At 65.3% G+C, this 114,904-nt stretch carries 95 protein-coding genes, 2 tRNA genes, 3 rRNA genes and 2 pseudogenes (2 of these 102 cut by a window edge); 43 read left to right on the forward strand and 59 right to left on the reverse strand.

Annotated features, from left to right (window positions below):
* The 3 genes in view from BVG12_RS17735 to BVG12_RS17745 are tightly spaced (at most 10 nt apart) and all read right to left on the reverse strand, a layout consistent with a single transcriptional unit that may run on beyond the window.
* Positions 1-8, reverse strand: the 5' end (the start) of a protein-coding gene (locus tag BVG12_RS17735; protein ID WP_075793554.1) for a DUF6587 family protein. The gene continues 253 nt to the left of window position 1, outside the view; only the first 8 of its 261 coding nucleotides appear in the window; it begins with the start codon at positions 6-8; its stop codon lies beyond the left edge, outside the window.
* Positions 9-10: 2 nt separating this feature from the next.
* Entirely contained in the window at positions 11-1,903 is a 1,893-nt protein-coding gene (gene feoB / locus BVG12_RS17740) for a ferrous iron transporter B (RefSeq protein ID WP_075793555.1), read from the reverse strand.
* A gap of 10 nt (positions 1,904-1,913) precedes the next feature.
* Entirely contained in the window at positions 1,914-2,183 is a 270-nt protein-coding gene (locus BVG12_RS17745; protein WP_052170598.1) for a FeoA family protein, read from the reverse strand.
* 242 nt (positions 2,184-2,425) lie between these two features.
* Here BVG12_RS17745 and BVG12_RS17750 point away from each other — a divergent pair, with 242 nt between their 5' ends.
* The 3 genes from BVG12_RS17750 (at position 2,426) to bfr (ending at position 4,050) form a co-directional block, all read left to right on the forward strand.
* On the forward strand, positions 2,426-2,644 hold the full coding sequence (locus tag BVG12_RS17750; RefSeq protein WP_075793557.1) for a (2Fe-2S)-binding protein: 219 nt from the start codon (positions 2,426-2,428) through the stop codon (positions 2,642-2,644).
* 153 nt (positions 2,645-2,797) lie between these two features.
* Positions 2,798-3,478, forward strand: coding sequence for a PepSY-associated TM helix domain-containing protein (locus BVG12_RS17755; RefSeq protein ID WP_370662841.1), 681 nt, complete (start codon positions 2,798-2,800; stop codon positions 3,476-3,478).
* A gap of 101 nt (positions 3,479-3,579) precedes the next feature.
* Complete coding sequence (gene bfr / locus BVG12_RS17760) at positions 3,580-4,050, forward strand: bacterioferritin (protein ID WP_056438565.1); 471 nt, start codon at positions 3,580-3,582, stop codon at positions 4,048-4,050.
* A gap of 112 nt (positions 4,051-4,162) precedes the next feature.
* Here bfr and BVG12_RS17765 read toward each other — a convergent pair whose 3' ends face one another.
* Together BVG12_RS17765 and BVG12_RS17770 are read right to left on the reverse strand one after the other, a co-directional pair.
* Positions 4,163-5,086, reverse strand: a complete 924-nt coding sequence (locus tag BVG12_RS17765) for a PfkB family carbohydrate kinase (protein ID WP_229503644.1) — start codon at positions 5,084-5,086, stop codon at positions 4,163-4,165.
* A gap of 7 nt (positions 5,087-5,093) precedes the next feature.
* Positions 5,094-5,711, reverse strand: a complete 618-nt coding sequence (locus BVG12_RS17770) for a glutathione S-transferase family protein (RefSeq protein ID WP_075793559.1) — start codon at positions 5,709-5,711, stop codon at positions 5,094-5,096.
* A gap of 165 nt (positions 5,712-5,876) precedes the next feature.
* Here BVG12_RS17770 and purB point away from each other — a divergent pair.
* A pseudogene (gene purB / locus BVG12_RS17775) lies at positions 5,877-7,252 on the forward strand (adenylosuccinate lyase).
* A 159-nt stretch (positions 7,253-7,411) separates the two neighbouring features.
* Here purB and BVG12_RS17780 read toward each other — a convergent pair.
* Positions 7,412-9,364, reverse strand: a complete 1,953-nt coding sequence (locus BVG12_RS17780; RefSeq protein ID WP_083685183.1) for a TOL_0244 family TonB-dependent receptor — start codon at positions 9,362-9,364, stop codon at positions 7,412-7,414.
* Positions 9,365-9,657: 293 nt separating this feature from the next.
* Between BVG12_RS17780 and BVG12_RS17785 the strand changes: the two genes are divergently transcribed.
* Genes BVG12_RS17785 through BVG12_RS17795 form a run of 3 tightly spaced genes read left to right on the forward strand, consistent with a single transcriptional unit; the run spans position 9,658 to position 11,359 of the window.
* A complete protein-coding gene (locus BVG12_RS17785) occupies positions 9,658-10,194 on the forward strand; it encodes a cytochrome b (protein WP_075793560.1) in 537 nt (178 codons plus the stop codon).
* Between the two features lie 11 nt (positions 10,195-10,205).
* Complete coding sequence (locus tag BVG12_RS17790) at positions 10,206-10,760, forward strand: YceI family protein (protein WP_075793561.1); 555 nt, start codon at positions 10,206-10,208, stop codon at positions 10,758-10,760.
* A gap of 29 nt (positions 10,761-10,789) precedes the next feature.
* The gene (locus tag BVG12_RS17795; RefSeq protein ID WP_075793562.1) at positions 10,790-11,359 is read left to right on the forward strand and encodes a YceI family protein; all 570 of its coding nucleotides are present in this window, start codon (positions 10,790-10,792) and stop codon (positions 11,357-11,359) included.
* A 75-nt stretch (positions 11,360-11,434) separates the two neighbouring features.
* Here the strand turns inward: BVG12_RS17795 and BVG12_RS35185 are convergent, their stop codons facing one another.
* Positions 11,435-12,940: a hypothetical protein gene (locus tag BVG12_RS35185; RefSeq protein ID WP_229503645.1), complete on the reverse strand. Its 1,506-nt coding sequence runs from the start codon at positions 12,938-12,940 to the stop codon at positions 11,435-11,437.
* A gap of 273 nt (positions 12,941-13,213) precedes the next feature.
* On the opposite strand from BVG12_RS35185, the gene BVG12_RS17805 reads away from it, so the two are divergent.
* The 3 genes from BVG12_RS17805 to BVG12_RS17815 all read left to right on the forward strand — a co-directional run bounded on the left by BVG12_RS17805 (position 13,214) and on the right by BVG12_RS17815 (position 17,010).
* Positions 13,214-13,483 carry a GlsB/YeaQ/YmgE family stress response membrane protein gene (locus BVG12_RS17805; protein WP_036234577.1) on the forward strand — a complete coding sequence of 90 codons (270 nt, stop codon included), beginning with the start codon at positions 13,214-13,216 and terminating at the stop codon, positions 13,481-13,483.
* A 71-nt stretch (positions 13,484-13,554) separates the two neighbouring features.
* Positions 13,555-14,832 (forward strand): phospholipase D-like domain-containing protein, encoded by a 1,278-nt coding sequence (locus BVG12_RS17810; protein WP_075793563.1) that lies wholly within the window; start codon positions 13,555-13,557, stop codon positions 14,830-14,832.
* A gap of 18 nt (positions 14,833-14,850) precedes the next feature.
* Complete coding sequence (locus BVG12_RS17815; protein WP_075793564.1) at positions 14,851-17,010, forward strand: S46 family peptidase; 2,160 nt, start codon at positions 14,851-14,853, stop codon at positions 17,008-17,010.
* 11 nt (positions 17,011-17,021) lie between these two features.
* Here BVG12_RS17815 and BVG12_RS17820 read toward each other — a convergent pair whose 3' ends face one another.
* Positions 17,022-18,254 (reverse strand): pyridoxal-phosphate-dependent aminotransferase family protein, encoded by a 1,233-nt coding sequence (locus tag BVG12_RS17820; RefSeq protein WP_075793565.1) that lies wholly within the window; start codon positions 18,252-18,254, stop codon positions 17,022-17,024.
* Positions 18,255-18,416: 162 nt separating this feature from the next.
* Here BVG12_RS17820 and BVG12_RS17825 point away from each other — a divergent pair, with 162 nt between their 5' ends.
* Positions 18,417-19,511 carry an alpha/beta fold hydrolase gene (locus BVG12_RS17825; protein WP_075793566.1) on the forward strand — a complete coding sequence of 365 codons (1,095 nt, stop codon included), beginning with the start codon at positions 18,417-18,419 and terminating at the stop codon, positions 19,509-19,511.
* A gap of 160 nt (positions 19,512-19,671) precedes the next feature.
* Here the strand turns inward: BVG12_RS17825 and BVG12_RS17830 are convergent, their stop codons facing one another.
* Complete coding sequence (locus tag BVG12_RS17830; RefSeq protein ID WP_075793567.1) at positions 19,672-21,159, reverse strand: APC family permease; 1,488 nt, start codon at positions 21,157-21,159, stop codon at positions 19,672-19,674.
* Positions 21,160-21,751: 592 nt separating this feature from the next.
* On the opposite strand from BVG12_RS17830, the gene BVG12_RS34095 reads away from it, so the two are divergent.
* The 8 genes from BVG12_RS34095 (at position 21,752) to BVG12_RS17865 (ending at position 30,934) form a co-directional block, all read left to right on the forward strand.
* Complete coding sequence (locus BVG12_RS34095) at positions 21,752-22,093, forward strand: hypothetical protein (protein ID WP_156895666.1); 342 nt, start codon at positions 21,752-21,754, stop codon at positions 22,091-22,093.
* Positions 22,094-22,232: 139 nt separating this feature from the next.
* A complete protein-coding gene (locus tag BVG12_RS17835; RefSeq protein ID WP_075793568.1) occupies positions 22,233-23,174 on the forward strand; it encodes a GlxA family transcriptional regulator in 942 nt (313 codons plus the stop codon).
* A 151-nt stretch (positions 23,175-23,325) separates the two neighbouring features.
* A complete protein-coding gene (locus tag BVG12_RS17840) occupies positions 23,326-24,345 on the forward strand; it encodes an arginine N-succinyltransferase (protein WP_075793569.1) in 1,020 nt (339 codons plus the stop codon).
* Positions 24,346-24,352: 7 nt separating this feature from the next.
* Entirely contained in the window at positions 24,353-25,396 is a 1,044-nt protein-coding gene (gene astA / locus BVG12_RS17845) for an arginine N-succinyltransferase (protein WP_075793570.1), read from the forward strand.
* Positions 25,389-26,852: a succinylglutamate-semialdehyde dehydrogenase gene (gene astD / locus BVG12_RS17850; RefSeq protein ID WP_075793571.1), complete on the forward strand. Its 1,464-nt coding sequence runs from the start codon at positions 25,389-25,391 to the stop codon at positions 26,850-26,852. Before astA (BVG12_RS17845) ends, astD (BVG12_RS17850) begins: the two co-directional genes overlap by 8 nt.
* A gap of 15 nt (positions 26,853-26,867) precedes the next feature.
* Complete coding sequence (gene astB, locus BVG12_RS17855) at positions 26,868-28,214, forward strand: N-succinylarginine dihydrolase (RefSeq protein WP_075793572.1); 1,347 nt, start codon at positions 26,868-26,870, stop codon at positions 28,212-28,214.
* 138 nt (positions 28,215-28,352) lie between these two features.
* Entirely contained in the window at positions 28,353-30,755 is a 2,403-nt protein-coding gene (locus BVG12_RS17860) for a TonB-dependent receptor plug domain-containing protein (protein ID WP_075793573.1), read from the forward strand.
* Positions 30,755-30,934, forward strand: coding sequence for a hypothetical protein (locus BVG12_RS17865; RefSeq protein ID WP_075793574.1), 180 nt, complete (start codon positions 30,755-30,757; stop codon positions 30,932-30,934). Before BVG12_RS17860 ends, BVG12_RS17865 begins: the two co-directional genes overlap by 1 nt.
* Before the next feature lie 99 nt (positions 30,935-31,033).
* On the opposite strand, the gene BVG12_RS17870 is transcribed toward BVG12_RS17865, so the two are convergent.
* On the reverse strand, positions 31,034-32,521 hold the full coding sequence (locus BVG12_RS17870; protein ID WP_075793575.1) for an APC family permease: 1,488 nt from the start codon (positions 32,519-32,521) through the stop codon (positions 31,034-31,036).
* A gap of 211 nt (positions 32,522-32,732) precedes the next feature.
* On the opposite strand from BVG12_RS17870, the gene BVG12_RS17875 reads away from it, so the two are divergent.
* Both BVG12_RS17875 and BVG12_RS17880 read left to right on the forward strand, forming a co-directional pair.
* Positions 32,733-33,230: an RrF2 family transcriptional regulator gene (locus BVG12_RS17875; RefSeq protein ID WP_075793576.1), complete on the forward strand. Its 498-nt coding sequence runs from the start codon at positions 32,733-32,735 to the stop codon at positions 33,228-33,230.
* An 88-nt stretch (positions 33,231-33,318) separates the two neighbouring features.
* Positions 33,319-34,512, forward strand: a complete 1,194-nt coding sequence (locus tag BVG12_RS17880) for a globin domain-containing protein (protein WP_075793577.1) — start codon at positions 33,319-33,321, stop codon at positions 34,510-34,512.
* Between the two features lie 127 nt (positions 34,513-34,639).
* On the opposite strand, the gene BVG12_RS17885 is transcribed toward BVG12_RS17880, so the two are convergent.
* The 11 genes from BVG12_RS17885 to BVG12_RS17935 all read right to left on the reverse strand — a co-directional run bounded on the left by BVG12_RS17885 (position 34,640) and on the right by BVG12_RS17935 (position 51,264).
* The gene (locus BVG12_RS17885; protein ID WP_075793578.1) at positions 34,640-35,506 is read right to left on the reverse strand and encodes a head GIN domain-containing protein; all 867 of its coding nucleotides are present in this window, start codon (positions 35,504-35,506) and stop codon (positions 34,640-34,642) included.
* 119 nt (positions 35,507-35,625) lie between these two features.
* On the reverse strand, positions 35,626-36,741 hold the full coding sequence (locus tag BVG12_RS17890) for an NADH:flavin oxidoreductase/NADH oxidase (protein ID WP_075793579.1): 1,116 nt from the start codon (positions 36,739-36,741) through the stop codon (positions 35,626-35,628).
* Positions 36,742-36,890: 149 nt separating this feature from the next.
* Positions 36,891-37,883, reverse strand: a complete 993-nt coding sequence (locus tag BVG12_RS17895) for a succinylglutamate desuccinylase (protein WP_075793580.1) — start codon at positions 37,881-37,883, stop codon at positions 36,891-36,893.
* A 4-nt stretch (positions 37,884-37,887) separates the two neighbouring features.
* Positions 37,888-42,645 carry an NAD-glutamate dehydrogenase domain-containing protein gene (locus BVG12_RS17900; RefSeq protein WP_075793581.1) on the reverse strand — a complete coding sequence of 1,586 codons (4,758 nt, stop codon included), beginning with the start codon at positions 42,643-42,645 and terminating at the stop codon, positions 37,888-37,890.
* A gap of 231 nt (positions 42,646-42,876) precedes the next feature.
* The gene (astB, locus tag BVG12_RS17905) at positions 42,877-44,220 is read right to left on the reverse strand and encodes an N-succinylarginine dihydrolase (RefSeq protein WP_075793582.1); all 1,344 of its coding nucleotides are present in this window, start codon (positions 44,218-44,220) and stop codon (positions 42,877-42,879) included.
* A 1-nt stretch (position 44,221) separates the two neighbouring features.
* Entirely contained in the window at positions 44,222-45,688 is a 1,467-nt protein-coding gene (astD, locus tag BVG12_RS17910) for a succinylglutamate-semialdehyde dehydrogenase (protein WP_075793583.1), read from the reverse strand.
* Positions 45,681-46,712, reverse strand: coding sequence for an arginine N-succinyltransferase (astA, locus tag BVG12_RS17915; protein WP_075793584.1), 1,032 nt, complete (start codon positions 46,710-46,712; stop codon positions 45,681-45,683). Before astA (BVG12_RS17915) ends, astD (BVG12_RS17910) begins: the two co-directional genes overlap by 8 nt.
* A gap of 25 nt (positions 46,713-46,737) precedes the next feature.
* Positions 46,738-47,778 carry an arginine N-succinyltransferase gene (locus BVG12_RS17920; RefSeq protein WP_075793585.1) on the reverse strand — a complete coding sequence of 347 codons (1,041 nt, stop codon included), beginning with the start codon at positions 47,776-47,778 and terminating at the stop codon, positions 46,738-46,740.
* A 78-nt stretch (positions 47,779-47,856) separates the two neighbouring features.
* Positions 47,857-49,098 (reverse strand): acetylornithine/succinyldiaminopimelate transaminase, encoded by a 1,242-nt coding sequence (locus BVG12_RS17925; RefSeq protein WP_075793586.1) that lies wholly within the window; start codon positions 49,096-49,098, stop codon positions 47,857-47,859.
* A gap of 282 nt (positions 49,099-49,380) precedes the next feature.
* On the reverse strand, positions 49,381-50,319 hold the full coding sequence (locus BVG12_RS17930; protein WP_075793587.1) for a GlxA family transcriptional regulator: 939 nt from the start codon (positions 50,317-50,319) through the stop codon (positions 49,381-49,383).
* Positions 50,320-50,337: 18 nt separating this feature from the next.
* Positions 50,338-51,264: a DMT family transporter gene (locus tag BVG12_RS17935; RefSeq protein WP_075793588.1), complete on the reverse strand. Its 927-nt coding sequence runs from the start codon at positions 51,262-51,264 to the stop codon at positions 50,338-50,340.
* Positions 51,265-51,377: 113 nt separating this feature from the next.
* Here BVG12_RS17935 and BVG12_RS17940 point away from each other — a divergent pair, with 113 nt between their 5' ends.
* From BVG12_RS17940 to BVG12_RS17955, 4 genes are all read left to right on the forward strand, one after another.
* Positions 51,378-51,848 (forward strand): MarR family winged helix-turn-helix transcriptional regulator, encoded by a 471-nt coding sequence (locus tag BVG12_RS17940; protein WP_075793589.1) that lies wholly within the window; start codon positions 51,378-51,380, stop codon positions 51,846-51,848.
* Between the two features lies 1 nt (position 51,849).
* Entirely contained in the window at positions 51,850-52,131 is a 282-nt protein-coding gene (locus BVG12_RS17945; protein WP_075793590.1) for a hypothetical protein, read from the forward strand.
* 29 nt (positions 52,132-52,160) lie between these two features.
* Positions 52,161-52,997: an HDOD domain-containing protein gene (locus BVG12_RS17950; protein ID WP_075793591.1), complete on the forward strand. Its 837-nt coding sequence runs from the start codon at positions 52,161-52,163 to the stop codon at positions 52,995-52,997.
* 167 nt (positions 52,998-53,164) lie between these two features.
* A complete protein-coding gene (locus BVG12_RS17955; RefSeq protein WP_075793592.1) occupies positions 53,165-53,683 on the forward strand; it encodes a porin family protein in 519 nt (172 codons plus the stop codon).
* A gap of 472 nt (positions 53,684-54,155) precedes the next feature.
* Here the strand turns inward: BVG12_RS17955 and secF are convergent, their stop codons facing one another.
* The 5 genes from secF to queA all read right to left on the reverse strand — a co-directional run bounded on the left by secF (position 54,156) and on the right by queA (position 59,813).
* On the reverse strand, positions 54,156-55,178 hold the full coding sequence (gene secF, locus BVG12_RS17960) for a protein translocase subunit SecF (RefSeq protein ID WP_075793593.1): 1,023 nt from the start codon (positions 55,176-55,178) through the stop codon (positions 54,156-54,158).
* Between the two features lie 12 nt (positions 55,179-55,190).
* Positions 55,191-57,080: a protein translocase subunit SecD gene (gene secD / locus BVG12_RS17965; protein WP_075793594.1), complete on the reverse strand. Its 1,890-nt coding sequence runs from the start codon at positions 57,078-57,080 to the stop codon at positions 55,191-55,193.
* Between the two features lie 55 nt (positions 57,081-57,135).
* Positions 57,136-57,468 carry a preprotein translocase subunit YajC gene (gene yajC / locus BVG12_RS17970; protein WP_075793595.1) on the reverse strand — a complete coding sequence of 111 codons (333 nt, stop codon included), beginning with the start codon at positions 57,466-57,468 and terminating at the stop codon, positions 57,136-57,138.
* Between the two features lie 157 nt (positions 57,469-57,625).
* Complete coding sequence (tgt, locus tag BVG12_RS17975) at positions 57,626-58,765, reverse strand: tRNA guanosine(34) transglycosylase Tgt (RefSeq protein WP_075793596.1); 1,140 nt, start codon at positions 58,763-58,765, stop codon at positions 57,626-57,628.
* Positions 58,766-58,769: 4 nt separating this feature from the next.
* The gene (queA, locus tag BVG12_RS17980; RefSeq protein WP_075793597.1) at positions 58,770-59,813 is read right to left on the reverse strand and encodes a tRNA preQ1(34) S-adenosylmethionine ribosyltransferase-isomerase QueA; all 1,044 of its coding nucleotides are present in this window, start codon (positions 59,811-59,813) and stop codon (positions 58,770-58,772) included.
* Positions 59,814-59,967: 154 nt separating this feature from the next.
* On the opposite strand from queA, the gene recG reads away from it, so the two are divergent.
* Complete coding sequence (gene recG, locus BVG12_RS17985) at positions 59,968-62,052, forward strand: ATP-dependent DNA helicase RecG (RefSeq protein WP_075793598.1); 2,085 nt, start codon at positions 59,968-59,970, stop codon at positions 62,050-62,052.
* A 122-nt stretch (positions 62,053-62,174) separates the two neighbouring features.
* Here recG and BVG12_RS17990 read toward each other — a convergent pair whose 3' ends face one another.
* The 3 genes from BVG12_RS17990 to BVG12_RS18000 all read right to left on the reverse strand — a co-directional run bounded on the left by BVG12_RS17990 (position 62,175) and on the right by BVG12_RS18000 (position 63,574).
* Positions 62,175-62,435, reverse strand: a complete 261-nt coding sequence (locus BVG12_RS17990; RefSeq protein ID WP_075793599.1) for a hypothetical protein — start codon at positions 62,433-62,435, stop codon at positions 62,175-62,177.
* A gap of 42 nt (positions 62,436-62,477) precedes the next feature.
* Positions 62,478-62,768 (reverse strand): hypothetical protein, encoded by a 291-nt coding sequence (locus BVG12_RS35190; RefSeq protein WP_075793600.1) that lies wholly within the window; start codon positions 62,766-62,768, stop codon positions 62,478-62,480.
* Positions 62,769-62,893: 125 nt separating this feature from the next.
* Positions 62,894-63,574, reverse strand: a complete 681-nt coding sequence (locus BVG12_RS18000; RefSeq protein ID WP_075793601.1) for a DJ-1/PfpI family protein — start codon at positions 63,572-63,574, stop codon at positions 62,894-62,896.
* Positions 63,575-63,663: 89 nt separating this feature from the next.
* Between BVG12_RS18000 and BVG12_RS18005 the strand changes: the two genes are divergently transcribed.
* Positions 63,664-64,641, forward strand: a complete 978-nt coding sequence (locus tag BVG12_RS18005; protein ID WP_075796434.1) for a GlxA family transcriptional regulator — start codon at positions 63,664-63,666, stop codon at positions 64,639-64,641.
* Between the two features lie 44 nt (positions 64,642-64,685).
* Here BVG12_RS18005 and BVG12_RS18010 read toward each other — a convergent pair whose 3' ends face one another.
* The 7 genes from BVG12_RS18010 to pyrC form a co-directional block, all read right to left on the reverse strand.
* Positions 64,686-65,075 carry a hypothetical protein gene (locus tag BVG12_RS18010; protein ID WP_075793602.1) on the reverse strand — a complete coding sequence of 130 codons (390 nt, stop codon included), beginning with the start codon at positions 65,073-65,075 and terminating at the stop codon, positions 64,686-64,688.
* Positions 65,076-65,268: 193 nt separating this feature from the next.
* Positions 65,269-65,781, reverse strand: a complete 513-nt coding sequence (locus BVG12_RS33530) for a hypothetical protein (RefSeq protein ID WP_229503646.1) — start codon at positions 65,779-65,781, stop codon at positions 65,269-65,271.
* A gap of 191 nt (positions 65,782-65,972) precedes the next feature.
* The gene (locus BVG12_RS18020) at positions 65,973-66,347 is read right to left on the reverse strand and encodes a hypothetical protein (protein ID WP_075793604.1); all 375 of its coding nucleotides are present in this window, start codon (positions 66,345-66,347) and stop codon (positions 65,973-65,975) included.
* 150 nt (positions 66,348-66,497) lie between these two features.
* A complete protein-coding gene (locus BVG12_RS18025; RefSeq protein WP_075793605.1) occupies positions 66,498-66,872 on the reverse strand; it encodes a 50S ribosome-binding protein YggL in 375 nt (124 codons plus the stop codon).
* Positions 66,873-66,888: 16 nt separating this feature from the next.
* Entirely contained in the window at positions 66,889-67,887 is a 999-nt protein-coding gene (locus BVG12_RS18030; protein ID WP_075793606.1) for a Gfo/Idh/MocA family protein, read from the reverse strand.
* The gene (locus tag BVG12_RS18035; RefSeq protein ID WP_075793607.1) at positions 67,880-68,704 is read right to left on the reverse strand and encodes a DUF3025 domain-containing protein; all 825 of its coding nucleotides are present in this window, start codon (positions 68,702-68,704) and stop codon (positions 67,880-67,882) included. The genes BVG12_RS18030 and BVG12_RS18035 overlap by 8 nt, the downstream gene beginning before the upstream one ends.
* Before the next feature lie 4 nt (positions 68,705-68,708).
* Positions 68,709-69,758: a dihydroorotase gene (pyrC, locus tag BVG12_RS18040; RefSeq protein WP_075793608.1), complete on the reverse strand. Its 1,050-nt coding sequence runs from the start codon at positions 69,756-69,758 to the stop codon at positions 68,709-68,711.
* Positions 69,759-69,879: 121 nt separating this feature from the next.
* On the opposite strand from pyrC, the gene BVG12_RS18045 reads away from it, so the two are divergent.
* Positions 69,880-70,617 carry a sulfite exporter TauE/SafE family protein gene (locus BVG12_RS18045; RefSeq protein ID WP_075793609.1) on the forward strand — a complete coding sequence of 246 codons (738 nt, stop codon included), beginning with the start codon at positions 69,880-69,882 and terminating at the stop codon, positions 70,615-70,617.
* Positions 70,618-70,704: 87 nt separating this feature from the next.
* Here the strand turns inward: BVG12_RS18045 and BVG12_RS18050 are convergent, their stop codons facing one another.
* Entirely contained in the window at positions 70,705-71,430 is a 726-nt protein-coding gene (locus tag BVG12_RS18050) for an amino acid ABC transporter ATP-binding protein (RefSeq protein ID WP_075793610.1), read from the reverse strand.
* A gap of 185 nt (positions 71,431-71,615) precedes the next feature.
* Here BVG12_RS18050 and BVG12_RS18055 point away from each other — a divergent pair, with 185 nt between their 5' ends.
* The 4 genes from BVG12_RS18055 (at position 71,616) to BVG12_RS18070 (ending at position 76,461) form a co-directional block, all read left to right on the forward strand.
* A complete protein-coding gene (locus BVG12_RS18055) occupies positions 71,616-72,887 on the forward strand; it encodes a dicarboxylate/amino acid:cation symporter (RefSeq protein WP_075793611.1) in 1,272 nt (423 codons plus the stop codon).
* A 117-nt stretch (positions 72,888-73,004) separates the two neighbouring features.
* On the forward strand, positions 73,005-74,039 hold the full coding sequence (locus BVG12_RS18060) for a type II asparaginase (protein WP_307189127.1): 1,035 nt from the start codon (positions 73,005-73,007) through the stop codon (positions 74,037-74,039).
* A 316-nt stretch (positions 74,040-74,355) separates the two neighbouring features.
* Complete coding sequence (locus BVG12_RS18065; protein ID WP_370662846.1) at positions 74,356-75,213, forward strand: amidohydrolase family protein; 858 nt, start codon at positions 74,356-74,358, stop codon at positions 75,211-75,213.
* A 135-nt stretch (positions 75,214-75,348) separates the two neighbouring features.
* Positions 75,349-76,461, forward strand: coding sequence for a porin (locus BVG12_RS18070; protein WP_075793614.1), 1,113 nt, complete (start codon positions 75,349-75,351; stop codon positions 76,459-76,461).
* A gap of 203 nt (positions 76,462-76,664) precedes the next feature.
* Here BVG12_RS18070 and BVG12_RS18075 read toward each other — a convergent pair whose 3' ends face one another.
* The 5 genes from BVG12_RS18075 to BVG12_RS18095 all read right to left on the reverse strand — a co-directional run bounded on the left by BVG12_RS18075 (position 76,665) and on the right by BVG12_RS18095 (position 82,050).
* Positions 76,665-77,594, reverse strand: coding sequence for an SMP-30/gluconolactonase/LRE family protein (locus BVG12_RS18075; protein WP_075793615.1), 930 nt, complete (start codon positions 77,592-77,594; stop codon positions 76,665-76,667).
* 18 nt (positions 77,595-77,612) lie between these two features.
* On the reverse strand, positions 77,613-78,917 hold the full coding sequence (locus tag BVG12_RS18080; protein WP_075793616.1) for an MFS transporter: 1,305 nt from the start codon (positions 78,915-78,917) through the stop codon (positions 77,613-77,615).
* A 128-nt stretch (positions 78,918-79,045) separates the two neighbouring features.
* On the reverse strand, positions 79,046-80,371 hold the full coding sequence (locus tag BVG12_RS18085; RefSeq protein WP_075793617.1) for an MFS transporter: 1,326 nt from the start codon (positions 80,369-80,371) through the stop codon (positions 79,046-79,048).
* 60 nt (positions 80,372-80,431) lie between these two features.
* Positions 80,432-81,358 carry a hydroxyacid dehydrogenase gene (locus tag BVG12_RS18090; protein ID WP_075793618.1) on the reverse strand — a complete coding sequence of 309 codons (927 nt, stop codon included), beginning with the start codon at positions 81,356-81,358 and terminating at the stop codon, positions 80,432-80,434.
* Positions 81,355-82,050 (reverse strand): RraA family protein, encoded by a 696-nt coding sequence (locus tag BVG12_RS18095; protein WP_075793619.1) that lies wholly within the window; start codon positions 82,048-82,050, stop codon positions 81,355-81,357. The genes BVG12_RS18090 and BVG12_RS18095 overlap by 4 nt, the downstream gene beginning before the upstream one ends.
* Before the next feature lie 203 nt (positions 82,051-82,253).
* Between BVG12_RS18095 and BVG12_RS18100 the strand changes: the two genes are divergently transcribed.
* Positions 82,254-83,147 (forward strand): LysR family transcriptional regulator, encoded by an 894-nt coding sequence (locus BVG12_RS18100; RefSeq protein WP_075793620.1) that lies wholly within the window; start codon positions 82,254-82,256, stop codon positions 83,145-83,147.
* A gap of 6 nt (positions 83,148-83,153) precedes the next feature.
* Here BVG12_RS18100 and kdoO read toward each other — a convergent pair whose 3' ends face one another.
* Complete coding sequence (gene kdoO / locus BVG12_RS18105) at positions 83,154-84,026, reverse strand: Kdo hydroxylase KdoO (RefSeq protein WP_075793621.1); 873 nt, start codon at positions 84,024-84,026, stop codon at positions 83,154-83,156.
* Between the two features lie 11 nt (positions 84,027-84,037).
* Complete coding sequence (locus BVG12_RS18110) at positions 84,038-85,885, reverse strand: ABCB family ABC transporter ATP-binding protein/permease (RefSeq protein WP_075793622.1); 1,848 nt, start codon at positions 85,883-85,885, stop codon at positions 84,038-84,040.
* 61 nt (positions 85,886-85,946) lie between these two features.
* Between BVG12_RS18110 and BVG12_RS18115 the strand changes: the two genes are divergently transcribed.
* A complete protein-coding gene (locus BVG12_RS18115; protein WP_075793623.1) occupies positions 85,947-86,381 on the forward strand; it encodes an acyl-CoA thioesterase in 435 nt (144 codons plus the stop codon).
* Positions 86,382-86,391: 10 nt separating this feature from the next.
* Positions 86,392-87,960, forward strand: coding sequence for an alkaline phosphatase D family protein (locus BVG12_RS18120; protein ID WP_075793624.1), 1,569 nt, complete (start codon positions 86,392-86,394; stop codon positions 87,958-87,960).
* Between the two features lie 72 nt (positions 87,961-88,032).
* On the opposite strand, the gene BVG12_RS18125 is transcribed toward BVG12_RS18120, so the two are convergent.
* The 4 genes from BVG12_RS18125 to BVG12_RS18140 form a co-directional block, all read right to left on the reverse strand.
* Positions 88,033-89,712, reverse strand: a complete 1,680-nt coding sequence (locus BVG12_RS18125; protein ID WP_075793625.1) for a long-chain-fatty-acid--CoA ligase — start codon at positions 89,710-89,712, stop codon at positions 88,033-88,035.
* A 198-nt stretch (positions 89,713-89,910) separates the two neighbouring features.
* Entirely contained in the window at positions 89,911-91,593 is a 1,683-nt protein-coding gene (locus BVG12_RS18130; protein WP_075793626.1) for a long-chain-fatty-acid--CoA ligase, read from the reverse strand.
* A gap of 162 nt (positions 91,594-91,755) precedes the next feature.
* Positions 91,756-92,871, reverse strand: coding sequence for an aminopeptidase (locus BVG12_RS18135; protein ID WP_083685189.1), 1,116 nt, complete (start codon positions 92,869-92,871; stop codon positions 91,756-91,758).
* Between the two features lie 9 nt (positions 92,872-92,880).
* Positions 92,881-94,962, reverse strand: a complete 2,082-nt coding sequence (locus tag BVG12_RS18140) for a molybdopterin-containing oxidoreductase family protein (protein WP_075796435.1) — start codon at positions 94,960-94,962, stop codon at positions 92,881-92,883.
* A 124-nt stretch (positions 94,963-95,086) separates the two neighbouring features.
* Between BVG12_RS18140 and BVG12_RS18145 the strand changes: the two genes are divergently transcribed.
* Positions 95,087-96,283: a M20 aminoacylase family protein gene (locus BVG12_RS18145; RefSeq protein ID WP_075793627.1), complete on the forward strand. Its 1,197-nt coding sequence runs from the start codon at positions 95,087-95,089 to the stop codon at positions 96,281-96,283.
* Between the two features lie 31 nt (positions 96,284-96,314).
* Here the strand turns inward: BVG12_RS18145 and BVG12_RS18150 are convergent, their stop codons facing one another.
* The 6 genes from BVG12_RS18150 to BVG12_RS18175 form a co-directional block, all read right to left on the reverse strand.
* The gene (locus BVG12_RS18150; RefSeq protein WP_075793628.1) at positions 96,315-97,091 is read right to left on the reverse strand and encodes an ABC transporter ATP-binding protein; all 777 of its coding nucleotides are present in this window, start codon (positions 97,089-97,091) and stop codon (positions 96,315-96,317) included.
* Positions 97,081-97,863 (reverse strand): ABC transporter permease, encoded by a 783-nt coding sequence (locus BVG12_RS18155; protein WP_075793629.1) that lies wholly within the window; start codon positions 97,861-97,863, stop codon positions 97,081-97,083. Before BVG12_RS18155 ends, BVG12_RS18150 begins: the two co-directional genes overlap by 11 nt.
* Before the next feature lie 16 nt (positions 97,864-97,879).
* On the reverse strand, positions 97,880-98,314 hold the full coding sequence (locus tag BVG12_RS18160; RefSeq protein WP_075793630.1) for a cupredoxin domain-containing protein: 435 nt from the start codon (positions 98,312-98,314) through the stop codon (positions 97,880-97,882).
* Positions 98,311-98,877, reverse strand: coding sequence for an SCO family protein (locus tag BVG12_RS18165; protein ID WP_075793631.1), 567 nt, complete (start codon positions 98,875-98,877; stop codon positions 98,311-98,313). The genes BVG12_RS18160 and BVG12_RS18165 overlap by 4 nt, the downstream gene beginning before the upstream one ends.
* Complete coding sequence (locus BVG12_RS18170; RefSeq protein ID WP_075793632.1) at positions 98,874-99,914, reverse strand: ABC transporter substrate-binding protein; 1,041 nt, start codon at positions 99,912-99,914, stop codon at positions 98,874-98,876. Before BVG12_RS18170 ends, BVG12_RS18165 begins: the two co-directional genes overlap by 4 nt.
* Positions 99,915-100,067: 153 nt before the next feature.
* Positions 100,068-100,967, reverse strand: a complete 900-nt coding sequence (locus BVG12_RS18175; protein ID WP_075793633.1) for an NAD(P)-dependent oxidoreductase — start codon at positions 100,965-100,967, stop codon at positions 100,068-100,070.
* Between the two features lie 151 nt (positions 100,968-101,118).
* Here BVG12_RS18175 and BVG12_RS18180 point away from each other — a divergent pair, with 151 nt between their 5' ends.
* The 3 genes and pseudogenes from BVG12_RS18180 to BVG12_RS18190 all read left to right on the forward strand — a co-directional run.
* Complete coding sequence (locus BVG12_RS18180; protein ID WP_229503648.1) at positions 101,119-101,658, forward strand: acyloxyacyl hydrolase; 540 nt, start codon at positions 101,119-101,121, stop codon at positions 101,656-101,658.
* 90 nt (positions 101,659-101,748) lie between these two features.
* Positions 101,749-103,194, forward strand: coding sequence for a DHA2 family efflux MFS transporter permease subunit (locus BVG12_RS18185; protein ID WP_075793635.1), 1,446 nt, complete (start codon positions 101,749-101,751; stop codon positions 103,192-103,194).
* Between the two features lie 69 nt (positions 103,195-103,263).
* Positions 103,264-103,569 (forward strand): annotated as a pseudogene (locus BVG12_RS18190) (aldo/keto reductase); the annotation flags it as partial.
* Between the two features lie 119 nt (positions 103,570-103,688).
* Here the strand turns inward: BVG12_RS18190 and rrf are convergent.
* The 5 genes from rrf to BVG12_RS18215 all read right to left on the reverse strand — a co-directional run bounded on the left by rrf (position 103,689) and on the right by BVG12_RS18215 (position 108,809).
* Positions 103,689-103,801: ribosomal RNA gene (gene rrf, locus BVG12_RS18195) — 5S ribosomal RNA — on the reverse strand.
* A 123-nt stretch (positions 103,802-103,924) separates the two neighbouring features.
* Positions 103,925-106,801, reverse strand: a 23S ribosomal RNA gene (locus BVG12_RS18200).
* A gap of 219 nt (positions 106,802-107,020) precedes the next feature.
* A tRNA-Ala gene (locus BVG12_RS18205) sits at positions 107,021-107,096 on the reverse strand.
* A gap of 23 nt (positions 107,097-107,119) precedes the next feature.
* Positions 107,120-107,196 (reverse strand) — tRNA-Ile (locus BVG12_RS18210).
* 84 nt (positions 107,197-107,280) lie between these two features.
* Positions 107,281-108,809, reverse strand: a 16S ribosomal RNA gene (locus BVG12_RS18215).
* The 16S, 23S and 5S rRNA genes sit together here with 2 tRNA genes alongside, the layout of an rRNA operon.
* A gap of 484 nt (positions 108,810-109,293) precedes the next feature.
* Here BVG12_RS18215 and BVG12_RS18220 point away from each other — a divergent pair.
* The 4 genes in view from BVG12_RS18220 to BVG12_RS18235 are tightly spaced (at most 6 nt apart) and all read left to right on the forward strand, a layout consistent with a single transcriptional unit that may run on beyond the window.
* Complete coding sequence (locus tag BVG12_RS18220; protein WP_075793636.1) at positions 109,294-110,619, forward strand: SWIM zinc finger family protein; 1,326 nt, start codon at positions 109,294-109,296, stop codon at positions 110,617-110,619.
* A complete protein-coding gene (locus BVG12_RS18225; protein WP_075793637.1) occupies positions 110,616-112,196 on the forward strand; it encodes a DUF5691 domain-containing protein in 1,581 nt (526 codons plus the stop codon). The genes BVG12_RS18220 and BVG12_RS18225 overlap by 4 nt, the downstream gene beginning before the upstream one ends.
* A complete protein-coding gene (locus BVG12_RS18230) occupies positions 112,193-113,284 on the forward strand; it encodes an ATP-binding protein (protein ID WP_075793638.1) in 1,092 nt (363 codons plus the stop codon). Before BVG12_RS18225 ends, BVG12_RS18230 begins: the two co-directional genes overlap by 4 nt.
* Positions 113,285-113,290: 6 nt before the next feature.
* A protein-coding gene (locus BVG12_RS18235) for a DUF5682 family protein (protein WP_075793639.1) crosses the window boundary here: on the forward strand, positions 113,291-114,904 show its 5' portion. The gene runs 597 nt beyond the window's last position; only the first 1,614 of its 2,211 coding nucleotides appear in the window; the start codon lies at positions 113,291-113,293; its stop codon lies off the right edge, out of view.

Below are 114,904 nucleotides of genomic sequence, written 5' to 3' on the forward strand. Positions count from 1 at the left end.
TGGATCACGATCAGCTCCCCAGCACGGCCCGTGCGATGTGGAAGGTCAGGAACGAGGCCGTGTACGCGAGCGCGAACATATAGCCGGCCATCAGCAGCGCGTAGCGCACGCTGCCCGTCTCGCGACGCACGACGGACAGGGTCGACAGGCACTGCGGCGCGAACACGTACCAGGCCAGCAGCGACAGCGCCGTCGGCAGGGTCCACGAGGCGGCGATGATCGGGGTCAGCGAGCTGGCCACGTCGTCGCCCGTCGTCGACAGCGCGTACACCGTGCCGAGCGCGCCGACGGCCACTTCGCGCGCCGCCATGCCCGGCACGAGCGCGATGCAGATCTGCCAGCCGAAGCCGATCGGCTCGAACACGACGGCCAAGGCGCGGCCCAGCATGCCGGCGATGCTGTAGTAGATCGGCGGATGCGTCGCGCCTTCCGGTGCGCCCGGGAAGCTGGACAGGAACCAGACGAGGATCATCAAGGTGAGGATCACGGTGCCGACACGCGTGACGAAAATACGCGCGCGCTCCCACAGGCCCAGCACCAGGTTGTGCAGGTGCGGCCAGTGGTAGGCGGGCAGTTCCAGCATCAGCGGCTGGTGGCCCTTGGCGCCGACGGTGCGCTTGAAGAAGTACGCGACGCCCATCGCGCTGACGATGCCCGCCGCGTACAGCAGGAACAGCACGAGGCCTTGCAGGTTGATGCCGCCGCCCAGTTCGCGGTGCGGGATGAACGCGGCGATGACGAGCGCGTACACGGGCAGGCGCGCGGAACACGTCATCAAGGGCGCGATCATGATGGTCACAAGGCGGTCGCGCGGGTTCTGGATCGTGCGCGCGGCCATCACGCCCGGGATCGCGCAGGCGAACGACGACAGCAGCGGAATGAACGCCCGGCCGGACAGGCCCACGCCGCCCATCATGCGGTCGAGCAGGAACGCGGCGCGCGGCAGGTAGCCGCAATCCTCCAGCACGAGGATGAAGAAGAACAGGATCAGGATCTGCGGCAGGTACACGAGGACGCTGCCCGCGCCGCCGAACACGCCGTCGACGATCAGGCCGCGCAGCGGGCCGTCCGGCAGTGCGTTGCCGACCCAGTGGCCCAGCGCGTCGACGGCGTTCTTGATCAGGTCCATCGGCACGTTGGCCCAACTGAACACGGCCTGGAAAATCAGGAACATCGTGGCCGCCAGGATGACCGGGCCGATCACCGGATGCAGCACGACGTGGTCGATCTGCTCGCTCAGGTTGCCGGTGTCCTTGTCGAAGCTGACCGTCGCGTCGATGATGCGGCGCACTTCGCGCTGCGTCTCCTCGACGGGGACGGCGTCGATGGCGGACAGCGGGTTCGGTGTCACATGCGTATCGAACGGCATCACTTCCAGCGCCTTGAGCAGGCCCTTCTCGCCGCCGGCCTGCACGGCGACGGTCTCGATGACGGGCATGCCGAGTTCCTGCGCCAGGCGCGCCGTGTCGATCTCGATGCCGCGCTTTTTCGCGACGTCGACCATGTTCAGCGCCAGCACCATCGGCAGGCCGAGGCGCTTGATCTCCAGCACGAGGCGCAGGTTCAGGCGCAGGTTGGTGGCGTTGACGACGCAGACGACGGCATCCGGCGTCTGCTCGCCGGCGCGCAGGCCGGCGACGACGTCGCGCGTGATCGCTTCGTCGGGCGTATGGGCGTTCAGGCTGTAGGCGCCGGGCAGGTCGAGCACGCGCAGCGGACGGCCGCCCGGCAGCATGAAACTGCCTTCCTTGCGCTCGATGGTGACGCCGGCATAGTTCGCGACCTTCTGGCGCGCGCCGGTAAGGCGGTTGAACAGGGCGGTCTTGCCGCAGTTCGGATTACCCAGCAGGGCGATGAGCGGCGCTTTGGCGGCCGCCTGGACCTGCTGATCTACTGCTCCCATGTCGGTTCCGTCACTCCGGCTGGATCGAGACCAGCGCCGCCTCGAAACGGCGCAGGGCGAACGTCGACTGGCCGACCTTCACCGCCAGCGGACCGCCGGGCAGGCCGCGCTTGAGCATGCGGATGCGCTCGCCCGGCACGAAACCCAGTTCCATCAGGCGGCGCGACACGTCGATGCCGCCGTCGCGGCTGCCGACCGCGTTCGGCGCGAGGTGGATCACGGTGCCGCTCTGGCCGGCCTTGAGGCTGTCGAGCGTGGTCAGGGTGGGTGCAAGAGTCATGGTGTCGCTTCCCGGTGGTAGTGCGATGCTGTAACGGATGGGTACATCATAAACCTAAATGCGAATTATTTCTATTTGCGGTTTGTCTACTTCCGTTCTCTCAGCCTTCATTTAACGCAACAACGCAACAAAAACGCTTGCATTCGGGATTCAACTTGAGCAGAATACGAAGGGTAATGAGAATGATTCGCATTATAGACCAAACAACACTGGCCTGTGATGCACTTACCACGGAACCGTCCATGATCGTCTGCGTCTGCAATAACATTTCCGACCGCGAAATCCGCCAGGCGGTCGACCTCGGCCTGACCTCGATGGCCGACCTGTACAAAGAACTGGGCGTCGGCACCTGCTGCGGCAAATGCGTCAGCTATGCGCGCGAAGTGATGCACGAGCATCTGGAAAGCAAGACCACCGTCACCGAGCTGCGCCGCACGCCGCACGACGGTCTCGCCGCCTGATACGGGCGCCCCCTCCTCCCTACCGGCCGCCGCCGGCGGCGAGCACCGGCGGACAAGGCCTCGATGTTGCTACGCACAATCGGTGCGTGCCCCGTCCACACGCGGTCCGGTCTTGGTAATATGTGACTTCCGATGCGCCCAGATTTCACTCCTATGCCCGTAATCCCGTTCCGACCACCCAGAGCGCCCTTTACGGTCCAGCCTCCTCCCCAACCTTCGCGCCGCGCCATGATCGTCAAGTGGCTGCGCAAGACGCATGGCTGGATCGGCCTCTGGGGCGCAGTGCTCGGGCTGCTGTTCGGCAGCACCGGCATCCTCCTCAACCACCGGGCCGTGATGAAAATTCCCGCCGTCGAGGCGCAGGAGTCCACGGTCCAGGTTCCCCTGCCAAATCCGGCGCCGGCCAGTCCGCAGGCGCTGGCCGGCTGGCTCAAGCGTTCATTGCGATTGGAGCCGGAACCGGGACGCGTAAAAGCCGAGGCCGCGCGGCCCGTCGCGTGGGGCGACAAGGCCCTGATCCAGCCGGCGCGCTGGAGCGCCAGTTTTACTTCGCCATCGGGCAATGTCCAGGCCGAATATTGGGTCGGCAACAGCTATGTCACCGTCAAGCGCGCCGACAATAATGTCTTTGGCACCCTCGTCAACCTGCACAAGGGCGTGGGCATGAGCGCCGGGTGGATCCTGCTCGTGGACACGCTCGCGGGTTCCATCATCCTGCTGTCGCTGTCCGGCGTCGTGCTGTGGACGCTCACCAACCGGCGCCGCACGGTCGGCATCGTGATCGGGGCCGTGTCGCTGCTGGCGGCGGGCGGCCTGGCGCTGGCGGCGATCTGACGATGTGCGGCGGCCGGCTTCGGCATGCCGACATATGGCATGCCCGCCAGCCCCGTGGTTTGCTATGATGTCATGACGCTAACCGCACGCAAAGGCAATCCATGAAGGGCGATCCCAACATCATCCGGCTGCTCAACGCGCAGCTGACCAACGAGCTCACCGCCGTCAACCAGTACTTCCTGCATGCGCGCATGTACAGGCACTGGGGCTTCGAGAAGCTGGGCAAGAAGGAATACGACGAATCGATCGGCGAGATGAAGCACGCCGACCGCCTGATCGACCGCATCCTGATGCTGGACGGCCTGCCCAACCTGCAAGCCCTGCATAAGCTCTTGATCGGCGAATCGACGCAGGAAATGCTCGAATGCGACCTCAAGCTGGAACGCGCGGCCCAGGTCACGGTCAAGGAAGGCATCGCCGCCGCCGAGATCGCGCACGATTACGTGTCGCGCGACCTGCTGCTGGAGATTCTCGAAGACACCGAGGAACACATCGAGTGGTTGGAAACCCAGCTCGACCTCATCGTCAAGGTGGGCATCCAGAATTATCTGCAGAGCCAGATGGGCGAGTAGGTGGGCATTTGGGGCCCGGGGCCCCAAATGAAACGTGCGCGCGCGTATGACGTCAACACATCGCATACGTCACGCGTGGGCGGAGGCCGCCCACCCTACCGGTATCAGACGGCTAGCGCCAGCGCGCCACCCACTTGTCGTAGAAGCCGATATCGTTCGGCACGGCCCCCGTGACGGCGCAGATCGCGCCGGCGAACTCGTTGGCGCGAGAAAGCGCCAGTTCCAGCGGCCAGCCGCGCGCGCAGCCCAGCAGGAAGATGGCGGCGAAGGCGTCGCCGGCGCCCGTCGTGTCGATCACGAACGGCGGCACCGGATTGTCGCGCGTGGCGATATAGCTGCCGTCGGCGCCGAAGTACACGGAACCGCGGTGGGCCAGCGTCACGATCAGCGCTTCCAGCGAAAAACGGTCCATCAGCGCGCGGCAGGCCGCGTGCACTTCTTCCGTCGACAGTGCCGCATCGTTCGGGCCGATCTGGAAATACCACTGGAACAGCGCCTGCAACTCCTCTTCGTTGACCTTGACGACGTCGGCCGCCGTCAGCGATTTCGTGACGATGGCTTCGGTCGCGTGGCCGGGACGCAGGTTCAGGTCGAGGAAGCGTTTGGCCCGCGTGTTTTCCAGCACGGCCGCCAGCGCCAGGCGCGAGCGTTCCTCGCGCTGGACCAGCGTGCCGAAATACAGCAGGTCGTGATCGCCGCCGGCGACGCTCGCGGCGGCGCGTTGCGGGTCGATGAAATCGTAGGCCTGGCGCGGCAGCAGCGTGAAGCGCTGCGAACGTTCCGCGACGGCGCGGCCCGTCTCTTCCATCGGGTCGATCTGCAGGCCCGATTCCGGGATCACGAAGCGCTCGAACTCGGCCCGCACGGCCGCGCCGTTGCGGTCGTCGCCGATGCGCGTGATCATCAGGGGCGGGGCCATGAAGGCGGCCAGGTGGCGCGCCACGTTGAACGGGGCGCCGCCGACGGCATGCCCGGCCGGGGCCTCGTCGACGAGCACTTCGCCGAAGACGATGGTCGAGATGCGCGCCGTCATCATGCGGCGCTCACTTCGGCAGGAACGGCACGGTGTCCTTGAACGACGGGCGTTCGGACAGCTTGTCGAACAGGCGCGCCAGGTTCGGGTAGGTGTCGCGCCAGGCGATGTCCGGGAAGCGGAACGCCAGCCAGCCCAGCGTGCAGCCGACGGCGACGTCGGCCAGCGTGTAATGGATCCCCATGCAGAACGGTTGCTCGCCGAGGTTCTCGGACATCACTTTGATGCCGGCGTGCACCTTGCCCATCTGGCGGTCGAACCAGGCCTGGCTCTGCTGCTCGGCCGGACGCCACGTGCGTTCCAGGAACGCCAGCACGGCCGCATCCAGCACGCCGTCCGCCAGCGCTTCCCACACCTTGACGTTGGCGCGGTCGCGGCTGTTCGCGGGCAGCAGCTTGCACACGGGGGTCAGCGTGTCGAGGTATTCGGCGATCACGCGCGAATCGTACATCGTGCTGCCGTCTTCCATCACGAGGCAAGGGACTTTGCCGAGCGGGTTCGACGACGCGATGTTCGTTTCCGGTGCCCAGACGTTTTCCAGCTCGAACTGATAGTCGAGCTTTTTTTCTGCCAACACGACGCGCGCCTTGCGCACATAGGCACTGGTGACGGAACCGATGAGTTTCATAAATGCTCAGTAGAGGGGATTGGCAGACAGTATAACATCGGCCTTCCGCCCATCGAACGCCGGGGAACCGCCTGCAACGGTGGTCAAATGAGACTTGACAAAGCGATCCCGGCCAGGCTGCCGATGGTAGAATCTCGTTTTTGCACTCACCGCTTCCCTCCTCCCATGACCTCTACCGCCTCCTCGACCCTGTCGGCCCTGTCCCCCTGGACGGCCGCTACGCCGCCAAAACCGACAAACTGCGCCCTATCCTGTCGGAAGCCGGTTTCATGCACCATCGCGTGAAAGTGGAGATCGCCTGGCTGCAGGCGCTGTCGCAGGCCGGCTTCGCCGAACTGAAACCGTTCTCCGCCCAGGCGTCCGCATTGCTGGACAAGCTGGCCGCCGACTTCTCGGAGCTCGATGCCGCCCGCATCAAGGAAATCGAGGCCGTCACCAACCACGACGTGAAGGCCGTCGAGTACTGGCTGAAGGAACAAGTGAAGGACGTGCCGGAGCTGGTCGCGGCATCCGAATTCATCCACTTCGCATGCACGTCGGAAGACATCAACAATACGTCGCACGGCATGATGTTGAAGAGCGCCCGTGACGGCGTGCTGCTGCCGTCGCTTGCCGCCGTCATCGCCAAGCTGACCGAGATCGCCCACACGAACGCCGACCTGCCGATGCTGTCGCGCACGCACGGCCAGACCGCGAGCCCGACGACCCTCGGCAAGGAATTCGCCAACGTCGTCGCGCGCCTGCAGCGTGCGGTGAAACGCATCGCGGACGTGGAAATCCTCGGCAAGATGAACGGCGCCGTCGGCAACTACAACGCGCACCTGTCGGCCTACCCGGGCTTCGACTGGCCGGCATTCTCGAAGAACGTGATCGAACAGCGCCTGGGCCTGACGTTCAACCCGTACACCATCCAGATCGAGCCGCACGACTACATGGCGGAACTGTTCGACGCGATCGCGCGCACGAACACGATCCTGCTCGACCTGAACCGCGACATCTGGACCTACGTCTCGCTCGGCTACTTCAAGCAGAAGCTGAAGGCCGGCGAAATCGGTTCGTCGACGATGCCCCATAAAGTCAACCCGATCGACTTCGAGAACTCGGAAGGCAATCTGGGCCTGGCCAACGCCATGCTGCGCCACATGGCGGATAAACTGCCGGTCTCGCGCATGCAGCGCGACCTGACCGACTCCACGGTCCTGCGCAATATCGGCGTCGGCTTCGGCTACGCGCTGCTCGCGTACGACAGCTGCCTGCGCGGCCTGAACAAGCTGGAAGTGAACCCGCAGCGCCTCGAGCAGGACCTGGACGCGAACTGGGAAGTGCTGGCCGAGCCGGTGCAGACCGTGATGCGCCGCTACGGCATCGAGAACCCGTACGAGCAGCTGAAGGAACTCACGCGCGGCAAGGGCATCACCCGCGACGCGCTGCAGGAATTCATCGGCAAGCTGGCGATCCCGCAGGACGCCAAGGACCTGCTGCTGGCCATGACGCCGGCGAATTACACGGGTCTGGCGGCGCAGCTGGCGAAGGCGATCTGACGTCATTCCCCGCGAAAGCGGGAATAGTGCCCCCGGCACTATTCCCTCCCATACAGAGCATCAGGATTCGGTTAGCGGCGCGTATCGAAGCGCGTCAAGGATGCGGCTTCGGAGGTTCAGCATGGGTTCCCGCCTGCGCGGGAACGACGGTATATTTCCTCACCTCTGCCACGTCAACTTGACGCCCACCGTCCTGGGCACCTCGCTGCGCACGGACGCCATGCCGTATTCCGCATGACCGCCGTTCAGATTCGTCCCGATCACCGATAACTCCATCCCCTTTGCTACGCGCCAGCCGAAGCGGGCGTCGAGGGCCCAATAGGCCGGCACGGATGGGAATCCCAGCGCGCCGTTGCGGCGCACGGCCAGTTCCAGCTCGCGCTTCTCGTCGATCACGTGGCTGGAGCGCAGCTGCGCCGTGTAGGCCGGATCGCGGCCCGTGGTCATGCGGCTGGCCTGGTCGCGGCTGCCGGGCTTCAGCGCGAACGCCTCGTGCAACAAGGTGGCGCCCGCGGCGATGCGCCACGACTCGCTCATCTGCACATTGCCCCAGGCTTCGATGCCGCGCGCCGCGCCTTCCATCAGGTTGCCGAACACGACCGTCTTGCCGTCGGGCGTGACGTCCTGCGTGCGCAGGTGATCGTACAGGTCGCGGTAGGCCGTCACGGAATACGACACGCGCTGTCCCGCCTGCCCGCGGTAGCCCAGTTCGAACACGCGCGCGGTCTCGGACCGCACCCGGTTCCCGCCCGCCAGCAGGAAGGGCGGCGCGCCCGGCACGTAGGCGTCGACGTCGAGCCGCGCGGGCGCGCGCACGGTGCGCGACACGGCCGCCCAGAACGCGTGCGCCGGCGTGGCCCGCCAGGACAGGCGCACGTTCGGCAGGAATTCGACGCCCGTGTACGGATTGCGCTCCCAGCGCGCGCCGATGATGGCGCGCAGGTCGTCGTGCAAGGCCACCTCGTCCTGCGCGAACAGGCTGGCCCAGGCCTGCTTGTCACTGGCCGGCAGGAAGGCGACGAAGCGGCTGTTGTCGACGTGGTCCCAGTTGTAGCGGTATTCGCCGCCCCACACGATGCGATGGCGGCCCAGCGGCGCCAGTGCGTGCTGCAGCTGCAGGTCGGCGATGTCGACGGTGTCGGCGAACGCGGGCGGCACACGGCGGTAGCGGATGTCGTAATACGCCTGCGCGCTCACGCTGCCGCCGCCGTCCAGCACATGCTCCCAGCGCCCGGTGATGTTCGCGCCATGGAGCAGGATGTCGTCCACGCCCGCGCTCGCGCCCGGGGCCGGGACAACGCCCGGCGCCGGCTGGCCTTCGCGCCCGCGCCACGCGTTGGCGTTGACGCTGAACCGCTCGGGGCCGCGTTCCCAGTCGCCGCGCCAGCCCACCTGGCCCTGCGTCCAGTCGTCGTCGACGGGCCGCCCCGATGCCAGCTCGCCGTGCTCCAGCCTGAACGCCTTGCCGTAGGCGCGCCAATGGCCGCCCTCCATGGCGGCGCCGTGACGGAACGCGGCCTGCGCGCCGTTGTCGTCGGCGCGCAGAACCAATAGATCTCCCTGCGTGTCGCGCGCGCGGTGCGTCGTGATGTTGATGACGCCGTTGACGGCATTCACGCCCCACAGCGTGCCGCCCGGGCCGCTGATCACCTCGATCCGTTCCACGTCTTCCAGCATCACGTCCGGCTCGTCCCAGAACGTGCCGGAAAACAGCGGGGAGTACACGGAGCGGCCGTCGATCATCACCAGCAGCTTGTTGGCCGGGCTGTCGCTGGTGCCGTTCATGCCGCGCGCGGAAATGAAATAATTGGCGTTGCTGCTGCGCGCGACCTGCACATTGGGCGCCAGGTTCAGGGCCTCGGCGAGATTACGCACGCCCGAGCGGCGGATGTCCTCCGCCGTGATCACGTAGACGGATGCCGGCGCGTCCTGCAGGCGCTCGGGCCGGCGCGATACCGACGTGACGTCGATGTTCGCCAGCTCTTCGATCGACAGGTCGGCGAACTCGCCCCCGGGTCGCCGCGGCCCTTCGTCGGCGTGGACCGGCAGGGCCAGCAGCCCGGCGAACAGCCCGGCGAGCAGCGCGGGCGGGCGGGGAACCAGTGGGTGCATTGCGTTATCTTTTATAAATCCATTTTCTTAACATTTTACCTTCACGCATCCATGATTCCGCCGCGTGCACCGTTGAGACTGGCATATGCGCCACGGATTGTGCCATTTGTCGAACAAAGATATCCGTTTGGATAGCTTCCTCGCGATATTTGGAACAGGTAAAGTGTCCCTATTGCAAAATCACGCTTGGTCGCAAGTCGTGCTAGTGTGTTTAAAGAAATGCCGGCTGCTTAACCCAGCCGAACTTGGTAAGATTTGGTTCTAACTCGTACTAATTGATCGGAGACCCGTCCATGCAGCGCTACACCACGACCGCCATCGTGTTTCACTGGCTGATCGCCGCGCTGATCATCGGTGCGTTCACGCTGGGCCTGGTGATGACGGACATCCCCGGCATCTCGCCCACCAAGCTGAAATATTTTTCGTGGCATAAATGGGCCGGCGTGACCGTGCTGCTGCTCGCCACGCTGCGCCTGCTGTGGCGTCTGAAGCATCGTCCGCCGGAACTGCCCGACACGATGCCCGCATGGCAGCGCAGCGCCGCCCACGGCCTGCATCACCTGCTGTACGTGCTGATCTTCGCCGTGCCGCTGTCGGGCTATTTTTATACGCTGGCGGCCGGCTTCCCGGTCGTCTATTTCGGCCTGTTCCAACTGCCGGTGTTCATCGCCAAGAATCCGGCGCTGGCCGAAACGCTGAAGCCGATCCACTACTGGCTGAACATGATCATGGCCGGCCTCGTCGGCCTGCACGTGGCGGCCGCCCTGAAGCACCAGTTCATCGACCGCGACGGCACCCTCGGACGCATGCTGCCCGGCCGTTCCCATTGAAGGAGATAACCATGACATTCACCCGTGGCAGCCTGGCTGCCCTGCTGGCAGGCGTCGCGCTGGTCGCCAGCGCCGTACCCCTCAAGACGGACGTCGCGCACAGCAGCGTCTCGGCCGTGTTCAAGCAGATGAACGTGCCGGTCGAATCGAAGTTCAAGAGCTTCAACGCGCAGATCGACTACGACGCCGCGCACCCGGACAAGGCGACGGCGCGCGTCGACATCGACACCGCCAGCTTCGACATCGGCGAGGCGGAGTACAACAAGGAAGTCGCCGGCAAGGACTGGTTCAACTCGGCCAAATTCCCGAAGGCGACCTTCGTGTCGTCCGCGATCAAGCCGGCCGGCGCGGGCAAGCTCGCCGTCTCCGGCAAGCTGACCATCAAGGGCAAGACGCAGGACGTGACCTTCCCGGTCACGATCAAGCCGGAAGGCGGTAAACAGGTTTTCGAAGGGCAGCTGCCGATCAAACGGCTGGCCTTCAACATCGGCGAAGGCGAGTGGAAGGACACGAGCATGGTCGCCGACGAAGTCGTCATCAAATTCCGCGTCGCCGCGGGACAGTAATATCATTTATCGATAAAGGATCGTTTTACATGAAACTCAAGCACCTCGCCCTGCTCGCCGCCGTCTTCGCTTCCAGCGCCGCCTTCGCCGCCGACACCTACAAGGTCGACCCGGGCCACACCTATCCGAGCTTCGAGGCGGACCACTTCGGCGGCCTGTCGAACTGGCGCGGCAAGTTCGACAAGACCGAAGGCACCATCGTCGTGGATCGCGCGAACAAGACGGGCAACGTCGACATCACCATCGACGCCACGAGCCTGGACTTCGGCAACGCCAAGCTGAACGAGCACGCCAAGGGCCCGGAAATGTTCGACGTGGCCAAGTACCCGACCGCCACCTACAAGGGCAAGCTCGTGTTCAAGGGCGACGTGCCGACCTCCGTCGACGGCGAACTGACCCTGCACGGCGTGACCAAGCCGGTCACCCTGCACATCAACCAGTTCAAGTGCATCCAGCACCCGATGCTCAAGCGTGAAGTGTGCGGCGCCGACGCATCGGCCACCTTCAACCGTGCCGATTTCGGCGTGGATTACGGCGTCAAGATGGGCTTCAAGCCGGAAGTCAAACTGGCGATCCAGGTCGAAGCCGTCAAGCAGTAATCACCGGCAGCCAATAAAAAACCTCGCGGCCAGCACGGCCGCGAGGTTTTTTTACGCGCTTATTTCTGCGCCGAATCAGCGGCCGTCGCGATCCAGGTCACCCGGCACCGCACGCTCCACGCGGTCCCACGCGGCGCGGCTGGCGGCCTTGGCCTGCTCCCACGTCAGGCGCGAATTGCCCCTCACACGATCCCACTCGTCGGCCATGTGCGGCTCGGCCAGGTCGTAGCTCGGGAAGCGGCGCGCATTGTTGTAGCCCAGCGCATAGGCCGGCGCATAATCGTCATACGTGTAGCCCGTGGTGTAGTACGGCTGGGTCTGGTAGTTGGTGCGCCAGTAAGCGTCTTCCGCCGTCGGGTTGACGAGGTGACCGGCACCTTTACCGACCATGCCGCCGGCGATGCCGCCGATCGCGGCACCCGCGGCCATGCCCACCGGGCCGCCCACGGCGCCCAGCGCGGCACCGGCCGCCGCACCGCCACCCGCGCCGACGCCGCCGGCCAGGTTGTGCTCATGCAGCTCGTCGCCCGGTTTCGGGTTCACGACTTCGCCCGCGCCCTTGCCGGCCATGCCACCCGCGATACCGCCGATGGCGGCGCCCGCGACGGTGCCGATCGGACCGGCCGCGCTGCCGACGGCCGCACCGGTCAGCGCGCCCGCGCCGGCACCCGTGCCCTGTGCCAGATTGTGTTCATGCAGGCGGTCTTCCGAGTGCGGATTCACCACTTCGCCCGCGCCACGGCCCGCTGCGCCGCCGGCCAGGCCGCCGATTGCCGCACCTGCCAGCGCACCGACCGGACCTGCGACCGAACCCGCCGCCGCACCCATCGCGGCGCCGGCGCCGGCGCCCGTGCCTTTGGCCAGATAGTGTTCGCCCAGGTCGTCGCCCGGTTTCGGGTTGACGACTTCGCCCACGCCCTTGCCGGCCATGCCGCCGGCGATGCCGCCGATGGCAGCGCCCGCCGCCATGCCGACCGGACCGCCGACCGCGCCCAGTGCGGCGCCGGTGGCGGCGCCCGCGGCGGCGCCGATGCCGGTGCCGATCACGTGCGAGCCGCCGTTATCGACGAAGGTCTGGTTCAGGTAGGCGACGTCTTCATCGTTACGCGGCGTCACGCCCATCACGATGCCGCCGTTGTTGATGCCTTCTTCGTAGTGCTTGACGCGTTCTTCCGGAATGCCGGCACCGATCAGCGCGCCGATCAGGCCGCCGGTGATGCCGCCCGCGCCCGCGCCGGCCAGTGCAGCCGCCAGCGGACCGGCGACGACGAGGCCCGCGCCCGGGATCACGAGGGTGGTGCCGATGGCGGCCACGCCGGCCAGCACGGCGCCGATGGTGCCGCCGATACCGGCACCGGCAGCGGCGCCCTCGGCGGCCTTGCTGCCCAGCTCAGTCTCGGTGTCGGCGAAGTGGGTCTTGCGGGTGGCGTCGGACATCATGAGGTTGACGTCGTCCTTCGTATAACCGCGGGTCGAGATCGCGTTATAAGCGCGCTCCGCGCTGGCACGGTCGGGGAACAGCCCGGTCACCATGCGGTCTTGCTTCCTCTGCTCAGTCGTTGTGTTGTCGAAAATAGCCATGATGCATTCCTTTCAGTAATCGAAGCGGTCCGGGTGTTGAAGTTCACTTGATGCAAAGTGGCTTAAACGATATGCCTGCCCATCAGTGCGCTTCTGTTCGCTGACGCACCCAGTCCGGGACATTCCACACCACAACAGAACGCTGCGCCGGTTTGCGCGTCTAACGTTCGGCAACGCACCGACCCCGGACCGTGTGCATCACTAGACTTTGCACATGGCCTCGGCATTCAATTGGCCTGGAGTATGTTTTTTCCAACTTGAGGAGGACTCAACATGTTATTCATTATCTGGATCGTTGTCGGTGGTGTGCTCGGCTGGCTCGCCAGCATGGTCATGAAGACGGATGCTGAGCAAGGCATGATTCTCAATGTCGTGGTTGGTATCGTGGGAGCCTTCCTGGGTGGCTGGCTGCTGTCTCCGCTGTTCGGCAGCGGCACCATCAATTCCGACGACTTCAGCGTATCGTCGCTGCTGGTGTCGTTCCTGGGTGCTGTGATTCTGCTCGCAATCGTGAATCTGCTGCGTCGCGGCCGCGTCCGCTAAGAAGGTGCAAGCCCCACTTTGAAAACCAACGTCGGCTGGCGTTGGTTTTTTTACGTCTTCAAGTCGAGCTCATGCGTATCAAACGTTCCATCGTCGTCCTCATCACCTGCATCGCCACCCTGGCGGCAGGCTTGCTCGTACTGAACTTTTCGCCCGGCGAAAAGAAGATCGACACCCAACTGACCCGGCTCTACGACACGGGCGATCCGCAGTTCCGCCGCTCGCTGGGCGTGCTGCTGGGCCCGCCCATCGTCGAGGGCAACAAGGCCGACGTGCTGCTCAACGGCGACCGGATTTTCCCCGCCATGCTGGACGCGATCCGCTCGGCGCGACAATCGATCAACTTCGAAACCTATATCTATTGGGAAGGCACGATCGGCCGCGAATTCACGGAAGCGCTGTCGGAACGGGCGCGCGCCGGCGTCAAGGTGCACGTGCTGCTCGACTGGATCGGCAGCATGAAGATCGACGACGCCTCGCTCGACCAGATGCGCCGCGCCGGCGTGCAGGTGCACCGCTACCACAAGCCCGTCTGGTGGAAGCTGGCGCGCCTGAACAACCGCACGCACCGCAAACTCCTGATCGTCGACGGCAAGGTCGGCTTCACGGGCGGCGTCGGCATCGCCGACAAATGGCGCGGCAACGCCCAGGACCCCGACCATTGGCGCGATTCCCACTTCCGCGTCGAAGGCCCCGTCGTCGGGCAGATGCAGGCCGTGTTCAACGACAACTGGACGAAGGCGACGGGCGAGGTGCTCGACGGCCCCGCTTACTTCCCGGCGCTCGTCGCGCAAGGCGATATGCCCGCGCAGATGTTCTCCAGCTCGCCCACGGGCGGCAGCGAGAGCATGCACCTGATGTACCTGCTCGCCATCACGGCCGCGCGCCACAGCATCCACCTGTCGAACTCGTACTTCGTGCCGGACAAGCTGGCCGTCAAGGCGCTCATCGCGGCCGCGAAACGCGGCGTCGACGTGCGCATCATCACGCCCGGACCGATCATCGATTCCGACGTCGTGCGCGCCGCCTCGCGCGAGCGCTGGGGAGAACTGTTAGCGGCCGGTATCAGGATGGCCGAGTACCAGCCGACGATGTACCACGTGAAGGCGCTGATCGTGGATTCGCTGCTCGTCTCCGTGGGGTCCACCAATTTCGACAACCGCTCGTTCATCCTCAACGACGAGGCGAACCTGAACGTGCTCGATGCCGGCTTCGCCCGGCAGCAAGAGGCCGTGTTCGACGACGACTGGAAGCACGCGCGTCCGGTCACGTTGCAGGCGTGGCAAAATCGGCCGTTCACGGAAAAGATCGGCGGCATGCTGGCGGACCTGATCGGGGCGCAGCTGTAACCGGACGAAGGACAAGCCATGAAAAAAACGCTTCTCTCGCTCGCCATCCTCGCCACCTTCGCCGCGCACGCCGACGAAGGCATGTGGATGCCGCAGCAGTTGCCGCAAGTCGCGAAGCAACTCAAGGCCGACGGCCTCAAGCTCGATCCGGCGGCGCTCACCCGGCTGACCGACTTCCCGATGGGCGCCATCGTGAGCCTGGGCGGCTGCTCGGCGTCGTTCGTGTCGCCGCAAGGCCTCGTGATCACGAATCACCACTGCGTGTACAACAGCGTGGCCGTCAACTCGACGCCGCAGCGCGACCTGCTCGCCGACGGCTTCCTGGCGCGGACGATGGCCGACGAATTGCCGGCCGCGCCGGGCAGCCGCGTGTTCGTCACGGAGGAAGTCGCCAACGTCAGCAACCGCGTCGTTTCTCCCGACGTCGCCAGGCTGACGGGCAAGGCGCGCCTGGACGCGATGGAGAAGAACCAGAAATCCCTCGTCGCGGAATGCGAGAAGGAAGCCGGATACCGCTGCACCGTCGCGAGCTTCTACGGCGGCCTGGAGTTCTACCGTATCAAACAGCTGGAGATCCGCGACGTGCGCCTCGTGCACGCGCCCCCGGTCGGCATCGGCAAGTTCGGCGGCGACCTCGACAACTGGATGTGGCCGCGCCACACCGGCGACTACGGCTTTTATCGCGCCTACGTCAGCAAGGATGGAAAAGCCGCGGACTACGCGAAGGACAACGTCCCGTACCGTCCGAAGCTGTGGTTGAGAATCGCTCAAGACGGCGTGCGCGAAGGCGATTTCGTCATGGCCCTCGGCTACCCGGGCCGCACGAACCGCCACCGCCTGCCGTCCGAAGTGGCGTTCACGTTCGACTGGAATTATCCCGCGTTCGTGAAGGCGTCCGGCGAAACGCTGGCCATCATCGAACGCGAGACGAAGAACGATCCGGCCGCGCACCTGAAGTACGCGGGCCAGATCGCGAGCGTCAACAACTACTACAAGAACCGCAAAGGCATGCTCGCAAGCTACGAAGGCAGCGACATCCTCGCGCGCAAGACGGCCGAGCACAATGCGCTGAAGGCCTGGGTGAATGCGAACCCGCAGCGCAAGGCGGCATTCGGCGCCGACATCGACGCGGCCGAGCAGCTGATCGCCAAACGCGACGCGCAGACGAAGCGCGAATTCTTCCTCGGCTATTCGATGCCGCGCTTCCTGAATTCGGCGCGCACCCTGTACCGCCTGGCCAACGAGCGCACGAAGCCGGACATCGAACGCAAGTCGGGCTACCAGGAACGCGACGTGCCGCGCCTGACGTCCGTCATCGGCGGCCAGGACCGCACGTACGACGAAAAAGTCGACAAGGTCCTCGTGCTGAACTTCCTGAAGCAGTACAACGCGCAGCCTCTCGACCAACACGACGCCGCGTTCGACAGTGCGCTGGGCATCAGGCCGGGCATGGGCGAGGCCGAGCTGAAGGCGCTGCTCGACCGCATCTATGCCGGCTCGCAGCTGCAGAACAAGGACGTGCGCACCGCGTGGCTGACCAAGACCCCGCAGGATTTCAAAGCCAGCAACGACAGCTTCATCAAGGCCGCCGTCGCCATGTACGACGCGGACATGAAGCACGAGGCCGAAGAAGACGAGCTGGCCGGGAACATCCAGAAGGCCTACGCCAGCTACATGAAGGCCAAGATCGCCTACATGCACGGCAAGGGGCAAGCCGTCTACCCGGATGCGAACAGCACCCTGCGCGTCACCTTCGGCAACGTCAGGGGCCGCGACTACGGCGCCGACGGCACCGGGTCCTGGACCGCGTTCACGACCGTGAGAGGCGTCGTCGCCAAGCACACGGGCGAAGGCGAGTTCAATGCCCCGGAACGCCAGCTGGCCGCGATCCGCGCGAAGGACTTCGGCCGCTGGACCGACCCGATACTGAAGACCGTGCCCGTCGACTTCCTCGCCACGCTGGACATCACGGGCGGTAACTCAGGGTCGGCCGCGCTCAACGCGCGCGGCGAACTGGTGGGCCTCGCGTTCGACGGCACGCTCGATTCCATCATCTCCGACTGGGATTTCAATCCGCGCGCCACGCGCGACATCCAGGTCGACATCCGCTACATCCTGTGGAATATGGAGAAGGTGGACCACGCCGACAACCTGCTGAAGGAAATGGGCGTGTTCTGACGCTCCGGCGGTCAATCCGCCTCGACTTTGGACCGCTGCAGCGAGTTCTCGAGTTCGGCCATGCCGGTCGGCAGGTCCACTGTCGCGCCCAGGTCGCGCATCGTGCTGCCCAGCGCGTGCACCGTGCGGAACAGGTGGTGCGCGCGGCATTGCTCACCCATCTGCCCGATCCTAACGATCGGCAGCCCGAAGGAACCCGAGATCTCGACCTGGTAGCGGCTGGAGATCGTGGAGCAGACGGCCTGGTTGGTGACGCCATCCGGCAGATTGATCCCGACGACGGAGTTGAGCCGCGATTCCGCGGGTGCGAACAGGGACAGGCCCATCGCCTCGATGCTGTGTTGCAGCGCGGTCGAGCAACGCAGGTGGCGCGCAAACCTGACCGGCAGCGTTTCCTCGCACACCAGGCGCAACGCCTCGTGCAGCGCCAGCACGCCCGACACCGGCGCCGTGTAGTGGTACGACGCCTTATGCCAGAAATTCTCGGCCAGCAGGGCGTCCAGGCACCAGTGGGTATTGGGCGTCGGCCGTTCGCGGATACGGCTCCACGCGGCATCGGAGAACGCGAGCAGCGATACGCCGGGAATCGACGACAAGCCTTTCTGGCCGCCGGTAATCACGGCATCCACCTGCCAGTTGTCCATCTCGAACGGCGTCGTGCTGAGCGTGCACACGGCGTCGACGATGACCAGGCATCCCCGCGATTTCGCCAGCCGCGCGATGTTGTTCACGTCGTTGTTGAACGTGGTGTTGGACGTCTCGCCCTGGACGAGCGTCAGGCAGTGGGGCCGGTGTTGATCGAGCAGCTCTTCCAGCCGTTCCAGCGACATCGAATGCGGAAAGATCTCGTTCATGGTGACGACGTCCGCCCCCGCGCGGCGGCTCATCTCCGCCATCCTGCCGCTGAAGAATCCGTTGCAGATCGACAGCACGCGGGTGCCGGGCCAGACGAGATTGCAGATCGCCATTTCCATCGCGGCCGATCCGGGCCCGGCCACCCCCAACACCCAGTTGGAGCGGGTCTGGAAGACATACCTGGCCATGTCCTTCACCTGGCTGATGATCTTCGCCATAGTCTCGCCCAGATGGTTGATGACCAGCGAATTCGCCCGGGCGACCGCGCTCGGGATCGGCACCGGACCGGCGCCCATCATCAGTAAGGGATCGTCCGGCAGGATAGCGCTCAGATATTCGACCTGCGGAGGGCGGATTTCGTCATGGGTTGACTGGGGCTGTGTGTTCATGGTGGGGCCTTCGTCGCGTTAACAGTCGAACAAGTGTACCAAGTATTCCATCCGCGCCATCTGCATCTCATACCGCGCAATGCGCAGTCCATGCCATCGGGCCTGCCGGGGTCACGCCATCCCTTTACACTGCCTGCATATTACGCATAAGGAGAATGGCAAATGAAGCAGATCTGGATCTGGTGCTGGGCCCTGCTCGGCATCGCATGCGCGGACGTGCGCGCGCAGGACGACGCGAAGGCGCAGGCGTGGACGCAGGCCCGCGCCATCGTGGCGGACCTCGACAAGATCGTCGCGCCGCACGGCGTGCAGGAGTCGTACAAGACGCGCATCGGCGGCATCGACCAATGGCTCACCGTGCGCGGCCAGGAACGCGACAACCCGATGATCCTGTTCGTCCACGGCGGTCCCGCGTCGCCCGTCACGCCGACCCTGTGGCAGTTCGAGCGCCCGCTCGAGGAATACTTCACCATCGCGAACTGGGACCAGCGCGGCGCCGGCAAGACGTATGGCGAGGCCGAGCCAAGCAAGGTCGCGGACACGATCCACATCGACCGCTACGTCGACGACGCCATCGAAGTGGCCGAGCACCTGCGCCGGCGCTACGGCAAGAAGAAGTTGATCCTGATGGGCCATAGCTGGGGCACCATCGTGGCCATGAAGGCGGCGCTGAAGCGTCCGGACCTGTTCTATGCCTACGTCGGCATCGGCCAGGTGATCAGCGTACGCGAGAACAAACGCATCAGCTTCGACTACGCGCTGGAGCAGGCGAAGGCGCACGACAACGAGGAAGCGCTGCGTGATCTGCAGTCGATCGCGCCCTACCCCGGCAACCAGCCGATCACGCGCGAGCGCATCATTGTGGCGCGCAAATGGCCGCAGTACTACGGCGGCTTGAGCGCGTACCGCAGCGAGTCCGCCTATTATTTCGACGGCCCGCGCCTGTCGCCGGAATACGATGCGAAACAGGCGAAGGACATCGACCAGGGCAGCCTGCTCACGCTGGGGCGCATCCTGCCGGAGTTCGTGCAGGTGGACTTTACGGACGTGAAGACGTTCCCGATCCCGGTGGTGATGTTCCTCGGCCGGCACGATTACACGACGCCGACGGCGCCGACCGCCGCATGGCTGGCGCAGGTGAAGGCGCCGTCGAAACAGGCCGTGTGGTTCGAGCGCTCGGCACACATGATCCCGTGGGAGGAGCCGGGGAAAACTCTGGTCAGCCTGTTGACCTACGTGAGGCCGCTGGCCCGGTAGGCACCTGTCATTCCCGGCATTGCCGGAAATGACTTCCCGCGCACGCGGGAATCCATGCTGATTTTCCGAAGCCGGATGACTGGAGATAGCGCAGCGTTCCGATATACGGAATTCTGTCACTCAGCATGGTTCCCCGCTTTCGCGGGGACGACGATCGGCGTCAGTGCACCAACTCCACCTGCGCCGCATCCACCTTGTTCAACCGGCTGTTGTGGATCCCGTAGCCAAAATAGGTGAGCACGGCCACCGTCATCCAGATGGCAAACACCGTATAGGTCGTGCTGGACAGCCCGCCCACGAGGTACAGGCAGGCGAGGATCGACAGGCCCGGCACCAGGTAAGGCCCGAACGGCACGCGGAACCCTTTGCGCCCCGTGTCGCCCTGCTTGCGGCGGATGACCGGCACGGCGATCGACACGACGATGAACGCGACCAGCGTGCCCATGCTCACCATGTCCCACAGGAAGGTGGAGTCGACCAGACCCGCCACGAGCCCCACGGCGATGCTGACGATGAGCGTGTTCGTCACCGGCGACTGCGTGCGTGGGTTGACCTTGCGGAAGGCTTTCGGCACGAGGCCGTCCTTGGCGATGGCGTACAGGATGCGCGTCTGGCCGTAGATGGTCACCAGCGTCACGGAGAACACGGAGATGACGGCGCCGGCCGACAGCACCAGCGTCGGCCACGCCTTGCCGGTCACGTGCTGCAGGATCACGGCGAGGCCTGCTTCCTGGCCCGCGAACATCGACGCCGGCTGGGCGCCCAGGGCGGCGATCGCCACCAGCATGTAGAACACCGTGACGATGCCGAGGGCGGCCAGGATGCCGATCGGGACGTCGCGCGTGGGGTCCTTGACCTCTTCGCCGGCCGTGGCGATGGTGTCCAGGCCGATGAACGAAAAGAACACCGTGCCCGCGGCCGCCGTCACGCCGGCCAGGCCGCCGATGCCCTTGCCGTTTGCCGGCCAGACGAACGGGTGGAAGTTGTGGATGTCGAAGCCGGACAGCGCGATCGCGGAAAAGAACACGAGGATCGCCAGCTTGATGAGCACCGTGATGGCGTTCGTCGTGGCCGATTCCTTGGTGCCGCGGATCAGCAGCACGCAGCACAGCACGACCAGCAGGATCGGCGGCAGGTTGATATGGCCGGCGTGGATCTCGACGCCGCCGGTCTTGCCCGCGACGATCAGGGGCGAGCGCAGCGCGTCGGGAATCTGCCAGCCGAGCGCGTTCTGCAGGAAGTTATTCAGGTAATCCGACCAGCCGATGGCCGTCGCGCTGGCGGCGAGGCCGTATTCCAGCAGCAGGCAGGCCGCGACGATGAAGGCGGCGAACTCGCCCACGGTGGCGTAGGCGAACGAATACGAGGAGCCGGCGGCGGGCACGCGGTTGGCCAGTTCGGCATAGCACAGCGCCGTGAGGCCCGCCGTGATGGCGGCCATCAGGAACGACAGCACGACGGCCGGACCGGCCTTCGGCACGGCTTCGACCATCGTGAAGAAGATGCCGGTGCCGATCGTGGCGCCGACGCCGATCATGGTCAGGGGAAACAAGCCCAGCGAACGGTCCAGGGCGGGGGCATGGCCGTCATCGAGCTTGTGCTCGGACGTCTTGGTGCGGATGAGCTTTTGGCCCAGGGTCTGCTTCATGCTGCCTCCTCGACGAACTGGATCGTCCCGGGGCCGGGCCCCTTGCGTGCGCCGGAACATCCGAACGACAGGAGAGCCGGCCCGGGAACGGCGACCGGTCTACCGCCTGCCGTCACCGTCTTGGGTATTCGTACCTGGACGCGGTCCGACAACGCAGCATTGCTCATGCACGACAACAGTCTCCTCAGTGCTTCCATTTTTTCTTTCGGTGTTGGAATGTTGAAACGATGTGGATGGTTACGACGCGGCACTTTCCCGCCGAGGTGGCCGCGTCCGTCGACAACGTGTTTCGTTGTTGGCGTCATCGGCGCGGCCGCGCCGGCAGACGCAGCCTGCCGGGTGCGGAAACGTGCGTACAGGGATGGGTCGGCGCCGGGCCCGGGCGCCGCAAGCGCCTCCGCTTTACTTACCGGGGCCATTGGTTGCGCGTCGCTTGACGAGAAATAACGGTGAACCGGAAGGCGCGGACATGTCAGTTTCTCATTCGAAACCAATGTGCCGCGGAACCGAAGACCGGGAAGAAGGCCATGCATCGAGCTTGTCTGAGCTATTCATCGGTCTTTGATCATCCATAGGCGCAATCGGCACGAACATGGTGGAGCAGGGTCTGGCCGGTCATAGCACGCCCCGGCGCAGCAACGTACTTGCGTTCAAGAAAAAACTCCCTGCCCATCTTAACGGTCATGCCCGCCCTGCATACATCGAAATTGCGACGATAAATGTCAAAAATCGTAGGGTCGCGCAGCGCGCGGGGCGCGCCCTTGGCGGGCTAGCACAAAGCGGCAGCTATTTCCTGACATTTGCCGTCGCTATTTCGATAGATCAAAAGAATGTAGAGCACATAAGATTCATACAGGCATATTTTCTTCGACGCAAGATCCTGACCAGCCCTAACCATGTGGATGCAATGCAACTCTGCGCAGGGATTCGCTGACTGCGCTGTCGCTCGCGTGCGCATTGCAATACGACCGGCAATGAACCGATGACTAGCATCAAACAGCGCGACGCTACCGCTCTCCACCTCGCGCGACCACCAGTGCCTCCCTCTCGTGGGATCCGAACACAAGGCGGACATGGCTGAGGTTTCGGAGCTCACCCGCATTGCCCGCGACGTTCCGCTGACGATCCTGGTGGTCGAGACGGACCCCCTGCCGTCGTTCTCGTCGGCGGCGTTCATCCGGCCATTCGCCATCGTCAGCGATCTGCTCGGCCCGGACCGCGTGCGACTGACGACCTCCACGCTCGATACGGTGCCTCAGGAGCATCGCGCGCATATCGCCTTGCTGGTGGGGGACGATTCGCCGTCGACGCCCGCCCCGGCCAGATGGCGCAGCGCCTACGACAGCCTGCGCCTGGCGTGCTTCTGGGGTGCCATCGGCTGCCCCGTGCTCTGGTTGACCAAGGCGGGCGCGATGGACGGCGCCCGCACCGCCCTGCCGCGCAACCTGCTGCTGGACGCCGGGGACATGGTCGAGCGCGCGATCCTCACCCAGCATTTCTACGAGATCGACGGTCATCGGCTGAGCTGCTGCGGCGGTGCGGCCGGTATCGATTTCGCCCTGGCCCTGATCGGACGAATCTGGGGCAGCGAAGTCCAGCTCGCCGTGCAGGACGCCTTGTACGTCGATCGGGTGCGCAGTGCCGACGACCGCCAGCGGCTGACGCTGCAATCGCGCTTCGGCATGCTGCAGCCCAAGCTCACCGAAGCGGTGGCACTGATGGAGGCGAATATCGAAGAGCCGCTTTCGACGGACGAGATCGCCACACTGGTGGGGCTGTCGCGGCGCCAGCTCGAGCGCCAGTTCCGGCAATTCCTCGACAGTGTACCGTCGCGCTATTACCTGGAGCTGCGACTCGCGAAGGCGCGCACGCTCCTGCTGGAGACCAACTACTCGATCGTGCAGGTCGGCCTGATGTGCGGGTTTTCGTCCGGCTCCCATTTCGCATCGGCGTACGGAACTCATTTCGGCATCAAGCCGCGCGACGAGCGACAGCGCAAGCTGACCGGTCACTGAGCGCACGCGCCGCGTGCACGCGGCAGCGGCCGGGCTCGCCGTCGATGCATCGCTTTCTGTCTTGCGCCGTCGCAATTTCGAAAGATCGGCGGCGGGCGGGCTCCTAGAATCCTTGCATCAACTCCTCCGACTCTTTCACGAGAAGCAAACCATGTTCTTTGTACGCCCGGCGGAGCCGGAAGACGTCAGCGCGCTCGTCCACCATGCGCGGCAAGGCGCGCACTCGTTGCCGCACGACGCGCAAGCGATGGCGCAGGTGATACGGCATTCGATGGCATCGTTCGACGCCACCGTCAAGTTCCCAGGCGAGGAAGCCTATCTGTTCGTGCTGGCATCGAGCGACGACGATGCGGTGCACGGCGCCGCCATGCTGAGCGCGCGCGCCGGCGCCAGCGGCACGTTCTTCGCCTTCCGCAACGAAGTCATCCACCAGGTATCGCGCGACCTGGGCATCAGCCATGGCGTGCACGTGCTGGAGCTGAGCTCGGACCTGACGGCGCATTCCCAATTGTCGGGTTTCTGGGTGCGCACGCCCGAGCAGGCGGGCGACGGCGCCGACCTGCTGTCGCGCACGCGCCTGCTGTTCGCCGCGGCCGAGCCACACCGGGTCGGCGAATCCATCTTCGCGTCGCCGCCCGGCTATACGGGCCCGGACGGCGTCTCGCCATTCTGGGAAGCGCTCGGGAGGAAGTTCTTCAACATCGATTTCCTCGACGCCGAACGGGCGGTCCAGGCCACCCGCAACCGATCGATGATCGTCGAACTGATGCCCCATTACCCGATCTACGTTCCCCTGCTGCCGGGGAGCGCCCAGGCCGCGATGGGGCAGGTGCACCCGCTGGGCGAACTGGCGTACCGCATTCTCGCGGACGAGGGCTTCGGGACCGACCAGTTCATCGACATTTTCGATGGCGGCCCGATCCTGCAGGCGAGCCGGCAGGCATTGCGCTCTTTCTCGCAGTCGACGACGCGGCTGGTGCGGCGCACGGACGATGCGCCGGCGGCCGGCCGCGCACGCTATCTGGTCAGCAACCGGCGCACCACCGGGTTGCGGGCGATCCTGGCCGACTGCCCGCCGATCGACCACACGGAAAACATCCATTTGACGGACGCCATGCTGCGCACCCTGGAGGTCGGGCCGGGCGACCTCGTGTTGTGCACCAGATTGTGAGGACAAGATGCTGATCGTACGACCCATCCAGGAGCGGGATCTCGACGGCCTGCTGGCCATGGCGCAGCAGGTCGGGGCCGGAATGACCACCCTGAAGCCCGACCGCAAGATGCTGCGGCAACGACTGGACACGGCCTGCGCCTCGTTCGCCGAGGCAATCCCGGCCGAACAGCGCGACTATCTGTTCGTGCTCGAGGACAGCGCGAACGGGGAACTGGCCGGCGTCTCGGCCATCAAGGCCGCGGTCGGCCTCGACGAGCCGTTCTACAACTACCGCGTCGGCACGCTGGTGCATTCGAGCCAGGAGCTCGGCGTGTTCTCGCGCATGGAGACACTGTACCTCTCGAACGACCTGACCGGATGCTCGGAACTGTGCACGCTGTTCCTGCGGCCCGCCTACCGCACCGGGAACAATGGCCGCCTGCTGTCGAAGAGCCGGTTCATGTTCATCGCCCAGTTTCCCCACCTGTTCGACCGCAAGCTGATCGCGGAGTTGCGCGGGGTCCAGGACGAGCAGGGGCGCGCCCCGTTCTGGGAAGGGCTGGGCCGCCACTTCTTCCGGATCGATTTCGCCAGGGCGGACGATTTGTCCACGCTCGGGAAGAAGTCGTTCATCGCAGAGCTGATGCCGCGCCATCCGCTGTACGTCGCCTACCTGCCCGAGGATGCCCGGGCCGCGATCGGGGAGGTGTTCCGCGACACCGCGCCGGCGCGGCGCCTGCTCGAATCGGAAGGCATGAACTACGAAGGGTATTGCGACATCTTCGACGCCGGTCCGGTGTTGCAGGGACGGGTGGCGGAACTGCGCGCGCTGAAGGAAAGCGAGCTGGCGCGGGTGAGCGCACCGGGTCACGGCGAGGCGCAGCCGGCCGGCGTCACGCCGTGGATGGTGGCCAGCACCTCGCTGCGCGACTTCCGCGTCATCGTGACCGGGCAGGCACCGGCGCACGGCCACATCGTCCTGAACGCGGCGCAGCGCCAGGCCCTGGGTACCGGGGATGCCCCGGTACGCGTCATGAAACTCAACCCGAGGAACACAGCACATGCGTAATCACTTTATCGATGGAACATGGATCGCCGGCGAAGGCGCCGCGCTCGCGGTGGTCGATCCGTCCAGCGGAAACACGATCTGGACCGGCCGGCACGCCACCGCCGCCGAAGTGGCGGCCGCCACCGACGCCGCGCGGCGCGCCTTCGAGGGATGGGCCGAACGCGGCCTGGACGAGCGCATCGCCGTCTGCGTGCGCTTTCGCGACCTGCTCAAGGAGCACGGTGAATCCCTGGCCGTCACGATCGCGCGCGAGGTGGGCAAGCCCTTGTGGGAAGCGCGCACCGAAGTCGCGACGATGGCGGCCAAGGTCGACATCTCGGTCCAGGCCTACCATGCCCGCACCGGCACCGGCCGCTCCACCGTCGCCGACGGCCAAGCCGTGCTGCGCCACCGTCCGCACGGCGTCTTCGGCGTATTCGGTCCGTATAACTTCCCCGGCCACCTGGCCAACGGCCATATCGTGCCGGCCCTTATCGCCGGCAATACGATCGTCTTCAAGCCCAGCGAATACGCCCCGCAGACCGCGGTGCTGACGGTCGCGCTGTGGGCGCAGGCCGGACTGCCGGCCGGCGTGCTGAACCTCGTGAACGGCGCACGCGACACGGGCGCGGCGCTGGCGGCGGACGACCGGCTGGACGGCGTGCTGTTCACCGGGAGCTACCAAACGGGCGCGCTGCTGCACCGGCAACTGGCCGGCAAGCCGGAAAAAATGCTGGCACTCGAAATGGGGGGCAACAACGCCCTTGTCGCCTGGGGCGTGGCCAACGTCGATGCCGCGGTGCACCACACGATCTTCTCGGCCTTCGTGTCGGCCGGCCAGCGTTGCACCTGCAGCCGCCGCCTGATCGTCGAGGATGGCGCGCGCGGACAGGCTTTCATCGAGCGCCTGGTCGAGTTGGCGCGCCTGATCCGCGTCGGTCCCTGGGACAGCGATCCGGCCCCCTTCATGGGTCCGGTCGTGTCGGCGCGCGCCGCGCAGAGCCTGCTCGCGGCCCAGGACGCACTGGTGGCCCGCGGCGGCCGCACGCTGCTGGAGATGCGCTCGCTGGTGCCCGGCACCGGCCTGCTGACGCCGGGCATCGTCGACGTGACCGGCGCACTCGACATTCCGGACGAGGAATGGTTCGGCCCGCTGCTCCAGGTGCGGCGCGTGCGCAGCTTCGAGGACGCACTGCGCGCCGCCAACGCCACCGCATACGGGCTCGCGGCGGGCCTGCTGAGCGAGGACGAGGGCTTGTGGCGCCGCTTCCAGGCCAAGGCCCGTGCCGGCATCGTCAACTGGAACCGCCCCACTACCGGCGCGGCCAGTTCGGCGCCGTTCGGCGGCATCGGCAAATCCGGCAACCACCGGCCCAGCGCTTATTACGCGGCGGACTATGTCGCCTACCCGGTCGCCTCCATCGAGAGCGGCCAGCTCGAACTCCCCCAGCAGCCATCCCCCGGCCTGCCGTTCTAAACAAGGAAACCCATCATGTCGAATCACGCCTCGCGCGAATACAACTTCGACGGCCTCGTCGGCCCCAGCCACAACTACGCGGGTCTGTCGTTCGGGAACGTGGCCTCGTTCAACAACGTGAAGAGCACGTCGAACCCGCGCGAGGCCGCGCTGCAAGGCCTGGAAAAAATGCGTACGCTGGCCCTGCGCGGCTTTGGCCAGGCGATATTGCCGCCGCAGGCGCGCCCGAACCTGCGCCTGCTGCGCCAGATCGGCTTTGGCGGCAGCGATGCCGACGTGATCGCCAAGGCCTACAAGGCCGCGCCCGAGGTGCTGGCCTGCGCCTACTCGGCGTCCCCGATGTGGACCGCCAACGCGGCGACCGTCAGCCCAGGCGCCGACACCGCGGATGGGCGTACGCACTTCACCGTCGCCAACCTGAACAATAAATTGCATCGCGCGCAGGAACACGTGCAGACTGAGCGCACCTTGCGCGCCATCTTCCGCGACCAGGCGCATTTCGCGGTGCACGCGGCACTGCCGCAGACGCCTGCGTTCGGCGACGAAGGCGCGGCCAACCATATCCGCCTGTGCGGCGGCCACGGCGCCAGGGGCGTGGAAGTGTTCGTGTACGGGCGTGAGGAATTCAGCCGCGCCGCCCCGGCACCGGTGCGTTTTCCGGCTCGGCAGACCCTCGAGGCGAGCAAGGCGGTCGCGCGCCTGCACGGCCTCGAGGAACGCCGCACGGTATACCTGCAGCAGGACCCGGCGGTGATCGACGCCGGCGTATTCCATAACGACGTAATTTCGGTGGGCAATGCCGACGTCCTGTTCTACCACGAGCACGCCTTCATCGACGAGCGGTGCGCCCTCGACGCGCTGCGCGGGGCCATGCGTGCCGTCGACACCGAACTGCGCACGGTCCGGGTGCCTGCGGCCGCGGTGCCGGTGCGCGACGCCGTTTCCAGCTACCTGTTCAACAGCCAGTTGTTGTCGAAGCCGGACGGCCGCATGGCGCTCGTCGTACCGCAGGAATGCCGGGAGAACGCCGCGGTGGCGCACTACCTCGACGACTTGATGGCGTCGGGCGGCCCCATCGACGAGCTGATCTGCTTCGACCTGCGCCAGAGCATGCGCAACGGCGGCGGCCCGGCCTGCCTGCGCCTGCGGGTGGCGCTGAGCGACGCCCAGGCGGCTGCGATGCACCAGGGCGTGATCATGAACGAGACCTTGTACGTGCGGCTGGTCGCCTGGGTCAACCGGCATTACCGCGACCGCCTGGCGCCGTCCGACCTGGCCGATCCCCAGCTGGCGATCGAAGTCAACACCGCCCTGGCTGAACTGTCGACGCTGCTCGGCCTGCCCGACCTGTACGAGTTCTGACGCCGGGTCGACCAAACCTGCTCGGCGGCGTCGCATTCCTGTGCGTGGCAGCCGACGGGTTTTGTTGTAATGCCAGTGGCCGGTCGGAGAACGGGCCACGGCTGGAAAAAAACCAACATCGGAGAAGACAGAAGACATATGAGCACACCCTTGAAACCTACGCCGATCCGCCAGTCCGTCCTGCTCGGCCTGTACGGCAGCGCAGCGCTGGCTTTCGCGCCGCCCGCCTTCGCACAAAATGCCACCGCCCCCGTCGCCAACGACGCCACCATCCAGAGCGTCAACATCGTCGGCTCGCGCCGCGTCGGCAACACGTCGTCCACCGATACCCCGGTGCCCGTCGACTACATCCCGCTGACGAAGGCCGCCGAGCAAAGCGGCCAGTTCGACCTGGCCCAGACCCTGGCCAATATCTCGCCGTCGTTCAACTCGACGCGCCAGACCGGTGCCGACGGCGCCGACCTGATCGACTCCGCCGCCCTGCGCGGCCTCGGTTCCGACCAGACCCTCGTGCTCATGAACGGCAAGCGCCGCCACACGACGGCCCTCGTGAACCTGTTCGGCGCGCGCAACCGCGGCAACACGGGCACGGACATGAACGCGATTCCCGTCCTCGCCATCAAGGACGTGCAGGTGCTGCGCGACGGCGCCGCCGCACAATACGGCTCGGACGCCATCGCCGGCGTGATCGACGTCGAACTGCGCAAGGACCTGGGCTGCGAGGCCGTGGCCGGCTTCGGCGAATACTCGAAACACGACGGCAAGAACTGGCTCGCCTCCGCGTACTGCGGCGTGGCCGTCGCCGACGGCGTGCTGGGCATCACGGGCGAATACTACGACCGCGGCCGCTCCAACCGCTCCGATCCGGGCAGCCTGCGCATCATCGGCGACACCAAGTCCAAGAACGAGACCGTGTACGTGAACGGCGAATTCCCGGTCGGCCCGGGCAAGCTGTACCTGACGGCCGGCACCCAGACGCGCGACGCCTCGTCGGCGGCGTGGGCCCGCGGCGGCATCGGTTCGGACGACATCCCGTCGCGCAACTCGGCCGCCATGTACCCGAACGGCTTCGTCCCGTTCATCAACGGCGACATCGACGACCGCTACGGCATCCTCGGCTACCGCACCCGCATCGGCGAATGGGCCAGCGATTTCTCGCAGACCTATGGCTACAACCGCATGCGCTACAACATTTCGCATACGCTCAACGCGTCGATCGCGAACCTGGACCTGATCAACGGCGGCAAGGGCGTGAGCCCGTCGCAGTTCAACGCCGGCGGCTTCTCGTTCCGCCAGCTGACCTCCAACGCCGACTTCAGCCGCTTCTATGACGACATCCTCGGTGGCCTGAACGCGGCATTCGGCTTCGAATACCGCAAGGAGAACTACCAGATCTTCGCCGGCGAGCCGAACTCGTACATCGACGCCGACGGCGTGGGCTTCGGCGGCAATGCCGGCAGCCAGGGCTTCCCGGGCTTCCAGCCGGGCGACGCCACCAACCGCGACCGTCACAGCACGGCCGCCTACCTCGACTTCGAAGCGGACATCGCCCCGCGCACCAAGCTGCAAGCGGCGGTGCGTCATGAGCATTACTCCGACTTCGGCTCGACGACGACCGGCAAGCTGGCCGGCGCCTTCAAGGCCACGGACGACCTGCTGCTGCGCGCCTCGGCCAGCACGGGCTTCCGCGCGCCGTCGCTGCAGCAGGTGTACTTCTCGTCGACCTTCACCGACTTCGTCAGCGGCGTGCCGACCGACGTCGTGCTCGCGCCGAACGGCGGCCGTGTCGCCAACGCGGCCGGCATCCCGAAGCTGCATGAAGAGAAATCGAAGAGCTACACGCTGGGCACGACCTGGACGCCGTCGAAAGCCGTCTCCGTCACGGCCGACCTGTACCATATCCAGATCGACAACCGCATCGTGCTGTCGGGCCGCTTCGACGCCGACAACTACCCGGCCCTGGGCGCCATCCTGCAGAACCTGGGCGTGGGCCAGGCGCAGTTCTTCGTGAACTCCGTCGATACCCGCACGCAAGGCCTGGACCTGACCGCGTCGCACCGCACGGCCATCGGCGGCGGCAAGCTGACCACCTACCTCGCCATGAACTTCAGCAGGACCGAAGTGACGGGTGTGCACGCCCCGGCCGCGCTGGCCGGCCATGAAGACGTGCTGCTGTCCGAACGCGAGCGCCTGTTCATCGAACAGGGCGGCCCGCGCCGCAAGGCCACGCTGGACTTCGATTACGTGCTCGGCCAGCTGGAAACGGACTTCCGTATCATCCATTACGGTCCGCAGACGCTGGGCACGTTCGACGGTCCGCCGGTACCGGACCAGTACTACAAGTCGAAGACGTCGGCCGACCTCGCGTTCACGTGGGCGTTCAGCGACAAGACCAAGCTGACCGTCGGCGGCACGAACATCTTCAACGTGCATCCGACCCTGCAGAATCCGGACGAGACGGACAATGGCTTCAAGTACGAGAGCGTGCAGTTCGGCCTGAACGGCGCCGCCTACTTCGCGCGCCTGTCGCACAAGTTCTGATGCCCCATCCACGTCATTCCCGCGCAAGCGGGGATGACGTTCGCTATGAGCTTCCCAAAGAACGCCGCGAAAACGTCGAATTCGGCGCCGGATGCCTGTTCGGCCGCCGTGTCACGCCGGTCCGCGAGCGCGGCGGCATGAGCCGCGTGAACCTGCTGGCCAGGTACCGCTTCAACTGAACCGGTCCGCCATGACCGCCGCGGGCGATGGCGCCGGCATGGACGATGGCGCTAAGCCGTCGCGGCGGCCATGCCGGCGAAACGGCCCCGGCTTGGCGCTCAGTGCGTCAACTCGGCCGGCACCTCATCCACCTCGTTCAACCGGCTGTTGCGGATCCCGTAGCCAAAATAGGTGAGCACGGCCACCGTCATCCAGATGGCAAACACCGTATAGGTCGTGCTGGACAGCCCGCCCACGAGGTACAGGCAGGCGAGGATCGACAGGCCCGGCACCAGGTAAGGCCCGAACGGCACGCGGAACCCTTTGCGCCCCGTGTCGCCCTGCTTGCGGCGGATGACCGGCACGGCGATCGACACGACGATGAACGCGACCAGCGTGCCCATGCTCACCATGTCCCACAGGAAGGTGGAGTCGACCAGACCCGCCACGAGCCCCACGGCGATGCTGACGATGAGCGTGTTCGTCACCGGCGACTGCGTGCGTGGGTTGACCTTGCGGAAGGCTTTCGGCACGAGGCCGTCCTTGGCGATGGCGTACAGGATGCGCGTCTGGCCGTAGATCGTCACCAGCGTCACGGAGAACACGGAGATGACGGCGCCGGCCGACAGCACCAGCGCGGGCCACGCCTTGCCCGTCACATTTTGCAGGATCACGGCGAGGCCTGCTTCCTGGCCCGCGAACATCGACGCCGGCTGGGCGCCCAGGGCGGCGATCGCCACCAGCATGTAGAACACCGTGACGATGCCGAGGGCGGCGAGGATGCCGATCGGGACGTCGCGCGTGGGGTCCTTGACCTCTTCGCCGGCCGTGGCGATGGTGTCCAGGCCGATGAACGAAAAGAACACCGTGCCCGCGGCCGCCGTCACGCCGGCCAGGCCGCCGATGCCCTTGCCGTTTGCCGGCCAGACGAACGGGTGGAAGTTGTGGATGTCGAAGCCGGACAGCGCGATCGCGGAAAAGAACACGAGGATCGCCAGCTTGATGAGCACCATGATGGCGTTCGTCGTGGCCGATTCCTTGGTGCCGCGGATCAGCAGCACGCAGCACAGCACGACCAGCAGGATCGGCGGCAGGTTGATATGGCCGGCGTGGATCTCGACGCCGCCGGTCTTGCCCGCGACGATCAGGGGCGAGCGCAGCGCGTCGGGAATCTGCCAGCCGAGCGCGTTCTGCAGGAAGTTATTCAGGTAATCCGACCAGCCGATGGCCGTCGCGCTGGCGGCGAGGCCGTATTCCAGCAGCAGGCAGGCCGCGACGATGAAGGCGGCGAACTCGCCCACGGTGGCGTAGGCGAACGAATACGAGGAGCCGGCGGCGGGCACGCGGTTGGCCAGTTCGGCATAGCACAGCGCCGTGAGGCCCGCCGTGATGGCGGCCATCAGGAACGACAGCACGACGGCCGGACCGGCCTTCGGCACGGCTTCGACCATCGTGAAGAAGATGCCGGTGCCGATCGTGGCGCCGACGCCGATCATGGTCAGGGGAAATAAGCCCAGCGAACGGCCCAGGGCGTGGGCATGGCCGTCATCGAGCTTGTGCTCGGACGTCTTGGTGCGGATGAGCTTTTGGCCCAGGGTCTGGTTCACGACGTGTTCCTCTTGGCGCGGGTGGCGCTGATTAATATGTGTTATGTGGATGCGATATAAGCACCCAAAGTCCGCGATTATAGGGCCACTTTCCGGGACTGCTTTCAGTGCGACAAAAAAAATACTTCACTTAAATATGCATGTGCTATGCATATTTAGGTAGAATACGTCCGTGCAGGTAGAATACGCCGGTACCCACCGAGCTTACCCGATGCGACTCACACGATTCTCCGATATTGGCCTGCGCGTCCTGATTTATCTGGAACGCGCGGGAGAACGTACGCAGCCGGTGACGGTGGCCGAGATCGGCAAGCAGTTCGACATCCCGCTGAACCACCTCGTGAAAGTGGTCGGGCAACTGGCCAAATTGGGGTGGGTACAGGCGACGCGCGGACGCAACGGTGGGCTGCGCCTCGCCGCCGATCCGGCAACGCTGACGATCGGCCAGGTGTTGCGCAAGCTGGAAGGCGAGGACGACGAACTGGTCGACTGCGAAGGCACGGACTGCGCGCTGAAGGTGGATTGCCAGCTGCGCGGCATGCTGCGCGCCGGCATGAAGGCGTTCTATGACGCGATGGACCGCTACACGCTGGCCCACGCGACGGCAGGCAGTACCGGCGAGCAGGTCATGCGCATGCACCGGATGTTCTGGGATGGCGCGGCTGCGAAACGCGCTCTGGCGCTGCCCGAACCGGTGAGTGAGGATTAACTTAGTATTTTGATGACAACGCCCGCCCTGCGGGCCTTTTTTTGAATCGTAAATCTGCATTTTAAATGCATAATTAAAGGAACCCACCATGATTTCGGAAGCTTCCCGCCCCTACATCGATGCCAGCGTCCCCGTCCTGCGCCAGCACGGCCTGACGATCACCAAGCTGTTCTACACGAACATGCTGGGCGCGCATCCCGAGCTGACCCGCATCTTCAACATGGGGAACCAGGCCAGCGGGGCGCAGCAGCAATCGCTGGCATCGGCGGTGTTCGCCTACGCGGCCAACATCGGCAACCCGGGCGCGCTGGGCCCCGTCGTCGAGCGCATCGTGCACAAGCACGTCTCGGTCGGCATCCGCGCCGAGCACTACCCGATCGTCGGCAAGCACCTGCTGGAATCCATCGCCGCCACGCTGGGCGACGCCGCCACCGCGCCGCTGCTGGACGCCTGGAAGGAAGCCTATAACGCGCTGGCCAAGCTCTTGATCGAAGCGGAAGCCAGGATGTACAGCACGGCCGGCATCCAGCCGGGCGAGACCCGCCCGATGCGCGTCACCGAAGTCAAGACGGAATCCGTCAACGTGCTGTCGATCCGCTTCGTCCCGGCGGACAGCAAACCCGTCCCCGCGTTCAAGCCGGGCCAGTACGTCAGCGTCGCCGTCGACCTGCCAGGCGGCCGTCACCAGCTGCGCCAGTACAGCCTGTCGGATGCGCCCGACGGCGAGAGCCTGCGCATCTCCGTCAAGCGCGAAGATGGCGCGGACGAGACCCCGGCCGGCGAAGTGTCGAACTGGCTGCACGCCAACGTGAAAGCCGGCGCCACCTTGCAAGTGTCGCATCCGTTCGGCGAATTCACGCCTGAGACGGAAGGCGACAAGCCGCTCGTGCTGCTGTCGGCCGGCGTCGGCATCACGCCGATGGTGGCCAGCCTGAAACGCGTGGCGGGCGTCAATCCGCAGCGCCGCGTGATCTTCGCCCATGCCGCCCGCGACGCGGGCCACCACGCGCTGCGCGCCGAAGTGGAGGCGCTGCAGGCCGTGATGCCGAACCTGTCGGTCGTGACGTTCCATGAAGACGCCCAGGGCGCCGCCGGCGTCATCGAAGGCCGCATGGATGTGGCCAAGCTGCCGGCATGGCCGCGCGAGGAAGCGGACGTGTATCTGTGCGGTCCGCACAAGTTCATGCAGGCGCAGTGGTTAGGCCTGCTGCACGCCGGCGTGCCGGCCACCCGCCTGCATCGCGAGGTGTTCGGGCCGGAGCTGCTGGACCACCTGCTCTGATCAGGCATACGTCGAACGCGTGGACGGCGAGCCGTCCACCGTACGCCGGCGTTGCGGTAGGGTGGCAGCTCAGCCGCCCACGCGTTCGACCAGAGCATGAATTGCCGGCCACGTGCCGGCATATTTTTTAATTCACGACCTGGATCAGCTTCCCGCTCAAGGTCCGCTGCGCGGGATTGCCGTACACGCGGATGCCGCCCGACCCGCCGTTCTGCGCGACGAGCGACTGCCGCACGTTCGCCGTGATGCCGCCCGATCCCGTCGACGACAGGTCGGCCTGATCGCTGACGAGGTCCGCCAGGTCCAGGTGGCCGGACCCGTTCGACCGCGCCGACAGGCTGCGCACGGCGCCCGCCACGCGCAGCTGGCCCGAGCCGTTCAGGCTCGCCGTCACGCGCTCGCCCTGCATGCGCCCGACGATCAGCCGGCCGGAACCGCTCATGGACACGGTGCCGCCGCCGCTGTGCAAGGTCGTCGCATCGATGCTCCCCGAACCGTTCATCGCCGCATCCAGGTTGGCCACGCGGCCCGTCAGCAGCACGGAGCCCGATCCCTGCTCCGCCACGACGAGCGGCGCGCCGTTCAGGTCTTGCACGGTCAGGTGGCCGGAGCCGTTATGGCGCACGTCCGTCAGGCGCGGCACGGTATAGGTCACGCGCACGGGGTGATTCGTGCGGAACGACCGCTCCTTCTCGATGACGAGGCGGTCGCCGCGCAGCTCCGTGCGGATGAACGGCAGCAGGTTGCTGTCCGCCTCCACGACCAGCATTGTTGCCGGGCCGACGCGCACGTCGACCGTGATGGTGCCGTTCACTTCCAGGCCCGGCACCGTGGCGATCGCACGCTCGTCGCGCGCGGGCACGCCGTTGCCTTCGACGGAATCGCTGGAGAACGGCGTGCGGACCTGGTAGTCGCCATCGCCGTTCGGGGTGACGATGATGGCGCAGCCGCCGAGGACGGCGCAGGTGATGGCGATGGCGAGCGGAGTACGCATGGTGTCCCTTTTCTTGTTGTCGGTGGATGCATGCCACTGTAGCAAGGGCATCTCGGCCCGTCCGGCGATGTGCGACGGACGGTCGAAAAGAAGGGACGAACGGTCGCGCCGGGCGACCGTCAGCGCTGTCCGAGGCGGGTATCGCCGAACAGGTGTTTGAGTTCGTGCGGCTGCGAGCGCCAGTACTGCGGCGGCGCGCTGACCGTCGCGCCCAGTTCCGCCGCCGCGTGCCACGGCCAGCGCGGGTCGTACAGCATGGCGCGCGCCAGCGCCACCATGTCGGCCTGGCCCGTCTGCACGATGGTCTCGGCCTGCTTCGCTTCCGTGATCAGGCCCACGCCGATGGTCGGCATGGACGTCTGCGCCTTGATGCGCGCGGCGAACTCGATCTGGTAACCCGGGCCGACGGGGATCTTCTGCCGCGGCGAGACGCCGCCGCTCGACACGTGGATGAACTGGCAGCCCAGCCGTTCCAGCTCTTTTGCCAGCACGAGGCTCTGCTCCAGGTCCCAGCCGCCGTCGACCCAGTCGCTGGCCGAGATGCGCATGCCGACCACCATCTCGGGCGACACGGCCGCGCGCACGGCCTGGAACACCTCGAGCGGGAAGCGCATGCGGTTTTCCAGCACGCCGCCGTAATCGTCCTCGCGCCGGTTCGACAGCGGCGACAGGAACTGGTGCAGCAGATAGCCGTGGGCGCCGTGCAGCTCGATGGCGTCCAGGCCCAGCGCATCGGCGCGGCGCGCGGCGGCGACGAAGCCGTCCTTCACGCGCTGCAAGCCCGCCGCATCGAGCGCCAAGGGCACCGCTTCGCCCTCCGCATGCGGGATCGCGGACGGCGCCACGGTCTGCCAGCCGTTCGGGTGGCCCGGCGGAATATTCGCCCCACCCTGCCACGGCACCTCGCTCGACGCCTTGCGGCCCGCGTGGGCCAGCTGCACGGCGATCTTGATGGGGGCGTATTTGCGCATGGCGTTGACAACGGGCTCCAAGGCGGCCGCGTGCTCGTCGGACCACAGGCCCAGGTCGGCGTAGGTGATACGGCCTTCCTCCGTCACGGCGGTCGCCTCGATGATGACGAGACCGGCGCCGGACAGCGCGAGGTGGCCGAGGTGGATCATGTGCCAGTCGGTGGCGAAGCCCCGGTCGGCGGAGTATTGACACATCGGCGCGATGGCGATCCGGTTGGCCAGTTCGAGCGGGCCGAGCTTGATCGGAGAAAACAGCTTGCTCATGGATGGGTGCACTCCCTTAACGTAGGGTGGACACCCCGTGCCCACCAAATGCATGCGTAAAGGGATAGTCTAGCGCGCACGGATAAAACGCGCTTTTCGAGAGCGGATGCGTGCGCTGAACGCGTGGGCACGGCGTGCCCACCCCACGATTAATCAGCGTCGGCGCGGACGACCATGATCCCCGCCCGCAACCCGACCCGCACATCCGGATTCGGGAACACGACACACTCCTCGTCGTGCTGAACGGTATAAACGGTATCGCCATCGCGCGCGATCACGTCGCCCTTTTTGAGCGGCGTGAAATTCTCCGTCTCGCGCCCGAAGCTCATCGTAAAAGCATCGGACAGCTTGGTGATCGACTGCGCCGTGTTGAACACCACGGGCGCCTTCCCCCCGCCCTGCGTGGAACCGCGCAGCAGTCCGTGCAGGGCCGACGCCATCGCCGCGAACTGCGACAGATCGTTCTGCCCCAGCGTGCCGACGCGTCCCAGTTCCACGGTGGTGCCCGCAGTGCCGTGCCGCTCGGCCGTCCAGTAGCTGTACGTGCCGGCGGACGCCGGGTTCATGATGACGGCTTCGATGCCGCCCAGTCCCAGCCACGCGATCAGTTCGCGCCGGGGTTCGTCCGCGATCAATTCCGGCACGATCGCAAAACGGGGATAGCGCGACCCGCGGATCGCCGTGTGCAGGTCGAGGTGCCAGCGGCGCGGGCCGCTGCCTTCGAAAAAGCCGGCGGTCGCCGCGATCAGCGTGTCCGCCCGCCCGGCTTCGAACGTGCCGGCCAGGTCGCCTCTGTTTTCTCGGAACATCCGGTTCAGGTCCGCGTCGATGAAACGCCTGCCGGCCGCGATGGCGTCGATGTTCCCGACGCACAGCATCAGGTCCACCGCGAGCGCCGAGGGCGCGCGCGACAGGGCCTCGATGGCGTAGGCCGCCATCTCGATCGGCCCCGTCTCGTCGCCGTGCACGCCCACCGACATCAGCACGGCGGGACGCTCAAGCATCGGTGCGGCCGCCTTCACCGTCAGCACACCTTTCGCAGGCTGGCCGACCGTGAAGCCGGCTTGCGCGAACCGGGCGGCCACCTCGCTGAAGTCGCCTTCGGCCAGCGCCCGGATTTCCTTCGGTAAGGTAGCCGCCATCGCGTTACGCCAGCGTCGCGACGGTGAGGGCCGCGGTGCCCGCTGCGATGCGGTCGGGGCTCGACCCTTCCGACAGCGACCACACGGCCAGCATCGCCTGTTCCAGGTCGGTCGGCTGGACGTAGCCGCCGGCCAGGCCTATCGCCGCCGTCAGCTCGCGCACGGCGCCCTGCATGTCACCGGTGGCGCGGCTCGCTTCCAGCACTTCCAGCAGCAGGCGTTGCTGCGTGCGGCGCAGCGCTTGCAGCGCGTAGTTGCGCAGCTGTTCCTGCGACTTGCTGGTGGCCGGCAGCTTGAGGCCGCGCTCCAGCGTGTCGATGCCGGCCTGCTCGCGCAGCAGCATGCCGACGCGCAGGAACTCGGCCAGCGACATGCCTTGCGGACGCTGCACCGACACGGCCGCGAACAGGAAGGCTGCCAGCGATTCGACCGTATCGACGGTCTTCCACGCCTGCACGAACGACGGCGACAGGCCTGCCTGCGCATCGGCATCCGACTTCGCCGGCATCAGCTGGCGCAGTTGCTCCGGCTGGGCGAACAGGTTCGACAGCTCTTCCATGCCGCCCGCGCCGGCTTGTTCAAGCGGCAGCGACAGCACGCCTTCGATCACGGTGCGCAGCATCACCCGGGTGCGCGCATCGACGGTCTGCGACACGTCGCGCGGCACGACCAGCGCATCATTGTCCAGTGCCTCGAACACGGGTGCCAGGTGCAGCGCGGCCCATGCCTGGCCCCAGGCTTTCACGACCTCGGCATCGTCGATGCGGTGTTCCAGCGCCAGGTCGCGCAGCATCAGCGGACCGCAGCGGTTGACGGATTCGTTCGCGAGCACGGTCGCGAGGATCGCGTTCGCCAGCGGGTGCGCCAGCGGATCGCGCGTGGCCACCAGCTGCGCCGGGAAATACGGGCGCAGGATGGTCTCGGCCCACGGCAGGCCGGTGAGCGGCAGCGCGGCCAGCAGGCGCTTGAAGCGGTTCTTGACGTTGGCGACGACGACGGCCAGTTCCGGCGTGGTGAGGCCCAGGCCGAGGGCCTTGCGGCGCTGCAGTTCCGTCTCGCTCGGCAGCTGTTCCAGCTCGCGCGACACGGCGCCTTCCGCCTCCAGGCTCGCGATCAGCGCGGCATAGCCGTCGACGACGCCACTGTTCGATTGCGCCTGCGCCTCGCGCACCAGCAGGTGCGTCTGCAGCGTGTTGTCGCGCAGGACCAGCTTCTCGATATCGCCCGTCATCTCGGTCAGCAGGCGGTTGCGCTCGCCCTCGTCCAGCTGGCCCGCGTTGACTTCGGTGTCCAGCCAGATCTTGACGTTGACTTCGTGGTCGGAGCAGTCCACGCCGGCCGAGTTGTCGATCGCGTCGGTGAAGATGCGGCCGCCGGCCAGCGCGAATTCGATACGGCCGGCCTGGGTCGCGCCCAGATTGCCGCCTTCCGCCACGACCTTCACGCGCAACTCGTTGCCGTTGACGCGGATGTTGTCGTTGGCGCGGTCCTTCACCTGTGCGTGGCTCTCCGTCGAGGCCTTGATGTAGGTGCCGATGCCGCCGTTGTAGAACAGGTCGACCGGCGCCAGCAGGATGCGGTGCATCAGTTCTTCCGGCGTGAGCGACGTCTCTTGGATGTCGAGCGCGGCGCGCACTTGCGGCGACAGCTCGATGTGGCGGGCGGTGCGCGGGAACACGCCGCCGCCTTCCGAGATCAGGTCCTTGTTGTAGTCGTCCCACGAGGAACGCGGCAGCGCGAACATGCGCTTGCGCTCGTTGAACGAGACGACGACGTCCGGATTCGGGTCGAGGAAGATATGGCGGTGGTCGAACGCGGCCAGCACTTTCAACTGGCGCGACAGCAGCACGCCGTTGCCGAACACGTCGCCCGACATGTCGCCCACGCCGACCATCGTCACCGGGGTCGTGTTCATGTCGTGGCCCATTTCGTAGAAGTGGCGTTTCACCGCTTCGAACGCGCCCTTCGCCGTGATACCCATCTTCTTGTGGTCGTAGCCGTTCGAACCGCCCGACGCGAACGCGTCGCCCAGCCAGAAGCCGCGCGAGACGGCGATGCTGTTGGCGATGTCGGAGAACGTCGCGGTGCCCTTGTCGGCGGCGACCACGAGGTACGGGTCGTCCTGGTCGTAGCGCACCGTGTCCGCTGGCGGCACGATCTCGCCGCGCACGCGGTTGTCGGTCAGCTCCAGCAGGCTCGCGATGAACAGGCGGTAGACGGCTTCGCCTTCGGCCGCGACGACGTCACGCGCCGCATCCTTCGGCATCTGCTTGCAGACGAAGCCGCCCTTCGAGCCGGCCGGCACGATGACGGCGTTCTTGACCATCTGCGCCTTCACGAGGCCCAGCACTTCGGTGCGGTAGTCTTCCATGCGGTCGGACCAGCGCAGGCCGCCGCGGGCGACCGGGCCGCCGCGCAGGTGCACGCCTTCGAAGCGGCGCGAGAACACGTAGATCTCGCGGAACGGACGCGGTTCCGGCACGAGCGCCAGGTGGCTCGTGTCGAGCTTGAAGATGATCTTCTCGCCGCGGTTTTCCTTCGTCCCCTGGAAGTAGTTCGTGCGCACCGTCGCCATCACGAGGTCGACCAGCGCGGCCATGATTTCCTCGGTGTCGGCGTGGTTGACCTGGGCGAGACCGGCCTTCAGCGCGGCCAGCTTGGCGTCGCCCGATGCGCGTTCCTCGCTCGACAGCTTCGGATCGAAGCGCAGCTTGAAGCCTTCGACCAGTTCCTTGACGAGGCTAGCCCGCGGACGCAGCGTCTCGGCCATGTAGCGGGTCGAGAACTTGCTGCCGGCCTGGCGCCAGTAGCTGATGTAGGCGCGCACGAGCTGCACTTCGCGCATCGACAGGCCGCCTTCGATGGTCAAACCGTTCAGGCGGCCGTCTTCCGCTTCGTCGTTGAACAGCGCGGCGAACAGCTCGCCGGCCACGTCGACGACGCCCGGCTTGGCCAGCTTGGCGGCGGACTCCGCGTCGACGATCAGGCTCGTGATGTAGCGGCGGGTGCCGTCGGCCGTGTCGATCCAGAAGCTCTGTTCGCGGTCGATGGCGACGCCGGCGTTCTGCAGCGCCGGCAGGATGCGCGACAGCGACGGCATCGTACCCGTCGAGTACAGGCGCAGCGACGTGACGCCCGCTTCATCCGTCTCGATGCGGACGGACACGTGGCCCTGCTGGCCGTTCGCGATGATTGCGTTCACGTCGCGGAAGGCGATTTCGGGCGCCGTCGCGGCCACGTAGTTCACGGGCAGCGTCGGCAGGATCTTGCGCAGCGCGTTGCGGGTCGGGACGTCTTCCACCGTGTCGGTCAGCGCGGTGTAGCGGTCGTGCCAGCCGTCCAGCACGGAGAGCAGCGGTTTCTGGATGTCGGTTTCCAGGTCGAGCGGATAGCGCGCGGCCTGGGCGATCAGGTAGACGCGGGCCAGCGGGCCGTCGGCGACGAGGGTCTGCGTGCGCACGTCGACGGCGCCCGAGCTTTCTTTCAGCGCCTGCGCCAGCGCGGCCACGACGGCGGCGCTGTAGCGCTCGCGCGGCAGGTAGACGAGGACGTTCAGGTGGCGCTGGTACACGTCGCGGCGCGCGAAGACTTTCGCGCGCGGCTGCTTGTACAGCGAGACGACGGAACTGCACACCTGGGCGAGCCAGTCCGGCTCCGCTTCCAGCGCCTCGGTGCGCGGCAGCGATTCCAGGATCTCGAGGAATTTCTCGGCGCGGAAGCCTTCCTGGCGCACGCCGGCGATGGACAGCACCTTCGCGACGCGGCCGCGCGCGAACGGCAGGCGCGCCAGCGGGGTCGACGTGGCGGCGCGGGTGAACAGGCCGACGAAGCAGTGTTCGCCGATCGTGTTGCCTTGCGTGTCGGTGTCGCGCACGCCGATGAAGTCCAGCGGCTGGTCGCGGTGCAAGGTGCCGGCCACGTCGGCCTTCACGATCGACAGCGTCTCGTCGCGCTTGGACAGGATCTCGAAGTCGCCCGGGATGTTCTGCAGGCAGGTGCCGTACACGGGATGCGCGGTGTCCTGCAGCACGCCGATGCGGCTCGGGATGTCGCGTTCGAGTTCGCGCACGCCCGGCTTCACGAAGTAGTAGGCATAGCCGAACGGCTCGAAGCCTTCGTTCTTGGCCCAGTCGAGGAAGGCGGCGACTTCCTGGCCGGACGGCGTGCCTTGCGCGGCGGCGGCGGCGGCGACGGCCGTCATGCGGTCGGCCATCGCGACGGCGTCGCGGTGCACGATGGCGGCGTCGCGCGCCACCATCTGGATACGGCCGATCAATTCGGAGAGTTCATCCTGCGGCAGGTCTTCCGCCAGCAGGCACAGGACATACGATTCCAGCGGCGCGCCGGTCTCGCCGACGGCGGCCACGCGGCCCGCGTCGTCGCGGCGCACGGGCAGCACGGCATTCATCACGCCCGACGCGACGACGCGCTGGCGGCGCAGCGCCATCACGAACGAGTCGACGAGGTAGGGCATGTCCTCGTTCAGGATCAGCAAGGCGGTCGACATGCCGCAGCGCCCGTCCGTGTAGCGCATTTGCGCGATCTGGCAGCCCGGGGTCGTGCGCTGCGCCACCTGGGCGAAGGCGTCCCACAGGATGGCCGCGAGGTTGCGCGGATCGATGCCGGCGAGGTCATCCTCGTCCAGGGCGCCGATCCAGGCGCTGATCAGTGCGCCCACCTGCTCGGGGGCATTGGCCGGCTTGTTCTCATTGACCAGCGCAAGGGTCTGGGTGCGCAGATCGTGAGGCATGTCTTTGTTCATTTGCTTCTCCAAAGCTGATAGTTGCGCCGGGTTCGTCACGGCTTGTGGCCGCGTGTTCCCGGCTTTGTATGGACAGGGTTGTCCTATTCCAATCTTGTGCTTCTTCGGGCGGCGCGCGAAAAACCTGAACGGTTTTTCGCGCTCCGCCCTCCCGGAAACTATTTCGTTATTAAAGCATGCCGCACGGCGGACGCGGCTCTTGTTCGGGAACCATGTTGTTGCCGTACAGCATCATGATAAATCGTACAGCCCCGGCAGACCGAGGATGCGTTCCAGCTCTTCCAGTGCGGCCGCGCACTCGATGGCCAGTTGCGGGTCGGCCAGGTCTTTCGGCTCGACGCGGTCGCGGTAATGGCGCTCGACCCACGGCACGAGGCGCGCGTACAAATCTTCCGTCATCAGCACGCCCTGGTGCATCGCGGCAGCCTCGTCGTCCGTGAGCACGACGCGCAGGCGCAGGCACGCGGGGCCGCCGCCGTTGCGCATGCTCTGGCGCAGGTCGAATTCGATCAGTTCATCGATCGGGCCACCGCTCGCCACCAGCTGCTCGAGGTAGCGGGTCACGGTCGGCGTCTCGCGGCATTCGTGCGGCACGACGAGGGCCATGCCGCCGTCCGGCTTGGACAGCAGCTGGCTGTTGAACAGGTAGCTGGCCACCGCATCGGCGACGGGCACGACGCCCGTGTCCACGCGCACGGCGCGCAGGTCGGTACCGGTGGTGCCGAGCGCGCGGCGCAGCGACTCCAGGGTCGAGACTTCGTCGGCGAACGCCTGCTCGTGGTAGAACAGCACGTTGCCGTTGCCGACGGCGATCACGTCGTTGTGGAACACGCCCTGGTCGATCACGTCCGGATTCTGCGACGCGAACACGGTGCGCGCCGCATCCAGGGCGTGCAGGCGGGCGACGGCTTGCGAGGCTTCCAGCGTCTGGCGTGCCGGGTATTTGGTCGGCGCGGGTGCGGACGGGTCGAACTCGACGCGGCCGTACACGAAGAATTCCACGCCCGCCGCGCCGTGGGCGCTGGCGAAGCGCGTGTGGTTGGCGGCACCCTCGTCGCCGAACGCGGGCGTCGACGGCAGCGGATCGTGCACGACGAAACGCTCTGCGTTCGCGAACAACGCGCGCAGCGTGCGGGTTGTTTGCACATGTTCTTCCGCGCGGTGCAGCTTGTTGTTCAGGTTCGCCGCCGTGAAATGCACACGGGCGTCCAGGGTGTCGGCCGAGGGGCTGACGGTGGCGGCGTTCGCCGTCCACATCGGCGACGCGGAGTACGCGCAGGCGAGGATCACGGGCGATTCGCGGTACGCCCGCGCCAATACGTCGGCGTCCGTGCCCGTAAAGCCGATACGGCGCAGCAGGCGGAAGTTAGGACGCGCCTGCGGCGGCAGCAGGCCTTGCGCGAAGCCGCGCGAAGCCAGCGCGCGCATCTTGGCGAGGCCCTGCAATGCGGCCTGGCGCGGGTTCGACGCGCTTCGCACGTTGTTGAACGAGGCGACGTTGCCGAACGAGAGGCCGGCGTAGTTGTGCGACGGGCCCACGAGGCCGTCGAAGTTGAATTCGCGTGCGTTGCGCATGTCAGAAGCTCAGTCCCGGGGACAGTTTGGCCGGCATGTCCAGCTCGGACGTTTCGATCGAGGCGACCGGATACGCGCAGTAATCGGCCGCGTAATAGGCGCTCGGACGGTGGTTGCCCGACTTGCCCACGCCGCCGAACGGCGCCGAGCTGGCCGCGCCCGTCGTCGGGCGGTTCCAGTTGACGACGCCAGCGCGCGCCTTGATGGCGAAACGCTTCCACAGGTCTTCCGACGGCGACAACAGCGCGGCGGCGAGGCCGAATTCGGTGGCATTGGCCGCATCGATGGCGCGGTCGAAATCGGCCACGCGGATCACTTGCAGCAGCGGTCCGAACCACTCCTCGTCCGGGATGCCCGTCGCATCCGTCACGTCGACGATGCCGGCGGTGACGAACCCCGCGTTCGGATCGAGCTGGCGCATGCGCAGCAAAACTCTACCGCCCTGCGCTTCCATCATCTCCTGCGCCTGCACGAGGCGCTTCGCGACGGCGGCGGAGACGACCGGCCCCATGAACGGCTGCGGGTCCGCGTTCGACGGGCCGACGGCGAGCTTGCCGGCCACGTCGACGAGGCGATCGATGAAAGCCTGGCCCTGCGGCCCGTCCTGCACGATCAGGCGGCGCGCGCACGTGCAGCGCTGGCCGGCCGAGATGAAGGCGGACATCACGGTGTGGTGCACGGCCGCGTCGATGTTGGTGACGTCCCAGACGACGAGCGGATTGTTGCCGCCCATTTCCAGCGCCAGCATCTTGCCCGGCTGGCCGCCGAACTGTTTATGCAGCGCGACGCCCGTCTGGCTGCTGCCGGTGAACAGGATGCCGTCGACATCCGCCTGGCCCAGCGCGACGCCGGTCGCGCGGCCGCCGTTCACGAGGTTCAGCACGCCCTGCGGCAGGCCGGCCTGTTCCCACAGCTGCACCGTATGCACGGCCGTGCGCGGCGCGAATTCGCTGGGCTTGAACACGAGCGTGTTCCCGGCGATCAGCGCGGGCACGATGTGGCCGTTCGGCAGGTGGCCGGGGAAGTTATACGGGCCGAACACGGCGAACACGCCGTGCGGACGGTGGCGCAGCACGGCGTTGCCGTCGGCGACCCTGGCACTCGTCTCGCCCGTGCGCGCGGCGTGCGCCTGCACCGAGATGTCGACTTTATTTGCCATCGTCGTCACTTCCGTGCGCGCTTCCCACAGCGGCTTGCCCACTTCCTCGGCGATGATGGCGGCCAGTTCCTCGTTGTGCTCCTTGAGCAGGTCGCGGAAGCGCTGGCAGATGGCGATGCGCTCTTCCAGCGGCGTCAATGCCCAGCCTTCGAAGGCGGCGCGGGCAGCCTTGACGGCGCGGTCGACGTCTTCCGCCGTCGATTCATTGCTGGTCCAGGTCTGGCGGCCGGTGGACGGGTCGATCGTCGCGAGCAGCGGGCCGCTGCCGGCCAGCCATTCGCCGCCGATGTAGTTAGAAACGTTAGCCATTGTTCTTCCTTACGTTGAGGGCCAGCGAGCGGATCGGATCGCCCGGCTGGCAATGCAGCAGTTGGAGTTCGCGCACGGATAGCGCGACCTTGCGGCCGCCGTCGCAGGCCTGGGTGAGGACCATGCGGAAATCGTCGAGTTTCGTGTTGGAGACGAGCGTGACTTCGCACTCGCCTTCCGGCTGGCCTTCCTCGGCCGTGGTCAGCACGCTGTCGCGCACGGCGCGCAGCTCGGCCACGCGGCCTTGCAGCACGGGGCCCGCGTCGAAGATGTCGACGTAACCCTCGTAGTGCATGCCTTCCTGCTCCAGCAGTTTGCGCGCGGGGAGCGTGGAGCGGTGCACCTGGCCGATCACGGCCTGCGCGTCTTCCGGCAGGTACGCGACGTACAGCGGCTGGCGCGGCATCAGTTCGGCGATGAACGATTTCTTGCCGAGGGCCGTGAGGCCGTCGACGTGGTTGAAATCCATCTTGAAGAAATGGCGGCCGAGCCCCTCGTAGAACGGCGACGTGCCGTCCTCCGCCTGGTAGCCGCGCATCTCGGCGATGATCTTTTCCGTGAACAGGTGCTGGAACTGGGCCATGAACAGGAAGCGGCTCTTGGACAGCCACTTGCCATTGTGGCCCGTGCGGTATTCCGGCATCAGGAACAGCGAGCACAGCTCCGTCGACCCGGTGAGGTCGTTCGACAGATACAGCGTGTCCATGCGCGTGAACACGTTGAGTTCGCGGCTGGAGTGGACGAGCGTGCCGATGCGGTAGTTATAAAACGGCTCCGTCAGGCCGACGGCGGCCTTGATGGCGCACACGCCGGCCAGACGGCCGTTGGACGTGTCTTCCATCACGAACATGTAGTCGCGTTCTTCGGGCGGGATCGTCTGCGCGAACGATGCCACCGCGGTCTCGACGCGTTCGCCCAGCATGGCGCGGTCCGGCTTCAGCGTGGTCATGCCGCTGCCGACCTGGCGCGCCATCTCGATCAGCGGATCGATGTCGTTCAGGGTGATTGCGCGAATTACGAGCATGGGTTCCTCATTGTTTTCCAAAGCGTCAGATGCGTACGCAGATGACGCTGTCGCCGGTCTCGATGCCGAGCGCCTCGCGCGCCGCCGGCGGCAGGCAGATGGCGTCCGAGCTCTCGGCCGGGTCGCACGGCAGCACGATCGCGCGGAACTTGCGCTCGCTGCTGGCCACCGCGTAATTCACCATCGCGCCCTTGCCGCCGCGCGTGGGCGGCTGCAGTTCGGCGTTCGCGACCTTCCGCACCATCGAGCCCGAGAACGAATGCAGCGCGTGCTTGTGCGCCTGCAGGATCGGGCCGCCGTCGAAGATGTCGATGTATTCGTCGGCCTCGAAGCCCTCTTCCGTCAACAGGTCGAACGCCAGTTCTCCACTCGGGTGGATCTGGCCCATCACGGCTTGCGCGGGGCCGGGCAGCAGCGGCACGTACACGGGGTAGTGCGGCATCAGCTCGACGATCAGGGTGCGGTTGCGGGCGCCGCCGATCGTGCGTTCGGCGTCGAGGAAATCCATCTTGAAGAATTTGCGGCCCAGCGCATCCCAGAACGGCGACTGGCCCTTGTCGTCCGTGACGCCGGCCAGCGGCACGAAGAAGCGGTCGCCGAAGCGGTGCGGCGCCAGCACGGCGTACAGCAGACGGGCACGCGACAGCAGCGCGGCTTCGCGCCGGCCGGTGTCGCGGTCGCGGATATAAAAGCCGGACAGCTGCGAATACGCCGTCAGCTCCGAGCACAGGGTCAGCGCGTGCACGCTGTGGCTGATGTTCAGGTCGCGCGAGACCTGCTGGATCACATCGTTGCGGAACGCGAAATAGGTGCCGTTGGAGCCGGCCGACGCGTGGATCGCGGCGGTGCCGACCAGCTCGCGCTTCTCGACGTCTTCGAGCACGAACAGGTAGGACTCTTCGCTGGGGATGTCGACGTGGGCGGCGAACGACGCCACCGAACGCTCCACGAACGCGGCGATTTTTTCGCGCGTGCGCGGCAGGGTGTGCACTCCCGGCGTGGACGCGGCGAGCAGCGTCTCGAGGGCGCCGACATCCGCAGGTTCTACCGGACGGACTACATACATGGGAACTCCCGACAAAGACATCGAACGAACGGAAGCCGGCCGGGCTGGGGTGGTCTCCCCTTCCGGCCGGTGTGCGGCTTAGCCGGCGAGGAACGCGTCGGCGGCCTGGCGCATGATGCGGTCCGCCTCGGCGATCTGCTCGTCCGACACGACCAGCGCGGGCGCGAGACGGACGACATCCGGGCCGGCGATCAGCAGCATCAGGCCGAGCTTTTCGGCGACCTTGGTGTAGTCCTTCGATTTCCCCTTGTAGCCTTCGGCCATCGGCAGGCCGATGAGCAGGCCCTTGCCGCGCGGCTTGGTGAACAGTTGCGGGTAGTCGGCGGCCAGCTTGTCCAGCTTCGCGAACACCTTGGCGCTCGCTTCGCGCACGCGCGCCAGGAAGGCCGGCTGGTTGATCTGTTCGATCACGGCGAGCGCCACCGTGGTCGCCAGCGGGTTGCCGCCGTACGTGGTGCCGTGGCTGCCGACAGCCAGGTACTGGGCGATCTCGCTGGTGGTCAGCATGGCGCCGATCGGATAGCCGTTGCCCAGAGCCTTGGCCGTGGTCAGGACGTCCGGGGTCACGCCCACGTTCATGTAGTCGTACAGCGCGCCGGTGCGGCCCACGCCCGACTGCACTTCGTCGAAGATCAGCAGGGCGCCGGTCTTGTCGCACAGTTCGCGCAACGTCTTCAGGAATTCGATGTCGCCCGGGATCACGCCGCCTTCGCCCTGGATCGGCTCGACGATCACGGCGGCCACGTCATCGTTGACGGCGGCGCGTGCGGACTCGATGTCGTTGTAGTTGATGTGGTTGATTTCCGGCGGCAGCGGCTCGAAGCCTTCGGTGTACTTCGACTGGCCGCCGACCGACACGGTGAACAGCGTGCGGCCGTGGAACGAGGAATAGCACGACACGATGCGCGACTTGTGCGGACCGAACTTGCCGTGGGCATACTTACGCGCCAGCTTCAGGGCGGCTTCGTTGGCTTCCGCGCCCGAGTTGGCGAAGAAGCAGCGTTCGGCGAAGGTGGCCTCGATCAGGGCCGAGGCCAGGCGCAGCACGGGCTCGTTCGTGTAGCCGTTGCCGACGTGCCAGAGAGTGTTGGCTTGGCGGGTCAGCGCTTCGACCACGACCGGGTTGCAATGACCCAGGCTGCTGACGGCGATGCCGGAGGTGAAATCGAGATAATGCTTGCCGTCCTGGTCCCAGACGTCCAGGCCCGACGCGCGCACGGGCACCATCGCGGCAGGTGCGTAAGTCGGGACGAGCACCTCGTCGAAAGTCTGGCGTGTGACAGGCCGCGTGGTGACACCCGAGTCGAGCTTAGCATTCATGACGTTTTCCTCATCCAAGTAAAGGTTGCGCGGACTCCAGCAGCCGCGCCGAGCGACTCATTATAGAGAAGCCAAACCTTGCCCTTCTTTCCAAACTGCGACAGGCATTTTCATTTTTGGACGAGCAACAATTAAAGATGCAGAAATAGCAACCGAATCGTCATGGCCGGACATGACTTCCCGCGGAAGCGGGGATAGTGCCCCCAGCATTATTCCGCCATGCTGCGTCGGCTTCGGATGCTCGGCATGGCTCCCGCCTGCGCGGGGATGACGGCGGTAACGTTACTGGCTCAGCTTGCGCTGCCGCTCTTCGCGCGGCGTGTTGCCGAACAGCGCGCCGAAGGCGGTGGAGAAGTGGGAGCCGGACGAGAACCCACACATCAATCCCACCTGCACGATGGAGTGATTGGTGTCGCGCAGCAGCTGGCGCGCCCGTTGCAGGCGCAGTTCGAGGTAGTAGCGCGACGGCAGGCTGCCCAGGTATTGCTTGAATAATCGTTCCAGCTGGCGCCGCGACACGCCCGCCAGCTGGGCGATCTCGTCGGTCGACAGCGGCTCCTCGATGTTTGCTTCCATCAGGGTGACGGCTTCCGTCAGCTTGGGCTGCAGCACGCCGAAGCGGGCTTGCAGCGCCACGCGCTGGCGCTCGTCCGGGCCGCGCACGCGGTCCACGCACAGGATTTCCTTCACCTGCGCCTGGACCGTCGCGCCGAACAGCAGATCGACCAGGGTCAGGGCGAAGTCGATGCTGGCCGCGCCGCCGCACGACGTGATGCGCACGCCATCGATCTCGTACAGATGCGGACTCAGCAAGGCCTGGTCGGCGCGCATGTCGACATCGGGATACAGCGACCACGGCAGCGCCGCGCGCGCACCGTTCAGCGCGCCCGACTCCGCCAGCCACAGCACACCGGCGCCGACGCCGCCCCAGCAGGGCGCCGCGCGGCAGCGTGCGACGACCGTGCGCAGGTTGGCGGGGCGCAGCCCGGCCTCCGCCTCGTCCGCGACGAGCAGCACGAGGTGCCAGTGGCGCTGGTCGGCCGCGAATTTGTCGGGGCTGCGCACGTCCACATGCAGGCGTTCCGGTCCCAGCACCTTGGCCGCGAGGCGCAAGGGCTGCACGAGGCCGGACCACGTCAGCGAATCCGGCTCGCCCGCATGCACGAGCAGCACGCGCAGCGGCGCCTCCTGCGCGAGGCGGGACAATTCAAGTTGCTGCATCGGGACAAACAGGGGTCATCACTCGGGGGCGAGCGCGGCGGCCGGCCGGCTCTCGGCATTCCATTGGCTGACAATCATACCGGAGATCAACAATGCCGCGCCGAACCACCCTCGGCCGCCCATCGCCTCGCCCAGCCAGAAGTACGCGAAAAACGCGGCGGCGCCGGGCTCGAACGCATAGATCACGGCGGCCTCGTTGGCGCTCGTGCGCGCCTGGCCCCACGCCTGCATCGAGATAATGGCGGCCGTGCACAGCACGCCGAGATAGGCGAAGTTCGGCGCATAACGGGCGAGCCCGTGGCCGATATACGTCCAATAGTTCGCGGCATCCTCGACGCCGACGGCACCGCGCGGCACCTCGCGCGCGACGAGCCACAGCGCAGCGCACACGGCCACCGTACCGATCTGCGCGGCCGTCACGCTCATCAATCGGGTGGCGCGGCGCGTATAGATTTCCATGACCTTGATGTAGGTGCCGAACGTGAGCGCGGCCAGCAGCGCGAGCGTGTCGCCGCGGCGCCAGCCGCCGCCGCCGTCCCAGCACAGAGCAACGAGCCCGGCGATCGCAAGCAGCAGCGCGACGACGATGCGGCGCTCCGGCAGGCGTCCACCGAGCACGCCGAGCAGCGGCACGACGAGCACGTTCAGGCCGCAGATGAAGGCGTTGCGGTTGGACGTCGTCAGGGCGAGACCTTCCACCTGGAACAGGTAGCAGAAGAACAGTAATAAACCCAGCGTCGCGCCCAGCCTCAGGTCCGTGCCGAGTTTGTCGCGGTATGCGCGCCACAGGAACGGCGACAGCAACACCGTCGCGATGGCGAAGCGGGTCAGGATGATCCAGACGGGAGAAAAATAAGCCGTCAATTCCTTCATCGCGGGAAATGTCGTTCCCCACACGAGGACGACGACGACGAGGGCGGCAATGCCGCGCAGATGCTGGGTCATGGCGCGTTCAATGAAGTCTGGCAAGATTGCTATGGTAACGGGCGCGACCGTAAATCGAGAAGCCCAGCGCGCGAAGCGCCGGGGCCTCGCCGCGCAGAGGCTATAATCGTTTCATGGGTGAACGATATCTGAAGAGTGTGCGCCTGCTGGCCGAATGCCTGCAAGGGTTCGAGCGCTTCGTCGCCGAACCGGTGCGCCGGCATGGGCTGACGCATCCGCAATTCGACATCATCGCCACCCTCGGCAACACACCCGGCATGACCTACAAGGAACTGGGCGAGCGGACCCTGATCACGAAGGGCACGCTGACCGGCGTCATCGACCGCCTGGAACGGAAGGGTCTCGTGGAACGCGTGCGCAAATGCGACGACAAGCGCTCGTTCCTCGTGCGCCTGACGGCGGCCGGCGATACCCTGTTCCATAATGTGTTTCCGGCCGTGGTCGCACACGGCAAGCAGCTGTTCGCCGATTACGGCGACGGCGATTTCGAACAACTGGACCACGCGCTGCACCGCCTGCGCACCCGGCTCGACGCGCCGGACCTGGTCTCACCGGGCGGGCACGTTCCCGCCGACGAAGGATGATATGAAGACAGCACTACTCGAAGGCAAAAAGCCCCCTCATTTCGACAAACACATCATCGGCAACCTGCTGCTCGACGTGGCCCCGCCCTCGGAAGTGCGCGACGAGCCGATGCTGATCGGCGTGCGCAACGAGGCCGGAGAAATCTACCGCCTGATCGGTGCCGCCACCCTGAACAGCTTCATGAACGCGGTCGAGGAGTTGTTCGACCTCGGCCTCATCGACGAGCTGCAGGACACCGAGGAACCGAAAGACGGCTGCGACGCCATTTTCAGCGAACCCTGACGCTCTGCCCGGGGGTATAATTTTTTCCCATGGACAGAATCGACGCCCTCAAGAGCATTGCCGCGCAAGCCGGGCGCGGCGACCTCCACTTTCCTACCCATGTCGACGCGACGTTGAAGCTGCAGCGCGCGCTGGCCGATCCGGATTGCCACATCGACGAAGCGGCGCGCCTCGTGCAGACGGAGCCGCTGCTGGCCGCGCGCACCGTGGCCATCGCCAACTCGGCCGCCTATAACCGCTTCGGCAACGACGTCACCAACGTCAAGGCGGCCGTCGCGCGCGTGGGCTTCCGCACGCTGGGCGCGCTGGCCGCGGCCGTCATCGTGCGCCAGCTGGCCGGCGAAATCCACGACCCGGTGCTACGCGCCAAGGCCGATCAATTGTGGCTGCACTCGACCCACGTGGCGGCGCTGTCGCAGGTGATCGCGCGGCGCGTATCGTTCGTCGATCCGGAAACGGCGATGTTCGCCGGCATCGTGCACGAGGTCGGCGGCTTTTATCTGCTGTCGCGCGCGCCCGAGTTCCCGGGCCTGCTGGACGGCGGCGCCGACGAATGGATCGAGCATGGCGAGACGGCCATCGGCCGCGGCGTCCTGCTCAAATTGGGGGTACCGGCACCCGTGATGGGCGCCATCGAAGCGCTGTGGAACGGCATGCGCGCCCTGCCGCCGGAAACCCTGGGCGACACGCTGCTGCTGGCAAACGACCTGTCGCCCGTCCCGTCGCCCCTGCTGGAACGCGATCCGGGCATCCCCGGCGTGCAGGTCGGCGCCACCATCGACTTCGCCGTCGGCGAAGGCACGCTCACCTCGATCCTCGAGGAATCGGAGGACGAGGTCAACAGCCTCACGGCCGCGCTGGCCTGATCCTGCGCGGTCGGTGTGTCGCATGCATATGTGACTTTTCAGTCATTTACTTTCATCTTGTTACATTCCTTACCGATTGAGAACTTCTCTTAGGGAAACATAGTGCTATCTTGGCCATATTGCGATTCACAACGAATCGCGAGCCCGAGAACACTAAGGAGTGAACCATGAAGAAACTGCTGCTCGCACTGATCGCCACGTCCGCCGTCGCCGGCGCCGCCCAAGCCCAGACCACCACGCCGCACGCCTACGTCGGCATCGGCGCGGCCACGGCCAATAACAAGTCGACCGACGACTATAAGACGAACGCCAAGGTCTACGGCGGCTATGAATTCGATCAGAACTGGGGCGTGGAAGCGGGCTACACGAACTTCGACAAGGAAGACGTCGGCGGTGGCACCGTGAAGGGCTCCGGCACGTATGTCGCCGGCAAGTACAGCATCCCGCTGGCCGAACGCTTCACCGGCTACGGCAAGCTGGGCGTCGCTTACAACGAGCGCAAGTACAGCAGCAGCCTGGGCACCCAGGTCAACAGCTACGACACGGGCCTGTATGGCGGCGTCGGCGTCGAGTACAAGCTGAACGAGAAGCTGGCCCTGAACGCCGAGTACGAACGCTACGGCAAGGACAAGGCGTTCGGCGCCAAGGCGGACGTGTACACGGTCGGTCTGAAATACGGTTTCTAAGTCCCCTCCCCGGACCCGGTAACGGGTCTGCCGCACCGGCGTCGTCCCTGCGCAAGCACGGACGACGTTTTTTCATGGGCGTCCGGACAAAAAAACGCCCGCTACGAGAGCGGGCCAAGTCCAAAACTAGGGATGTCCTGAAAGAGACGAGTCCATCTTAAGTCGCGCCACCTCTGCACTCTGTGCGCTGACTCACATTCTGTTAAATTTTCCTACTCATCTGTAAAAACACCTACGCAGACCGACGGCAGGGCAAAAAAAACCCGCTCCTTGCGGGAGCGGGTGAAGTCCAAAACTAGGGATGTCCTGAAAGAGACGAGTCCATAGTACGGCAGCCCTGTGCGAACACTCTGTGCGCTGCTTCACACAAATAAAAATCTTTTATATCAAAGCGCTGGCGTCTTGACCCACCCCATAAAAACAAAAGCCGCCACGGCCAGGCCGGGCGGCTTTGTCGACAGGACTGCCGCAATTACACGACCGCGCCGTCCGTTTCGTCTTTCGCTTTGATCGGCTTGATCAGGTCTTCGCGCTTGACGCCCAGCCACATGGCGATGGCGGCCGCCACGAACACGGACGAGTAAATACCGAACAAGATGCCGATGGTCAGCGCGACCGCGAAGTAGTGCAGGGTCTGGCCGCCGAAGAACAGCATCGACAGGACCATCATCTCGGTACAGCCGTGGGTGATGATCGTACGCGAGATCGTGCTCGTGATCGCGTGGTCGATGACCTGGGTCACGGACAGCTTGCGCTCCTTGCGGAAGGTCTCGCGGATCCGGTCGAAGATCACGACCGACTCGTTGACGGAGTAACCCAGCACGGCCAGCACGGCGGCCAGCACGGTCAGCGAGAATTCCCATTGGAAGAAGGCGAAGAAGCCCAGGATGATCACGACGTCGTGCAGGTTGGCGATGATCGCCGCCACCGCGAACTTCCATTCGAAGCGCACCGCCAGGTAGATCATCACGCCGACCACGACCATGATCAGCGCGTTCAAGCCGTTCTGCGCCAGCTCGTCGCCGACCTGCGGGCCGACGAATTCGACGCGCTGCAGGCTGACCACTTCCGCACCCGCCGCGTTGACGCAGCTGGTACGGGTGACGCTCTCGCCCTTGTCGGTGGTCTGCTGGACCTGCTTCGGCGCCCCGGATTCCGCCGCGCACAGCGCGTTGAACACCGTGGCCGACGTGCCGGAACCGGCCACGTCCTTGCGGATCGGCAGGCGCAGCAACACGTCCTGCGCGGTGCCGAAGCTCGTCACTTCCGGTTGCTCGTAGCCCAGTTTTTCCAGGCTGCGGCGGATCTTTTCCTGGTCGGCCGCGTGCGGGTAGCGCAGTTCCATCACGGTACCGCCCGTGAACTCGACCGAGAAATGCAGGCCCTTAGTCACCAGGAAGAACACCGCGGCGACGAAAGTCAGCGCCGAGATCACGTTGAAGATCAACGCGTGGCGCATGAACGGGATGTCCCGTTTAATCTTGAAAAATTCCATGTTCTACCCCGGTTATCCTTTCTTGACGGCCGTCCTGGCCGCGGCGGCGTCCGCGTTCCACACGGTGCCGATGGCGATCTTGCCGAGCTTTTTCTTGCGGCCGTACCACAGATTCACGACGCCGCGCGACAGGAACACGGCCGAGAACATCGACGTCAGGATGCCCAGGCAGTGCACGACGGCGAAGCCGCGCACGGCGCCCGAACCGAACACCAGCAGCGCCAGGCCGACGATGAGGGTCGTCACGTTCGAGTCGAGAATGGTCGCCCAGGCGTGGCTGAAACCGGCCGAGATCGCCGCCTGCGGCGTGTTACCCGCACGCAGTTCCTCGCGGATGCGTTCGTTGATCAGCACGTTGGCGTCGATCGCCATACCCAGCGCCAGCGCGATTGCCGCGATACCCGGCAGGGTCAGGGTCGCGCCCAGCATCGACAGCAGGGCCAGCAGGAACAGCAGATTGCAGGCCAGCGCCACGACGCTGAAGAAGCCGAACAGCTGGTAGTAGATGATCATGAAGATCGCGATCGCCACGAAGCCCCACAGCGTGGAATGCAGGCCCTTGGCGATGTTCTCGGCGCCCAGCTGCGGGCCGACGACGCGTTCCTCGACGAATTCCATCGGGGCCGACAGCGCGCCGGCGCGCAGCAGCAGCGCCAGCTCGGCCGCTTCCTGCGGGCTGCGCAAGCCGGTCGTCTGGAAGTTCGAACCGAATTCGCTCTGGATGGTCGCGACCTGCAGCACGGTGTACTTGCCTTTTTCCTTCAGCAGCGTGGCCATGCGCTTGCCGACGCGCTCGCGCGTCATGGCGCGCATCTTGCGGCCGCCTTCGGCGTTCAGCTCGATGCTCACGGCCGGACGCTGGTTCTGGTCGAAGCTGGCGACGGCATTGATGACCGAGTCGCCGGTCGCGACGACGTCCTTCGACACGACGACCGGCGCGCCCGGGCCTTCGGTGAACAGTTCCGAGTTCAGCGGGATCGCGGCGGACAACTCGGTGCCCGGCGTGATGGTGTCGTCGGTCACGCGGAATTCCAGCGTCGCGGTGCGGCCGATGATGTCCTTGGCGTGGGCGACGTCCTGCACGCCCGGCAGCTGGACGACGATGCGGTCGCGGCCCTGTTGCTGGATCACGGGCTCGCTCACGCCCAGTTCGTTGATGCGCTTGCCCAGTGCGCTGATGTTCTGCTTGACGCCCTCTTCCACCACGCGTTGCAGCGCTGCCGGCTTCAGGGTGACGATCAGCTTCAGGTCGGTGCCGTCGGCGGCCTCGGAGAACGCCAGGTCGGCGTTCTGGCTGGCCAGCACGTTGCGCGCCTGCGTACGGGTGGCCTCATCGCGGAAATTGATCACGACGTTGTTGCCGACGCGGTCGATGCCGGCGTGACGAATGTTCTTCTCGCGCAACTCACTGCGGACGCTCGACAGGACGCTCTTGATGCGCGTCTCCTGCACGGCCTTGGCATCCACCTGCAGCAGGAAGTGCACGCCGCCGCGCAGGTCCAGGCCGAGGTTCAACGGCTTGGCGTGGAGCGCCTGCATCCAGGCCGGCGTGTTCTTGACCAGGTTGACGGTGACGATGTAATCGGGGTCAAGCGGGTCGCGGTTCAAGTCGCGCTCGAGCGCCGTCTTGGCCTTGAACTGGATGTCGGGGGTCGCGAAGCGGGCACGCACGTTGCTGCTGTCGCCCGAACCTTCCAGCCCCACGGTCTCGACAGGAATACCTTCACGCTTGAGCGCGTCGGCGACCTTGCTGACCGTGTCGCTGGTGACCTTGACTGTGGCCTTGGAGGTCGTCACCTGCAATGCCGGCGAATCGACGAAATAGTTGGGCGCCGTGTACAGCAGGCCGAGCAGCACTGCCACAAGGATCAGTATGTATTTCCAGAGGGGGTAACGATTCATGATGTTCCAGCGTTCAGGATCGGGCGGATGGCGCGGCGCGGGCCGCGCGGCCGGATTACAGGGACTTCAGCGTGCCCTTCGGCAGCAGCGCGGTCACGGCGTTCTTCTGTACCACCACTTCGGTACCGGCAGCCACTTCGACGGTCACGTAGGTGTCGGTGACCTTGGTGACGCGGCCCAGCATGCCGCCGGCGGTGATCACTTCGTCGCCCTTGGCCAGCGCATCCATCATCGTTTTCAGCTCTTTCTGGCGCTTTTGCTGCGGACGGATCATGAGGAAGTACATGACCACGAACATCAGGATCAGCGGGGCGAACGTGGTGAGGTTACCCATCAGACCCGGATCGGCGGCACCGGCGGTTTGCGCGTACGCGTTGGAAATGAACACAAGGACTCCGATTGTATAAATGTGAAAAAACAAGCGCTGTATTCTAGCACCGGCAAAGTGTCAACAGCCAGTTTCCCACCATGTGGGAACCGGCATGCTGAAATGCAAGACATTATCGGAAATTTAATTCGATCGGCGAACACGCGCCGATCGACGATCACACGCCGCGGGCGCGGTCAGCGTTGAACTGCAGGCGGAAGGCGTGGAACCGATCCGCATCGATGGCATCGCGGATCTCCTGCATGAGGTTCAGGTAGTAATGCAGGTTGTGGATGGTATTCAGCCGCGCCCCCAGGATTTCCTTGGAGCGGTGCAGGTGGTGCAGGTAGGCGCGCGAGAAATTCTTGCAGCAATAGCACGAGCACGTCTCGTCCAGCGGCGACGGGTCGTCCTTGTAGCGGGCGTTCTTGATCTTGAGGTCGCCGAAGCGCGTGAACAGCCAGCCGTTGCGGGCGTTCCGGGTCGGCATCACGCAGTCGAACATGTCGACGCCGTTCGCCACACCGTCGACCAGGTCTTCCGGCGTGCCGACGCCCATCAGGTAGTGCGGCTTGTGTTCCGGCAGGCGCGGGCCGATGTGCTGCAGCACGCGCATCATGTCTTCCTTCGGCTCGCCCACCGACAGGCCGCCGATGGCCAGGCCCGGAAAATTAATCTCTTCCAGCCCCGCCAGCGATTCGTCGCGCAGGCGCTCGTACATACCGCCCTGCACGATGCCGAACAACGCGTTCGGATTCTCGCCGCGGTTGAACTCGTTCATCGAACGCTGGGCCCAGCGCAGCGACATGCGCATCGACTTCGCCGCCTCCTCGCTCGTGGCCGGACGGTCGTCGATCTCGTACGGCGTGCACTCGTCGAACTGCATGACGATGTCCGAATTCAGCGAGCGCTGGATCTGCATCGAGATTTCCGGCGACAGGAATTGGCGCGAGCCGTCGATCGGCGACGCGAACTTCACGCCCTCTTCCGTGATCTTGCGCATCGCGCCCAGCGAGAACACCTGGAAGCCGCCGGAATCGGTGAGGATCGGCTTGTCCCAGCCCATGAAGCCGTGCAGGCCGCCGAACTTGTCCATGACGTCCGTGCCCGGGCGCAGCCACAGGTGGAACGTGTTGCCGAGGATGATCTGCGAGCCGACTTCTTTCAACTCGTTCGGCGCCATCGCCTTGACGGAGCCATAGGTCCCGACCGGCATGAAGATCGGCGTCTCGATGGTGCCGTGGTTCAGTTTCAAACGGCCGCGGCGGGCGTGCGACAGGCCGCTCGTGTCTTTTTTGAGGAGGGTGAATTCGAGCATGGGTTCAATTCTTGGTTGCGCGCGACTGCGTCGTCAGCAGCATCGCGTCGCCATAGCTGAAGAAGCGGTATTCGCTGGCGATCGCGTGCGCGTACGCCTTGCGGATTTCATCGTAGCCTGCAAAGGCCGAGACGAGCATCATCAGCGTCGACTTGGGCAGGTGGAAGTTCGTAATCAAGCGGGTCACCGTCTTGAACAGGTAGCCCGGCGTGATGAACAGATTGGTGTCGCCGCTGCCGGCCACGAGCTCGCCCGACTGCGATGCCGACTCCAGCGCGCGCAGCGACGTCGTGCCGACGGCGACCACGTCGCGGCCGGCGGCCTGCGCGGCGCGCACGGCCTCGACGGTCTCTTGCGGGATCGTGTACCACTCGCTGTGCATCTTGTGCTCGGCGAGATTCTCGACGCGCACGGGCTGGAACGTGCCGGCGCCCACGTGCAGCGTGACGTAGGCGATGCGCACGCCCTTCGCGGCGACCTTGTCGAGCAGCGCCTGGTCGAAGTGCAGGCCGGCCGTCGGGGCGGCGACGGCACCGGGCGCCGATGAGTAGACGGTCTGGTAACGCTGCTCGTCGAAGTCGTCGGCGTCGTGCTCGATGTACGGCGGCAGCGGCAGGCGGCCGTGCGCCTCGATCAGCTCGAACACGTCGCCGTCGAAGTGCAGCGTGAAGAATTCGCCGGCGCGCTCGCCGACGCCGACCTCGAACGCATCGGCCAGGCGGATGCGCGAACCGGGCTTCGGCGACTTCGATGCGCGCACCTGCGCGAGCACCGTGCGCGGATCGAGCACGCGCTCGACCAGCACTTCGACCTGGCCGCCGGACTCCTTCTGGCCGAAGAAGCGTGCCTTCAGCACCCGGGTGTTGTTCATCACGAGCGTATCGCCGGCCTGCAATTGGTCGACGATGTCGGAGAATATGCGGTCGGTGATGCGGTCGCCGTCCAGCTGGAGCAGGCGCGACGCGCTGCGGTCGGGCAGCGGCACCTGGGCGATGCGCTCGGGCGGCAAGTCGAAATCGAAGTCGGAGAGGGAGTACGTTTTGCTCATCTTGGCTGGGAAAAACTGGTGCCGGCGCCTTACAATACGGGCTACAGCGTGCGGCGAACCCATTATTTTACACCCGGATTTCAGACTGAGGGCGCAGACCATAACCGTTATGCCCGAATACTGATAAGCCGACAACACGCGCCAACGAACCGCCATGCCAGCCACGAATGCCAAACCGGCGGCCAAAGCCGCAGTCAAACCAGCACCGAAAAGCATCGAAAGCAAGCTCGCCAAGCTCGGCCTGCGCACCGATATGGACCTCGTGCTGCACCTGCCGATGCGCTACGAGGACGAGACGCAGATCGTGCCCATCCGCGAAGCCTGCCTGCGCGGCGGCCACGTGTCGCAGGTCGAAGGCATCGTCACGAAGAACGAGATCGCCTATAAGCCACGGCGCCAGCTCCTGGTGACCATCGCCGACGAGACGTCCGACATCCAGCTGCGCTTCATGAATTTCTACGGCAGCCAGGTGAAACAGCTGGCCGAGGGCACGCGCGTGCGTGCGCGCAGCGAGGTCCGGCACGGCTTCTTCGGCGCCGAGATGGTCCACCCGGTCTACAAAATTGTCAACGAAGGCGCGCCGCTCCCGAACGCCCTCACGCCCGTGTACCCGTCCGGCGAAGGCTTGTCGCAGACGGTGCTGCGGCGCGCGATCGCGGACGCGATGAAGCGCGTGGACTGGACCGATACCGTCCCGCGCGCCGTGCGCGAAAAATTGAACCTGGCCGAGTTCCAGCCGGCCGTGCGCCTGCTGCACTATCCGCCGCCGGATGTCGACGAGCACGCGCTGACGGAGCGGTCCCACCCCGCGTGGACGCGTGTGAAATTCGACGAGCTGCTCGCGCAGCAGCTGTCGCTGAAACGCGCGCAGCAGGCGCGCCGCGAAAAAGGCGCGCCCGTGCTCGGCGCCGTGGGCGCGCTGTCCACCGCCTTCCTGCAGGCCTTGCCGTTCAAGCTGACCAATGCGCAGCAGCGCGTGGTCGAAGAGATCCGCCGCGACCTGCGCGCGGACTACCCGATGCAGCGCCTGCTGCAGGGCGACGTCGGCAGCGGCAAGACCGTCGTCGCGGCGCTGGCGGCCGCGCAGGCCATCGACAGCGGCTACCAGGCCGCGCTGATGGCGCCCACCGAGATCCTGGCCGAGCAGCACTTCCGCAAGATCGCCGCGTGGATGGAACCGCTGGGCGTGAAGGTCGCGTGGCTGACGGGCAGCCTGAAAAAGAAGGACAAGACGGCGGCCAGCGAGATGGCGGAATCGGGCGAGGCGCAGCTCGTGATCGGCACGCACGCCCTCATCCAGGACAGCGTGCAGTTCGCGAGGCTGGGCCTCGTGCTCGTCGACGAACAGCACCGCTTCGGCGTCGGCCAGCGCCTCACCCTGCGCAACAAGGGCTCCGAGGGCCTGGTGCCGCACCAACTGATGATGTCGGCGACGCCGATCCCGCGCACGCTGGCGATGACGTATTACGCCGACCTGGAAGTGTCCATCATCGACGAGCTGCCGCCGGGCCGCACGCCGATCGTCACGCGCGCCATCGACCAGAACCGGCGCGACGAAGTGATCGAACGCGTGCACGCGGCCGCGCTGGAAGGCCGGCAGGTCTACTGGGTCTGTCCGCTGATCGAGGAATCGGAAGCGCTGCAGCTGCAGACCGCCACCGAGACCTACGAGACATTGGCGCAAGCCCTGCCCGACCTCGTCGTCGGCCTCGTGCACGGCCGCATGAAGCCGGCGGAGAAGCAGGTGATCATGGATGCGTTTTCCGCGGGCGAGGTGCACGTGCTGGTGGCGACGACGGTGATCGAGGTGGGCGTCGACGTGCCGAACGCCTCGCTGATGGTGATCGAGCACGCGGAACGCTTCGGCCTGTCGCAGCTGCACCAGCTGCGCGGCCGCGTGGGCCGCGGCTCGGCAGCCAGCGCCTGCCTGCTGCTGTATCAAAGCCCGCTAGGGCCGGTCGCGAAGCAGCGTTTGATGACGATGCGCGAAACGACGGACGGCTTCGAGATCGCGCGGCGCGACCTGGAAATCCGCGGCCCCGGCGAATTCCTCGGCGCGCGCCAGTCCGGCCAGGCCATGCTGCGTTTCGCGAACCTGGAGACGGACCAGTGGATCGTCGAACAGGCGCGCGACGTGGCGGCGTGGCTGCTCGGATCGGACCGGCCCGAGTTTGATGCGATCGTCGATGCGCACCTGCAGCGCTGGCTGGGTGGGCGCGAGGAATTCCTTAAAGTCTGAGCACCGCCTCAAAACGTCGTCCCCGCCGAGGCGGGGACCCAAGTTTTATGCGTATCGGCATGCGCATGAATTGGCCCCCGCCAAGGCGGACGGCTAGTCCGGGGCGATGGTCAATCGTGCGATTACTTGGTCGCAGCCTGCGCCGTCGTATCGGCCGCCGCATCCTTCGCCGCTTCCTTGGTGGCGGCCTTCTTGTGATGCTTGGCCTTCTTCACGTGCTTCTTGGCCGCTTTGGCTTCCTGCTTCTCGTGCGACGCTTCGGCCTTGGCGACGGCAGGCGGCGTGGCCGAATCCGGGGCGGTCGTCGGCGCCGGGGCCGGGGTCTGGGCAAAAGCGGCGGTGGCGAACAGGCCGGCGATCAGGGTGGCGATGGTACGTTTCATGGTGTTGGCTCCTGCGGATTCGGTGATTCGGGTCGGTCGGTATTACTTGGTCGCGGCCGGAGTGGCGGCGGCGACGACGGTGGTGTCCTTGGCGGCGTGCTTCGTCTTGGCCTTCGCGTGCTTGGTCGCGTGCTTGGCGTCCTTCACATCGGTCTTCGCTTCGACCTTCGCTTCAGCCTTGGTCTCTTTCGCCTCGGCTTTCGCAGCCTGCGTCTCGTGCTTGGCTTCGGCCTTTGCCGCGGCGGGAGCGGCCGTCGGCGCCGGGGCCGGGGTCTGGGCGAAAGCGGCGGTGGCGAACAGACCGGCGATCAGGGCAGCGATGGTGTTTTTCATGATGAAGGGTCCTCAGTCGTTTTGGGTTTCAGTGATGCACGTTTGCTTGTCACTTGTGTCTGAAAACGGCCGACCCCGCTGCCCTGTTGACGCGATTTACAAATGCTTACTCGCCTGACAAACGCTTACAGCTCAGCCGTTTGCGCCAACACCGCCTCGACCCGCGCGATCCGCGGCGCCACCAGCGCGCGGTAGCGTGCCACCAGTTCGGGGCCGGCCCCCTCGGGCGAACCGGCATCGAACGGCGGTCGCGGATCGTATTCGAGCGCCAGCTGGATCGTGCGCGCGACGTCGTCGCCGGCCAGTTCGGCCGCCAGCGCGAGGCCGAAGTCGATCCCGGCCGTCACGCCGCCGCCCGAGATCCGGTTGCGGTCGCGCACGATCCGCTCCGCGACGGGCACCGCGCCGAAGCGTTCCAGCAGGGGCAACCACATCCAGTGGCAAGCGGACCGATAACCTTCGAGCAGCCCGGCCGCGCCCAGCACGAGCGAGCCGTTGCACACCGACGTGACGTAGCGCGCGCGCTCGCCCTGGCGGCGCAGGAAAGCCAGCGTGTCGGCATCGCCGAACAGCTGCTCGATACCGAAGCCGCCCGGCACGCACAGCACGTCCAGCGGCGGACAGTCGGCGAACGTGGTCGTCGGGTTGATCGTGAAGCCGACGTCGGTCGGCACCGGATCGCGGGTCTTCCACACGAGGTGCACCTGCGCGCCGGGGACGCGGCCGAGGATCTGGGCGGGACCGGTGAGGTCGAGTTGGGTCACATGCGGGAACAGCAGGAATCCGATGTGCAGGGCAGTACTCATGGCAGGCTCCGGGTTGTCGAGGAAGGATGACGCCATTCTAGGAAAGGGCTAGCATTGGCAGCAATGTCAAACTTATGCCGATTCCTGCCATGCCCTCCCCATCCCGCCAGATTGCGCTGGTCACGTTCGACGACGTCCAGGTGCTCGACGTCACCGGTCCGGCCGCCGTGTTCGGCGCCGCCAACGACGCCGCCGGGCGCGCCTTCTACCGCGTGCGCATCCTGTCGCCGCAGGGCGGCCCCGTGACCAGCAACTGCGGCCTGGCCGTCGTGACGGCGCCGCTGGCGAGTGTCCGTCCCGGTGCGCTGGACACCGTGCTGGTGGCCGGTGGCAGCCGGCGCGGCCTGCAGGCGCTCGCGCAAGACGCGGCGGCAAGCGCCTGGCTGCGGCGCGCCTGCGCCCGCGCGCGCCGCTACGGCTCCGTGTGCACGGGCGCCTTCGCGCTGGCGGCGTGCGGCCTCCTGGACGGCAAGCGCGTCGCCACGCACTGGGAAGCGACGGACATCCTCGGCCGCCGGCATCCCGCGATCGAGGTCGATGCGAACGCGCTCTATGTCGAGGATGGCCGCGTGTGGACGTCGGCCGGCGTCACCACGGGCATCGACATGTGCCTGGCCCTCGTCGCGCGCGATCTGGGCGAAGCCGTCGCCAACGCGATCGCGCGCCGGCTCGTGCTGTACGCGCGGCGGCCCGGCTACCAGTCGCAGTTCAGCACCGTGCTGGCGGCCCAGGAAAAGGCGGACAGTCCGTTCGCCGCCCTCGTCGACTGGATCCGCGCGCACCTCGACGACGCGCTGGACGTGGCCGCCCTGGCCGAGCGCGCGGGCATGTCGCCCCGCACGTTCCACCGCCGCTTCACCGACGCGCTGGGCGAGACGCCGGCGCGCTTCGTCGAGACGCTGCGCCTCGACCACGCGCGCGCACTGCTGCAGACGTCACTGGCGCTGAAGACGGTCGCCGCGCAGTCGGGTTATGCGACGCCGGGCCAGCTGTCGAAAGCGTTCGCGCGCCGCTTCGGCATCAGTCCTGGCCTGTTCCGCGCGATGCACGCGGAGCGGGCCGCATGAAAAAAGCCCGCATTGCGCGGGCTTTTCGAGAAGGGGCTGCGGGATTACTTGACAGCCGGTGCCGGTGCGGCGGTGGCGACGGTCGTGTCCGTGGCGGCTTCTTTCTTCACGGCGTGATGTTTGGCCTTGCGCTTGGCGTGCTTGGCATGCTTGGCGCTGGCCTTGGCTTCCTTCGCATCGGCTTTGGCGGCCTTTGCGTCGGCTTTCGCTTCTTTCACGTCGGCGTTGACGGCCTGCTTGGCATCGGTGACGTCGGCTTTCGCTTCGGTCTTCGCGGCCTGCTTGTCATGCTTGGCTTCGGCCTTCACGGCGGCGGGCGTCGTCGTGGCGGGCGTGGTCGCGGCGGGCGTGGTCGCGGCGGCGGGGGCCGGGGTCTGGGCGAAGGCAGCGGTGGCGAACAGGCCGGCGATCAGGGTAGCGATGGTCTTTTTCATGATGAAGGGTCCTCAGAGTTTGTCGGGGCAGGAACACGTCGTTTGCGTGTCACTTGATCCTGAAACGCGGACGGCCGCGCGGCTGTTGACGGGCTTTACAAACGCTTACTGCGCTGACAATCGCTTACAACCGGGCGCCGCCGCCATGAAAAAAGCCCGCATCGCGCGGGCTTCGTGCAAAGTGACTGCCGGATTACTGCTGGGTGGCCGGAGCGGCAGGCGCCGGGGCAGCTTCCGGTGCCGGGGTGACAGCGGGTGCCGGCGCCGCTTCCGGTGCGGGCGCGGCGGCGGGCGCCGGGGCGGCGGCGGGTGCCGGTGCAGCGTCCGGCGCCGGCGTCGTCGTGGTTGCGACGGTGGTGTCCGTGCTGTCCTTGGCTTCGGATTTCACGGCATGGTGCTTGGCCTTGCTCGTCGCATGCTTGGCGCTTGCCTTCGCTTCCTTCGCATGCGTCTTGGCAACCTTCGCATCGGCATGTGCCTCTTTTGCATCGGCTTGCGCTGCCGTGTCGACTTTCGGTGCTGCCTTGACGTCGGCCTTCGGTGCCGCCTTGACGTCGGCCTTCGGTGCCTTCACGTCGGCATTATTGACCAGCACGGCTTGCTTGGCGGCAGGCGTCGCGGTCTTCGTCGTGGCCGGGGCGGGCGTCTGGGCGAAAGCTGCGGTGGCGAACAGGCCGGCGATCAGGGTAGCGATGGTTTTGTTCATGATGAAGGGTCCTTGGAAGTTATCGGTCTGGGTGCACATCGTCTGCGTGTCACTTATCCCCTCAACGAGCTCTCCCGTCCGTCTGTTGACGCACTTTACAAACGGTTACTGTATTGACAAGCGTTTACACCCGTTGGCGCAGCCATGAAAAAAGCCCGCATCGCGCGGGCTTTGTCATAGGGCGGACCGGATTACTTGGCCGCCACCTTCGCGGCCTTGTGCTCGGCCTTCGCTTCCTTCACTTCAGCCTTGGCTTCCTTCTTGGTTTCCTTGGCATCGAGCTTGGCTGCCTTGACGTCCGCCTTGGCATCGGCCTTGGCTTCCTTGACATCGGCTTTCGCGGTCTGCTTGGCTTCCTTCACGTCGGCCTTGGCGGCGGCTTTGGTTTCTTTGACGTCGGCCTTGGCGGCGGCTTTCGTTTCCTTCACTTCAGCCTTGGCGGCTTGCTTCTCCTGCTTGGCTTCGACCTTGGCCGCGGCGGGCGTCGTCGCAGCCGGGGTAGGCGCCTGGGCGAAGGCAGCGGTTGCGAACAGGCCGGCGATCAGGGTAGCGATGGTCTTTTTCATGATGAAGGGTCCTCAGAAGTTTTGGGTTTGGTGCAACCCGTTTTGTGTTGCACTTGACCCAGAAACGCGGCCGTTCACCCATCTGTTGACGAGCTTTACAAATGGTTACCGCGCTGACAGATCCTTACATCTCGGCAATTTCAACTCAGTTTAAAAATCGTACCCGTGCCAGGCGTCCTTGAAATCCTTGGCGCGCGCATCGACGACTTCCGGCCGCGCGCGCAGCCACGCGATCACGGCTTCGCGATCCTCTTCCGACGGCGAACCGCGCTCGATGCGGGCGACCACGCCTTCCGTCTCGCTGAACGGCTCGCGGCCGCCGAAGCCGCCGCCCAGCAGGCCCCGCGCTTCCAGCGCGCCGAAGAAATCGTTGATGAAGTCGTGGTACGGCTCGCCGCGCATCGGGCTGTGGAACACGAGTTCGACGTCGAAGCAGTGCTCGCGGAATTCGCCGACGCGCAGCTTCTTGCGCTGGCGGGCATTCAGGCGCCGCATGCGGCTGGTCGAACGGGGATCGCGTTTCATTCATTCTCCTTGGTGGTTAATCGCTCGTTTGCGTCGAATCGGCGTTATAGGTCAGGCCGATCTGGCGCCGGACGTCGTCCATCACGCCCATCAGCGCCAGCGTATCCGCATGCGTCATGCCGGGGCTTTCCACTAGGCCCGCGCGCCAGCAGCGCTGCGCCTCGATCACTTCGTGCACATAGCCGTTGCCGATGTAGGGCGTGGGCACGGTGCGCGAGATGCCGTCGGCACGCGCCACCGTCACCGTCTGGGTGCGGTAGAACATCGTGTTCATGCGCACGTGGCCGCGTTCGCCCGCGATCGTCAGCTCGCTCGGCAGGCGCGCGCGCAGCGAGCAGCTGCACATGGACATGCCGCCGCCGCTGTGGCGCAGCAGGATGCCGGTCTGCTCGTCGACGCCCGTCGGGCCGAAGTCGGCGTGGGCCAGCACCCTGTCGACAGGCCCGAGCAGCGCCACCGCGATCGACAGCGGATAGATGCCCAGGTCGAGCAGCGCGCCGCCGCCCAGCACGGGATTGAACAGGCGGTGTTCGGGGCCGAATTCGGCCTTGAACCCCAGGTCGGCGTTCACCTGGCGCACGGTGCCGATCTCGCCCGAGTCGACGATGCGACGCACCTCGGCCAGCGCGGGCAGGAAGCGCGTCCACATCGCCTCCATCAGGAACAGGTTTTTCGCACGCGCGAGCTGCACGAGTTCCTCCGCCTGCCGGCGGTTGACCGTGAACGCCTTTTCGCACAGGACGCCCTTGCCGGCGTCCAGCGCCATGCGCACGTTCTCGTAATGGACGGGGTGCGGCGTGCCGACGTAGACGAGATCCACGTCGCCGGCCCGCACGAGGTCTTCGTACGATCCGTACGCCGTGCCGCCGAATTCGCGGGTGAAGCTGTCGGCGCTGGCCAGGTTGCGCGAACCGACGCCGGCGAGCTGCGCATCCGGCGTGTCCTTGAGTGCGGTGGCAAAAGCCTTGGCAATCTTGCCCGTGCCAAGGATGCCCCAACGTACTTTGTCAGTCATGGTGTCCTCCTTGAGTGTTGCTGGCCGGCCGTTTGGGCCGGAACACGGTGTGGTCGAGATAAAACGCTTCATTCTGGTCCGGCCACCAGCCCGGCACGCCCAGCACGGGCAGCGGGGTGAAGCCGGCCGTGGACAAGCCCTCGGCCGCTATCGCCTTGGACACCGCGCAATCGATCCAGTCGCGGCGTCCCTCGCGCTCAAACGCAAAAAAATCGTCTGGGGCGAACACGACGCGCACATGGGCCGTGATCGCCTTGCGCGGCGCGACGAGCTTTTCCATCAGCGCGTGCCCGAACAGCCACGGTTCGGCATCGCGCCCGAACATGGCGCGCCGGTCGAACAGGGCGTCGCGCCAGCGGTGCGCGCGCAGGTCGTCGACGAGCGCGCGGCCCGCGTCACCATCGCGGACGATCAGCAACGCCGCGTTCTCATCAAAAATGGTGGCGGCGTCGCGCGCCGGTCCGCGCGCTTTACCCACGCCGGCCTGCGCGATCTGCGCGGCCTGCAGGGCGTTCAATGCCCGCTTGATGCGCGGGAAGGTCTGCCATACGAGACCGTTGAAGAAATCGTGCAGGTTCTCGCGCGTCGGCACGCGGCCCGTGGCGCCGATGAAGGCCTCATAGGCCGTGCCCTCCGGCAGCTCGGCCTGGGGCACGAAGCGGATTGCCCGGCCCAGCTCGTTGACGAGCCCGAGCCGCGCCGCGTTGGCGTTGAACGCCGGGATAAAAGAGCCAATGAGGGGCCCCGGCGGCAGGCTGTCGAAAGCGGGACGGACCGCGTCGTACCACGGCCGCGTCCAGTCGATGTCCGGGAACATCCCGTTACAGCATCTTCCAGCCGATCTGTTCGCCGGCGTTCAGCGGGACGAGTTCCTGCTCGCCCATCGGCACCGTCGCCGGCAGGCTCCACGCCTCGCGCTTCAGGGTGATCGTGCCCTCGTTGACGGGCAGGCCGTAGAAGTTCGGGCCGTTCAGGCTTGCGAACCCTTCCAGTTTATCGAGCGCGCCGGCCTGTTCGAAGGCGGTGGCATACAGCTCCATCGCGTGCAGCGCGGTGTAGCAGCCGGCGCAGCCGCAGCTGGATTCCTTCGCGTGCACGGCGTGCGGCGCGGAGTCGGTGCCGAGGAAGAAGCGCTCGTCGCCGCTGGTGGCCGCGGTCACCAGCGCCAGGCGGTGTTCTTCGCGCTTCAGCACCGGCAGGCAGTAGTAGTGCGGGCGGATGCCGCCGCGGAAGATCTCGTTGCGGTTGTACAGCAGGTGGTGCGCCGTGATCGTCGCGGCGATCGGGCCTTCGGCCTCGGCCACGTACTCGGCCGCGTCCTTCGTCGTGATGTGCTCGAACACGATCGGCAGTTCCGGGAAGTCGCGGCGCAGCGGACGCATCACGCGTTCGATGAACACGGCTTCGCGGTCGAACAGGTCGATGTGCTGGTCCGTGACTTCGCCGTGCGTCAGCAGCGGCATGTCGAGTTCCTGCATCACTTCCAGCGTTTTATAGCACTTGCGCAAGTCGGTCACGCCGGCGGCGGAATTCGTCGTGGCGCCGGCCGGGTACAGTTTCACGCCGTGGATGAAGCCGGTGTCGCGGGCGCGGCGGATCTCGTCCGGTTCCGTGTTGTCAGTCAGATACAACGTCATCAGCGGCTCGAACGCCATGCCGGCCGGCAGCGCGGCCAGGATGCGCGTCCGGTATTCGGCAGCCAGCGCGGCCGTCGTGACGGGCGGCTTGAGGTTCGGCATGACGATGGCGCGGGCGAACTGGCGCGCGCTGTGCGGCAGCACGCTGGCCATGGCCGCGCCGTCGCGCAGGTGCAGGTGCCAGTCGTCGGGGCGGGTGATAGTGATGGTGTCGGGGGATTCGATGATGGACATGGCGGCTCTCGGATTGCGAACCCCGACATTTTATCGCACGTACCGGCGCCGGGCAGCCTTGCAGGTGCGCACGATACATTGCAATACAGAACTAAAATAGCCGTTCGGCTAGAATCGTGGCATGACGTTCGACTTGATCACGCTCGCCCAACTGGCGCTCATCATCGTTTTCGGCTACACGGTGTTCGGCCTCACCGGCTTCGGCTCGTCCGTGACGGCGATGCCGCTGCTGGTGCTGTTCATACCGCTGCGCATGGCGGTGCCGCTGATGCTCGTGTTCGACCTCGTCTCGAACGTGCTGCTGGGTTTGAAGAACCGCCGCTTCATCGAGAAGCGCGAAGCGTTGCGGCTGCTCCCGTTCATGGTGGCCGGGATGGCCGTCGGGGTGCTCGCGCTCGTGCGTGCGCCGGAGCGCACGCTGCTGGTCGTGCTCGGCCTGTTCATCCTGTGCTATTCGGCCTGGAGCCTGCTCGCTCGGCGCAAGCCGCGGCCGCTGGCGCCCGTCTGGGCCGGCCCGTTCGGCGTCGTCGGCGGCGTGTTCACCGCGCTGTTCGGCACGGGCGGCCCGTTCTATACGATCTTCCTCACGAGCCGCCTGGACGACAAGCTGGCCTTGCGCGCCACCCTCAGCGGCGTCCTGTTCTTCAGCGCGATATCCCGCCTGGTGCTGTTCACGGGCGCGGGCCTGTACGCCCAGCCGGCGCTGCCGCTGCTGGCTTGCGTGCTGCTGCCGTTCGCGCTCGGCGGGCTGTATCTCGGCAACCGGCTGCACCAGCGGCTGCCGGCGGAGCGGGTCAAGCAGGCGGTGTGGGTGGTGTTGATCGCGGGTGGGGCGAGTCTGGTACTGCGTAACCTCTAAACCGTCGTCCTCGCGCAAGCGGGGCCCCCTACTGGGCTGACCAGGATGCTCAGCACGGATTCCTGCTTGCGCGCGAACGACGCAGGGTCAGTGGATAATCTTCGCCAAGAACTCCCGCGCCCGTTCCGACGCCGGCGCCTCGAAAAACGCCTCGCCGGCGCTGTCCTCGACGATCCGCCCCTCGTCCATGAACACGACGCGGTCCGCCACGCGGCGCGCGAAGCCCATCTCGTGGGTCACGACCATCATCGTCATGCCGTCGCCGGCCAGGCCCGTCATCACGTCGAGGACTTCGCCCACCATCTCCGGATCGAGCGCGGACGTCGGCTCGTCGAACAGCATCGCGACGGGATCCATCGCCAACGCCCGCGCGATCGCCACGCGCTGCTGCTGGCCGCCCGACAGCTGGGCCGGGAACTTGTCCTGGTGCGCCAGCAGGCCGACGCGGTCCAGGTATTTCAGGCCATTGGCCGTGGCCTCGTCGCGCGAGCGTTTCAGCACCTTGATCTGGGCCAGGTTCAGGTTGTCGCGCACCGACAAATGCGGGAACAGTTCGAAATTCTGGAACACCATGCCGATGCGCGCGCGCAGCGCGGGCAGGCGCGTGGCCGGGTCGCCGACGGACGTGCCGTCCACGCGGATCGCGCCCTGCTGGAAGGGCTCGAGGCCGTTGACGGTCTTGATGAGCGTCGACTTGCCGGAGCCGGACGGGCCGCACACGACCACGACATCGCCGCGCGCAACGCGCGTGGTGCAGTCGCGCAGGACCTGAAAAGAGCCGTACCACTTGCTGACGTTGTCAATTTCGATCATTTATTTTTTGTCGGATTTTGGCATGCTTGACAGCACCATCAACGCCAAGGATACTGCCGGGACTTGTCAATATCACAGCACCAGGCACCCGGCAACCACCTGATCTTGCACGAGATTGTGCCACGGCGCCGGCGCAGGACGGACGATCTCCCCTGCCCGGCCATTCGCCACCACAGAGGAAGCTTATGAACAAACGAAACCGCCTCACCACCTGGATCCTCGTGGGCCTGGTTCTGGGCATCGCCGCCGGCTATGTCGCGCACACGAATCTCGCCGACCCCAAGGGCTTCGCCGACATCATGTCGCTCGTGACGACCCTGTTCCTCCGCCTGATCAAGATGATCATCGCGCCGCTCGTGTTCTCCACGCTGGTGGTGGGCATCGCCAAGATGGGCGACGCCGCGGAAGTCGGCCGCATCGGCGTCAAGGCGCTGGGCTGGTTCATCATCGCATCGCTCCTCTCGCTCACCTTGGGCCTGATCCTCGTGAACCTGTTCCGTCCGGGCGACGCGATGGCCTTGTCCGGCACCCTGCCGGCGACCGGCGCCTCGTCGGGCATCAGCGCCACCGGCCTGACGCTGAAGGACTTCATCACCCACCTCGTGCCGACGTCGATCTTCGACGGCATGGCCAAGAACGAGATCCTGCAGATCGTGATCTTCTCGATCTTCTTCGGTACCGGCGCCGCCGCCGTGGGCGAGCGCGCCACGCCGATGATCGTCGCCATCGACGGCGCCGCGCACGTGATGCTGAAAGTGACCGGCTACGTGATGAACTTCGCGCCGTTCGCCGTGTTCGCGGCCGTCGCCGGCGTCGTCGCCACCAGCGGCGTGGGCGTGCTCGCGACCTACGGCAAGTTCATGGGCGAGTTCTACCTCGGCATCGCGCTGCTGTGGACCATCCTGATCGCGATCGGCGTGCTGTTCGTCGGCCCGCGCCTGTTCAAGCTTCTCGGCCTACTGCGCGAGCCGACCATCCTCGCGTTCACCTGCGCCTCGTCGGAAGCCGCCTATCCGAAAACGCTGGAAGGCCTGGAGCGCTTCGGCGTCAAGAACCGCCTGGCCGCGTTCGTGCTGCCGATCGGTTACTCGTTCAACCTGGACGGCTCCATGATGTACTGCACGTTCGCCTCCGTCTTCATCGCCCAGGCCTACGGCATCGAACTGGCGCTGTCCACGCAGCTGACCATGATGCTCGTGCTGATGCTGACGTCGAAGGGCATGGCCGGCGTGCCGCGCGCATCGCTCGTCGTCATCGCCGCCACGCTGAACCAGTTCCACATCCCGGAAGCCGGCCTGCTCCTGCTGCTCGGCATCGACCACTTCCTCGACATGGGCCGCTCGGCCACGAACGTGATCGGCAACGGCATCGCCACCGCGGTCGTCGCGAAGTGGGAGGGGGATCTGACCGATCCCGCGCTCGCGGACAAGGACGTCGCCATAGCGCCGTTGCGCTGACCGCCACCCCGAACCCAGGCTCCTCCCAAGGAGCCTTTTTTTTGCCTTCCAAAAATTGTTAAACAAGGAGATCTTATGTTCTTAAAAGTTGTACGCACCTGGTTCGCGCTGTGCCTCATGACGATGCTGGCCACGGCCGCGCAAGCCCAGACGGCGGCGCGCCTGCCCAACGTGGTGATCCTCGCCACCGGCGGCACCATCGCCGGCACCGGCGCCACCAGCACGACGACGGTCGGCTACACGGCCGCCAAGGTCAGCGTCGATGACCTGATCAAGGCCGTCCCGGAACTGAAGCAGGTCGCGCACGTGACGGGCGAACAGGTCTTCCAGATCGCCAGCGAGAACATGAGCAACGAGCACTGGCTGACCTTGGCCAAGCGCGTCAACGCGCTGCTGGCCAAGCCGGACGTGGACGGCATCGTGATCACGCACGGCACCGACACGATCGAGGAAACCGCGTACTTCCTCGACCTCGTCGTCAAGAGCAGGAAGCCGGTGGTGGTGGTGGGCGCGATGCGTCCGTCGACCGCGATCTCGGCCGACGGCCCGATCAACCTGTACAACGCCGTGCTGACGGCCGGCAGCCAGGACGCCGTCGGCAAGGGCGTGCTCGTCGTGCTGAACGACCAGATCAACGCCGCGCGCGACGTCAGCAAGACCAACACGACGACCACCGACACGTTCAAGGCGACGGAACTGGGCCTGCTGGGCTACGTGGTGGGCAACCAGGCGCACTTCTACCGCGCCTCGACGCGCAAGCACACGGCCGACACGGAATTCGACGTGAGCAACCTGACGGCGCTGCCGCAGGTCGACATCGCCTACACCTACGCGAACGTGGGCCCGACGGCCGTCAACGCGCTGGTCGCCGCCGGCGCCAAGGGCCTGATCCACGCGGGTGTCGGTGACGGCAGCCTGCCGAACAAGGTGCGCCCGGCGCTGTCGGCCGCGCGCGAAAAAGGCGTGATCATCGTGCGCGCGAGCCGCGTGGGCCAGGGCATCGTGGCGCGCAACGGCGAGGCGAATGACGACCAGCTGGACTTCGTGGTCGCCGATACGCTGAATCCGCAGAAGGCGCGCATCCTGCTGATGCTGGCGCTGACCAAGACGAACAGCACCAAAGAGATTCAGCGGATGTTCTACACCTATTGATCGGAAGATCGGTACGAATCGCCGGGCAGACACCTGTCCGGCCCGCGGGGTCGCTCTGCCGGTCCCGCGGTCACGCAACACACCACGCTATTCCCACTTCCTGTGTCCGCCGTCCCGGCGAACTGCCTATTCAAATCATTCCCAAAATTTATATAATTTAAAAAAACAGCGAATATACATTATTGATTCCCGTTCGTACACTTGACTCCAAGATGCCCGATAACCGACAACATCAACGGGCGCATATCAGGAGACACATGTGACAGCCCAAGACTATCCGCGTCGCACCTTTCTGCGCCGGACCGCACTGCTCGCCTTGGCTGGCAGCGTGCTACCGTACTCCGCCCGAGCCGGCGACACCGTTCCTCCGTTGCCGCCCGATGCCTGCGATTGCCACATGCATGTCTACGACGGCCGCTTTCCACCCGCGCCGCAGGCCAGGCTGCGTCCGCCGCCGGCGACGGTCGACATGTACCGTAGCGTACAGCGCCGTCTCGGCACGCAGCGCACCGTGGTCGTCACTCCGTCCACCTACGGCACCGACAATAGCTGTACTCTGGACGCCCTGCACCAGTTCGGGAACCAGGCCCGCGGCATCGCCGTGCTCGACACGTCCGTATCGGACGCGGAGCTGGAGCGCCTCGACCGGGCGGGCATCCGTGGCGTGCGCTTCAACCTCGCCGTCGGCGCTGTCACCACGCCCGACATGATCGAACCGCTGGCCAGGCGGATCGCTCCGCTCGGCTGGCACGTGCAGGTCAACATGCCGGTCAGCGAACTCGAACGGCAGGCCGCAATGCTGCGCCGGCTGCGGGTGCCCGTCGTGTTCGATCACTTGGCGCGCATTCCCCTGCCGGCCGGTGTCGACCATCCGGCATTTGCCATCGCGCGCGGCCTCATGCAGGAACGGCGCGCATGGGTGAAGCTGTCCGGCGCCTACCTCGCCAGCAAAACCGGCGCCCCGGCCTACGCCGACGTCGGGCCGCTGGCCCAGGCGCTGATGCAATCCGCCCCCGACCAACTCGTCTGGGGCAGCGACTGGCCGCATCCCACGGAAGACCACAAACCGGACGATGCCGCGCTGCTGGACCTCTTGACCTCATGGTGCCAGGGCGATCGGCCGCTGCGCGACCGCATTCTTGTCGCCAATCCCGCGCGGCTTTACCGATTCTGACACCGCCGGGCCTTCCGGCATCCGCATCCCATCCGCCGGCCTGACGCATCCGCCGGAATGCCTGCGCGCGGCGGCAGGCGGCGCCCGCTCACCCCAACCAGAACACACACACAACCACCACAAGGAGACGCAACAATGAAAACATGCATGATCGCCATCGCGGCCGCCGCATTCGCCGCCGGGGCCTGCCACGCCCAGACGAGCAAGGTCACCATCTACGGCAAGCTGAATGTCGATCTGGAGTCGGTGAAAGCCGGCGGTGCCTCGACGACGCGCGTTACCAACAATTCCTCGCTGATCGGGTTTCGGGGCGAAGAAGACCTCGGCGGCGGCCTGAGAGCGCTGTTCCAGATCGAAAATTCGGTCAGCCTGGATACCGGCGCCGGCACCATCGCCGGCCGCAACAGCGGCGTCGGCCTGCGCAGCAACTACGGTACGCTGATCATGGGCCAATGGGATACCCCGTACAAAGCCATGACGATCCGCCTCGACCCGTTCACCAACAAGACCATCGCGGCTTACGGCGACGTGCTGTATGGCGACGCGTCCAAGACGGCTGCGAACGCCGCCAACCGCAATTCGTTCGACCGGCGCCAGCGCAACGTGATCGAGTACTGGTCGCCGAACGTCGCGGGGTTCTCCGGACAGTTGGCCTACGGCGTCAACGAAGAAAAGGGAACCTGCGCCGTCGCGTGCAACCCGAAGCTGTGGTCGCTGGCCGGCGGCTACGAAAAAGGTCCATTGTTCCTGAGCGCGGCCTACGAGCAGCACGACCAGTACGCCAATACCGCCACCGCGCGGACGCGCGACCGCGCATTCAAGGTCGGTGGCGCCTACATCTTCGGCAGCACCACGGTCAGTGCGATGGCCGAGCGCCTGCGCTACTCGGGCAATCTTGCCGCGACTGGCTTGCCGAAGACGTTCAAGGCGGGTGCGGCGCAGGAGGCCACGCTCGACACGCTGTGGCTGGGCATGACGCACCGGATCGGCGCCGGCACGCTGCGTCTGGCGCTGGGCGAAAGCCGGGACCTGAAACTCGATCGCGGCGGCGCGCCCGACACCGATGCCCGCTACGTCGCACTCGGCTATGGCTATGCGCTGTCCAAACGGACCGAGGCCTATGCCATGCTCGTCAAAATCAAGAATGGCGCCAATTCGCGCAATGACTTCGCGCTCAACAGCATCGACGGCGTCACGAACGGCGCGTCCCCGCAAGGGGTCGGCCTCGGCATGACCCACTCGTTCTGATCACTGCCTCGACCTACGGTATCGACAACCGTTGCCTCGTCGACGCGCTCCACGCGCTGGGCGAGGCCGCGCGCGGGATCGGGGTGGTCGACACCGAGGTGACGGATGCGGAGCTGGCGAGCGCATCCTGGTGGACAATCCGGAAACCTTGTACGGCTTCCGGGCAGCGTAACGACGCCGGCTCGACGCCGGCTCAGCGCGGTTCAGGCAGGGTCGAGGTGGGAAAACATGCGCAGGCCGCGTGTCGGCGCCTCGGCCCGCAGGATCGAACCGGTTTCCGACTCCGTGATGAACAGGCTCGTGCCCTCCGGGCCGCCGAACGCCAGGCTGGTGGTCGAGAAGCCCGCGCAGGAGCGGATCCTCAGCAACGGCTCCGCGACGCGCGACAGCCGCCAGACGGATCCGAATCCCGTGTGCGCGACATACAGCCCGCCTTCGTCGTCCAGCGCCAAGCCGTCCGGCCCGCCCAAGCCGCCGTGCAGCTGCGCAAACACGCCCACCTTGCCAATCAGGCCGCTCTCGTTGAGTGGAATGCGCCAGATCTGTTGGGCACGGGTGACGGCGACCAGCAGATGGTTCTGCATCGGATCGAAGACGATGCCGTTGGGGCTGGGAATGGTGTTCACCAGGCAGGTCAGCGTACCGGAGGGGGATAGGCGGTAGACACGGCCGCTGGGGTCCTGCAGGCCCGTCTGTCCCTGATCGGTAAAGTAGATGTCGCCCGACGGCGAAAACACGAGATCGTTGACGCCTTTAAAGCCCTCCGTTCCCGCGTTCTCAAGCAGCGGCGTCACATTGCCACTGGCGGGGTCGAGCTGTACCAGGCCACGCTTGTAGTCGGTAATGACGACGCGGCCATCCCGATGGATCTTGAGGCCGTTGGGCCAGCCGTCGTATTCCGTCACCAGTTCCCATTCGCCATCGGGCGTGATGCGGAAAACGCGGCCGTACGGAATGTCGGTGACGTACAGGCGTCCCTGCCCGTCGAACGACGGCCCTTCGAGAAAGGAGTCGATCTCCCGGCCTGAACGGTTCGCATTGGCCCAGGCCGTCTTCCGGGGCTTCCGGAACCGGTCGGGCATGCGGGTGAAGACGGTGGCGTCCACGGTAGGCGGTGCGTTGAAAAAGCTCATGGTGAAGTTCCTTGCAGGTTATGAATCGGACTTGGCCGGATCGCCGAGCAGCAGCATGATGGTCGCCCCGATCGCCAGGGCGCCGGCGACCGCCAGCAACGGCAACGTGAAGCCGCCGGTGGCCTGCTTGATGTAACCGATCATCGACGGACCGACGAAGCCGCCAAGATTGCCGATGGAGACGATCAATGCAAGACCGCCGGCGGCCGCGCGGCCGGTGAGAAAGCCGGAGGGAATGGCCCAGAACGTCGCCTGGAACGACAGGACGGCGGATACGGTCAGGGTGATGGCCAACATCTTCAGGATGGGCATGGTCAGGAAGGCCGAGATGGCCAACGCGGCAGCGGCGACCAGCATGGCCCCCACCACGTAGCGCAGCCGGTTGGGGCTGCGGCTCGCACGGCGCGACCACCACAGCATGCTGGCCGCACCCACGGCGTACGGCAGCGCCGTCACGAGGCCGACCTGGCTGGCGCGCAAGCCGAATTCCTTGACGATCTGCGGCAGCCACAAGCCGATGCCGAGTGAACCGACGATCCCGCAAAAATTGATCGCTGCCAGCGCGAACACACGCCAGTTGGTAAAAGCGTCGCGCAGCTTGTCGCCATGCTTTGCCGACAGCGTCTGCTGTTCCTCGGCGAGCCGGTCGGCCAGCCAGGCCCGCTCGGCGGGCGCCAGCCAGCGGACCTGCGACGGCTGGTCGGGCAGCAGATACAAGCACAGCACGCCGAGCACGACCGCCGGCAGTGCCTCCACCAGGAGCAGGACTTGCCAGCCCTTCAGCCCTGCGAAACCATCCAGCTCCATCAGCAGGCCGGAAACCGGCGACCCCAGCATGTTGGCGACCGGGATGCCGACCAGGAAGGCCGCGGTCGCGCGGCCGCGCCAGGCGCCGGGGAACCACTTCGTGAAATACAGATAAATGCCTGGCGTGAACCCGGCTTCCGCCAGTCCGAGCAGGAAACGGGTCAACGCAAAACTCTTGGGGCCGACGACGAACGCGGTCGCCATCGAGATCACGCCCCACGAAATCATGATGCGCGCAATCCAGACACGCGCGCCGAATTTATGCAGCGCCAGATTGCTAGGGATTTCGAAGATGAAATACCCGAGAAAAAACAGCCCGGCGCCCAGGCCGAACTGCGCGGGCGTCAGACCGAGGTCGCGGTTCATCGTCAGGGCGGCGAAGCCGACGTTGATGCGGTCGAGGTAGCTGACGACGTAACAAATGAAGACAAAGGGAATGATGCGCCGGATGACCTTCTTCATCGTGGCGTCTTCGTTCACTGCGGCTGCGGCCGTCGAGGGCTTGCGCATGTCCATGGCGGAGTCCTGGTTATCCTGTAAGCGGTAGAGGAAGCGGTTGCAACGATGCGGCTGCGATGCCGCCGGCGCCGCAAATCGTTGCAAGGAATGGAATCGCGCCGGGAAACCGACGCGCTGCAGGCGGATTAGGCCGTCGCCTTGGCCTGCGCGTTACGCGCCGCCCGGTGAGCGTCGTTGCTCAGCATGAGAAGGGTGATGATGCTGGCCACCGCCAGGAGCGCGATCGGCAGCAGACCGAGCGCGTGACTGCCGGTTTCTTCCTTGATCCAGCCGTAGGCGTTGACCATCAGGCCGCCGCCGATCAGGTTCGAGGCGGCATTGATGGCGGCCAGGCCGGCCGCCGCCGAACCCGGGGCGAGCCAGGACGAGCTCAGCGCCCAGAACGGTCCCTTGAAGGAGTAGGCGCCGATCAGGACGCAGGTCAGCAGCACGACGGTCGGCACGAGCGATGTCACGAACAGAGTGCACAGCATGCCGCCGGCGATCAGGGCCAGCGGAATCGCCGTGTGCCAGCGACGCTCGCCCTTGCGGTCCGAATGGCGGCCCCACCACACCATCAGCACGGCGGCGATCACGTACGGCACGGCGTTGACGAGGCCCGTCTGCATGACCGTCAGGCCGAACGACTTGATCAGCTGCGGCTGCCACACGCCCAGCACGGTGCCGGCCGACGACGCGGTGGCGCACACCAGGGCCATGCCCAGCACTTCCTTGCTGCGGAAGATCTGCCAGATCGACGGATGAGGTCCCGCCTCCTTCTTCTCGGTGCGTTCCTTCTCGATGCGCGCGGACAGCCAGTCGCGCTGCGCTGCGCTCAGCCACTTCGCCTGTTCCGGACGGTCAGTGAGTAAGAACAGGCACATGACGCCCAGCAGGATGGTGGGCAGGCCTTCGAGGATGAACAGCCAGTGCCAGCCGCGCAGGCCGAACATTCCGTCGGCCTGCAGCAGCAGCGCCGAGATCGGCGAGCCGACGAAGCTGGCCATCGGCACCGCGACCATGAAGATGGCGACGATACGGGCGCGGTAAGCGGCGGGGAACCAGTACGTGAGATACAGCACGACGCCGGGGAAGAAGCCCGCCTCGGCGGCGCCGAGCAAAAAGCGCAGGATGTACAGCGACGTCGCCCCCTGCACCAGCGCCATGCCGGCCGAGACGAGTCCCCACGTGATCATGATGCGCGCGATCCATTTGCGCGCGCCGAACTTTTGCAGCGCCAGGTTGCTGGGCACTTCGAACAGGAAATACGAGATGAAGAACAGGCTGCCGGCGAAACCGAACATCTTCGGCGTGAGGCCGAGGTCGTGGTTCATCTGCAGCGAAGCCATGCCGATGTTGCCGCGGTCGATGAAGGCCAGCAGGTAGCACAGCATCAGGAAGGGAATCAAGCGCCAGGTAATCTTGCGGATCGTGTCCGCTTCGAGGCGCGCGTTGTCATCGGTTACGCTCATGGTCGTCTCCCATAGTAATCGTTAAAGCGCGTCTTGGCGCGCGCTTGTGTTTTTTCGGCCTCAGGCCATCTGTTCAGATGCTTCCAGCACCGCCAGCACGTTGCGTGCCGCGGCCGTGCCCATGCCGACGTAGGCATCGCTCGTCACGCCACCGATGTGCGGCGACAGGATCACGTTGGGTATGCCCGTGAACGGATGGCCGGCCGCGAACGGCTCGACCTGGAAACTGTCCAGTCCCGCCGCGCGCAGGGCGCCGCTCTTCAGCGCGTCGGCCAGCGCCGCCTCGTCGATCAGGCCGCCGCGCGCCGTGTTCACGACGATGGCACCGGGGCGCATCGTCGCCAGCGTGGCGGCGTTCAGCATGTTGGCGTTGTCCTGCGTGAGCGGGCAATGCAGCGACAACACGTCCGACTGCGCGATGACGTCGGCCAGCGGGAGCCGCTCGACGCCTTCCGGCGCGGTCTGTGCGAACGGGTCGTGCGCGATCACGCGCATGCCCATCGCGGTGCCGACGGCCGCCACGCGCGCGCCGATCGCGCCCAGGCCCACGAGGCCCAGCGTGCGGCCGCGCAGTTCGAGGCTTTTATGGGTCGCCTTGTCCCAGTGGCCGTCGTGCATGCGGCGGTCGAGTGCCGGCACGTCCTTGGCGCACGCGAGGATCAGCGCCCACGTATGTTCTGCCACGGCGGGCGCGTTGGCGCCGACGGCCGCCTTGACGGCGATGCCGCGCGCGGCGGCGGCGTCCTTGTCGATCGTGTCGATGCCGGTGCCGTGCTTGGAGATCACGCGCAGGCGCGGGCTCGCGTCGATCACGCGCGCCGTGATGCGGCCGTAGCGCACGATGATCGCGACCGGCTCGTGCTGGCGGCACAGGGCGACCAGCGTGTCCTCGTCGGGAGCCTTGCCGGCGTAGACGATGTCGAAGCCGGCGAGCAATTCGACGGCCTGTTCCGCCAGGTCGGCACCCGTGACCAGGATGGCGCTCACAGCGTCTCCCCTTCGGTCAGCACGCCGGCCTTGCGCAGCGCGGCATCGAGCCACGTCGGACGCAGCTGGGCGCCGCTGCGGATGCCTTCCAGGCGCGCCGTCTCGTCGGCCAGCTTTTTCTGCGCCAGTTTCAGGACCGCCGGCACCTTGACCGGCTCGACGACGACGACGCCGTCGCCGTCGGCCACCACCAGGTCGCCCGGCTGCACCGTCACGCCACCCACCGACACGGGCCAGTTGATCCGGCCCGGCACCAGTTTCGACGGCCCGTTCGGGTTCGCGCCGATGGCGTACATCGGAAAGCCCAGTGCGCGGATCGCTTCCGTGTCACGCACGGCGCCGTACACGACGATGCCGGCGATCCCGATCGCCATGCATTGCGAGACCATGATCTCCCCCATCAGCGCACAGGACTCATCGCCCTTGCCGTCGATGACCAGGACGTCGCCAGGCTTGGCCAGCGCCATCGCCGCGTGAATCATCAGGTTGTCGCCCGGACGGACCTCGACGGTCAGCGCCGGTCCCGCCAGGCGCATCGTCGGGGCCAGCGGGGCGATGCGGCTGGACAGGGCTCCGCGGCGGCCGGCCACGTCGGCCAGGATGGATGATGGGAACTGGGCGGCGCGCGCGACCAGTTCCGGGTCGATACGCGCGATGTCGCGGTTCACGTCGGGTGGAGTGGAATGGCTCATGGATAGTCCTCGTGGTAGATGAACGACAGACACGGGAGGAGACGTGCGCAGGACGGCACGCGCGGTGCGGATTGCCATGGTCGTCTCCTCGGTGCAGCTGTTTTTTTGGTCGGGCAAGGTCTTGTATGAACCGAGTATAGAAAGGCCGATCTATAATGTATATTCACTTAATTTTCTTATTTCCAAACTTTCAGGAATGTGTCATGGACTTCCGCGACCTGAAATATTTCGAAGTCATCGCCACCGAAGGCAACCTGGCGCGCGCCGCCGAGCGCGTGCACCGCACCCAGCCGGCGCTGACGAAATGCATCGACCGGCTCGAAGAATCACTGGGCGCGCGGCTGTTCGAAAAGGATGGACGCGGCATGCGCCTGACGGCCGCCGGCCACGTCCTGCTGAAACGCACGCGCCAGATGGCGCTGATGGTGGAAGAGACGGCGCGCGAAATGCAGGATCACGCAGGCGGCCTCCAGGGCGAGGTCCGCATCGGCTGCGTGCCGACGATGGCCGAGCACCTGATGCCCGCCGTGTTCGAGCAGCTGCTGTTCGATGCGCCCGCGATCACGGTCACCTTGGCCGTGGCGATGAACGACAACCTGCTGGCCAGCTTGCGCGACGGCGACATCGACCTCGTCGTGGGACCGATGGTGGACGGCGATGCGGACATCGTTTGCGAACAGATCGCGGAAGACACGATGGTCGTGATGGCGAGCGAACGCCACCCCGTGTTCGACGCGCCGCGCACGCTCGCGGACCTCGTGCACTACAAATGGATGCTGCCGGCGCGGACGGTCGCGTCGCGCCAATGGCTGGACCAGACCTTCGAGCGCCACGGCCTGCCGCGGCCGCGCGTGCAGATCGAGTCGAATGTGTTGAACACGATCCTGCCGGTGCTGGAAAAGACGCCGCTGCTGGGCTTCGTCACGCGCTTCAACCTCGTGGCCGCGCGCGCGCGCGTGCGCGAGGTCGTGCTGCCCGAGGCGCAGATGAAGCGGCGGCTCGGGCTGGCGTATCGGAAGAACGGTTATCTGTCGCCGGTGGCGGCGCGGGTGGCGGAGATTTTAAGGGTGAGGGGGAAGGAGTTGCTGCTCATTTGAACGCCGTCACACCAATGTATGTCCCTGCATCCGCGTGAGAATCGCCAACGGACTCGCATCCTTGTCGTACTGGTGCATGGGCGACAGCTGCAGCGTGTGCTCCATCATGTACTGCCCCGCCATCACGGCGTGCGAGGTCTGGTCCGAGAAGCACACCCACGCGCAGCCCGGCGGGAAGCCGAACGTGACCTGCGGCGCGTTCTTCTGGTAGTCGAGGTCCGACTTCATCGCGTCGTGCAGCTGCAGCATGATGTGGTCGTATTCGCTGCGCAGCGACTTCGTCACGTGGAGCAGATTCAGCATCTTCGCCTGCCACGCCGAATACGGCTTTACTGTCGGCAGGAAGCGCCGGGCCACGTCCTCGAACGGTTCGCCCACGCGCCACACGCGCGGCTCGCCGTCCTGGTTCACGTTGGTGAACACGCGCAGCAGGCGCTCGCCGTAGTTCGGGCGCGACGGGAAGGCGTCGACGTGCATGCGGCGGTCGTCGGCGCGCCACGATTGCACGCGGTTCTGCACTACCGCCGGCCGGAAGCTCGTCGCGCCGCGGCGCAGGTGTTCGCCGTAGCGCGGCACCAGGTTGGCCAGCAACCCTTCGGCCTCGGCGCGGAAGCGGCCGATCATCCCGGCCATCAGCGCGCGCGTACCATCGTCGCCGACGACGCCTTTCAGGTCGCCGGCGGACGACAGGCTGATGTTGCGGGTCTTGGGGTCGCGGATGTCTTCGCGGAACAGCGCCAGTTCTTCCTTCTGCGGCGCGAAGCCGTGCCGGCCGAAGTTCGGGAAGTACAGCACCTTGCCCGCTTCCAGCGCGGCGATCCAGGCCGGGTTGCCGTGGCCGACATCGGCCATGTCGATCTCGACGATCTGTTTTTCCATGCTCTTCAATCCTAGTCTTGTACCACTTCGACCGGCGGCGAGGCCAGGTCTTCGTCCTGCCTTGCCTGCTGGCGGTCCCACATCTGCTTGTACAGGCCATCCGCCGCGATCAGGGCCGCGTGCGTGCCCCGCTCGACGATGCGGCCGTGGTCGAGCACGAGGATCTGGTGGGCGTCGGCGATGGTCGACAGGCGGTGCGCGATGACGAGCGTCGTGCGCTGCTTCGCGATTTCCTTCAACTGCGCCTGGATCGCCTGCTCCGACTTCGAATCGAGCGCCGACGTCGCTTCGTCGAAGATCAGGATCGCGGGGTTCTTGAGCAAGGTGCGCGCGATGGCCACCCGTTGCTTTTCGCCGCCGGACAGTTTGAGGCCGCGTTCACCCACCATTGTCGCATAGCCGTCAGGCAGGGTTTCGATGAACTCGTGGATCGACGCGGCGCGCGCGGCCGCCACGATATCGGCGCGGCTCGCGCCAGGGCGGCCGTAGGCGATGTTGTATTCGATGGTGTCGTTGAACAGCACCGTGTCCTGCGGGACGATGCCGATCGCGTGGCGCAGCGAGTCCTGCGTCACGTTGCGCACGTCCTGGCCGTCGATGCGGATGGCGCCTCCCTGCACGTCGTAGAAGCGGAACAGCAGGCGGGACAAGGTCGACTTGCCCGAACCGCTGTGGCCCACGACGGCCGTCGTCGTGCCGGGCGGGATCGTGAAGTCGACGTCGAACAGGATCTGGCGCTTCGGGTCGTAATTGAAATCGACGTGCGAGAACTCGACCTTCGCGCCGTACGTGACGAGCGGCTTCGCACCGGGCGAATCCGCGACTTCGCGGTTCTGTTCGAGGAGGCCGAACAGGCGCTCCATGTCGGCAAGGCTCTGCTTGATCTCGCGGTAGATCACGCCCAGGAAGTTCAGCGGAATGTACAGCTGGATCATGAAGGAGTTCACGAGCACGAGGTCGCCCAGCGTCATCGTCTTGTCGATCACGCCCTGCGTGGCGCGCCACAGGATCGCCGTCACGGCCGCCGCGATGATCAGGGACTGGCCCGTGTTCAGGAACGACAGCGACGTCTGCGAGCGCACGGCCGCCTGCTCGTACTTCTGCAGGCCTTCGTCGTAGCGCCGAGCCTCGTAGTCCTCGTTGCCGAAGTATTTCACCGTCTCGTAGTTGATCAGCGAGTCGATCGCCTTCGTATTGGCCTTCGAATCGAGGTCGTTCATCGTGCGGCGGAAGTGCGTGCGCCATTCCGTGACCGTGACGGTGAACGTGATGTACGTGACGAGCGCGATGGCCGTGATGCCCGCGAACCAGGCGTCGTAGTGCGTGCCGAGGTAGCCCAGCACCAGCGTGATCTCGACGAGCGTCGGCAGGATCGAGAACAGGGAGTACGACACGAGCGAGCTGACGCCGCGCGTGCCGCGCTCGATGTCGCGCGTCATGCCGCCCGTCTGGCGGTTCAGGTGGAAGCGCAGCGACAGCGAGTGCAGGTGGCGGAACACCTTCAAGGCGATCGTGCGTACGGCGCGCTGCGTCACGCGCGCGAACAGAAATTCGCGCAGCTCGGTGAACAGCGTGGTCGAAAAGCGCAGCGCGCCGTACGCGACGAGCGCGCCGAGCGGCAGCACGAGCAGCGCGTGCGGATTGGCAGGGCTGATCGTCAGCGCGTCGATGAGCTTTTTGAGCACGAGCGGCACGCCGACGTTGGCCATCTTGGCCCCGACGAGGCAGATCAGCGCGGCCAGTACGCGCCACTTATAGACCCACAAATAGGGCAGCAAGGTGGCGATGGTGGCCCAGTCGTTCCGTTTGACGTTCGGATCGGCGGCGGGCGGCAGGGAATTCGGAGATGAGCGGCGCATGGCAGGGCTTGTCGATTTATGGTTCAATCAAAAGGATTGTAGCCTTTACCGAGAATTCAAGATGACCGAGCCAGTAAACACCACCCCATCCATCACCCGCCTGCCCGAAGGAAAGATGCCGGTGCTGCGGATGATGCCCGCCCCGTCCGATGCGAACGTCTACGGGGACGTGTTCGGCGGCTGGATCATGGCCCAGGTCGACGTCGCCGGCTCGCTGCCGGCCGTGCGCCGGGCGAACGGCCGCGTCGCCACCATCGCCGTGAATTCCTTCCTGTTCAAGAACCCCGTATTCGTCGGCGACCTGCTGTCGTTCTATGCCGACATCGTCAAGGTCGGCAATACGTCGATCACCGTCTACGTCGAGGTGTACGCGGAACGCAACCGCCTGCAGACGGACGTCGTCAAGGTGACGGAAGCCACGCTGACCTATGTCGCCACGGGCCCGGACCGCAAGCCGCGCCAGTTGCCGCCGCTCGAATCGCTGATCGCGCAATAAGCACGATTCGATGTCCTGGCCGCGCCGCCTGTTCCTGCTGAACGCCGCGCGGCTCGCGGCCGCGACGCCTGCGCTGCTTCACGCCGCGCCGTCGAACGCGGCCGGCTATCCGTTCAGCCTCGGCGTCGCGTCGGGTTCTCCGCTGCCGGACAGTGTGATCCTGTGGACGCGCGTCGCGCCCGATCCGCTCGACGCGACCAAGACGCCCCCCCTCGCCCTCACCCTGCGCTGGGAAGTGGCACACGACGGCGCGTTCCGCGACATCGCCGCGAAGGGCAGCGTCATCGCGACGCCCGAGCTGGCGCACAGCGTGCGCGTCGACGTGAGAGGCCTGCAGCCGGCGCGCTGGTACTGGTACCGCTTCATGCTGGGTGACGCCGTCAGCCCCGTCGGCCGCACGCGCACGGCGCCCGCGCCGGACAACCTGCCGGACAGCCTGAAACTGGCGGTGGCCTCGTGCCAGCACTGGGACTTCGGCAGCTACGCGGCGCATCGCTACATCGAACAGGCGAATCCGGACCTGGTCGCCTTCCTCGGCGACTACATCTACGAATGGGGCGCCTACCGGCTGCAACATCCGCTGCGCGCCGTCCGCCAGGACGAGTCGTTCACGCTGGAAGACTACCGCCGCCGCTACGCCCAGTACAAGACCGACCCGGACCTGCAGGCCGCGCACCTGATCGCGCCGTGGATCGTCACGTGGGACGATCACGAGGTCGCCAACGATTACGCGGCCGACCGCGACGAGCGCCTGTCCCCGACCTTCGCCCAGCGGCGCGCGGCCGCCTACCAGGCCTTCTACGAGCACATGCCGCTGCGCCTGGCGCCCCCGAAGAACTTCGCGAACGTCCGCATGTTCCAGCGCTACGACTGGGGACGCCTCGCGCGCTTCCACGTGCTGGACGACCGCCAGTACCGCGCCTACGAGGTCTGCCCGCACCCGGGCCACGGCGGCTCGAATTCCGTGACACCGCGCGCCTGCCCAGGCCTGCTCGATCCGCGCCGCTCGATGCTGGGACTTGAACAGGAAGCGTGGTTGCGCGCCGGGCTGGCGTCGTCGAAGGCGCGCTGGAACATCCTCGCGCAGCAGACGCTGATGGCGCAGTCGTCGCAGATCCCGGTGACGCCTCCGGAGGCGGGGCGCTTCTGGACGGATGGCTGGGACGGTTATCCGGTCGCGCGCCGGCGCCTGCTCGATACGCTCGTCGACACGGGCGCCGCGAATCCGCTCGTGCTGGGCGGCGACGTGCACACGTTCTACGCGACGGAACTGCGGCGCGATTTCAACCGGCCCGTGTCGCAGGCGAACCCGGTGGTCGCGACGGAATTCGTGGGCACGTCGGTCACGTCGAGCTCGCGGCCGCAGCAGCGCACGTCGCAATACGTGGCGATGAACCCGCACATCAAGTTCGGACGCAGCGACAAGCGGGGTTACATGCTGATCGAGATCACCCCGCGGGAAACGCGCACGCGCTTCATGGGGCTGGACGAGGTGAGGAATCCGAAGACCGCGCAGCGCGAGCTGGCCGCGTTTCGGGTGGAGGATGGACGGCCGGGCGTGGAGATTACGGCGATTTAAAGAGCAACCGCTATCCAACCACGTCATTCCCGCGCAGGCGGGAACGACGGTGTTTTTATGCGTACGGTGTTTTCAGGCAGGCTGCTTCTCATCCCGCAGCTCGCGCCGCAGGATCTTGCCGACGTTGGTCTTCGGCAGGCTGTCGCGGAACTCGATGTACTTCGGCCGCTTGTAGCCGGTCAGCTGATCCTTGCAATAGACCATCAGCTCGTCCTTGGTGAGTCCCTTGTCCTTCTTGACGACGTACAGCTTGACGGCCTCGCCCGAGTGCTGGTCCGGCACGCCCACGCACGCCACTTCCAGCACGCCCGGGTGCGCGGCGACGACGTCCTCCACTTCGTTCGGGTACACGTTGAAGCCGGAGACGAGGATCATGTCCTTCTTGCGGTCGACGATTTTGACGGCGCCGGTCTCGTTCATCACGCCGATGTCGCCCGTCTTGAAGAAGCCGTCGCGCGTCATGACCTTCGCCGTCTCGTCCGGACGCTGCCAGTAGCCCGCCATCACCTGCGGACCGCGCACGGCGATCTCGCCGGCCGTGCCGAACGGCACTTCGTTGTCCGATTCGTCGATGATGCGCAGCTCCGTCGACGGCAGCGCGTAGCCGATGGTGCCCGTGAATTCCTTGATGTCGCAACGGTTCGCCGCGACCACCGGCGACGTCTCCGACAGGCCGTAGCCCTCGACGATCGGCGCGCCCGTCACCGCCAGCCATTTGTCCGCCACGACCTTCTGCACGGCCATGCCGCCGCCCGGGCACACCTTCAGGCTTGAAAAATCGAGGCTGGCGAAGTCCGGATGGTTCAGCAGGCCGTTGTACAGCGTGTTCACGGCCGGGAAGACGTTGACGCGGTAGTTCTTCAGCTCCTTGATGAAGCCGCCGATGTCGCGCGGGTTCGGGATCAGGATGTTCGTGCCGCCCGCACGCAGGCCCATCAGGGCGCACACGGTCAGCGCATAGATGTGGTACAGCGGCAGCGCGCACACGAATTGCGGCGTCGTGCCGGCCGGGATCTTCGCCAGGGTCGGGGCGAACCAGGCTTCGTTCTGCAGCACGTTGGCGATCACGTTCTTGTGCTTCAGGACCGCGCCCTTCGACACGCCGGTCGTGCCGCCCGTGTACTGCAGGAACGCGACGTCCTCGTGGCCGCATTCGACGGGTTTGCGAGACAGGCGCGCGCCTTCGGCCAGCATGCGCTTGAACGGCACCGCGGACGGCAGCGACCACGCCGGCACCATCTTTTTCACGGTGCGGACGACGAAGTTGACGAGCAGGCCTTTCGCGCCCAGCAGGTCGCCCATGCTGCCCACGATGACGTGCTTGACCTTCGTGTTCGGCACGACTTCGGCGACGGTGTGCGCGAAGTTTTCCAGCACGATGATGGCTTCGGCGCCCGAGTCGTTCAGCTGGTGCTGCAGCTCGCGCGCCGTGTACAGCGGGTTGACGTTGACGATGGTGTAGCCGGCGCGCAGGATGGCGGCCATCGCCACCGGATACTGCAGCACGTTCGGCAGCATGATCGCCACGCGTGCGCCCGGCGCCAGGCCCTTGTGCTGCAGCCACGCGGCCATCGCGCCGGACAGCTTGTCCAGCTCCGCGAACGTCATGGACTTGCCCATGCAGGCGAAGGCGTCGCGGTTGGCGTACTTGCGGAAGGAGTCCTCCAGCAGGTGCGTGAGGGAGCGGTACTGCGTCCAGTCGATCTCCGCAGGCACGCCCGCCTCGTACGACTTCAGCCAGAATTTGTCCATGTCATTGCCTCGCTTTTTCTCAATCATTGAAATCGTGTGCGCAAAAAAACCGCCCGGCGGCGGCACGTCGCCCCGCGCAGGCGGGGCCCCAATGTGCAAGCAGCTCGATAGCGCAAGCAAAGCTTGGAGGGGATTGTGCCGGGGGCACAATCCCCGTCTCCGCGGGGATGACGTCTCATGCGCTTGTCGTTACATCCGCTACGCCGCCTGCTTTTCCTCGCGCAGCGCGCGGCGCAGGATCTTGCCGACGTTCGTCTTCGGCAGCTCGTCGCGGAATTCGATGTATTTCGGCTTCTTGTAGCCAGTGAGCTCGCGCTTGCAGTAGTCCATCAGCTGCTCGGCCGTCAGGTCCGGATCCTTGCGCACGACGAACACTTTCACCGCTTCGCCGGAATGCTCGTCCGGCACGCCGACCACCGCGCATTCCAGCACGCCCGGGTGGGCCGCGATCACCGCTTCCAGCTCGTTCGGGTACACATTGAAGCCCGACACGAGGATCATGTCCTTCTTGCGGTCGACGATCTTCACGTACCCGTTGTCGTCCATGATGCCGACGTCGCCCGACTTGAAGAAGCCGTCCGCCGTCATGACCTTCGCCGTCTCGTCCGGACGGTTCCAGTAGCCGGCCATCACCTGTGGACCGCGGATCGCGATCTCGCCCACGCTGCCCACCGGCAGCGGGCGGCCGTCATCGTCGACGATGGCGACGTCCGTCGACGGCACCGGCAGGCCGATCGTGCCGGTGAAGCCCGGGACGTCGCAGCGGTTGCACGTGGCCACCGGCGACGTCTCCGACAGGCCGTAGCCCTCGATGATGTTGGTGCCCGTGAGCGCCTTCCACTTGTCGTTGACGGCCTGCTGCACGGCCATGCCGCCGCCGTTGGACACCTTCAGCGCGCTGAAGTCGACGTCCTTGAAATCGGGGTGGTTCACCAGCGCGTTGTACAGGGTGTTCACGGCCGGCAGCATATTGATGCGGTACTTCTTGAGCTCCTTGATGAACCCCGGGATGTCGCGCGGGTTCGGGATCAGGATGTTCAGCGCGCCCACGCGCATGCCCCACAGCGCGCACGCCGTCAGCGCGAAGATGTGGTACAGCGGCAGCGCGCACACGATGGTCGGGAATTCGACGAGCGGCGGCTGGCTCATCGCCGGCTTCGACCACGCCTCCGTCTGCAGGATGTTGGCGATGACGTTGCGGTGCGTGAGCGTCGCGCCCTTCGACACGCCCGTCGTGCCGCCCGTGTACTGCAAAAAGGCGACGTCGGTATTCTTCAGCTGCGCCGGCTGGAACGGCATCTTCGCGCCCTGCGCCAGCGCGTCCTTGAAGCGCACCATGTGCGGGATCGTAAAGTCCGGCACCATCTTCTTGATGTTGCGGACGACGAAGTTGACGAGCATGCCCTTGGCGCCGCCCAGCAGTTCGCCCATGCTGGCCACGACGACGTGGCGCACCGCCGTTTTCGGCAGCACCTGCTCGACCGTGTGCGCGAAGTTCTCGAGCACGATGATGGCCTCGCTGCCCGAATCCTTCAGCTGGTGCTCCAGCTCGCGCGGCGTGTACAGCGGATTGACGTTGACGACCGCATAGCCCGCGCGCAGGATGGCGGCCAGCGCCACCGGATACTGCAGCACGTTCGGCATCATGACGGCGACGCGCGCGCCCGGCTTCATCCCGCGGCTCTGCAGCCAGGCGGCCAAGCGCTTCGACATGTTGTCCAGTTCCCCGTACGTGAGGAACTTGTCCATGCAGACGTAAGCGTTGTTCGCCGCATACTTGCGGAACGATTCCTCCAGCATTTGCACCAGGGAACCGTACTGGTCGGGGTCGATCTCCGCCGGGACGCCGGGCGGGTAAGCCTTGAGCCAAATCTTGTCCATCGGTGCCTCTGTCTCCAGTATCGTTATCGTTTTGAACGCGGCCCAGAAAAATCGCACGGTCGTGCTGATATTACTAAGCAAGATGCTATCGGGCAGCGCGCCCGGACGCAAGCACTTTTGCGCTTTTCGAACAACGACTCTATCGACGTTTGACCAAAATGGCTACGGGCGTATTTCGCTGCGCTGCACCATCAGCGGCGCGGTCACGAGCGGCGGCACCATCCCGTTCAGCACGCGGTGGCGGTCGGACCGGTCCATCTCGGCCAGGCGTTTCACGGCGTCATAAAACTTTGGGAAGCTGCCTTCACGCTGCAACAGGGCGCGGAACGCGGGCACGAAGTCCTCATAGGTCGCAATCGACGCCAGGTGGGCATTGGACAGCGGCTGGTCGAAGAAACGGTCGTAGCCCGCGTAGCCGCCCCAGTTGCCCTTGAGGACCTGGTACTCGTCCTTGAGCTCTTGGAACAGGCGCACCTTGACGGCCCGTTTTTCCGCATCGCTGCGGTCGATCACGGCGTAATTCTGCTCGAGCGCCTTGCGGTACTTCATCAGCAGACCGAGGAAATCCTTCTTGCGGCTGCGGTAGCGCGCGTAAGCGTCGCGCATCTGCTGGTTGCCGAAGCGTTCCATCCAGCGCTCGACACCGACCTCTTCCACGGTCGACGCGAACGACTCATTGAATTGCGAATCGCCCTGCACGTACACGATCTGGTGCGCCAGTTCGTGGAAGATCATGCGGGCCAGTTCGCCGTCCGGGTAGTTGATGAACGTGGAGATCAGCGGATCGCTGAACCAGCCCAGGGTCGAATACGCGGCCACGCCGCCGACCTCGACATCGTCGCCCGCGTCGCGCAGCTCTTTCGCGTACGACTCGGCCGCGTCCTTGCTGTAATAGCCGCGGTAGTTCACGCAGCCGGCCACGGGGAAGCACCATTGCAGGGGCTTGAGCGACAGCTCGGGCGTGGCGACGACGTTCCACAGCACGTATTGCCGCTTCAGCGCCGCGTAGTTTTTATAACTGTTGTTGTCGGGTAAAGCCATTTCGGCAACTGCGAAGCGGCGGATCTGGCGCGCCGTCTCGAGGCGATGGCGCAGTTTGGTACTGGTGCCGGGGTCAGCGATCCAGTCGTCGATCGGACGGGCGTCCGACAGGAGTTCAAGCTGGCCTTGGGCCGCCTGGGTGTAGTAGTTCAGCGTCGAGCAGCTGGCCAGCAGCCCCGCCGCCGTGCCGGCAAACAGCACGGTGCGGAACCACGGGGTGATTCGCGAAAGTTTCATATTTCCAGATCATGGTGCGGCCTTTTCAACCTGCACCAGCGTGTCGTAAAAGGTGGGCGCCCGGCCCATATCGGTCAGGCGCTGACTGGTGACTTCATTGGCGTTCTTGCCGTCGCTGGCGAGCTTCTTCCACCAGATCGACAGGCCGACCACGAGGCCGGCCCGCGCGCGGGCGGTGACCCGGGCGCGCGCGACGAACGCGCCCCGGTCGTTGAAGATGCGTACCATCTCCTTATCGACGATGCCGCGGACAGCGGCATCAAGAGGATGGATGTCCAGGTGCGGTTCACCTTCCGTTGCGCGGAGGCTCTGGACATTGACAAAGGTTGAGTTGAGGAAGTTCCTGGCCGGCGGAGAAATCATCGCCAACGGATATTTCTGCGCCAGTTCGGGGTTGGAGGCGACCGACTCGTAGTTCGGGATATAAGTCGGCAGCGGATCGAGACCGTCGGCCAGCATCGAGGCGGAATAAAATTCGCACTTGCCGGACGGCGTGGGAAAACCGCCTTCGGCGAACGGCGCGGCCGGCATGTTCAGCTTTTGCCAGCCGGTGCGCTTCAGCGACGACCAGTCGAAGTGGACGGCGCGTTCGTGTTTCTTGTCGAACGCCTGGGCCGCCAGTTCGTCGTCCGTCTCGTCGAAGGCCGGATCCGTGAAACCCATGCGCTTCGCGATCAGGCGGAAGATTTCCGTATTCGGTTTCGACTCGCCCAACGGCGCGATCGCCGCGTTATTGGCCATCATGTACAGGTGGCCATACGCGAGGTGCGCGTCGACGTGTTCCAGCTGCGTGGTGGCCGGCAGCAGGATGTCCGCGTAGTCCGCGGTGTCGGTCTGGAAGTGTTCCAGCACCACGGTAAATAAATCTTCGCGCTCGAAGCCGCGTTGCACCTGCGCCGAATCGGGCGCGATCGCGAGCGGGTTCGAGTTGTAGACGATGACGGCTTCGATCTTCGGGCCGAACGCGGGCGACGCCTCTTTCTGCAGGTCGGCGCCGATGGTGTTCATATTGATCGTGCGCGGCAGCTTGCCGCGCAACAGGTCCGGGCGTTGCAGGGTGACTTTATCGGCCGGGAACGTGCCCGACGTCGACAACTGCACGCCACCAGCGGCGTGACGCCATGCGCCCACGAGGGCCGGCAGACAGGCGATGGTGCGCACGGCCATGCCGCCGCCATGCACACGCTGCAGGCCGTAGTTCATGCGGATCGCGACCGGCTCGCCCAGGCGCGCCGTGCGGCCGTATTCGCGTGCGAGGTCGACCACTTCATCGACCGTGATGCCGCAGGTTTGCGCGGTGCGCTCCGGCGTCCATTCGGCCACGCGGTCCTTCAATTGCGCGAAGCCGAACGTGTATTTCTCGATGTAATCGTGGTCGAGCAGGTTGTCCTTCACCAGCACGTGCATCATGCCCAGCGCCAGCGCGGCGTCCGTGCCGGGCATCAGCGCGATGTGCTGGTGACATTTTTCCGCGGTGAGCGAGCGATACGGATCGATGGCGATCAGCTTCGCGCCGCGGCGCTTGGCTTCCTGCAAACGCGTCCACAAATGCAGGTTCGACGCGATGGGATTACCGCCCCAGATCAAGATCAGCTTTGCATCCTGGAACTGTTCGGTATCCGTGCCGATCGAACCACCGATCGTGTATTTGTAACCGGTGGCGCCGGCATTCGCGCACACGGTGCGGTCGAGCAAGGAGGCACCGAGCGTGTTAAAGAAACGCATGGCCATCGCCTCGCCCTGCACCAGACCCATCGTGCCGCAATAGCTGTACGGCAGGATCGCCTGCGGGTCGCGCGCGGCGATGGGTTGCAGGCGATTTGCAATCTCGTCGAGCGCCTGCTCCCACGTGATGCGTTCGAACTTGCCTTCGCCTTTTTTACCCACGCGGCGCATCGGGTACAGCAGGCGGTCGGGGTGGTACGTGCGTTCGATGTAGCGCGAGACCTTCGTGCACAACACGCCGGCCGTCGTCGGATGATCCGGATCGCCCTTGACCTCCGTGGCCACGCCATCCTCCACGGTCACGAGCAGCGCGCAGGTATCGGGGCAGTCATGCGGGCAGGCGCCGCGGACGATGGTCTTGGTCATCGGATTCATCCAGAAAAACGTCGATAAACCAGTACTTTATACGATTCCAGCGCCAGCCGTTGGGCCCCTGGCGTTGCACATGGTGGAAGGGCTACAATAGTTCAAAACATGCACGGAGATACGAATGAGACTGGTCGAACCTATTCTCGCTTACCAATCCGAGCTCGAAACGATCCGGCGCGACATCCACGCCCATCCCGAACTCTGCTACGAAGAACAACGCACGGCCGACGTGGTCGCAAACCGTCTGACCGAATGGGGCATTCCCGTGGTCCGCGGCCTGGGGGTGACGGGCGTCGTCGGCATCATCAAGAACGGCACCTCGAACCGCGCCATCGGCCTGCGCGCCGACATGGACGCCCTGCCGATGCAGGAACTCAACACATTTGATCACGCGTCGCGCCACGCCGGCAAGATGCATGCTTGCGGTCATGACGGGCACACAACGATGCTGTTGGGTGCAGCCCACTATCTGTCGCGGAACCGCAACTTCGACGGCACCGTCTACCTGATTTTCCAGCCGGCCGAAGAAGGCGGCGCCGGCGCGCGCCGCATGATGGACGACGGCCTGTTCGAACGCTTCCCGATGGACGCCGTGTACGGCATGCACAACTGGCCTGGCATCAAGACGGGCAGCTTCGGCGTCGTCGCGGGGCCGATGATGGCATCCAGTAACGAGTTCCGCGTCGTGGTCAAAGGCAAAGGCGCGCACGCCGCGCAGCCGCACCGCGGCATCGACCCGGTGATGGTCGCCGTGCAGATCGCGCAAGGTTGGCAGACGATCATCTCGCGCGAAAAGAACCCGCTCGACACGGCCGTGCTGTCGATCACGCAGATCCACGCCGGCAGCGCCACGAACGTCATCCCCGACGAAGCCGTCATGATCGGCACCGTGCGCACGTTCTCCACTAGCGTGCTGGACCTGATCGAGCGGCGCATGAACGAGATCGCAAGCGGCCTCGCGGCGGGCTTCGGCGCCACCGTCGATTTCTCGTTCAAGCGTAACTACCCGCCCCTGATCAACCATCCGGAACAGACGGCGTTCGCCATCGAAGCGATGCGCGCGGTGGTGGGGGCGGACAATGTCGACACGAACGTCGAACCGACGATGGGCGCCGAGGATTTCGCGTTCATGCTGCAGGAAAAGCCGGGCTGCTATGTCTTCATCGGCAATGGCGACGGCGACCACCGCTCGCGCGGGCACGGCCTCGGACCGTGCCAGCTGCACAACGGCAGCTACGACTTCAACGACCACCTGCTGCCGATCGGCGCCAGCTTCTGGGCCAGATTGGTCGAGATGAGCCTGCCGCTGGCAGGCTGAGCGTTACAGCCGCCGCGTTACAGCCCCCGCTTTACAGCCCCAGTTCCCGCAGCACGGCTTCCTTGAGATCCTGTGCTTCGGGGCTGGACATCTTGCGCGGATGCGGGATGTCGACGTCGAACGTGGCCTGGATCGTCGTCGGCCGCGGCGACAGCACGACGATGCGGTCGGCCAGGTGCACGGCTTCCTCGACGTCGTGCGTGATGAGCAATACGGTGTGGCGCTCTTCTTCCAGGATGCGCAGCAGTTCCATGCGCATTTTCAGGTTCATGAGCGCGTCGAGCGCGGAGAACGGCTCGTCCATGTAGAGGATCTCGGGCTTCATGACGAGCGCCCGCGCGATCTCCACGCGTTTCAGCATGCCGCCGGACAGTTCGTGCGAATAGCTCTTTTCGAAACCTTTCAATCCCACCATCGCGGTGTAGTGGTCGGCCAGTTCCGCCTTCTCGGCCTCGCTGATGCCGTCCAGCCCGAACATCAGGTTCTGTTGCACCGTCAGCCACGGGAATACGGAACCATGCTGGGAAATGAGGATGCCTTTCGAACTCGGTCCATGCCGCACCTGGCCGTCGATGACGACGCTGCCCTCGTCGGGCGAGTCGAACCCGCACAGCATTTTCATCAACGTGGATTTGCCGCAGCCGGACGGTCCGACGATGGCGACGAATTCGCCGTCGCGGATGGTCAAGCTGATGCCGCCGACGACCGGCAACGTGCCCTTGCGGGTCTCGAAGCTTTTCTTGATGTCGTCGACGACGATCTTGTCCGCGACCTTGTATTGCACCCTTGGCTGCACCTTAGCGTCCATAGCGCCACCTTACCATTTTGAGACGTTCCAGGAGACGGGTGATCCCGTCCAGCATGAGGCCGATGATGCCGATGATGATCATGGCGGCGACGACCAGGTCGTAGCGGTTGCCCGCGTTGCGCGAATCCATGATCAGGTAGCCGAGACCCGAACGCAGCGCGATCATTTCCGCCGCCACCACCACCAGCCAGGCGACGCCCAGCGTGATGCGCATGCCGACGATAATCTCCGGCAGCACGGCGGGAATGATCACCTGGCGATACAGCTTGGCACGCGAGACGCCGAAGTTTTCCGCCGCGCGCAGGTAGCGCCGTTCGATCGTGTGCACGCCGGCGGCCGTCTGGACGATCATCGGGAACACGGACGCGATGAAGATCAGGAAGATCGGCGACGCGTTACCCACGCCGAACCACAGGATCGCGAGCGGGATCCACGCGATCGGAGAAATCGGGCGCAGCAACTGGAACAACGGATTGAGCGTGACCCAGGCGGCATCCATGCGGCCGATCCACAGGCCCAGCGGAATGGCGACGGCGATCGCGAGCAGGAAGCCGCTGCCGACCCGCATCAGCGAGGAACCGATGTGGTCCCACAGCGTGCCGTCCTGGACCAGTTCCCACGTGCCCGTGACGACCTGCCACGGCGTCGGGAAGATCGCGCTGTGCGTCTGGACCACGACGATCCACCAGACCGCGATCAGCAATGCCAGCACGACCGCCGGCGCGATGATCCGCGCCCGCTTCTGTGCAAAAAAACTTTTTTTCTTTTTCACAGCCTTCCGTCCCCTGTCATGTCTTCGATGTGTTCAACCACTGCATGGCCGTGCGCGCGCGCCACGCCAGCCGCCGCCAGCCTGCATCGGGCGCCGGATCGACGACGATGCGCATATGGCCGCTCGCGTGCGCCGTGCATTCGAACTGGACGTCCCCCGCGACGCCGAACGGCATCTTGAAGCTCTGGCCCGGCATGATGAGCACGGGCCCGAACGTCTGCGGCACCTTGTCGAGATTCCTCAGCACGAGGACGTCCTTGACGCCCAGCGTCAGCCGGATTTCCGCCGGCAGGATCTCGACCTTGTCGCCCGCCGCGCGCCGCGCGTACGTCCCTGCGGGAATCTCGAACAACTGCTCGCGCGAGCCCGCGGAAACCGGCGCGAACATGGCCCAGAGGACCACGGTGGCCAGCGCCGCCGCGGCCAGTTCGAGGATGCGGGAACGTGTCATGGGCCCAGCAGGACACGCACGTCGTGCACAACATCGTCCACCGCGCGGCCATACGGACTCAATGCCCGCAGCTTGCCGGACCGGTCGACGAGGTAGACGAAGGACGAATGATTGAAACCGTAATTCGCGCCGTTGCCGGTCCTTACGGCCGTGACGCCGTACTCCTTGCGCACCTCGGCCAGTTGCGCGGCGGGGCCGGTCGCGCCCACGAACGTCGGGTCGAACGCCGTCAGGTAGGCGCGCATCCGCTCAAGCGTGTCGCGCTCCGGATCGACGGTCACGTACACGACCTGGAAATCCTTGCCCTGCGCGCCCAGCTTGGATTTCACGGCCGCGAGTTCGGCAAGCGTCGTCGGGCACACGGCCGGGCAGGATGTGAAACCGAAGCCCAGCGCCACGACCTTCCCGCGGTAATCGGAGAGTTTGAGGGGCTTGCCGGTCGAACCCTGCAACGTGAAATCCGGCGCCATCCGGGGCGGCGAGAATTCGCCCGATTTCAGCGCGTCGGCACCCGCAGCCAACGGCAAAGCAAGCACTAACAGCGCTGTGGCGATGCGTTTCATAGCGTGATCGCGACGGGGCGGACGGCTTTGAAGAAGCTGTCGTCCACGTACTGGCTGAACTGGACGGGCTTCTTGAGCGTGCCCGCATCCAGCGACATCTGCATCAATTCGTCGAATTCCTTCGGGATGATGCGCAGGTCGCCGTACGTGACGCGGTCGCTCGGATTCGTCATCACGAATTTCAGGATCTTCGGGTCCTGGTTGAAGTATTTCTTGGTGGCGGCGATCGCGATGGCGCGGTCGCGGTGCGCGGGATCCGCATCCATCCAGGTGCCGGCCGCCTGCACGTAATTGACGAGGTCCTGCACGGCCTGGCGGTTCTTCGCGATCAGGTCTTCGCGCACGGTGAGCACGCAGCAGATGTAATTCGGCCACTCGTTGCGCGTCATGCGCAGCGGCGTCGCATACCCGGCCATCTGGGCCGCGGCGCCGAACGGCTCGCCCGTGCAATAGGCATCGATGGCTTTCGCGTACAGCGCGGCCGGCATGTCCGGCGGCGGCATCTCGACCAGTTCGACGTCCTTGATCGACATGCCTTCCGCGAGCAGCATCTTGCGCAGGAACAGCAGGTCGACGGCGAACCGGCTGGGAATGGCGACGCGCTTGCCCTGCAGGTCGCGGAAGTGCTTATAGCCCGCATCCGTGCGCACCATGATGACGGCGCCCGAACGGTGACCCAGCGACACGACCTTGACGGGAATGTTGCTGGACACGAGGTCCATGACCATCGGCGCCAGCACGTAGGCCGCCTGGATACGGCCGGCCATCAGCGATTCCTTGAGTTCGGGGAAGCCGCTGTATTTGCTGTACTCGAATCCGAGCGGCTGTGCCGGCTGTTTGGCGGCGGCGCTATCCGCCGCTTTCGCCGCGCACGCGACGGGGAGGGTCAGGTTGCAGGTCACGGGCAATCCACCGACGACCAGGGATTCGCTCTTCTTCTCCGAAGAACACGCGACCAGACCGGAAGGCAACATCATTGCCGACGCCAGTTTCAACAGCTGCCGCCGGGCGCGGAAACCGTCTTCCAGAATATCCATGCTGCCCCTGTAATGGGTTCATTATGTGCGGCAAGTGCTGCGTTGAACCGCGCTCCCCTGCTGCGTGTCTCCGAAAATATTACGTAACGATGTAATACCGCAGGGAATTATACGTAGTTGTATTGATTGCGCAAACAGTTAGTGAATGATCCGCTACGGGAGACGGTCCGGTGCGGTGCCCAGGCGTTTACCGGGATTCATCCGCTCCAACGCGATGAGACCCGCCGCGTGGTCGGCGGACGGGATGTCGCCTTCGATGGTTTCGTACTGGCGCGTCACCAGTTCCGTCACCGGCAAGGTGACGCCGGCCGCGTTCGCCGCAGCCAGGATATTGCGCTGGTCCTTCAACTGCGTCTTGACCTGGCCGCCCGGCATGAAGTTCCGCTCCAGCATGCGCTGTCCGTGCACTTCCAGCACACGGCTGCCGGCAAAGCCGCCACGGATCGCGTCGCGCACGGCGGCCGGATCGGCGCCTGCCGCTTCCGCCAGCAGCAACGCTTCGGCCACGACATTGATCGTCGCGCCGACGATCAACTGGTTGCACAGCTTGGCCACCTGCCCGCTGCCGACGGGGCCGACGGCTTTCGGATTGCCCAGCACGCGCAGCACGGGTTCGGCCTGCGCGTAATCGGCCGCGTTCGCACCGGCCATGATCGCGAGTTGGCCCGCTTCCGCACCGCCCACGCCGCCGGACACGGGCGCATCGACGAAGCGGCAACCCGCTTGCTGCAGACGGGCGGCGAACGTCAGGGCTTCGTCCTGGCGCGTGGAACTCATATCGATCCACAGCGTGCCTTGGGCCAGTGCCGGCAAGGCATCGGCGATGACCTGGCCGACGACCGGTCCCGCTTCCAGGATCGTGATCACGATGTCGGCGCCGCGCACGGCGTCAATCAGGTCGGCGTGCGGTTCGGCCCCGGTCGCGCGCAGCGCTTCGGCCTTGGCGGCCGTGCGGTTCCAGACGCGCAGGGGATAGCCGGCCTGGGCCAGCCGGGTCGCCATCGGCTTGCCCATCAGGCCGATGCCGAGAAATGCCACAGTCGGTAATGTCATTGCATCCTCACGAATATCCATTGCCCACATTCTAGCAATTGATAGGTCGACCACGTCCTTTCACCGACCTCGCTACAATAGCGGTTTGGCCGTGACCATTTTGCTTGCACGGCTTACTCTCACAGCAAAGGCAATGTTCTCCATGAAAAAAATGATGCGTTCCCTGGCGGCCGTGGCCGCGTTGTCGGCCGCCACGGCGGCTCACGCTGCCGACGGTATGTTCGATTCCGCGTCGGTGGAAGCCGGCGGCGGCGAGCACGTACAGGTCGTCCGTCTCGCGGTCCAGAAGGACTGGAACAAGAACTGGCTGCCGGCCGGCGGCTACCACCTGTCCGGCTACTGGGACGCGAACGTCGCTTACTGGCGCGCCAACCAGTGGCTGGACGTGCCGGGCGAGAAGAAGGACCTGGCCGTGGTCGGCATCACGCCGGTGTTCCGCTGGGAAGCCAACGACAAGCTGGGCTTCTACGCCGACGCCGGCATCGGCGCCGCCGTCTTCTCCAGCGTGTACCGCAACACGCACCGCCAGCTGTCGACCGCCTTCGAATTCGCGGACCACGTGGGTGTCGGCTATGTGTTCGCCAACAAATGGGAACTCGGCGCGCGCCTGCAGCATTACTCGAACGGCGGCATCAAGCATCCGAACGGCGGCGTGAACCTGCTGCTGCTGAAGGCTGCGTACCACTACTGATCGCACGTCCCGCACAAGTCGGGCTTGCGGGATTTATGTGACAATCGGAGCCGGCGGCGCCTGCTCCGAGCGTCGCATCAGATAATCCCGATGACCGATACCGACACCATCAAACGCTATTTGCCGTGGCTGGTGGCGACTGCCCTGTTCATGGAGCAGCTCGACGCCACCATCGTCAACACCGCCGTCCCCAGCATCGCGGCCAGCCTGCAAGTCACGCCGCTCAGCCTCAAATCCGTCGTTACGAGCTATATCCTCAGCCTGGCCGTGGGCATCCCGGTGAGCGGGTGGATGGCCGACCGCTTCGGCACGCGCCGCGTCTTCTTCACGGCGATCGCGATCTTCACCGTGGCGTCGGTGCTGTGCGGCCTGTCGCTGAACGCGCCGATGATGGTGGCGGCCCGCCTGCTGCAAGGGCTCGGCGGCGCGATGATGATGCCGGTGGGACGTTTATCGATCATCCGCACGTTTCCGAAAAACGAGTTGCTGGGCGCGATGAACTTCGTGATCCTGCCGGCGCTGATCGGCCCGCTGCTCGGTCCGACCGTCGGCGGCCTGATCGTGCATTGGATTTCGTGGCGCGCCATCTTCTTCGTCAACGTGCCCGTCGGCCTGCTCGCGCTCTACCTCGTCTGGCGGCATATGCCGGACTACCACGGCGCCGAGCCGCGCCCGCTGGACGTGATCGGGCTCATCCTGTTCAGTTCGGGCACGGCGATCCTGTCGTGGCTGCTGGAAGTCTTCGGCGAACACACGCTCGACCCCATGACGGCCGGCCTGATGCTGGCATTGTCCGTCGCGCTGCTCGCCGCCTACGCCTGGCACGCGAATGAGGCGCAGTTCCCGCTGCTGCGCCTGGCATTGTTCAAGGTGCGCACGTTCCGCATCTCGGTGCTGGGCGGCTTCATCACGCGCCTGGGCATCGGCGGCCTGCCGTTCCTGCTGCCGCTGCTGTACCAGTTGGGTTTAAAACTGGCGCCGTGGCAATCGGGCCTGTTGATGATGCCGACGGCGGCTGCCGCGATGGGCATGAAGCTGATCGCGCCGAAAGTGCTCGCGCGCTTCGGCTACCGCCAGGTGCTCACGTTCAACACGATCTGCATTGGCCTGACGATCGGCCTGTTCTCGCTGGTCGGTCCGGCCACACCGTGGTACGCCATCGCCGGCATCGGCTTGCTGCAGGGCTTTTTCAATTCGCTGCAATTCTCGAGCATGAACACGCTGGCCTATGCCGACGTCGAATCGAAAGATTCGAGCATGGCCAGCACGATCGCCTCGTCGTTCCAGCAATTGTCGATGAGCTTCGGCCTCGCGGCCGGCTCGCTCGTGACGGCGTGGTTCCTGGGCCGCGTGCCGCAGACCGACCAGGTGATGGTCACCAAGGCCCTGCACCACGCGTTTGTCGCGCTGGCCGTGATGACGATGCTGTCGTCCATCGTGTTCGCCCGCCTGCGCCGCGGCGACGGCGAAAGCATCACCAGGAGCAAGGCGGCCACCGCGGTGGCTCAGGATCCGGCGCCGCTGTCGCAGGCCTGACGCGTCACTCCGTCAGGGTCACGATGTTGCGGTTCGGATCGGCCATGTTGCCGGCCTCGCTGAACGGCAAACATGTACAACCTCGTCCACCGTAATGACGACGACATGATCGATGCGTTGGCGCGTGACGGCATTCCCTATGTGCCGTTTTTCCCGCTGGGCGGTTTTTCGCCGCTACAGTCGGAGACGTTGTCGGCCGTCGCGGCCGGGCTGGGTGCGACACCGATGCGGGTGGCGATCGCGTGGCTGTTGCGACGTTCGCCGAACATCCTGCTGATTCCCGGGACGTCCTCGGTTGCGCATCTGCGCGAGAACATGGCGGCGGCGGCGCTCGTGTTGCCGGACGAGGTGATGGCGAAGCTGGAGAGGATGTAAGAAGCACGAAGCCCGCTCAGGCAAGGATGGGCGGTGCCGATCCGGCCGGGCGGGCTTCGTGTTACCGAAAGCAAAAAGCCCGCTCAGACTGAACTGAGCGGGCTTCTGCGGAATAACTAGCCTGACGATAACCTACTTTCACACTGGTTGCAGCACTATCATCGGCGCAAAGTCGTTTCACGGTCCTGTTCGGGATGGGAAGGGGTGGTACCGACTTGCTATGGTCATCAGGCATAACTTGTACGAGCGCCGCAGCTTGAATGCATGCGTCACTCTGAATCTGGAAGAAGTGGTTTTAATCTGTTGTGTCAACAAACAGCCGAACCCTTGTATTGGCAATGACTGCCAAGGTTATAGGGACAAGCCGTACGGGCAATTAGTATCGGTTAGCTTAATGCATTACTGCACTTCCACACCCGACCTATCAACGTCCTGGTCTCGAACGACCCTTCAAGGAGCTCAAGGCTCCGGGAAATCTCATCTCAAGGCGAGTTTCCCGCTTAGATGCTTTCAGCGGTTATCTCTTCCGAACTTAGCTACCCGGCAATGCCACTGGCGTGACAACCGGTACACCAGAGGTTCGTCCACTCCGGTCCTCTCGTACTAGGAGCAGCCCCCTTCAAATTTCCAACGCCCACGGCAGATAGGGACCAAACTGTCTCACGACGTTTTAAACCCAGCTCACGTACCACTTTAAATGGCGAACAGCCATACCCTTGGGACCGGCTACAGCCCCAGGATGTGATGAGCCGACATCGAGGTGCCAAACTCCCCCGTCGATATGAACTCTTGGGAGGAATCAGCCTGTTATCCCCAGAGTACCTTTTATCCGTTGAGCGATGGCCCTTCCATACAGAACCACCGGATCACTATGTCCTACTTTCGTACCTGCTCGACTTGTCGGTCTCGCAGTTAAGCACGCTTATGCCATTGCACTATTAGCACGATGTCCGACCGTACCTAGCGTACCTTCGAACTCCTCCGTTACACTTTAGGAGGAGACCGCCCCAGTCAAACTGCCTACCATGCACTGTCCCCGACCCGGATCACGGGCCAAGGTTAGAACCTCAAACGAACCAGGGTGGTATTTCAAGGTTGGCTCCACGAGAACTGGCGTCCCCGCTTCAAAGCCTCCCACCTATCCTACACAGATTGGTTCAAAGTCCAATGCAAAGCTACAGTAAAGGTTCATGGGGTCTTTCCGTCTAGCCGCGGGTAGATTGCATCATCACAAACATTTCAACTTCGCTGAGTCTCGGGAGGAGACAGTGTGGCCATCGTTACGCCATTCGTGCAGGTCGGAACTTACCCGACAAGGAATTTCGCTACCTTAGGACCGTTATAGTTACGGCCGCCGTTTACTGGGACTTCAATCAAGAGCTTGCACCCCATCATTTAATCTTCCAGCACCGGGCAGGCGTCACACCCTATACGTCCACTTTCGTGTTTGCAGAGTGCTGTGTTTTTATTAAACAGTCGCAGCCACCAGTTTATTGCAACCCTTTCACCCTCATGGAGTAAACCATTCAAGCTACCGGGGCGTACCTTATCCCGAAGTTACGGTACCAATTTGCCGAGTTCCTTCTCCCGAGTTCTCTCAAGCGCCTTAGAATACTCATCTCGCCCACCTGTGTCGGTTTGCGGTACGGTCTCGTATGACTGAAGCTTAGAGGCTTTTCTTGGAACCACTTCCGATTGCTTCGTGTCGCAAGGACACCCGTCTCGACCCCTTGAATTACGCGCCCGGATTTGCCTAAGCGCCTTCTATGAGTCAAAAACCAGCTATTCCAACAGCTGGACAACCTTCCGCGATCCGTCCCCCCATCGCATCATACGACGGTGCAGGAATATTAACCTGCTTCCCATCAGCTACGCATCTCTGCCTCGCCTTAGGGGCCGACTCACCCTGCTCCGATGAACGTTGAACAGGAAACCTTGGGCTTTCGGCGAGAGGGCTTTTCACCCTCTTTATCGCTACTCATGTCAGCATTCGCACTTCCGATACCTCCAGCATCCTTTACAAGACACCTTCTCAGGCTTACGGAACGCTCTCCTACCATATGCGCAAGCGCATATCCGCAGCTTCGGTGACTGGCTTAGCCCCGTTACATCTTCCGCGCAGGACGACTCGATCAGTGAGCTATTACGCTTTCTTTAAATGATGGCTGCTTCTAAGCCAACATCCTGACTGTTTTAGCCTTCCCACTTCGTTTTCCACTTAGCCAATCTTTGGGACCTTAGCTGGCGGTCTGGGTTGTTTCCCTCTTGACGCCGGACGTTAGCACCCGACGTCTGTCTCCCAAGCTCGCACTCATCGGTATTCGGAGTTTGCAATGGTTTGGTAAGTCGCAATGACCCCCTAGCCATAACAGTGCTCTACCCCCGATGGTGATACTTGAGGCACTACCTAAATAGTTTTCGGAGAGAACCAGCTATTTCCAGGTTTGTTTAGCCTTTCACCCCTACCCACAGCTCATCCCCTAATTTTTCAACATTAGTGGGTTCGGACCTCCAGGGCGTGTTACCGCACCTTCATCCTGGCCATGGGTAGATCACCTGGTTTCGGGTCTACACCCAGCGACTGTCGCCCTGTTCGGACTCGATTTCTCTACGGCTCCCCTATTCGGTTAACCTCGCCACTGAATGTAAGTCGCTGACCCATTATACAAAAGGTACGCCGTCACCCCACGAAGAGGCTCCGACTGTTTGTATGCACACGGTTTCAGGATCTATTTCACTCCCCTCCCGGGGTTCTTTTCGCCTTTCCCTCACGGTACTGGTTCACTATCGGTCGATTACGAGTATTTAGCCTTGGAGGATGGTCCCCCCATCTTCAGACAGGATTTCTCGTGTCCCGCCCTACTTGTCGTACGCTTAGTATCACCGTTCGGATTTCGTGTACGGGGCTATCACCCGCTATGGCGTCTGTTTCCAAAGACTTCCACTATCCGATCGACTATCACGTACAAGGCTCATCCCATTTCGCTCGCCACTACTTTGGGAATCTCGGTTGATTTCTTTTCCTGCAGCTACTTAGATGTTTCAGTTCGCCGCGTTCGCTTCGCATACCTATGTATTCAGTATGCGATGACCTAAAAGGCCGGGTTTCCCCATTCGGAAATCTGCGGATCAAAGTGTGTTTGCTCACTCCCCGCAGCTTATCGCAAGCTACTACGTCCTTCATCGCCTGTAATCGCCAAGGCATCCACCATGTGCACTTATTCGCTTGTCCCTATAACGTTGGCCCCTGCATGAGTATCAGGGAACGTCATAACAACAAGGATTCAGCTTACTTTGTTTGTTGATACATACAGATTACTACCCTAAGTGTTCGATACATTTTTCAACGTATTGAACGCTTAAAGAAAACTTTACTTCTTCCAGATTGTTAAAGAACGAGAACTACACTTATCGAAGACTCAGGTCTTGGATAAATGCAGTGAACAGAGAGTGGTGGAGGATGACGGGATCGAACCGACGACCCCCTGCTTGCAAAGCAGGTGCTCTCCCAGCTGAGCTAATCCCCCAATACATGGACAACAGCGTTGACTGGTAGGGCTGGTTGGACTCGAACCAACGACCCCCGCGTTATCAACACGGTGCTCTAACCAGCTGAGCTACAGCCCCGAAAACTCTTCTCGTTTAACTTTATTAACAGCCGATAAGCGTAGGCGCTTGATGACCGAGCTTGCGCTCGCAGTGCCACTCTAGAAAGGAGGTGATCCAGCCGCACCTTCCGATACGGCTACCTTGTTACGACTTCACCCCAGTCACGAATCCTACCGTGGTAAGCGCCCTCCTTGCGGTTAAGCTACCTACTTCTGGTAAAACCCGCTCCCATGGTGTGACGGGCGGTGTGTACAAGACCCGGGAACGTATTCACCGCGGCATGCTGATCCGCGATTACTAGCGATTCCAACTTCACGCAGTCGAGTTGCAGACTGCGATCCGGACTACGATACACTTTCTGGGATTAGCTCCCCCTCGCGGGTTGGCGGCCCTCTGTATGTACCATTGTATGACGTGTGAAGCCCTACCCATAAGGGCCATGAGGACTTGACGTCATCCCCACCTTCCTCCGGTTTGTCACCGGCAGTCTCATTAGAGTGCCCTTTCGTAGCAACTAATGACAAGGGTTGCGCTCGTTGCGGGACTTAACCCAACATCTCACGACACGAGCTGACGACAGCCATGCAGCACCTGTGTTCAGGCTCCCTTTCGGGCACCCTCCAATCTCTCGGAGGTTCCTGACATGTCAAGGGTAGGTAAGGTTTTTCGCGTTGCATCGAATTAATCCACATCATCCACCGCTTGTGCGGGTCCCCGTCAATTCCTTTGAGTTTTAATCTTGCGACCGTACTCCCCAGGCGGTCTACTTCACGCGTTAGCTGCGTTACCAAGTCAATTAAGACCCGACAACTAGTAGACATCGTTTAGGGCGTGGACTACCAGGGTATCTAATCCTGTTTGCTCCCCACGCTTTCGTGCATGAGCGTCAGTCTTGACCCAGGGGGCTGCCTTCGCCATCGGTGTTCCTCCACATCTCTACGCATTTCACTGCTACACGTGGAATTCTACCCCCCTCTGCCAGACTCCAGCCTTGCAGTCTCCAACGCAATTCCCAGGTTAAGCCCGGGGATTTCACGTCAGACTTACAAAACCGCCTGCGCACGCTTTACGCCCAGTAATTCCGATTAACGCTTGCACCCTACGTATTACCGCGGCTGCTGGCACGTAGTTAGCCGGTGCTTATTCTTCAGGTACCGTCATTAGAGTCGGATATTAGCCAACCCCGTTTCTTCCCTGACAAAAGAGCTTTACAACCCGAAGGCCTTCTTCACTCACGCGGCATTGCTGGATCAGGCTTGCGCCCATTGTCCAAAATTCCCCACTGCTGCCTCCCGTAGGAGTCTGGGCCGTGTCTCAGTCCCAGTGTGGCTGGTCGTCCTCTCAGACCAGCTACTGATCGTCGCCTTGGTGAGCCTTTACCTCACCAACTAGCTAATCAGATATCGGCCGCTCCAGGAGCATGAGGCCCGAAGGTCCCCCACTTTCATCCGTAGATCGTATGCGGTATTAGCGTAACTTTCGCTACGTTATCCCCCACTCTTGGGTACGTTCCGATATATTACTCACCCGTTCGCCACTCGCCGCCAGGTTGCCCCGCGCTGCCGTTCGACTTGCATGTGTAAAGCATGCCGCCAGCGTTCAATCTGAGCCAGGATCAAACTCTTCAGTTTAATCTCTGTTTTGACACTTTCGTGTCATGTCGCTCACTCAAAATACTGACCGTTACTCATTGCTGAGCAACGTATTTCTTTTGCGTGAACATTTGATAATTTAAGCATTCAGTATCACCGAAGCGATACTGGCACCTCATCAAACGCCCACACTTATCGACTGTTGATTGTTAAAGAACTTCGTGTTCGGTACTGCCTTGCTGCGCTTGCGAATCGTTTTGTTCGTCAGCAGCAGAGGAATGAGATTATGCAGTGTTTCGCTTAACTCGTCAACCCCTCGTCTATTTCGTCGCGCCGTCGTTTCCGACTCATTTCATGCGCTGCGAAACAGGACGCGCACTATAACAACGGACGCACCCGGGCGCAAGAGCCGTTGCGCGACCGCCACTTCCCCTCATTCTCAGCCTAGTTGACGTTTAGGCAATAATCACCGAATATTGCTCCACCGAGCTAGAAATTATATCAATCCTCCTGAAGGACACCGGTGACTCTCGACGCCAACCAGATCCTGGCTCTCGCTCCCGATTCCGCCTCGGCCAGGGCCGGCAGCCAGCTCGCGGCGCCACGAAACTGGTCCAATCTAGGGACGAGCGACGTCGCGCTGTGGGGCGAATGCCAGGGCAGCGGCAAGACACCGTACCGCACCCAGATCGACCTTGGCGGCCCTGCCTTCAAATGCACATGCCCCAGCCGCAAATTCCCCTGCAAGCACGGACTCGGCCTGTACCTGCTGTGCACTGCCGAACCCGCGCTGTTCGAGCAAGGCGACGAACCGGCCTGGGTGCGCGACTGGCTGCAGAACCGCCAGGTGCGCCAGGAAAAGAAGGTCTCCGCGACCACGCTCCCGAATCCGGAAGCCGCGGCCCAGGCCCGCAAGCGTGAGGAAAAGCGCGAGGACAAGGTCGATGCCGGCCTGCTGGAACTGCAGACGTGGCTGCACGACCTGGCGCGCGAAGGTCTCGCGTCCGTGCGCTCGCGCGGGCAGGGCTTCTGGGATGCGATCGCCGCGCGCATGGCCGATGCCCAGGCGGCGCCGCTCGCACGCCGTTTGCGCCGCACCGGCAGCATGCTGTACCAGTCGGGCCTGCGCAATGCCGAGACCCTCGTCGCGAACGAACTCGCATCGCTCTACCTGCTGACCCAGGCCTGGCAGCGCATCGATCAGCTGGCGCCCGCGCTGCAGGCCGACGTGCGCGCCCTGCTCGGCTGGACGATGAGCCAGGACGAGGTGCTGCGCCAACGCCCCGTCGCGGACCGCTGGCGCGTGCTGGCCCAAAGCACCTTCGACGACGATCGCTTGCGCGCGCGCGCGACGTGGCTCCATGGCGCCAGCCAGGGACGCTGGGCACTGCACCTCCAGTACGCGGTCGGCACGCAAGGCTTCGACCAGCAGCTCGCGCCCGGCACGGCATTCGACGGAGAGCTCTGCTTCTATCCGAGCGCCTATCCGCTGCGTGCCCAGATCCGCAGGCAGGACGAAGCCTGGCCTCTCTCCGCGGATCTCGAACCCTCCGACCTCGACGGCCTGCTCGGCACCTATGCGGACGCCCTCGCGGCACAACCCTTCCTCGAGCGCCATCCGGTGCTGCTCGGCGGCCTCGTGCCGGACGACGCAGACCGCGGCATCGTCCGCGATGCGCACGGCCGCCGCATCGCGTTGCATCCCGCGTTCCGCCATCCGCTTCACCTGCTCGCGTTGAGCGGCGGCCATCCGCTCACCGTATGCGGCGAATGGGATGGACGCATGCTGCTGCCGCTGAGCGTCTGGCACGACGGGCGACTGTACAACATCGACAGCGATTTCATATGATGAGCGACGACGCGCGCCAGCTGCAGCAGCTGTTAAAAATCGGGATGACCCGCGCCGGCCGCCCGCCCGCCGCCCTTGCGGCGCCGCTCGACGCGCTGCTGCCCTTTGACGCCGCGACGGTGCCCGAAGCGGCGCTGTGGCTGTCGCTCGGCGCCCTCGACCTGTGGGAGCGCAGCGGCTTCCTCGCACCGGACCAGCCGGCACCGGCGCCGACGCCGGGCGCCGCGCCCGACCTGCTCCGCCCCTGCCCGCCCCGCGCGCAAACCATCCTCGCCCAGCTGCTGCGCGGCCTGCATCCGGCCGGCCTGGAGGCCGAGTGGCTGCGCCTGCTGCGCCGTCACGACGGGCGCGTACCGGCGCACTTCCTGCCTAAACTGCTCGATGCCGCCACACACCAGCCGACGCTGCGCCCGCTGCTTCCGCCCGTGCTGGGCGAACGCGGACACTGGCTCGCGCGGCAGCAAGGGGAATGGTCGTGGGTGGCCGCCAGCGTGGAGTCCGACGCGTCGCTGTGGGACACCGGCACGCCGGCGCAAAGAGTGGCCGCGCTGCGCGACTGGCGCGTCCGCGATCCCGGTGCGGCGTTGTCCGCCCTCGTCCTGGCGTGGTCCGGCGAGCCGCCGGAACAGCGCGCGGCCCTGCTGGCGGTGTTGGCGACAAACCTGGGACCGGACGACGAAGCCTTCCTCGAAACGGTCCTCGACGACCGCCGCAAGGAAGTGCGCACCGCGGCCCAGCGCGTGCTTGCGCGCCTGCCCGGATCGCGGCTGGCGCAGCGCATGCTCGATCGCCTGCTGCCGTTGCTGCGGCTCGAACGTCCATTGCTGCGCGCGGCCCGCGTCAACCTGACCCTGCCGGCGGCGATCGATGCGGCCATGCGGCGCGACGGCATCGGCGCGAGTCCACATCACGGCCTGGGCGAAAAAGCCGGGTGGGTCGTCGACATGCTGGCCGCCGTCGATCCCGACGTCTGGACGCGGCATTTCGACCGTGCGCCACTTGCCTGCCTCGCCCTCGCCGAGCGCAGCGAATTCGCCGCCGTGTTCGTGCGCGGCTGGGCGCTGGCCGTGCAGCGCCATGTGCAGGACGAGCCGTCGCCCGGACAGCAAGCCTGGCTGCGCGACCTGACCGCATGGTGGATCGCCGCCGACCCGACCCTGCGCGAGGCCGTGCCCGACAGCCTGTTCGACCTCGTGGCCGCCCACTTTGCGCACGACACCGACGGCGCCTCCAGCGCCCTGTTCAATGCCCTGCCCGGCCAATGGATCGCCGACGGCGCCCGCGTGCGGCTGCTGGCGCGTCTCGCCGCCGGTTCGCCGGACACGTGGCCCGCGACGTTGAGCCGGCACGCGCTGCGGCGCCTGCAGCCGGTCGTGCCGGCGATCGGGGACACGGGCCACCCGTGGCTCGTGCGCCAGCTGTTGTCCAGCCTCGCGCTCGTGCTCGACCCGGCGACGGCCGCCGCCTTCGAACCCGCCCGTCTGCCCGACGCGCAATGGCAAAGCGCCATCGACGAATTCCTCGATCTCGTGCGCCTGCGCCACGAGATGACCCTCTCATTCCAGGAGCCAGCATGACCTCCACCTCGTCCGTCCTCCGCCAGCATGCCGAGCAGCAGTACGCCGAAGAACTGGACGCACTGATCGCGTTCGATACACGCCAGCGCCCGCCCCGCTGGACAATGTCGCCGTGGGCCGTGTCGACCTATCTGCTGGGCGGCCGGCTGGACAACGGCGTGACGATCAGCGCCAAATACATCGGCAATCCGCGCGTGATCGAGATCGCCGTCGCCACGCTCGCCACCGACCGTGCCCTGCTGCTGCTGGGCGTGCCGGGCACGGCGAAATCGTGGGTGTCCGAACACCTTGCGGCCGCGATCAGCGGCGACTCCACGCTCATCGTCCACGGCACGGCGGGCACCAGCGAGGAAGCCGTGCGCTATGGCTGGAACTACGCGCAGCTGCTGGCCAAGGGGCCGTCGCAGGAGGCCATCGTCCCGAGTCCGGTGATGCGCGCCATGCGCACGGGACGCGTGGCCCGCATCGAAGAACTCACACGCATGCCGGGCGAGGTGCAGGACAGCCTGATCTCGATCCTGTCCGAGAAAGTCTTGCCGATCGCGGAACTGGACGACGAGGTGCTCGCGCAGAAGGGCTTCAACATCATCGCCACCGCGAACGACCGCGACCGCGGCGTCAACGAATTGTCGAGCGCATTGAAGCGCCGCTTCAACACCGTCGTGCTGCCGCCGCCGCGCACGGTCGACGAGGAAGTGCGCATCGTCGAATCGCGCGTGGCCAGCATCGGCCGCGCGCTCGAGCTGCCGGCCGAGACGCCGGCGCTGGAAGAGATCCGCCGTATCGTCACCGTGTTCCGCGAGCTGCGCGAAGGCGTGACGAGCGACGGCAAGACGAAGTTGAAGGCGCCCAGTGCCAGCATGAGCACGGCCGAGGCGATTTCCGTCGTCACGCACGGCCTGTCGCTGGCGGCGCACTTCGGCGACGGCGTGCTGCGCGGCGCCGACCTCGCGGCCGGCATGGTCGGCGCGATCGTCAAGGATCCGCTGCACGACCGCGTGGCGATGCTCGAGTACCTGGAGACCGTCGTCAAGGAGCGCGACGGCTGGAAGGATTTGTACCGCGCCTGCCGCGACGTGATGGCGTAACGCGCGATGAGCGTCCACCTGTTCGGCATCCGCCACCACGGCCCCGGGTGCGCACGCAGCCTGGCGCAGGCGCTCGCTGCGCTGGCGCCGGACTGCATCCTCGTGGAGGGCCCGCCGGAAGCGGACGCGCTGGCGCGCTTTGCCGGCCATGCGGACCTGGTGCCGCCGGTGGCGCTGCTGCTGTACGCGCCGGCCGATCCACAGCGTGCCGTGTTCTATCCGTTCGCCGAGTTTTCGCCGGAATGGCAGGCGCTCCGCTACGCCAGCGAGCATGGCGTGAACCTGCGCTTCTGCGACCTGCCGCAGACCCACCGCTTCGCCCTGAACACGACGCGCGAACAGACGGACGACATCCATACGGACCCGCTGCGCTGGCTCGCCCGCGCGGCCGGCTACGGCGACACGGAGACGTGGTGGGACCACCTCGTCGAGCAGCGCGGCGACAGCCTCGATCTGTTTGCCGCCATCGCCGAGATGATGACGGCGCTGCGCAACGAAGCCGGTCCGCCGCCGGACGAGCTGGAAGTGAAGCGCGAAGCGTGGATGCGCACGACGATCCGCCAGGCCGTCAAGGATGGCCGCGAACGCATCGCCGTCGTGTGCGGCGCATGGCACGTGCCGGCCCTCGCCGTGCTCCCCAGCGCGAAGAGCGACGCTGATTTGCTCAAAGGCCTGGCGAAGGAAAAGACCGCGGCGACGTGGGTGCCCTGGACGCACGGCCGCCTCACCTTCGCCAGCGGCTACGGCGCGGGCGTGACGGCGCCCGGCTGGTATCGCCACCTGTGGCGCCACCGCGAGCGCGCCGGCCTGCACTGGCTGACGGAAGTCGCCACGCTGCTGCGCCGGCACGACCTCGATGCGTCGTCCGCCCACGTGATCGAGGCCGTGCGCCTGGCCGACACGCTGGCCGCGCTGCGCGACCGTCCGCGCGCCGGCCTGGATGAATTGATGGAAGCCGTGCGCGCCGTGTTCTGCTACGACAGCGATGCGCCGCTGCGCCTGATCCGGCGCGAATTGCTCGTCGACGAGGCACTCGGGTCGGTGCCGGACTACGTGCCGGCCGTGCCGCTCGCGCAGGACGTGGCCGCGCAGCAGAAGCGCCTGCGCATGCCCGTGCGCGCGGACGCGGCGGAGCTCGCCCTCGACCTGCGCCAACCCGCGCACCTAGAAAAGAGTGTGCTGCTGCACCGCCTCGCGCTGTTGGGCATCGCGTGGGGCCGGCAGCTGGAGGTACGCGGCAGGACGGGCACCTTCCACGAGCAGTGGCAACTCGTGTGGGAACCGGAATTCGCCGTCGACCTGATCGCCGCCAGCCGCTGGGGCGGCACTTTGGCAACCGCGGCGACGGCGCTGGCGGCCGACCGCGCGGCGCAGGCGCAAACGCTGCCCGAACTCACGCGCCTGATGGAGACGATCCTGCTGGCCGATCTGCGCGCGGCCGTCGACGCGCTGATGGCGCGCATCCAGGAAGTAGGCACGCTGACGCCCGATCTCGGCCCGCTGCTGGCGGCATTGCCGGCGCTCGTCAACGTGCTGCGCTACGGCAGCGCGCGCAACGTCGATACGCAGGCGCTGTCCAGCGTCGTCGACGGCCTCGTGGCGCGCGCGTGCATCGCGCTG

Source organism: Massilia putida (assembly GCF_001941825.1).
GTDB classification, from domain to species: Bacteria; Pseudomonadota; Gammaproteobacteria; order Burkholderiales; family Burkholderiaceae_D; genus Telluria; species Telluria putida.

What these genes read in the sequence shown, in the direction of transcription:
- BVG12_RS18020 (WP_075793604.1), bottom strand. Translation starts at nt 66,347, where the DNA reads ATGAAAAAGACCATCGCTACCCTGATCGCCGGCCTGTTCGCAACCGCT.
- BVG12_RS17930 (WP_075793587.1), bottom strand. Translation starts at nt 50,319, where the DNA reads ATGCAGCAACTTGAATTGTCCCGCCTCGCGCAGGAGGCGCCGCTGCGC.
- BVG12_RS18075 (WP_075793615.1), bottom strand. Translation starts at nt 77,594, where the DNA reads ATGAGCTTTTTCAACGCACCGCCTACCGTGGACGCCACCGTCTTCACC.
- BVG12_RS18050 (WP_075793610.1), bottom strand. Translation starts at nt 71,430, where the DNA reads ATGATCGAAATTGACAACGTCAGCAAGTGGTACGGCTCTTTTCAGGTC.
- BVG12_RS18080 (WP_075793616.1), bottom strand. Translation starts at nt 78,917, where the DNA reads ATGGACATGCGCAAGCCCTCGACGGCCGCAGCCGCAGTGAACGAAGAC.
- BVG12_RS17755 (WP_370662841.1), top strand. Translation starts at nt 2,798, where the DNA reads ATGCCCGTAATCCCGTTCCGACCACCCAGAGCGCCCTTTACGGTCCAG.
- BVG12_RS18230 (WP_075793638.1), top strand. Translation starts at nt 112,193, where the DNA reads ATGACCTCCACCTCGTCCGTCCTCCGCCAGCATGCCGAGCAGCAGTAC.
- bfr (WP_056438565.1), top strand. Translation starts at nt 3,580, where the DNA reads ATGAAGGGCGATCCCAACATCATCCGGCTGCTCAACGCGCAGCTGACC.
- BVG12_RS18025 (WP_075793605.1), bottom strand. Translation starts at nt 66,872, where the DNA reads ATGAAACGCGATCCCCGTTCGACCAGCCGCATGCGGCGCCTGAATGCC.
- BVG12_RS17895 (WP_075793580.1), bottom strand. Translation starts at nt 37,883, where the DNA reads ATGGCGGCTACCTTACCGAAGGAAATCCGGGCGCTGGCCGAAGGCGAC.
- BVG12_RS18030 (WP_075793606.1), bottom strand. Translation starts at nt 67,887, where the DNA reads ATGACTGACAAAGTACGTTGGGGCATCCTTGGCACGGGCAAGATTGCC.
- BVG12_RS35190 (WP_075793600.1), bottom strand. Translation starts at nt 62,768, where the DNA reads ATGAAAAACACCATCGCTGCCCTGATCGCCGGTCTGTTCGCCACCGCC.
- BVG12_RS18070 (WP_075793614.1), top strand. Translation starts at nt 75,349, where the DNA reads ATGAAAACATGCATGATCGCCATCGCGGCCGCCGCATTCGCCGCCGGG.
- BVG12_RS17990 (WP_075793599.1), bottom strand. Translation starts at nt 62,435, where the DNA reads ATGAAACGTACCATCGCCACCCTGATCGCCGGCCTGTTCGCCACCGCC.
- feoB (WP_075793555.1), bottom strand. Translation starts at nt 1,903, where the DNA reads ATGGGAGCAGTAGATCAGCAGGTCCAGGCGGCCGCCAAAGCGCCGCTC.
- pyrC (WP_075793608.1), bottom strand. Translation starts at nt 69,758, where the DNA reads ATGTCCATCATCGAATCCCCCGACACCATCACTATCACCCGCCCCGAC.
- BVG12_RS17815 (WP_075793564.1), top strand. Translation starts at nt 14,851, where the DNA reads ATGAAAAAAACGCTTCTCTCGCTCGCCATCCTCGCCACCTTCGCCGCG.
- BVG12_RS17770 (WP_075793559.1), bottom strand. Translation starts at nt 5,711, where the DNA reads ATGAAACTCATCGGTTCCGTCACCAGTGCCTATGTGCGCAAGGCGCGC.
- BVG12_RS18165 (WP_075793631.1), bottom strand. Translation starts at nt 98,877, where the DNA reads ATGAAACGCATCGCCACAGCGCTGTTAGTGCTTGCTTTGCCGTTGGCT.
- BVG12_RS17805 (WP_036234577.1), top strand. Translation starts at nt 13,214, where the DNA reads ATGTTATTCATTATCTGGATCGTTGTCGGTGGTGTGCTCGGCTGGCTC.
- BVG12_RS18170 (WP_075793632.1), bottom strand. Translation starts at nt 99,914, where the DNA reads ATGGATATTCTGGAAGACGGTTTCCGCGCCCGGCGGCAGCTGTTGAAA.
- BVG12_RS18055 (WP_075793611.1), top strand. Translation starts at nt 71,616, where the DNA reads ATGAACAAACGAAACCGCCTCACCACCTGGATCCTCGTGGGCCTGGTT.
- BVG12_RS18225 (WP_075793637.1), top strand. Translation starts at nt 110,616, where the DNA reads ATGATGAGCGACGACGCGCGCCAGCTGCAGCAGCTGTTAAAAATCGGG.
- BVG12_RS17830 (WP_075793567.1), bottom strand. Translation starts at nt 21,159, where the DNA reads ATGAAGCAGACCCTGGGCCAAAAGCTCATCCGCACCAAGACGTCCGAG.
- recG (WP_075793598.1), top strand. Translation starts at nt 59,968, where the DNA reads ATGCCAGCCACGAATGCCAAACCGGCGGCCAAAGCCGCAGTCAAACCA.
- BVG12_RS18145 (WP_075793627.1), top strand. Translation starts at nt 95,087, where the DNA reads ATGAGACTGGTCGAACCTATTCTCGCTTACCAATCCGAGCTCGAAACG.
- BVG12_RS18100 (WP_075793620.1), top strand. Translation starts at nt 82,254, where the DNA reads ATGGACTTCCGCGACCTGAAATATTTCGAAGTCATCGCCACCGAAGGC.
- BVG12_RS35185 (WP_229503645.1), bottom strand. Translation starts at nt 12,940, where the DNA reads ATGGCTATTTTCGACAACACAACGACTGAGCAGAGGAAGCAAGACCGC.
- BVG12_RS18185 (WP_075793635.1), top strand. Translation starts at nt 101,749, where the DNA reads ATGACCGATACCGACACCATCAAACGCTATTTGCCGTGGCTGGTGGCG.
- astB (WP_075793572.1), top strand. Translation starts at nt 26,868, where the DNA reads ATGTCGAATCACGCCTCGCGCGAATACAACTTCGACGGCCTCGTCGGC.
- BVG12_RS17900 (WP_075793581.1), bottom strand. Translation starts at nt 42,645, where the DNA reads ATGAACAAAGACATGCCTCACGATCTGCGCACCCAGACCCTTGCGCTG.
- astD (WP_075793571.1), top strand. Translation starts at nt 25,389, where the DNA reads ATGCGTAATCACTTTATCGATGGAACATGGATCGCCGGCGAAGGCGCC.
- BVG12_RS17790 (WP_075793561.1), top strand. Translation starts at nt 10,206, where the DNA reads ATGACATTCACCCGTGGCAGCCTGGCTGCCCTGCTGGCAGGCGTCGCG.
- BVG12_RS17945 (WP_075793590.1), top strand. Translation starts at nt 51,850, where the DNA reads ATGAAGACAGCACTACTCGAAGGCAAAAAGCCCCCTCATTTCGACAAA.
- BVG12_RS17810 (WP_075793563.1), top strand. Translation starts at nt 13,555, where the DNA reads ATGCGTATCAAACGTTCCATCGTCGTCCTCATCACCTGCATCGCCACC.
- kdoO (WP_075793621.1), bottom strand. Translation starts at nt 84,026, where the DNA reads ATGGAAAAACAGATCGTCGAGATCGACATGGCCGATGTCGGCCACGGC.
- BVG12_RS17820 (WP_075793565.1), bottom strand. Translation starts at nt 18,254, where the DNA reads ATGAACACACAGCCCCAGTCAACCCATGACGAAATCCGCCCTCCGCAG.
- BVG12_RS17860 (WP_075793573.1), top strand. Translation starts at nt 28,353, where the DNA reads ATGAGCACACCCTTGAAACCTACGCCGATCCGCCAGTCCGTCCTGCTC.
- BVG12_RS18110 (WP_075793622.1), bottom strand. Translation starts at nt 85,885, where the DNA reads ATGCGCCGCTCATCTCCGAATTCCCTGCCGCCCGCCGCCGATCCGAAC.
- BVG12_RS18085 (WP_075793617.1), bottom strand. Translation starts at nt 80,371, where the DNA reads ATGAGCGTAACCGATGACAACGCGCGCCTCGAAGCGGACACGATCCGC.
- BVG12_RS17840 (WP_075793569.1), top strand. Translation starts at nt 23,326, where the DNA reads ATGTTCTTTGTACGCCCGGCGGAGCCGGAAGACGTCAGCGCGCTCGTC.
- BVG12_RS17765 (WP_229503644.1), bottom strand. Translation starts at nt 5,086, where the DNA reads ATGATGACGGCGCGCATCTCGACCATCGTCTTCGGCGAAGTGCTCGTC.
- BVG12_RS18045 (WP_075793609.1), top strand. Translation starts at nt 69,880, where the DNA reads ATGACGTTCGACTTGATCACGCTCGCCCAACTGGCGCTCATCATCGTT.
- BVG12_RS17890 (WP_075793579.1), bottom strand. Translation starts at nt 36,741, where the DNA reads ATGAGCAAGCTGTTTTCTCCGATCAAGCTCGGCCCGCTCGAACTGGCC.
- astA (WP_075793584.1), bottom strand. Translation starts at nt 46,712, where the DNA reads ATGCTCGTAATTCGCGCAATCACCCTGAACGACATCGATCCGCTGATC.
- BVG12_RS17780 (WP_083685183.1), bottom strand. Translation starts at nt 9,364, where the DNA reads ATGCACCCACTGGTTCCCCGCCCGCCCGCGCTGCTCGCCGGGCTGTTC.
- BVG12_RS18005 (WP_075796434.1), top strand. Translation starts at nt 63,664, where the DNA reads ATGCCCTCCCCATCCCGCCAGATTGCGCTGGTCACGTTCGACGACGTC.
- BVG12_RS17785 (WP_075793560.1), top strand. Translation starts at nt 9,658, where the DNA reads ATGCAGCGCTACACCACGACCGCCATCGTGTTTCACTGGCTGATCGCC.
- BVG12_RS18095 (WP_075793619.1), bottom strand. Translation starts at nt 82,050, where the DNA reads ATGAGCCATTCCACTCCACCCGACGTGAACCGCGACATCGCGCGTATC.
- BVG12_RS17745 (WP_052170598.1), bottom strand. Translation starts at nt 2,183, where the DNA reads ATGACTCTTGCACCCACCCTGACCACGCTCGACAGCCTCAAGGCCGGC.
- BVG12_RS18180 (WP_229503648.1), top strand. Translation starts at nt 101,119, where the DNA reads ATGATGCGTTCCCTGGCGGCCGTGGCCGCGTTGTCGGCCGCCACGGCG.
- BVG12_RS18115 (WP_075793623.1), top strand. Translation starts at nt 85,947, where the DNA reads ATGACCGAGCCAGTAAACACCACCCCATCCATCACCCGCCTGCCCGAA.
- BVG12_RS17950 (WP_075793591.1), top strand. Translation starts at nt 52,161, where the DNA reads ATGGACAGAATCGACGCCCTCAAGAGCATTGCCGCGCAAGCCGGGCGC.
- BVG12_RS18010 (WP_075793602.1), bottom strand. Translation starts at nt 65,075, where the DNA reads ATGAAAAAGACCATCGCTACCCTGATCGCCGGCCTGTTCGCCACCGCT.
- astB (WP_075793582.1), bottom strand. Translation starts at nt 44,220, where the DNA reads ATGCGCAACGCACGCGAATTCAACTTCGACGGCCTCGTGGGCCCGTCG.
- secD (WP_075793594.1), bottom strand. Translation starts at nt 57,080, where the DNA reads ATGAATCGTTACCCCCTCTGGAAATACATACTGATCCTTGTGGCAGTG.
- BVG12_RS17880 (WP_075793577.1), top strand. Translation starts at nt 33,319, where the DNA reads ATGATTTCGGAAGCTTCCCGCCCCTACATCGATGCCAGCGTCCCCGTC.
- BVG12_RS18160 (WP_075793630.1), bottom strand. Translation starts at nt 98,314, where the DNA reads ATGACACGTTCCCGCATCCTCGAACTGGCCGCGGCGGCGCTGGCCACC.
- BVG12_RS18140 (WP_075796435.1), bottom strand. Translation starts at nt 94,962, where the DNA reads ATGACCAAGACCATCGTCCGCGGCGCCTGCCCGCATGACTGCCCCGAT.
- BVG12_RS17955 (WP_075793592.1), top strand. Translation starts at nt 53,165, where the DNA reads ATGAAGAAACTGCTGCTCGCACTGATCGCCACGTCCGCCGTCGCCGGC.
- BVG12_RS18135 (WP_083685189.1), bottom strand. Translation starts at nt 92,871, where the DNA reads ATGAAACTTTCGCGAATCACCCCGTGGTTCCGCACCGTGCTGTTTGCC.
- astA (WP_075793570.1), top strand. Translation starts at nt 24,353, where the DNA reads ATGCTGATCGTACGACCCATCCAGGAGCGGGATCTCGACGGCCTGCTG.
- BVG12_RS18150 (WP_075793628.1), bottom strand. Translation starts at nt 97,091, where the DNA reads ATGGACGCTAAGGTGCAGCCAAGGGTGCAATACAAGGTCGCGGACAAG.
- BVG12_RS18120 (WP_075793624.1), top strand. Translation starts at nt 86,392, where the DNA reads ATGTCCTGGCCGCGCCGCCTGTTCCTGCTGAACGCCGCGCGGCTCGCG.
- BVG12_RS17875 (WP_075793576.1), top strand. Translation starts at nt 32,733, where the DNA reads ATGCGACTCACACGATTCTCCGATATTGGCCTGCGCGTCCTGATTTAT.
- BVG12_RS17920 (WP_075793585.1), bottom strand. Translation starts at nt 47,778, where the DNA reads ATGTATGTAGTCCGTCCGGTAGAACCTGCGGATGTCGGCGCCCTCGAG.
- BVG12_RS18175 (WP_075793633.1), bottom strand. Translation starts at nt 100,967, where the DNA reads ATGACATTACCGACTGTGGCATTTCTCGGCATCGGCCTGATGGGCAAG.
- BVG12_RS17935 (WP_075793588.1), bottom strand. Translation starts at nt 51,264, where the DNA reads ATGACCCAGCATCTGCGCGGCATTGCCGCCCTCGTCGTCGTCGTCCTC.
- secF (WP_075793593.1), bottom strand. Translation starts at nt 55,178, where the DNA reads ATGGAATTTTTCAAGATTAAACGGGACATCCCGTTCATGCGCCACGCG.
- astD (WP_075793583.1), bottom strand. Translation starts at nt 45,688, where the DNA reads ATGGCTAACGTTTCTAACTACATCGGCGGCGAATGGCTGGCCGGCAGC.
- BVG12_RS17940 (WP_075793589.1), top strand. Translation starts at nt 51,378, where the DNA reads ATGGGTGAACGATATCTGAAGAGTGTGCGCCTGCTGGCCGAATGCCTG.
- BVG12_RS17835 (WP_075793568.1), top strand. Translation starts at nt 22,233, where the DNA reads ATGGCTGAGGTTTCGGAGCTCACCCGCATTGCCCGCGACGTTCCGCTG.
- BVG12_RS17865 (WP_075793574.1), top strand. Translation starts at nt 30,755, where the DNA reads ATGCCCCATCCACGTCATTCCCGCGCAAGCGGGGATGACGTTCGCTAT.
- BVG12_RS18060 (WP_307189127.1), top strand. Translation starts at nt 73,005, where the DNA reads ATGACGATGCTGGCCACGGCCGCGCAAGCCCAGACGGCGGCGCGCCTG.
- BVG12_RS34095 (WP_156895666.1), top strand. Translation starts at nt 21,752, where the DNA reads ATGGTGGAGCAGGGTCTGGCCGGTCATAGCACGCCCCGGCGCAGCAAC.
- BVG12_RS18000 (WP_075793601.1), bottom strand. Translation starts at nt 63,574, where the DNA reads ATGAGTACTGCCCTGCACATCGGATTCCTGCTGTTCCCGCATGTGACC.
- BVG12_RS33530 (WP_229503646.1), bottom strand. Translation starts at nt 65,781, where the DNA reads ATGAACAAAACCATCGCTACCCTGATCGCCGGCCTGTTCGCCACCGCA.
- BVG12_RS17885 (WP_075793578.1), bottom strand. Translation starts at nt 35,506, where the DNA reads ATGCGTACTCCGCTCGCCATCGCCATCACCTGCGCCGTCCTCGGCGGC.
- BVG12_RS17795 (WP_075793562.1), top strand. Translation starts at nt 10,790, where the DNA reads ATGAAACTCAAGCACCTCGCCCTGCTCGCCGCCGTCTTCGCTTCCAGC.
- BVG12_RS17925 (WP_075793586.1), bottom strand. Translation starts at nt 49,098, where the DNA reads ATGAATGCTAAGCTCGACTCGGGTGTCACCACGCGGCCTGTCACACGC.
- BVG12_RS17825 (WP_075793566.1), top strand. Translation starts at nt 18,417, where the DNA reads ATGAAGCAGATCTGGATCTGGTGCTGGGCCCTGCTCGGCATCGCATGC.
- BVG12_RS18125 (WP_075793625.1), bottom strand. Translation starts at nt 89,712, where the DNA reads ATGGACAAATTCTGGCTGAAGTCGTACGAGGCGGGCGTGCCTGCGGAG.
- BVG12_RS18130 (WP_075793626.1), bottom strand. Translation starts at nt 91,593, where the DNA reads ATGGACAAGATTTGGCTCAAGGCTTACCCGCCCGGCGTCCCGGCGGAG.
- BVG12_RS17750 (WP_075793557.1), top strand. Translation starts at nt 2,426, where the DNA reads ATGATCGTCTGCGTCTGCAATAACATTTCCGACCGCGAAATCCGCCAG.
- tgt (WP_075793596.1), bottom strand. Translation starts at nt 58,765, where the DNA reads ATGCTCGAATTCACCCTCCTCAAAAAAGACACGAGCGGCCTGTCGCAC.
- BVG12_RS18035 (WP_075793607.1), bottom strand. Translation starts at nt 68,704, where the DNA reads ATGTTCCCGGACATCGACTGGACGCGGCCGTGGTACGACGCGGTCCGT.
- queA (WP_075793597.1), bottom strand. Translation starts at nt 59,813, where the DNA reads ATGAGCAAAACGTACTCCCTCTCCGACTTCGATTTCGACTTGCCGCCC.